103 protein-coding genes, 3 tRNA genes and 2 pseudogenes (1 of these 108 running past the window's edge) are annotated in these 113,918 nt (G+C 71.0%); 55 read left to right on the top strand and 53 right to left on the bottom strand.

Annotated elements, in window-relative coordinates:
* From BIV23_RS10650 to rpmH, 7 genes are all read right to left on the bottom strand, one after another.
* A protein-coding gene (locus BIV23_RS10650; RefSeq protein ID WP_079173073.1) for a ParA family protein crosses the window boundary here: on the bottom strand, positions 1-399 show its 5' portion. 675 nt of this gene lie to the left of the window's left edge; only the first 399 of its 1,074 coding nucleotides appear in the window; its start codon is at positions 397-399; the stop codon falls past the left edge of the window.
* A gap of 315 nt (positions 400-714) precedes the next feature.
* The gene (gene rsmG / locus BIV23_RS10645) at positions 715-1,431 is read right to left on the bottom strand and encodes a 16S rRNA (guanine(527)-N(7))-methyltransferase RsmG (RefSeq protein WP_071380549.1); all 717 of its coding nucleotides are present in this window, start codon (positions 1,429-1,431) and stop codon (positions 715-717) included.
* Positions 1,432-1,548: 117 nt separating this feature from the next.
* Positions 1,549-2,061, bottom strand: coding sequence for a Jag family protein (locus tag BIV23_RS10640; protein WP_071380548.1), 513 nt, complete (start codon positions 2,059-2,061; stop codon positions 1,549-1,551).
* A gap of 15 nt (positions 2,062-2,076) precedes the next feature.
* Positions 2,077-3,360, bottom strand: coding sequence for a membrane protein insertase YidC (yidC, locus tag BIV23_RS10635; RefSeq protein ID WP_071380547.1), 1,284 nt, complete (start codon positions 3,358-3,360; stop codon positions 2,077-2,079).
* A gap of 3 nt (positions 3,361-3,363) precedes the next feature.
* Positions 3,364-3,738, bottom strand: a complete 375-nt coding sequence (gene yidD, locus BIV23_RS46055; protein WP_079173072.1) for a membrane protein insertion efficiency factor YidD — start codon at positions 3,736-3,738, stop codon at positions 3,364-3,366.
* Positions 3,735-4,106 (bottom strand): ribonuclease P protein component, encoded by a 372-nt coding sequence (gene rnpA, locus BIV23_RS46050; protein WP_079173071.1) that lies wholly within the window; start codon positions 4,104-4,106, stop codon positions 3,735-3,737. Before rnpA ends, yidD begins: the two co-directional genes overlap by 4 nt.
* 21 nt (positions 4,107-4,127) lie before the next feature.
* A complete protein-coding gene (rpmH, locus tag BIV23_RS10625; RefSeq protein ID WP_003956500.1) occupies positions 4,128-4,265 on the bottom strand; it encodes a 50S ribosomal protein L34 in 138 nt (45 codons plus the stop codon).
* 395 nt (positions 4,266-4,660) lie between these two features.
* Between rpmH and dnaA the strand changes: the two genes are divergently transcribed.
* The 9 genes from dnaA (at position 4,661) to BIV23_RS10580 (ending at position 17,703) form a co-directional block, all read left to right on the top strand.
* Entirely contained in the window at positions 4,661-6,751 is a 2,091-nt protein-coding gene (gene dnaA / locus BIV23_RS10620; RefSeq protein WP_079173070.1) for a chromosomal replication initiator protein DnaA, read from the top strand.
* 986 nt (positions 6,752-7,737) lie between these two features.
* The gene (gene dnaN, locus BIV23_RS10615) at positions 7,738-8,868 is read left to right on the top strand and encodes a DNA polymerase III subunit beta (RefSeq protein WP_071374904.1); all 1,131 of its coding nucleotides are present in this window, start codon (positions 7,738-7,740) and stop codon (positions 8,866-8,868) included.
* A 180-nt stretch (positions 8,869-9,048) separates the two neighbouring features.
* Positions 9,049-9,924: a phosphogluconate dehydrogenase (NAD(+)-dependent, decarboxylating) gene (gene gnd, locus BIV23_RS10610; protein WP_071380544.1), complete on the top strand. Its 876-nt coding sequence runs from the start codon at positions 9,049-9,051 to the stop codon at positions 9,922-9,924.
* Between the two features lie 39 nt (positions 9,925-9,963).
* Entirely contained in the window at positions 9,964-11,085 is a 1,122-nt protein-coding gene (gene recF / locus BIV23_RS10605) for a DNA replication/repair protein RecF (protein ID WP_071380543.1), read from the top strand.
* Entirely contained in the window at positions 11,082-11,630 is a 549-nt protein-coding gene (locus BIV23_RS10600) for a DciA family protein (RefSeq protein ID WP_071380542.1), read from the top strand. The genes recF and BIV23_RS10600 overlap by 4 nt, the downstream gene beginning before the upstream one ends.
* Positions 11,631-12,015: 385 nt before the next feature.
* On the top strand, positions 12,016-14,124 hold the full coding sequence (gene gyrB / locus BIV23_RS10595; RefSeq protein WP_071380541.1) for a DNA topoisomerase (ATP-hydrolyzing) subunit B: 2,109 nt from the start codon (positions 12,016-12,018) through the stop codon (positions 14,122-14,124).
* A 42-nt stretch (positions 14,125-14,166) separates the two neighbouring features.
* On the top strand, positions 14,167-16,764 hold the full coding sequence (gene gyrA, locus BIV23_RS10590) for a DNA gyrase subunit A (RefSeq protein ID WP_071380540.1): 2,598 nt from the start codon (positions 14,167-14,169) through the stop codon (positions 16,762-16,764).
* An 18-nt stretch (positions 16,765-16,782) separates the two neighbouring features.
* Entirely contained in the window at positions 16,783-17,517 is a 735-nt protein-coding gene (locus tag BIV23_RS10585) for a DUF3566 domain-containing protein (RefSeq protein ID WP_079173069.1), read from the top strand.
* Between the two features lie 112 nt (positions 17,518-17,629).
* A tRNA-Ile gene (locus BIV23_RS10580) sits at positions 17,630-17,703 on the top strand.
* A gap of 207 nt (positions 17,704-17,910) precedes the next feature.
* On the opposite strand, the gene BIV23_RS10575 is transcribed toward BIV23_RS10580, so the two are convergent.
* Positions 17,911-21,999, bottom strand: a complete 4,089-nt coding sequence (locus tag BIV23_RS10575) for a WD40 repeat domain-containing protein (protein WP_071380538.1) — start codon at positions 21,997-21,999, stop codon at positions 17,911-17,913.
* A gap of 588 nt (positions 22,000-22,587) precedes the next feature.
* On the opposite strand from BIV23_RS10575, the gene BIV23_RS50245 reads away from it, so the two are divergent.
* Both BIV23_RS50245 and BIV23_RS10565 read left to right on the top strand, forming a co-directional pair.
* Positions 22,588-23,091, top strand: coding sequence for a hypothetical protein (locus BIV23_RS50245; RefSeq protein ID WP_071380537.1), 504 nt, complete (start codon positions 22,588-22,590; stop codon positions 23,089-23,091).
* Positions 23,092-23,260: 169 nt separating this feature from the next.
* On the top strand, positions 23,261-23,455 hold the full coding sequence (locus BIV23_RS10565) for a ferredoxin (RefSeq protein WP_071380536.1): 195 nt from the start codon (positions 23,261-23,263) through the stop codon (positions 23,453-23,455).
* Positions 23,456-24,226: 771 nt separating this feature from the next.
* Here the strand turns inward: BIV23_RS10565 and BIV23_RS10555 are convergent.
* The gene (locus BIV23_RS10555; RefSeq protein WP_071380534.1) at positions 24,227-24,571 is read right to left on the bottom strand and encodes a DUF6344 domain-containing protein; all 345 of its coding nucleotides are present in this window, start codon (positions 24,569-24,571) and stop codon (positions 24,227-24,229) included.
* A 348-nt stretch (positions 24,572-24,919) separates the two neighbouring features.
* Here BIV23_RS10555 and BIV23_RS51105 point away from each other — a divergent pair, with 348 nt between their 5' ends.
* Both BIV23_RS51105 and BIV23_RS10550 read left to right on the top strand, forming a co-directional pair.
* On the top strand, positions 24,920-25,048 hold the full coding sequence (locus BIV23_RS51105; protein WP_003999697.1) for a DLW-39 family protein: 129 nt from the start codon (positions 24,920-24,922) through the stop codon (positions 25,046-25,048).
* Positions 25,049-25,313: 265 nt separating this feature from the next.
* On the top strand, positions 25,314-26,696 hold the full coding sequence (locus BIV23_RS10550; protein WP_177239834.1) for a hypothetical protein: 1,383 nt from the start codon (positions 25,314-25,316) through the stop codon (positions 26,694-26,696).
* Here BIV23_RS10550 and BIV23_RS10545 read toward each other — a convergent pair.
* Together BIV23_RS10545 and BIV23_RS10540 are read right to left on the bottom strand one after the other, a co-directional pair.
* Positions 26,660-28,102 carry a serine/threonine-protein kinase gene (locus BIV23_RS10545; protein WP_071380532.1) on the bottom strand — a complete coding sequence of 481 codons (1,443 nt, stop codon included), beginning with the start codon at positions 28,100-28,102 and terminating at the stop codon, positions 26,660-26,662. The genes BIV23_RS10550 and BIV23_RS10545 overlap by 37 nt on opposite strands.
* 131 nt (positions 28,103-28,233) lie before the next feature.
* Complete coding sequence (locus tag BIV23_RS10540; RefSeq protein WP_071374893.1) at positions 28,234-28,782, bottom strand: helix-turn-helix domain-containing protein; 549 nt, start codon at positions 28,780-28,782, stop codon at positions 28,234-28,236.
* Between the two features lie 181 nt (positions 28,783-28,963).
* On the opposite strand from BIV23_RS10540, the gene BIV23_RS10535 reads away from it, so the two are divergent.
* Positions 28,964-29,036, top strand: a tRNA-Ala gene (locus tag BIV23_RS10535).
* A 150-nt stretch (positions 29,037-29,186) separates the two neighbouring features.
* Here BIV23_RS10535 and BIV23_RS10530 read toward each other — a convergent pair.
* Positions 29,187-29,681 (bottom strand): TetR/AcrR family transcriptional regulator, encoded by a 495-nt coding sequence (locus BIV23_RS10530; protein WP_079173066.1) that lies wholly within the window; start codon positions 29,679-29,681, stop codon positions 29,187-29,189.
* Between the two features lie 82 nt (positions 29,682-29,763).
* Here BIV23_RS10530 and BIV23_RS46015 point away from each other — a divergent pair.
* A pseudogene (locus BIV23_RS46015) lies at positions 29,764-30,366 on the top strand (FAD/NAD(P)-binding protein); the annotation flags it as partial.
* 306 nt (positions 30,367-30,672) lie between these two features.
* On the opposite strand, the gene BIV23_RS10515 reads toward BIV23_RS46015, so the two are convergent.
* Positions 30,673-31,350 (bottom strand): DUF5324 family protein, encoded by a 678-nt coding sequence (locus tag BIV23_RS10515; protein WP_071380699.1) that lies wholly within the window; start codon positions 31,348-31,350, stop codon positions 30,673-30,675.
* Positions 31,351-31,512: 162 nt separating this feature from the next.
* On the opposite strand from BIV23_RS10515, the gene BIV23_RS10510 reads away from it, so the two are divergent.
* Both BIV23_RS10510 and BIV23_RS10505 read left to right on the top strand, forming a co-directional pair.
* A complete protein-coding gene (locus BIV23_RS10510; protein ID WP_071380529.1) occupies positions 31,513-32,043 on the top strand; it encodes a peptidylprolyl isomerase in 531 nt (176 codons plus the stop codon).
* Positions 32,044-32,149: 106 nt separating this feature from the next.
* On the top strand, positions 32,150-33,049 hold the full coding sequence (locus BIV23_RS10505; RefSeq protein WP_071380528.1) for a rhomboid family intramembrane serine protease: 900 nt from the start codon (positions 32,150-32,152) through the stop codon (positions 33,047-33,049).
* 268 nt (positions 33,050-33,317) lie between these two features.
* Here BIV23_RS10505 and crgA read toward each other — a convergent pair whose 3' ends face one another.
* Positions 33,318-33,572 (bottom strand): cell division protein CrgA, encoded by a 255-nt coding sequence (gene crgA / locus BIV23_RS10500; RefSeq protein ID WP_071380527.1) that lies wholly within the window; start codon positions 33,570-33,572, stop codon positions 33,318-33,320.
* 102 nt (positions 33,573-33,674) lie between these two features.
* Here crgA and BIV23_RS10495 point away from each other — a divergent pair, with 102 nt between their 5' ends.
* The 6 genes from BIV23_RS10495 to BIV23_RS10475 all read left to right on the top strand — a co-directional run bounded on the left by BIV23_RS10495 (position 33,675) and on the right by BIV23_RS10475 (position 37,966).
* Positions 33,675-34,457 (top strand): DUF881 domain-containing protein, encoded by a 783-nt coding sequence (locus BIV23_RS10495; protein WP_071380526.1) that lies wholly within the window; start codon positions 33,675-33,677, stop codon positions 34,455-34,457.
* Positions 34,458-34,490: 33 nt separating this feature from the next.
* Entirely contained in the window at positions 34,491-35,195 is a 705-nt protein-coding gene (locus BIV23_RS10490) for a class E sortase (RefSeq protein ID WP_071380525.1), read from the top strand.
* Positions 35,196-35,257: 62 nt separating this feature from the next.
* The gene (locus tag BIV23_RS46010; protein ID WP_177239830.1) at positions 35,258-35,419 is read left to right on the top strand and encodes a hypothetical protein; all 162 of its coding nucleotides are present in this window, start codon (positions 35,258-35,260) and stop codon (positions 35,417-35,419) included.
* On the top strand, positions 35,416-36,054 hold the full coding sequence (locus BIV23_RS10485; protein WP_071380524.1) for an aminodeoxychorismate/anthranilate synthase component II: 639 nt from the start codon (positions 35,416-35,418) through the stop codon (positions 36,052-36,054). The genes BIV23_RS46010 and BIV23_RS10485 overlap by 4 nt, the downstream gene beginning before the upstream one ends.
* Entirely contained in the window at positions 36,051-37,145 is a 1,095-nt protein-coding gene (locus BIV23_RS10480) for a class E sortase (protein WP_071380523.1), read from the top strand. The genes BIV23_RS10485 and BIV23_RS10480 overlap by 4 nt, the downstream gene beginning before the upstream one ends.
* A 56-nt stretch (positions 37,146-37,201) precedes the next feature.
* The gene (locus tag BIV23_RS10475) at positions 37,202-37,966 is read left to right on the top strand and encodes a class E sortase (protein WP_071380522.1); all 765 of its coding nucleotides are present in this window, start codon (positions 37,202-37,204) and stop codon (positions 37,964-37,966) included.
* A 68-nt stretch (positions 37,967-38,034) separates the two neighbouring features.
* Here BIV23_RS10475 and pknB read toward each other — a convergent pair whose 3' ends face one another.
* The 6 genes from pknB to BIV23_RS10445 all read right to left on the bottom strand — a co-directional run bounded on the left by pknB (position 38,035) and on the right by BIV23_RS10445 (position 46,195).
* Positions 38,035-40,023, bottom strand: coding sequence for a Stk1 family PASTA domain-containing Ser/Thr kinase (pknB, locus tag BIV23_RS10470; RefSeq protein WP_071380521.1), 1,989 nt, complete (start codon positions 40,021-40,023; stop codon positions 38,035-38,037).
* Between the two features lie 173 nt (positions 40,024-40,196).
* Positions 40,197-41,675: a peptidoglycan D,D-transpeptidase FtsI family protein gene (locus BIV23_RS10465; protein ID WP_071380520.1), complete on the bottom strand. Its 1,479-nt coding sequence runs from the start codon at positions 41,673-41,675 to the stop codon at positions 40,197-40,199.
* Complete coding sequence (locus tag BIV23_RS10460) at positions 41,672-43,117, bottom strand: FtsW/RodA/SpoVE family cell cycle protein (RefSeq protein ID WP_071380519.1); 1,446 nt, start codon at positions 43,115-43,117, stop codon at positions 41,672-41,674. Before BIV23_RS10460 ends, BIV23_RS10465 begins: the two co-directional genes overlap by 4 nt.
* Before the next feature lie 27 nt (positions 43,118-43,144).
* Positions 43,145-44,680 (bottom strand): Stp1/IreP family PP2C-type Ser/Thr phosphatase, encoded by a 1,536-nt coding sequence (locus tag BIV23_RS10455; protein ID WP_177239844.1) that lies wholly within the window; start codon positions 44,678-44,680, stop codon positions 43,145-43,147.
* 140 nt (positions 44,681-44,820) lie between these two features.
* Entirely contained in the window at positions 44,821-45,339 is a 519-nt protein-coding gene (locus BIV23_RS10450; protein ID WP_071380518.1) for an FHA domain-containing protein FhaB/FipA, read from the bottom strand.
* A gap of 10 nt (positions 45,340-45,349) precedes the next feature.
* Entirely contained in the window at positions 45,350-46,195 is an 846-nt protein-coding gene (locus BIV23_RS10445) for an FHA domain-containing protein (RefSeq protein ID WP_071380517.1), read from the bottom strand.
* A 437-nt stretch (positions 46,196-46,632) separates the two neighbouring features.
* On the opposite strand from BIV23_RS10445, the gene BIV23_RS10440 reads away from it, so the two are divergent.
* From BIV23_RS10440 to BIV23_RS10425, 4 genes are all read left to right on the top strand, one after another.
* Positions 46,633-46,716 (top strand) — tRNA-Leu (locus tag BIV23_RS10440).
* A gap of 311 nt (positions 46,717-47,027) precedes the next feature.
* Entirely contained in the window at positions 47,028-48,497 is a 1,470-nt protein-coding gene (locus BIV23_RS10435; RefSeq protein ID WP_071380516.1) for a DUF2252 domain-containing protein, read from the top strand.
* A gap of 160 nt (positions 48,498-48,657) precedes the next feature.
* Complete coding sequence (locus tag BIV23_RS10430; RefSeq protein ID WP_071380515.1) at positions 48,658-49,464, top strand: hypothetical protein; 807 nt, start codon at positions 48,658-48,660, stop codon at positions 49,462-49,464.
* A gap of 91 nt (positions 49,465-49,555) precedes the next feature.
* On the top strand, positions 49,556-49,885 hold the full coding sequence (locus BIV23_RS10425) for a rhodanese-like domain-containing protein (protein ID WP_071380514.1): 330 nt from the start codon (positions 49,556-49,558) through the stop codon (positions 49,883-49,885).
* Between the two features lie 206 nt (positions 49,886-50,091).
* On the opposite strand, the gene BIV23_RS10420 is transcribed toward BIV23_RS10425, so the two are convergent.
* The 6 genes from BIV23_RS10420 to paaA form a co-directional block, all read right to left on the bottom strand.
* Complete coding sequence (locus BIV23_RS10420; RefSeq protein ID WP_071380513.1) at positions 50,092-51,234, bottom strand: acyl-CoA dehydrogenase family protein; 1,143 nt, start codon at positions 51,232-51,234, stop codon at positions 50,092-50,094.
* A gap of 200 nt (positions 51,235-51,434) precedes the next feature.
* Positions 51,435-52,499: a 2Fe-2S iron-sulfur cluster-binding protein gene (locus BIV23_RS10415; RefSeq protein WP_071380512.1), complete on the bottom strand. Its 1,065-nt coding sequence runs from the start codon at positions 52,497-52,499 to the stop codon at positions 51,435-51,437.
* Entirely contained in the window at positions 52,499-53,038 is a 540-nt protein-coding gene (gene paaD, locus BIV23_RS10410; RefSeq protein ID WP_071380511.1) for a 1,2-phenylacetyl-CoA epoxidase subunit PaaD, read from the bottom strand. Before paaD ends, BIV23_RS10415 begins: the two co-directional genes overlap by 1 nt.
* Positions 53,032-53,763, bottom strand: a complete 732-nt coding sequence (gene paaC / locus BIV23_RS10405) for a 1,2-phenylacetyl-CoA epoxidase subunit PaaC (RefSeq protein ID WP_071380510.1) — start codon at positions 53,761-53,763, stop codon at positions 53,032-53,034. The genes paaD and paaC overlap by 7 nt, the downstream gene beginning before the upstream one ends.
* Entirely contained in the window at positions 53,760-54,047 is a 288-nt protein-coding gene (gene paaB, locus BIV23_RS10400) for a 1,2-phenylacetyl-CoA epoxidase subunit PaaB (RefSeq protein WP_030640248.1), read from the bottom strand. The genes paaC and paaB overlap by 4 nt, the downstream gene beginning before the upstream one ends.
* Positions 54,044-55,093 (bottom strand): 1,2-phenylacetyl-CoA epoxidase subunit PaaA, encoded by a 1,050-nt coding sequence (paaA, locus tag BIV23_RS10395; RefSeq protein WP_071380509.1) that lies wholly within the window; start codon positions 55,091-55,093, stop codon positions 54,044-54,046. Before paaA ends, paaB begins: the two co-directional genes overlap by 4 nt.
* Positions 55,094-55,470: 377 nt before the next feature.
* On the opposite strand from paaA, the gene BIV23_RS10390 reads away from it, so the two are divergent.
* Genes BIV23_RS10390 through BIV23_RS10380 form a run of 3 tightly spaced genes read left to right on the top strand, consistent with a single transcriptional unit; the run spans position 55,471 to position 58,593 of the window.
* Positions 55,471-56,547 (top strand): DUF5819 family protein, encoded by a 1,077-nt coding sequence (locus tag BIV23_RS10390; protein WP_071380508.1) that lies wholly within the window; start codon positions 55,471-55,473, stop codon positions 56,545-56,547.
* A gap of 14 nt (positions 56,548-56,561) precedes the next feature.
* Positions 56,562-57,803 (top strand): HTTM domain-containing protein, encoded by a 1,242-nt coding sequence (locus tag BIV23_RS10385; protein WP_071380697.1) that lies wholly within the window; start codon positions 56,562-56,564, stop codon positions 57,801-57,803.
* Between the two features lie 10 nt (positions 57,804-57,813).
* A complete protein-coding gene (locus tag BIV23_RS10380; protein WP_071380696.1) occupies positions 57,814-58,593 on the top strand; it encodes a TrmH family RNA methyltransferase in 780 nt (259 codons plus the stop codon).
* Here BIV23_RS10380 and paaN read toward each other — a convergent pair.
* A complete protein-coding gene (gene paaN / locus BIV23_RS10375; protein WP_071380507.1) occupies positions 58,590-60,296 on the bottom strand; it encodes a phenylacetic acid degradation protein PaaN in 1,707 nt (568 codons plus the stop codon). The two genes, BIV23_RS10380 and paaN, sit on opposite strands and share 4 nt — an antisense overlap.
* A 159-nt stretch (positions 60,297-60,455) precedes the next feature.
* Here paaN and BIV23_RS10370 point away from each other — a divergent pair, with 159 nt between their 5' ends.
* Entirely contained in the window at positions 60,456-61,970 is a 1,515-nt protein-coding gene (locus BIV23_RS10370) for a 3-hydroxyacyl-CoA dehydrogenase (protein WP_071380506.1), read from the top strand.
* Entirely contained in the window at positions 61,967-62,554 is a 588-nt protein-coding gene (locus tag BIV23_RS10365) for a TetR/AcrR family transcriptional regulator (protein WP_071380505.1), read from the top strand. Before BIV23_RS10370 ends, BIV23_RS10365 begins: the two co-directional genes overlap by 4 nt.
* Before the next feature lie 18 nt (positions 62,555-62,572).
* On the opposite strand, the gene BIV23_RS10360 is transcribed toward BIV23_RS10365, so the two are convergent.
* Positions 62,573-63,073 (bottom strand): Lrp/AsnC family transcriptional regulator, encoded by a 501-nt coding sequence (locus tag BIV23_RS10360; RefSeq protein WP_107471130.1) that lies wholly within the window; start codon positions 63,071-63,073, stop codon positions 62,573-62,575.
* 175 nt (positions 63,074-63,248) lie between these two features.
* Between BIV23_RS10360 and pdhA (BIV23_RS10355) the strand changes: the two genes are divergently transcribed.
* From pdhA (BIV23_RS10355) to BIV23_RS10335, 5 genes are all read left to right on the top strand, one after another.
* Entirely contained in the window at positions 63,249-64,403 is a 1,155-nt protein-coding gene (pdhA, locus tag BIV23_RS10355) for a pyruvate dehydrogenase (acetyl-transferring) E1 component subunit alpha (protein WP_071380503.1), read from the top strand.
* The gene (locus BIV23_RS10350; RefSeq protein ID WP_071380502.1) at positions 64,400-65,404 is read left to right on the top strand and encodes an alpha-ketoacid dehydrogenase subunit beta; all 1,005 of its coding nucleotides are present in this window, start codon (positions 64,400-64,402) and stop codon (positions 65,402-65,404) included. Before pdhA (BIV23_RS10355) ends, BIV23_RS10350 begins: the two co-directional genes overlap by 4 nt.
* Complete coding sequence (locus BIV23_RS10345; RefSeq protein ID WP_071380501.1) at positions 65,404-66,798, top strand: dihydrolipoamide acetyltransferase family protein; 1,395 nt, start codon at positions 65,404-65,406, stop codon at positions 66,796-66,798. Before BIV23_RS10350 ends, BIV23_RS10345 begins: the two co-directional genes overlap by 1 nt.
* Positions 66,799-66,903: 105 nt before the next feature.
* Positions 66,904-67,869 (top strand): NTP transferase domain-containing protein, encoded by a 966-nt coding sequence (locus BIV23_RS10340; protein WP_071380500.1) that lies wholly within the window; start codon positions 66,904-66,906, stop codon positions 67,867-67,869.
* On the top strand, positions 67,866-69,215 hold the full coding sequence (locus BIV23_RS10335) for a molybdopterin molybdotransferase MoeA (protein ID WP_071380499.1): 1,350 nt from the start codon (positions 67,866-67,868) through the stop codon (positions 69,213-69,215). Before BIV23_RS10340 ends, BIV23_RS10335 begins: the two co-directional genes overlap by 4 nt.
* Positions 69,216-69,281: 66 nt before the next feature.
* Here BIV23_RS10335 and BIV23_RS10330 read toward each other — a convergent pair whose 3' ends face one another.
* Complete coding sequence (locus BIV23_RS10330; protein ID WP_079173064.1) at positions 69,282-70,373, bottom strand: potassium channel family protein; 1,092 nt, start codon at positions 70,371-70,373, stop codon at positions 69,282-69,284.
* A 96-nt stretch (positions 70,374-70,469) separates the two neighbouring features.
* Between BIV23_RS10330 and BIV23_RS10325 the strand changes: the two are divergent.
* Positions 70,470-71,156, top strand: a pseudogene (locus BIV23_RS10325) (potassium channel family protein); the annotation flags it as partial.
* Between the two features lie 73 nt (positions 71,157-71,229).
* A complete protein-coding gene (locus BIV23_RS10320) occupies positions 71,230-72,210 on the top strand; it encodes an NAD(P)H-quinone oxidoreductase (RefSeq protein ID WP_071380498.1) in 981 nt (326 codons plus the stop codon).
* A 36-nt stretch (positions 72,211-72,246) separates the two neighbouring features.
* Here the strand turns inward: BIV23_RS10320 and BIV23_RS10315 are convergent, their stop codons facing one another.
* Complete coding sequence (locus BIV23_RS10315) at positions 72,247-72,972, bottom strand: hypothetical protein (RefSeq protein WP_071380694.1); 726 nt, start codon at positions 72,970-72,972, stop codon at positions 72,247-72,249.
* Between the two features lie 174 nt (positions 72,973-73,146).
* Here BIV23_RS10315 and BIV23_RS10310 point away from each other — a divergent pair, with 174 nt between their 5' ends.
* The gene (locus BIV23_RS10310) at positions 73,147-73,689 is read left to right on the top strand and encodes a bacterial proteasome activator family protein (protein ID WP_071378119.1); all 543 of its coding nucleotides are present in this window, start codon (positions 73,147-73,149) and stop codon (positions 73,687-73,689) included.
* Between the two features lie 183 nt (positions 73,690-73,872).
* Here BIV23_RS10310 and BIV23_RS10305 read toward each other — a convergent pair whose 3' ends face one another.
* Entirely contained in the window at positions 73,873-75,510 is a 1,638-nt protein-coding gene (locus BIV23_RS10305) for a protein kinase domain-containing protein (RefSeq protein ID WP_071380497.1), read from the bottom strand.
* Positions 75,511-75,853: 343 nt separating this feature from the next.
* Between BIV23_RS10305 and BIV23_RS10300 the strand changes: the two genes are divergently transcribed.
* Positions 75,854-77,554, top strand: coding sequence for a protein kinase domain-containing protein (locus BIV23_RS10300; protein WP_079173063.1), 1,701 nt, complete (start codon positions 75,854-75,856; stop codon positions 77,552-77,554).
* A 75-nt stretch (positions 77,555-77,629) separates the two neighbouring features.
* Here the strand turns inward: BIV23_RS10300 and BIV23_RS10295 are convergent, their stop codons facing one another.
* Both BIV23_RS10295 and BIV23_RS50240 read right to left on the bottom strand, forming a co-directional pair.
* On the bottom strand, positions 77,630-78,610 hold the full coding sequence (locus tag BIV23_RS10295) for a phosphotransferase (protein ID WP_245790483.1): 981 nt from the start codon (positions 78,608-78,610) through the stop codon (positions 77,630-77,632).
* A gap of 301 nt (positions 78,611-78,911) precedes the next feature.
* Positions 78,912-79,076: a hypothetical protein gene (locus BIV23_RS50240; RefSeq protein ID WP_177239828.1), complete on the bottom strand. Its 165-nt coding sequence runs from the start codon at positions 79,074-79,076 to the stop codon at positions 78,912-78,914.
* A 343-nt stretch (positions 79,077-79,419) separates the two neighbouring features.
* Between BIV23_RS50240 and pdhA (BIV23_RS10290) the strand changes: the two genes are divergently transcribed.
* The 3 genes from pdhA (BIV23_RS10290) to BIV23_RS10280 are packed head-to-tail and all read left to right on the top strand — an operon-like array spanning position 79,420 to position 83,042.
* Entirely contained in the window at positions 79,420-80,661 is a 1,242-nt protein-coding gene (pdhA, locus tag BIV23_RS10290) for a pyruvate dehydrogenase (acetyl-transferring) E1 component subunit alpha (RefSeq protein WP_071380496.1), read from the top strand.
* Between the two features lies 1 nt (position 80,662).
* On the top strand, positions 80,663-81,640 hold the full coding sequence (locus BIV23_RS10285; RefSeq protein WP_071380495.1) for an alpha-ketoacid dehydrogenase subunit beta: 978 nt from the start codon (positions 80,663-80,665) through the stop codon (positions 81,638-81,640).
* A gap of 10 nt (positions 81,641-81,650) precedes the next feature.
* The gene (locus tag BIV23_RS10280; RefSeq protein ID WP_071380494.1) at positions 81,651-83,042 is read left to right on the top strand and encodes a dihydrolipoamide acetyltransferase family protein; all 1,392 of its coding nucleotides are present in this window, start codon (positions 81,651-81,653) and stop codon (positions 83,040-83,042) included.
* Between the two features lie 98 nt (positions 83,043-83,140).
* On the opposite strand, the gene BIV23_RS10275 is transcribed toward BIV23_RS10280, so the two are convergent.
* From BIV23_RS10275 to BIV23_RS10240, 8 genes are all read right to left on the bottom strand, one after another.
* A complete protein-coding gene (locus BIV23_RS10275; RefSeq protein ID WP_071380493.1) occupies positions 83,141-84,118 on the bottom strand; it encodes a BRO-N domain-containing protein in 978 nt (325 codons plus the stop codon).
* Positions 84,119-84,234: 116 nt separating this feature from the next.
* A complete protein-coding gene (locus BIV23_RS10270; protein ID WP_143079068.1) occupies positions 84,235-84,681 on the bottom strand; it encodes a hypothetical protein in 447 nt (148 codons plus the stop codon).
* A 61-nt stretch (positions 84,682-84,742) separates the two neighbouring features.
* Positions 84,743-85,432: a contact-dependent growth inhibition system immunity protein gene (locus tag BIV23_RS10265; RefSeq protein ID WP_071380491.1), complete on the bottom strand. Its 690-nt coding sequence runs from the start codon at positions 85,430-85,432 to the stop codon at positions 84,743-84,745.
* A gap of 22 nt (positions 85,433-85,454) precedes the next feature.
* Positions 85,455-85,754, bottom strand: coding sequence for an RNase A-like domain-containing protein (locus tag BIV23_RS10260; protein WP_071380691.1), 300 nt, complete (start codon positions 85,752-85,754; stop codon positions 85,455-85,457).
* A 108-nt stretch (positions 85,755-85,862) separates the two neighbouring features.
* Positions 85,863-86,462 carry a hypothetical protein gene (locus BIV23_RS10255; RefSeq protein ID WP_071380490.1) on the bottom strand — a complete coding sequence of 200 codons (600 nt, stop codon included), beginning with the start codon at positions 86,460-86,462 and terminating at the stop codon, positions 85,863-85,865.
* 46 nt (positions 86,463-86,508) lie between these two features.
* Entirely contained in the window at positions 86,509-88,257 is a 1,749-nt protein-coding gene (locus tag BIV23_RS10250) for an RNase A-like domain-containing protein (protein ID WP_071380489.1), read from the bottom strand.
* Positions 88,257-88,574 (bottom strand): WXG100 family type VII secretion target, encoded by a 318-nt coding sequence (locus BIV23_RS10245; RefSeq protein ID WP_071380488.1) that lies wholly within the window; start codon positions 88,572-88,574, stop codon positions 88,257-88,259. The genes BIV23_RS10250 and BIV23_RS10245 overlap by 1 nt, the downstream gene beginning before the upstream one ends.
* Before the next feature lie 70 nt (positions 88,575-88,644).
* Positions 88,645-89,073 (bottom strand): WXG100 family type VII secretion target, encoded by a 429-nt coding sequence (locus tag BIV23_RS10240; RefSeq protein ID WP_071380487.1) that lies wholly within the window; start codon positions 89,071-89,073, stop codon positions 88,645-88,647.
* A 93-nt stretch (positions 89,074-89,166) separates the two neighbouring features.
* Here BIV23_RS10240 and BIV23_RS46000 point away from each other — a divergent pair, with 93 nt between their 5' ends.
* The 3 genes from BIV23_RS46000 to BIV23_RS45995 are packed head-to-tail and all read left to right on the top strand — an operon-like array spanning position 89,167 to position 91,435.
* The gene (locus tag BIV23_RS46000) at positions 89,167-89,493 is read left to right on the top strand and encodes a DUF397 domain-containing protein (RefSeq protein ID WP_342746359.1); all 327 of its coding nucleotides are present in this window, start codon (positions 89,167-89,169) and stop codon (positions 89,491-89,493) included.
* A gap of 24 nt (positions 89,494-89,517) precedes the next feature.
* Entirely contained in the window at positions 89,518-91,164 is a 1,647-nt protein-coding gene (gene murJ, locus BIV23_RS10230) for a murein biosynthesis integral membrane protein MurJ (protein WP_071380485.1), read from the top strand.
* A 58-nt stretch (positions 91,165-91,222) separates the two neighbouring features.
* Positions 91,223-91,435, top strand: a complete 213-nt coding sequence (locus BIV23_RS45995; RefSeq protein WP_177239826.1) for a hypothetical protein — start codon at positions 91,223-91,225, stop codon at positions 91,433-91,435.
* Positions 91,436-91,472: 37 nt separating this feature from the next.
* On the opposite strand, the gene BIV23_RS10225 is transcribed toward BIV23_RS45995, so the two are convergent.
* The 3 genes from BIV23_RS10225 to BIV23_RS10215 form a co-directional block, all read right to left on the bottom strand.
* Positions 91,473-92,297 (bottom strand): DUF1648 domain-containing protein, encoded by an 825-nt coding sequence (locus BIV23_RS10225; protein WP_342746358.1) that lies wholly within the window; start codon positions 92,295-92,297, stop codon positions 91,473-91,475.
* Positions 92,298-92,533: 236 nt separating this feature from the next.
* Positions 92,534-92,881, bottom strand: coding sequence for a GntR family transcriptional regulator (locus BIV23_RS10220; RefSeq protein WP_071380484.1), 348 nt, complete (start codon positions 92,879-92,881; stop codon positions 92,534-92,536).
* A 126-nt stretch (positions 92,882-93,007) separates the two neighbouring features.
* Complete coding sequence (locus tag BIV23_RS10215) at positions 93,008-93,919, bottom strand: D-alanyl-D-alanine carboxypeptidase family protein (RefSeq protein ID WP_071380483.1); 912 nt, start codon at positions 93,917-93,919, stop codon at positions 93,008-93,010.
* A gap of 190 nt (positions 93,920-94,109) precedes the next feature.
* Here BIV23_RS10215 and BIV23_RS10210 point away from each other — a divergent pair, with 190 nt between their 5' ends.
* Together BIV23_RS10210 and BIV23_RS10205 are read left to right on the top strand one after the other, a co-directional pair.
* On the top strand, positions 94,110-94,781 hold the full coding sequence (locus BIV23_RS10210) for a GntR family transcriptional regulator (protein ID WP_071380689.1): 672 nt from the start codon (positions 94,110-94,112) through the stop codon (positions 94,779-94,781).
* Positions 94,778-96,088 carry an MFS transporter gene (locus BIV23_RS10205; protein ID WP_071380482.1) on the top strand — a complete coding sequence of 437 codons (1,311 nt, stop codon included), beginning with the start codon at positions 94,778-94,780 and terminating at the stop codon, positions 96,086-96,088. Before BIV23_RS10210 ends, BIV23_RS10205 begins: the two co-directional genes overlap by 4 nt.
* Before the next feature lie 139 nt (positions 96,089-96,227).
* Here BIV23_RS10205 and BIV23_RS10200 read toward each other — a convergent pair whose 3' ends face one another.
* Complete coding sequence (locus tag BIV23_RS10200; protein ID WP_071380481.1) at positions 96,228-97,052, bottom strand: maleylpyruvate isomerase family mycothiol-dependent enzyme; 825 nt, start codon at positions 97,050-97,052, stop codon at positions 96,228-96,230.
* A gap of 219 nt (positions 97,053-97,271) precedes the next feature.
* Between BIV23_RS10200 and BIV23_RS10195 the strand changes: the two genes are divergently transcribed.
* Positions 97,272-98,114, top strand: a complete 843-nt coding sequence (locus tag BIV23_RS10195) for a carbon-nitrogen family hydrolase (protein WP_071380480.1) — start codon at positions 97,272-97,274, stop codon at positions 98,112-98,114.
* Here BIV23_RS10195 and BIV23_RS10190 read toward each other — a convergent pair.
* Positions 98,111-98,605, bottom strand: a complete 495-nt coding sequence (locus BIV23_RS10190) for an LURP-one-related/scramblase family protein (protein WP_071380479.1) — start codon at positions 98,603-98,605, stop codon at positions 98,111-98,113. The two genes, BIV23_RS10195 and BIV23_RS10190, sit on opposite strands and share 4 nt — an antisense overlap.
* 31 nt (positions 98,606-98,636) lie before the next feature.
* Positions 98,637-99,677: a GlxA family transcriptional regulator gene (locus BIV23_RS10185; RefSeq protein WP_079173062.1), complete on the bottom strand. Its 1,041-nt coding sequence runs from the start codon at positions 99,675-99,677 to the stop codon at positions 98,637-98,639.
* 52 nt (positions 99,678-99,729) lie between these two features.
* Here BIV23_RS10185 and BIV23_RS10180 point away from each other — a divergent pair, with 52 nt between their 5' ends.
* A complete protein-coding gene (locus tag BIV23_RS10180) occupies positions 99,730-100,125 on the top strand; it encodes a cupin domain-containing protein (protein ID WP_071380477.1) in 396 nt (131 codons plus the stop codon).
* Between the two features lie 70 nt (positions 100,126-100,195).
* On the opposite strand, the gene BIV23_RS10175 is transcribed toward BIV23_RS10180, so the two are convergent.
* Together BIV23_RS10175 and BIV23_RS10170 are read right to left on the bottom strand one after the other, a co-directional pair.
* Positions 100,196-101,497, bottom strand: coding sequence for a M18 family aminopeptidase (locus BIV23_RS10175; protein WP_071380476.1), 1,302 nt, complete (start codon positions 101,495-101,497; stop codon positions 100,196-100,198).
* 74 nt (positions 101,498-101,571) lie between these two features.
* The gene (locus BIV23_RS10170; RefSeq protein ID WP_071380475.1) at positions 101,572-103,398 is read right to left on the bottom strand and encodes an acyl-CoA dehydrogenase; all 1,827 of its coding nucleotides are present in this window, start codon (positions 103,396-103,398) and stop codon (positions 101,572-101,574) included.
* Between the two features lie 196 nt (positions 103,399-103,594).
* Between BIV23_RS10170 and BIV23_RS10165 the strand changes: the two genes are divergently transcribed.
* The 3 genes from BIV23_RS10165 to BIV23_RS10155 all read left to right on the top strand — a co-directional run bounded on the left by BIV23_RS10165 (position 103,595) and on the right by BIV23_RS10155 (position 106,307).
* Complete coding sequence (locus BIV23_RS10165) at positions 103,595-104,080, top strand: SseB family protein (RefSeq protein WP_071378143.1); 486 nt, start codon at positions 103,595-103,597, stop codon at positions 104,078-104,080.
* Between the two features lie 116 nt (positions 104,081-104,196).
* On the top strand, positions 104,197-105,174 hold the full coding sequence (locus BIV23_RS10160; RefSeq protein ID WP_071380474.1) for a pirin family protein: 978 nt from the start codon (positions 104,197-104,199) through the stop codon (positions 105,172-105,174).
* Positions 105,175-105,230: 56 nt separating this feature from the next.
* Positions 105,231-106,307, top strand: coding sequence for an AI-2E family transporter (locus BIV23_RS10155; RefSeq protein WP_071380473.1), 1,077 nt, complete (start codon positions 105,231-105,233; stop codon positions 106,305-106,307).
* Here the strand turns inward: BIV23_RS10155 and BIV23_RS10150 are convergent.
* Positions 106,247-108,445 (bottom strand): ATP-binding SpoIIE family protein phosphatase, encoded by a 2,199-nt coding sequence (locus BIV23_RS10150; RefSeq protein WP_071380472.1) that lies wholly within the window; start codon positions 108,443-108,445, stop codon positions 106,247-106,249. The two genes, BIV23_RS10155 and BIV23_RS10150, sit on opposite strands and share 61 nt — an antisense overlap.
* Positions 108,446-108,646: 201 nt before the next feature.
* Here BIV23_RS10150 and aspS point away from each other — a divergent pair, with 201 nt between their 5' ends.
* On the top strand, positions 108,647-110,410 hold the full coding sequence (aspS, locus tag BIV23_RS10145) for an aspartate--tRNA ligase (RefSeq protein ID WP_071380471.1): 1,764 nt from the start codon (positions 108,647-108,649) through the stop codon (positions 110,408-110,410).
* A gap of 63 nt (positions 110,411-110,473) precedes the next feature.
* Here aspS and BIV23_RS10140 read toward each other — a convergent pair whose 3' ends face one another.
* From BIV23_RS10140 to BIV23_RS10130, 3 genes are all read right to left on the bottom strand, one after another.
* Positions 110,474-111,184 (bottom strand): nucleotidyl transferase AbiEii/AbiGii toxin family protein, encoded by a 711-nt coding sequence (locus BIV23_RS10140; protein WP_071380470.1) that lies wholly within the window; start codon positions 111,182-111,184, stop codon positions 110,474-110,476.
* A 214-nt stretch (positions 111,185-111,398) separates the two neighbouring features.
* Positions 111,399-113,111 (bottom strand): methionine--tRNA ligase, encoded by a 1,713-nt coding sequence (metG, locus tag BIV23_RS10135; protein WP_071380469.1) that lies wholly within the window; start codon positions 113,109-113,111, stop codon positions 111,399-111,401.
* Between the two features lie 154 nt (positions 113,112-113,265).
* The coding region (locus BIV23_RS10130) for a VWA domain-containing protein (RefSeq protein WP_143079067.1) at positions 113,266-113,918 on the bottom strand (653 nt) is incomplete at its 5' end.

Below are 113,918 nucleotides of genomic sequence, written 5' to 3'. Positions count from 1 at the left end.
GGCGTGGTGGTCGATCCCGAGAGCGGTGGATGCGTTGCCCTGGGGGTCGAGGTCGATCACCAGCACGCGCCCGCCGTGGAGCGCCAGCGAAGCGGCAAGGTTGACGGTCGTCGTCGTCTTGCCGACGCCGCCCTTCTGGTTGGCGACCACGATGACTCGGGTCTGCTCCGGTCTGGGCAGACCTTCGCCGGCGCGGCCCAGCGCCTCCACCGCCAGTTGGGCCGCACGACCGATCGGGGTGTCGTCCATCGGAGGCGGTGTTTCACGTGAAACATCCGCCCCCATCGACTCGGTACGGGGACCGGGGACCGGATCGGTCATCGGTCCCGCGATGTTGGCGTCGGACCGCAAGGATTCACTCTCCTCGGCTTCAGGCTCGCAATGAACAGAGCCTCCCATGCCTTCGGGGTCGCGAACCAGTGAGGCCTGGTGTTCTGTGGAGAAATCCACCTCTGTGGACAACTCCGCTGCCCCTCCGAGTGAACCGAGAGGCTTGCGGTCGCGCGGTTCGGCCGCGGCGCGGCCACGACTGATGATGCCGTGCAGCAGTGAGCGACGTTTCACGTGAAACACGATGCACAGCGGCCGCGACCGGACCTCTGCGACACTCCGGCTTGCGTAGATTGGGCAGCTTGTGTGGAGTACGTCTCGTCGTCAGGACGGACGAGACGTCACCACGGACGAGATGTCACCACGGCGACCTCGTTCGACCGCTCAGCGACGACGGCGTGCCCGGCCGGTCCGCGCCGCCTTTGCTCGCTTCGCCGCGAACCGCACACCGCCCGGGCTTTCGCCGACCTCCACCCGGACCACCGTCGACATCGGGTCCACGATGCCCTCACCCACGTGCAGGATGGACGTCTCCACCGCACCGAGCTTGCTGAGGGCAGTGGCCGATGCCTTCAGCTCCTCCTCCGCGGTGTCCCCCTTGAGCGCGAGCATCTCGCCGTAGGGGCGCAGCAGCGGAATGCCCCAGGTGGCCAGCCGGTCCAGTGGGGCCACGGCCCGGGCGGTCACCACGTGGACCGGGGGCAGCTTGCCCAGGACCTCTTCGGCACGGCCGCGCACGACCGTGACGTGGTCCAGCCCGAGCAGCTCGACAACCTCGGTGAGGAAGGTGGTGCGCCGCAGCAGGGGCTCCAACAGGGTGATGTTCAGATCCTCCCTGACCAGGGCCAGCGGAATGCCGGGCAGCCCGGCACCGGAGCCGACGTCGCAGACCGTCACGCCCTCGGGAACGGCCTCCGAGAGCACCGCGCAGTTGAGGATGTGCCGCTCCCACAGGCGGGGCACTTCGCGCGGGCCGATCAGGCCGCGCTGTACGCCCGCCTCGGCGAGCAGCTCCGCGTAGCGGACCGCATCGGCGAAGCGATCACCAAACACTTCCCGCGCCTGTTCGGGCGCGGGGGGAAGCTCCGCTGCCTCCGTCACGGGGACCGTCCTTCCGTACAGCGCCGGTGCTTCGCGCACCGGCCACCAGAACTACCAGGCTGACAAAGTTCGGCCCCGTCTGCTCAACAGACGGGGCCGGAGAACGCGGGGGACCGATCAGGCGGGCAGCACGACGACGAACCGCTGCGGCTCCTCGCCCTCGGACTCGCTGCGCAGTCCCGCGGTCTTGACCGCGTCGTGCACGACCTTGCGCTCGAACGGGGTCATCGGCTTGAGCTTGACGGGCTCGCCGGTGCTCTTCACCTCGGCGGCGGCCTTGGCTCCCAGCTCGGACAGCTCCGCGCGCTTCTTGGCGCGATAGCCCGCGACGTCCAGCATGAGCCGGCTGCGGTCGCCGGTCTCCCGGTGCACGGCCAGACGCGTCAGCTCCTGAAGCGCCTCCAGCACCTCGCCGTCCCGGCCGACCAGCTTCTGAAGGTCGCGGCTGCCGCTGTCGCTGATGATCGACACGGAGGCGCGATCGGCCTCGACGTCCATGTCGATGTCGCCGTCGAGGTCGGCGATGTCGAGCAGACCCTCCAGGTAGTCCGCCGCGATCTCGCCCTCCTGCTCCAGGCGGGTCAGGGTGTCTGCACCCTCGGCAGCGGCGGAGGTGGTGCCTTCCGTCACGGGATGGGCTCCTTCTTACTTCTTGGACGGGGACTTGGGCCGCTGCGGGCCGCCCTTGCGCTGGCCGGACTGGGCCCTGCTACGGGTGCCGCCGGGCTTGGAGGGCTGCTGCTGGGCAGCGGAGGACTTGGCGTCGTCCGGCTCGTCGGCCTTCTCCAGCGACGTGGTGGACTCGCCGGCCGGCTTCGGCCCGCCGGACTGGCGCTGAGACTTGGACTGGCGCTTGGGCTGCTGGCGCTTGCCTGCGGCGGCCGCGGTTCCGGTCTCGGTGACCGTCGCGCCGTCCTCGGTCTGCGCCGCGGCCTGGGCCGTGCTCCGCACCACGGTGCCGTCGGCCTGGGCGGCGAGGCCGGCCTTGTTCAGCCCGTTGATGAACTTGCGCTCGAACTCGTTGCGCTCGCGGCCCTTGGCGACGATCGCCTTGACGATGGTCTTCTCGCTGCGCCGGGTGACCTTGCCGTGGTGCGTGACGTGCTTGGTCAGGCGCTCCAGGTAGGCGGCCTGGGCCTTGGAACCCGGCGTCGGGTTGTTGCGGATGACGTACATCTGCTGACCCATGGTCCACACGTTGGTGGTCAGCCAGTAGACGAGGACACCGACCGGGAAGTTGATGCCGAAGACGGCGAACATGACCGGGAAGACGTACATCAGCATCTTCTGCTGCTGCATGAACGGCGTCTTCACCGTCGTGTCGACGTTCTTCGTCATCAGCTGGCGCTGCGTGTAGAACTGCGAGAACGACATCAGGACGATCATGACCGCGGTCACGACCCGGACGTCGGTCAGCGTGGCGCCCAGCGCCGCGACCTTGTCCGAGCTGTCCATGAACTTCGCGGCGAGCGGGGCCCCGAAGATGTGCGCCTTACGGGCGCTGGCGAGCAGCGGCTCGTTGATGACGCCGATGGTCGAGCCCGTCGCGATGCCGTTGAGCACGTGATACAGGGCGAAGAAGAACGGGGACTGCGCCAGGATGGGAAGGCACGAGGAGAGCGGGTTGGTACCCGTCTCCTTGTACAGCTTCATCATCTCTTCGGACTGACGCTGCTTGTCGTTCTTGTAGCGCTCCTGGATCTTCTTCATCTCCGGCTGGAGCGTCTGCATCGCGCGCGTCGACTTGATCTGCTTCACGAAGAGCGGGATCAGGCAGATGCGGATCAGAATCACCAGGGACACGATGGACAGGCCCCAGGCCCACCCGCTGTCGGCACCGAAGATCGCGCCGTACATCTTGTGGAACTGGACGATGACCCAGGAAACGGGCCAGGTGATGAAACTGAAGAGGCTGGCAATCGTGTCCACTAATCATGCTCCTTGGGCATGGGACGAGGTCTCTGCGGCCGGGCTCGGAGGAAGCTCGGAAGACGGGCTCCCGGGCTCCGCTTCGGTGGCCGGTTCGGCGGCGGAGGTCCCGCCCTTGCGTGCACGCCAAGCGTTGCGCAGCATTTCGTGCCACCGCGGACGCTTACGCGGCGGAACATGGTCCACACCGCCCAGCGACCACGGATTGCACCGGAGGATGCGCCAGGCGGTGAGTGCCGTTCCCTTGATCGCACCGTGCCGGTCGATGGCCGTGTAGCCGTAGTGGGAGCACGACGGGTAGTACTTGCACACCGGCCCCAGCAGTGGACTGATCGTCCACTGGTACAGCTTGATCAGGGCCAGTAGTGGGTACTTCATCGCGCGCCCCCTCCCAGCAGCCGCTGAACTGCGGCATCCAGGTCTCGGGCCAGCTGTGCGTGGTCTGCGTCGCCCGATCCGGGCAGCGCTCGTACGACTACCAGGCTACCGGGAGGAAAAAGGGCGACTCGGTCACGCATCAGATGGCGCAGTCTGCGCTTCACTTTGTTGCGCACAACCGCGCCACCCACAGCCTTGCTCACGACGAAACCCGCACGCGTCGGGGGAGCGCTCTCCCCAGGCGCGTGCGGGTCCGTGGCACCGCTACGAAGGTGGACGACGAGAGTCGGGCGTCCTGCCCGGCGTCCTCGTCGGACCGCGGTCGCGAAGTCCTCGCGCCGCCTCAGCCGGTTCTCGGTGGGCAGCACGACGTCATGACCTGATCGGGATCAGGCGGACAGGCGGGCGCGACCCTTGCTACGGCGGGACGCGAGAATCGCGCGGCCGGCACGGGTGCGCATACGCAGCCGGAAGCCGTGGGTCTTCGCGCGACGACGGTTGTTCGGCTGGAAGGTGCGCTTGCTCACTCGGGGGCTCCAGAAATCAAATCGGTTTGGCGGGTGCCGTCCTGGCTGTCACCGTGCGCCCACGAGTAGCTCGCGTCACGCCCGAGTGCACCGCTTCCCGATCACCTGGAGTGATCTGTGCCCATCGGAGGCAGGCGGCAGCAGCCATCGACAACTCGACCTGGTTACGGTACGCGGGGCTACGCCATCCGGTCAAACCGAGGGTCACGGAGAGACACTATCCACAGGCTGGGGACAACAACTTGAACCGTACCCGCCGCGCTGACTACCGTGGCTGAACTCCCATTCGTTCTTTTGTCCCCCGCCCCGGCGGGTTTGCCCCACCGATACACCCGAAGTACACCCCGACCCGTCCCGCGTCACACGTTCGTGGGACCTGTGAGAGAGCGTGCCCTGTGGCTGACGTACCTGCCGATCTTGCCGCAGTGTGGCCGCGAGTACTCGAGCAGCTTCTCGGGGAGGGGCGCGGCCAGGGTGTCGAGGTGAAGGACGAGCACTGGATCCGGCGCTGCCAGCCGCTCGCGCTGGTCGCGGACACCGCTCTGCTCGCCGTACCGAACGAATTCGCGAAGAACGTACTGGAGGGCCGTCTCGCGCCGATCGTCAGCGAGACGCTGAGCCGCGAGTGCGGCCGCCCCATCCGCATCGCGATCACCGTGGACGACTCCGCGGGCGAGCCGCCGGCCCCCGCGCCCGTACAGCAGCCGCCCAAGCCGCGCTACGAGGAGCCGGAGCTGCCCACCGGCCCGTCCTCGTACGAGGAGCGGCCGTACGAGGGCTACGGCCGCCACCGCGCCGTGGACCAGCCCCCGGCCGACGGGCCGCAGCCCCGCGGGGATCGCGGCGATCGTGGTGACCGTGGGGATCAGCTCCCCGTCGTCCGCCCCGCCTACCCCTCCGAGTTCCAGCGCCGCGAGCCGGGCGCCTGGCCGCGGCCCGCGCAGGACGAGTACAGCTGGCAGCAGCCGCGGCTCGGCTTTCCCGAGCGCGACCCCTATGCCTCGCCGTCGTCCCAGGACGCCTACGGCTCCGGACCGGACGTGTACGGCCCGCCGTCCCAGGACTACCGCCCGCAGGGCATGGACCGGCCGAAGTACGAGCAGCAGCGCGGCGAGTACGGCGACTACGACGCCCCGCGCTCGGACCGCGGCGACCGCGGCGACCGCGGCGACCGCGGCGATCGCGGTGACTACGAACCGTCCCGCCCGGACTACGACACCCCGCGCTCCGAGTACGACTCGGGACGCGGCGAGTACGACTCGGGGCGCCCGGAGTACGACTCCGCCCGGACCGAGTACGACCAGCGCGACCCCGTCCGCCGGGAGCTGCCCGAGCAGCCGACCGGCGGCGGCCCGGCACACCGGGGCGGCCACGGGCGCCCGGACGTGCCCACGGCCGGCGGGCCCGGCCCGATGGCCGCGAAGCCGGCGCCCGCGGGCGGGCCCGCCGAGCCGACGGCGCGGCTGAACCCGAAGTACCTCTTCGACACGTTCGTCATCGGCGCCTCCAACCGGTTCGCGCACGCGGCCGCGGTGGCGGTCGCCGAGGCGCCGGCGAAGGCCTACAACCCCCTGTTCATCTACGGGGAGTCGGGGCTCGGCAAGACGCACCTGCTGCACGCGATCGGGCACTACGCGCGCAGCCTCTACCCGGGCACGCGCGTGCGGTACGTGAGCTCGGAGGAGTTCACCAACGAGTTCATCAACTCCATCCGCGACGGCAAGGGCGACAGCTTCCGCAAGCGCTACCGCGAGATGGACATCCTGCTCGTCGACGACATCCAGTTCCTCGCGGACAAGGAGTCGACGCAGGAGGAGTTCTTCCACACCTTCAACACGCTCCACAACGCGAACAAGCAGATCGTGCTGTCCAGCGACCGGCCGCCCAAGCAGCTGGTCACGCTGGAGGACCGGCTGCGGAACCGTTTCGAGTGGGGACTGATCACCGACGTCCAGCCGCCGGAGCTGGAGACGCGGATCGCGATCCTGCGCAAGAAGGCCGTGCAGGAGCAGCTGAACGCGCCGCCGGAGGTGCTGGAGTTCATCGCCTCGCGGATCTCCCGGAACATCCGTGAGCTGGAGGGCGCGCTGATCCGCGTGACGGCGTTCGCCTCGCTCAACCGGCAGCCGGTGGACCTGGGCCTGACCGAGATCGTCCTGAAGGACCTGATCCCCGGCGGCGAGGACTCGGCCCCGGAGATCACGGCCACGGCGATCATGGCGGCGACCGCGGACTACTTCGGGCTCACGGTGGACGACCTGTGCGGCACCTCGCGCGGGCGGGCGCTGGTCACGGCCCGGCAGATCGCGATGTACCTGTGCCGTGAGCTGACGGACCTGTCGCTGCCGAAGATCGGCGCGCAGTTCGGTGGGCGGGACCACACGACCGTCATGCACGCCGACCGCAAGATCCGTGCGCTGATGGCCGAGCGGCGGTCGATCTACAACCAGGTCACCGAGCTGACCAACCGCATCAAGAACGGCTGAGAGCGGCTGCCGGCGGCTGCGCCGGGCTTGGGCCGGAGTTCGAGGGCGCCCTTCGGGATCCACATCCCGGGGGCGCCCTTCTGCGTTCCCGTCGGCTGTTGCCCGCCCGATGCCGGGGCCCGATACCGGGGCCCGGTGCCGATACCGGGGTCTGATGCCCGGGCCCGGTGGCGGACGCGCGAGCCTCGGCGGGCTGGGGTGCGTTGCCCGATTGGCACCTGGTGTTCGATTACGTGCCGGGTTACGGCCACTCTCCACAGATTCGCTGAGTTTCTTCCGTCCACACACTGGGGACGGTGGAGTTGTCCCGAACGGCATCCACAGGGACCCTGGCTCCTGGGAATTCGCCCAGCTCAAGACCCTGTGGAATCGTGGACGAACGATCTCCACAGGCTGTGGAGGAAAAGAAGATCCACAGGCTGTGGACGAGGTTTTCCACCGACGACCCACAGGCTGGGGTCGGTTGTCCCCAGTGATCGTCGGCTTCTCCACATGGCTGTCCACTGTTCGGCAACGCGACGCACCCTGTCACCGCGTCGAGTGAAAGGCGTCACACGAAGGTGCCGGATTCGGGTGTGGGAAACGTGGGTAAACCTGGGGACGCAGCTGGGGAGAACTGCCTCCGGGCTGTGGGCGGTGTGTGCAGAACTTTCCGTTCTCCACAGAGACACCTGGTTGTCCACCGCCTCCGCCCACAGGGCCAGTGGACAAAATTTCGCCTCTGAGCTGGGCAAACGTGGTTATCCACGGTATCCACAGGCCCTACTACTACTCCCGACTAGAGAAAGCTCGGCAATCGTTTTGAAGCGGGTCCTGTGCACAACTCGCTGTCTCGAGCCCGGCGGCCTCTCGGAGCGACTTGACCCCGACGGGCACCTACTGTCAGTGCGGTGCGTCAGACTGGTCCCCGGTGTCCTGCCCTCCGCAGTGGGCGGTGACACCGAGTCGGAGGACTCAGAAGCAACAGCAGCAGGAGGCGGCTTACGGTGAAGATCCGGGTGGAACGCGACGTACTCGCGGAGGCAGTGGCGTGGGCGGCACGCAGCCTCCCGGCCCGTCCGCCGGCGCCTGTCCTCGCCGGCCTTCTCCTCAAGGCCGAGGACGGCCAGCTGAGCCTGTCGAGCTTCGACTACGAGGTCTCCGCTCGCGTGAGCGTCGAGTCCGAGGTCGAGGAGGAGGGCACGGTCCTCGTCTCCGGCCGTCTGCTCGCCGACATCTCGCGCGCCCTGCCCAACCGCCCGGTGGAGATTTCCACAGACGGTGTACGGGCGACCGTGGTCTGTGGATCCTCCCGGTTCACCCTGCACACCCTGCCGGTGGAGGAGTACCCGGCGCTGCCGCAGATGCCGAACGCCACCGGCACCGTCCCCGGCGAGGTCTTCGCCGCCGCCGCGTCCCAGGTGGCCATCGCCGCCGGCCGTGACGACACGCTGCCCGTCCTCACCGGTGTGCGCATCGAGATCGAGGGCGACACGGTCACCCTGGCCTCCACCGACCGCTACCGCTTCGCGGTCCGCGAGTTCCTGTGGAAGCCGGAGAACCCCGAGGCCTCGGCGGTCGCCCTGGTCCCGGCCAAGACGCTGCTGGACACCGCCAAGTCGCTCGGCGCCGGTGACACCGTCACGCTGGCGCTGTCCGGTTCGGGCGCGGGCGAGGGCCTGATCGGTTTCGAGGGCGCGGGGCGGCGTACGACGACGCGGCTGCTCGAGGGCGACCTGCCGAAGTACCGCACGCTGTTCCCGACCGAGTTCAACTCCGTCGCCGTGATCGAGACCGCGCCCTTCGTGGAGGCCGTCAAGCGTGTGGCGCTGGTGGCCGAGCGCAACACCCCGGTGCGGCTGAGCTTCGAGCAGGGCGTGCTGATCCTGGAGGCGGGCTCCAGCGACGACGCACAGGCTGTGGAAAGGGTCGACGCGCAGCTGGAGGGCGACGACATCTCGATCGCCTTCAACCCGACCTTCCTGCTGGACGGTCTGAGCGCGATCGACTCCCCGGTGGCCCAGCTGTCGTTCACGACGTCCACGAAGCCGGCGCTGCTCAGCGGCAAGCCGGCGCTGGACGCCGAGGCGGACGACGCGTACAAGTACCTGATCATGCCGGTGCGGCTGAGCGGCTGACCGTTGTCCACAGCGCCGGGGCCCCTGTGGGTACCCGGCGCTTGTGTCCGAAGGCGGCAGTGGCCGGGGTTTCCGCAGGTGAGCGCGTATGCCCACAGCTGTGCACGAGAGGCCGGGACTAGGCTCGGACCGGGTACGCAAGTGCCCCTCACGCCACACAGCAACCTAAGGAACCAACTGATGGAGCTCGGTCTCGTCGGCCTCGGCAAGATGGGCGGCAACATGCGCGAGCGGATTCGCCGCGCGGGCCACACCGTCATCGGATACGACCGCAACGCGGACCTCGCGGATGTCCACAGCCTGGAAGAGCTTGTGGGCAAGCTCAGCGGGCCGCGCGTGGTCTGGGTGATGGTGCCGGCCGGTGAGCCGACCCAGTCGACCGTCGACCAGCTCGCCGAGCTGCTGGAGCCGGGCGACGTGGTCGTGGACGGCGGCAACTCCCGCTGGACCGACGACGAGAGGCACGCCGAGGAGCTGGCGGCCAAGGGTATAGGTTTCGTCGACTGCGGCGTCTCCGGCGGCGTCTGGGGCCTGGAGAACGGCTACGCGCTGATGTACGGCGGCGACGCCGAGCACGTCGCGAAGGTGCAGCCGGTCTTCGACGCGCTCAAGCCCGAGGGCGACTTCGGCTCGGTGCACGCCGGCAAGGTCGGCGCGGGCCATTTCGCGAAGATGGTCCACAACGGCATCGAGTACGCGATGATGCAGGCCTACGCCGAGGGCTGGGAGCTGCTGGAGAAGGTCGACTCCGTCACGGACGTCCGTGAGGTCTTCCGCTCCTGGCAGCAGGGCACGGTCATCCGCTCCTGGCTGCTCGATCTCGCCGTGAACGCGCTCGACGAGGACGAGCACCTTCAGGGTCTGCGCGGTTATGCACAGGACTCCGGTGAGGGACGCTGGACTGTGGAAGCCGCGATCGACAACGCGGTGCCGCTGCCCGCGATCACCGCGTCGCTGTTCGCGCGGTTCGCCTCCCGCCAGGAGGACTCGCCGCAGATGAAGATGATCGCCGCGCTGCGCAACCAGTTCGGCGGTCACGCCGTAGAGAAGAAGTAGTCCAGGGATCCAGGTATCGGGAAGGCCGGCGGAACGATCATGCACGTCACGCATCTTTCGCTGGCCGACTTCCGCTCGTACGTCCGGGCCGAGGTTCCGCTCGACCCGGGCGTCACCGCCTTCGTCGGCCCCAACGGCCAGGGCAAGACGAACCTGGTCGAGGCCGTCGGGTATCTGGCGACGCTGGGCAGCCACCGGGTCGCCTCCGACGCGCCCCTGGTCCGCATGGGGGCCGAGCGGGCCGTCGTACGGGCGCAGGTCCGCCAGGGCGAGCGGCAGCAACTGGTCGAGCTGGAGCTGAACCCCGGCAAGGCCAACCGCGCCCGCATCAACCGGTCCTCGCAGGTCAGACCCCGCGACATCCTCGGCATCGTCCGCACGGTCCTGTTCGCGCCCGAGGACCTCGCGCTCGTCAAGGGCGACCCGGGTGAGCGGCGGCGCTTCCTCGACGAGCTGATCACCGCACGGTCGCCGAGGATGGCGGGTGTGCGGTCCGACTACGAGCGGGTGCTCAAGCAGCGCAACACGCTGCTGAAGAGCGCCGCCCTCGCGCGGCGGCACGGCGGCAGGTCCATGGACCTGTCCACACTCGACGTGTGGGACCAGCATCTCGCGCGCGCGGGCGCCGAGTTGCTCGCCCAGCGGCTCGATCTCATCGCCGCGCTCCAGCCGCTCGCGGACAAGGCGTACGAGCAGCTGGCCCCCGGCGGCGGGCCGCTCGCGCTGGAGTACCGGCCGTCGGCGCCCGGTGAGGCGCACGCGCGCGAGGAGCTGTACGCCCAGCTGATGGCGGCGCTGGCAGACGCCCGCAAGCAGGAGATCGAGCGCGGGGTGACCCTGGTGGGACCCCATCGCGACGACCTGGTCCTCAAGCTCGGCCAGCTGCCCGCGAAGGGGTACGCCTCGCACGGCGAGTCCTGGTCGTACGCGCTCGCCCTGCGGCTGGCCTCCTACGACCTGCTGCGCGCCGAGGGCAACGAGCCGGTGCTGGTGCTGGACGACGTCTTCGCCGAGCTGGACGCGCGTCGGCGGGAGCGGCTGGCCGAGCTGGTCGCGCCCGGCGAGCAGGTGCTGGTGACGGCGGCCGTGGACGACGACGTGCCGGATGTCCTGGTGGGTGCGCGGTACACGGTGTCCGGCGGGGCGGTGGAGCGCGTATGAGCACCGAGGAGCCCGGCCCGAAGGCCCCGAAGAAGAGCACCGAGGAACCCTCCGGTGTCGACCTCGCGCGCGTGGCGTTGCGCGCGGCGAAGGAACAGGCACGCGCGCGGGGGGACGCGGCCCGGCAGAAGAAGCAGGCCCGGCGCGGCGGCGGGCTGCGCTCCGGGGCGCGCGCGGACGGCCGGGACCCGATGGCGCTGGGTGCCGCGATCAAGCGGCTGCTGACCGAGCGTGGCTGGGAGACCCCGGCGGCGGTGGGCGGGGTGATGGGCCGCTGGCCGCAGATCGTCGGCGAGGACCTGGCCAAGCACTGTGTGCCGCAGCGCTACGACGAGGACGAGCGCGTGCTGGTGGTGGCCTGCGACTCGACGGCCTGGGCGACCCAGCTGCGCCATCTCGCGCCCGCGCTGGTCGCGCGGCTCAACGAGGATCTGGGGCACGGCACCGTGCGGATGATCAAAGTGCTCAATCCGGGCGGTCCGGCCCGCCGCTACGGGCCGCTGAGGGCTCCGGGCAGCTCCGGCCCCGGTGACACCTATGGGTGATGTACCTCACGTCGTGGGCCGCTCCGGCGGTGTCGTCGTACCCCTTCCGCACGCCCCGTCGTGCCTCTGCGCGCGCGTGTTCCGGGCCTTGCGGACCGCATCTGACCCGTCAGTAGCCAAGGGTTGACGGCCCGAAGCGCTGAGTGCCGCTGTGAGCCGCTTGGAGCCCCCATCCGTATATCGGGACCCGGCCGAGGACGGTTGAGGGCGGCACATGGGGACTCAGGTACCGGCAAACCCCCATCGATGTCGGCGCTACCGGTAGACTGGAAGCCAATCCCGCCCCAACGTGGGGACCGCCCGGGAAAAGCTGAGCAACGCTGATCAAGGCTTACCAACGCGACATGCCGCAGCCGCTCCGGCAACCCGCCGACGAGCTTGGCTCGTGCTGTGCCAGAAAGGGCGCTTCGTGGCCGATTCCGGCAACCCCAACGAGAACATCCCGTCCACCGACGCCGGCGTGCACGGCGAGGCCCCCGAGGCCCCTGTGAGCGGGGAGGCCACCGACCCCGGTGCGGCCTCCGCCTCCTACGATGCCAGCGCCATCACCGTGCTCGAAGGGCTGGACGCGGTCCGCAAGCGGCCCGGTATGTACATCGGCTCGACCGGTGAGCGCGGTCTGCACCACCTGGTGTACGAGGTCGTCGACAACTCGGTCGACGAGGCGCTGGCGGGCTACGCGGACACCATCGACGTCACGATCCTGCCCGACGGCGGCGTGCGCGTCGTCGACAACGGCCGCGGCATCCCGGTCGGCATCGTGGCCTCCGAGGGCAAGCCGGCCGTCGAGGTCGTGCTGACCGTGCTGCACGCGGGCGGCAAGTTCGGCGGCGGCGGCTACGCGGTCTCCGGCGGTCTGCACGGCGTCGGCGTCTCCGTCGTGAACGCCCTGTCGACCAAGGTCTCGGTCGAGATCAGGACCGACGGGTACCGCTGGACGCAGGACTACAAGCTCGGCGTCCCGACGGCCCCCCTCGACCGGCACGAGGCCACGGACGAGACCGGCACCTCGGTCACCTTCTGGGCCGACCCGGACATCTTCGAGACCACCGAGTACTCCTTCGAGACGCTGTCCCGGCGCTTCCAGGAGATGGCCTTCCTGAACAAGGGCCTGACGCTCCGGCTCACCGACGAGCGTGAGTCGGCGAAGGCCACGTCCGGCGCGGACGAGGCGGGGGCGGACGAGAAGGCCGAGGTCAAGTCGGTCACGTACCACTACGAGGGCGGCATCGTCGACTTCGTGAAGTACCTCAACTCCCGCAAGGGAGAGGTGGTGCACAACACCGTCATCGACCTGGAGGCGGAGGACAAGGACAAGAGCCTGTCCCTCGAGGTCGCGATGCAGTGGAACAGCGGCTACAGCGAGGGCGTGTACTCGTTCGCCAACATCATCCACACCCACGAGGGCGGTACCCACGAGGAGGGCTTCCGCGCCGCGCTGACGTCGCTGATCAACAAGTACGCGCGCGACAAGAAGCTGCTGCGCGAGAAGGACGACAACCTCACCGGTGACGACATCCGCGAGGGTCTGACCGCGATCATCTCGGTCAAGCTGAGCGAGCCGCAGTTCGAGGGCCAGACGAAGACCAAGCTGGGCAACACGGAGGCCAAGACCTTCGTGCAGAAGGCGGTCTACGAGCACCTCAACGACTGGCTGGACCGCAACCCGGTCGAGGCCGCGGACATCGTCCGCAAGGGCATCCAGGCGGCCACCGCGCGCGTGGCGGCCCGCAAGGCCCGCGACCTGACCCGCCGCAAGGGCCTGCTGGAGTCGGCGTCCCTGCCGGGCAAGCTGTCGGACTGCCAGTCCAACGACCCCACCAAGTGCGAGATCTTCATCGTCGAGGGTGACTCCGCCGGCGGCTCGGCCAAGTCCGGCCGCAACCCGCAGTACCAGGCGATCCTCCCGATCCGCGGCAAGATCCTCAACGTGGAGAAGGCCAGGATCGACAAGATCCTGCAGAACCAGGAGATCCAGGCGCTGATCTCGGCCTTCGGCACGGGTGTGCACGAGGACTTCGACATCGAGAAGCTCCGCTATCACAAGATCATCCTGATGGCGGACGCCGACGTCGACGGCCAGCACATCAACACCCTGCTGCTGACCTTCCTGTTCCGGTTCATGCGGCCGCTGGTCGAGGCCGGGCACGTGTTCCTCTCCCGTCCTCCCCTCTACAAGATCAAGTGGGGCCGGGACGAGGTCGAGTACGCCTACTCGGACCGCGAGCGCGACGCGCTGCTGGAGATGGGCCGCCAGCGCGGAAAGCGCGTCAAGGAGGACTCGATCCAGCGCTTCAAGGGCCTCGGCGAGATGAACGCCGAGGAGCTGCGCGTGACCACCATGGACCAGGAGCACCGCGTCCTCGGCCAGGTCACCCTCGACGACGCCGCCCAGGCCGATGACCTGTTCTCGGTCCTGATGGGCGAGGACGTCGAGGCCCGGCGCCAGTTCATCCAGCGCAACGCCAAGGACGTCCGCTTCCTCGACATCTGAGTCGGTCTCAGCTGACCGCACCAGGAAGGATCTTCACCAGCAATGGCCGACGACAACACCCCGCAGACTCCCGAGACCGAGGCCGGCGACGCCGTACTGCGCGTCGAGCCCGTCGGGCTCGAGACGGAGATGCAGCGCTCGTACCTGGACTACGCGATGTCCGTCATCGTGTCCCGCGCGCTGCCCGACGTCCGGGACGGCCTCAAGCCCGTCCACCGGCGCGTGCTGTACGCGATGTACGACGGCGGCTACCGCCCCGAGCGCGGCTTCTACAAGTGCGCGCGCGTGGTCGGCGACGTCATGGGCAACTACCACCCGCACGGCGACAGTTCGATCTACGACGCCCTGGTGCGCCTCGCCCAGCCGTGGTCGATGCGGATGCCGCTGGTGGACTCCAACGGCAACTTCGGCTCCCCGGGCAACGACCCGGCGGCCGCCATGCGCTACACCGAGTGCAAGATGGCGCCGCTGTCGATGGAGATGGTCCGCGACATCGACGAGGAGACCGTCGACTTCACGGACAACTACGACGGCCGCTCCCAGGAGCCGACCGTCCTGCCCTCCCGCTTCCCGAACCTGCTGATCAACGGCTCGGCCGGCATCGCGGTCGGTATGGCGACCAACATCCCGCCGCACAACCTGCGCGAGGTCGCGGCCGGCGCCCAGTGGTACCTGGAGAACCCGGAGGCCTCGCACGAGGAGCTGCTCGACGCCCTCATCGAGCGCATCAAGGGCCCGGACTTCCCGACCGGCGCGCTGGTGGTGGGCCGCAAGGGCATCGAGGAGGCGTACCGCACCGGGCGCGGCTCGATCACGATGCGCGCGGTGGTCGAGGTCGAGGAGATCCAGGGCCGCCAGTGCCTGGTCGTGACCGAACTGCCGTACCAGGTCAACCCGGACAATCTGGCGCAGAAGATCGCCGACCTGGTCAAGGACGGCAAGATCGGCGGCATCGCGGACGTACGCGACGAGACCTCGTCGCGTACGGGCCAGCGGCTCGTCATCGTCCTCAAGCGGGACGCGGTCGCCAAGGTCGTGCTGAACAACCTCTACAAGCACACCGACCTCCAGACGAACTTCGGCGCCAACATGCTGGCGCTGGTCGACGGCGTGCCGCGCACCCTCTCGCTGGACGCGTTCATCCGGCACTGGGTGACGCACCAGATCGAGGTCATCGTCCGTCGCACCCGCTTCCGGCTGCGCAAGGCCGAGGAGCGCGCGCACATCCTGCGCGGTCTGCTGAAGGCGCTGGACGCGATCGACGAGGTCATCGCGCTGATCCGGCGCAGCGAGACCGTCGAGGTGGCGCGGACGGGCCTGATGGGCCTGCTGGAGATCGACGAGATCCAGGCCAACGCGATCCTGGAGATGCAGCTGCGGCGCCTCGCGGCCCTGGAGCGGCAGAAGATCGTCCAGGAGCACGACGAACTCCAGGCGAAGATCACCGAGTACAACGAGATCCTGGCCTCGCCGGTCCGCCAGCGCGGGATCGTCAGCGAGGAACTGGCCGCGATCGTCGAGAAGTACGGCGACGACCGCAAGACCATGCTGGTGCCCTACGACGGCGACATGTCCATCGAGGACCTGATCGCCGAGGAGGACATCGTCGTCACCGTCTCGCGCGGCGGCTACGTCAAGCGGACCAAGACGGACGACTACCGGGCGCAGAAGCGCGGCGGCAAGGGCGTGCGGGGCACGAAGCTGAAGGAAGACGACATCGTCGACCACTTCTTCGTCTCCACCACCCACCACTGGCTGCTGTTCTTCACCAACAAGGGCCGGGTGTACCGGGCGAAGGCGTACGAGCTGCCCGAGGCCGGCCGGGACGCGCGCGGCCAGCACGTGGCGAACCTGCTCGCCTTCCAGCCGGACGAGGCGATCGCCGAGATCCTGGCCATCCGGGACTACGAGGCGGCGCCGTACCTGGTGCTGGCCACCAAGTCCGGTCTGGTCAAGAAGACGCCTCTGAAGGATTACGATTCGCCCCGCTCCGGCGGCGTGATCGCGATCAATCTGCGCGAGCGCGAGGACGGCAGCGACGACGAACTGATCGGCGCCGAGCTGGTGTCGGCCGACGACGATCTGCTTCTGATCAGCAAGAAGGCGCAGTCGATCCGCTTCACCGCGACCGACGACTCGCTGCGCCCGATGGGCCGCGCCACCTCCGGTGTCAAGGGCATGAGTTTCCGCGAGGGCGATGAACTTCTGTCGATGAATGTGGTGCGACCCGGTACGTTCGTGTTCACTGCCACCGACGGCGGGTACGCGAAGCGGACCGCCGTCGACGAGTACCGCGTCCAGGGCCGCGGCGGCCTCGGCATCAAGGCCGCCAAGATCGTGGAGGACCGCGGCTCGCTCGTCGGGGCGCTGGTTGTGGAGGAGAGCGACGAGATCCTTGCGATCACGCTCTCCGGCGGTGTGATTCGTACGCGAGTCAGCGAGGTCAGGGAGACGGGCCGTGACACCATGGGCGTCCAACTGATCAACCTGGGCAAGCGCGATGCCGTGGTCGGTATCGCACGTAACGCCGAGGCCGGACGCGAGGCGGAGGAGGTCGACGGTGAGGACACCGCCGACGAGACCGCCGAGGGTGCCGAGGCCACCGGCACGGACGAGGGTGAGGCGCCCTCGGCCGAGTAGCACGAGGAGTGAGTCATCGTGAGCGGAGCCACGGGCGCCGGATCGGCCGGTACCTCCACGGGTACGGAATCGGACGGCGGCGGCCGTGGCTCCGCCGCGCGTGCGGGGAGCGCGAGTGACCCGCACACGACCAACCTGAAGCCGGTGAAGGACTCCGAGGTCCCGGGCAGGGCTTCTTCCGGTACGGCGGCATCGCAGGGGGGAACTGTGACGGACAGCCGAGGCCCGGTCCCGGTCGGCGAACCGCAGCCGTCGTCGCCGCTCCCCCACGAGCGCACACCGGAGCAGCCCTCGGGGCCGTACCACCCGCCGCAGGCCTACCCGGCGCAGGCGCCCGCCGGCGCGGTGCGCCGGCCGCGCACCGGGGTGCGGACGACGCCGCGCACCCGCAAGGCGCGGCTGCGGGTCGCCAAGGCCGACCCGTGGTCGGTGATGAAGGTCAGCTTCCTGCTCTCCATCGCGCTCGGCATCTGCACGATCGTCGCCTCGGCGATGCTGTGGATGGTCATGGACGCGATGGGCGTGTTCTCGACGGTGGGCGGCACGATCTCGGAGGCGACCGGGTCGAACCAGGCGAACGGCTTCGACCTGCAGTCCTTCCTGTCCCTCCCGCACGTCCTGACGTTCACGACGATCATCGCGGTCATCGACGTGGTGCTGGCCACGGCGCTCGCGACACTCGGCGCGTTCATCTACAACCTCTCCGCGGGCTTCGTGGGCGGCATCGAGCTGACCCTCGCCGAGGACGAGTGATCCGCCTGGCAGCGCGCTTGTGACGGTCCCCCGACAACCGATTTTGGGACTGACGTGGTCGTGCGCTAATCTTCAGGAGTCAGCGCGCGGGACACACACCGCAAAGCGCGGCGGGGCTATAGCTCAGTTGGTTAGAGCGCATCCCTGATAAGGATGAGGCCACAGGTTCAAATCCTGTTAGCCCCACTTCGTACGAAGACCCCCGGTCCGGTGGACCGGGGGTCTTCGTCGTTCCCGGGTCGGCGGGGGCGGCGGGCCGTGTGGGCGGGCGGGGATGCAAAAGACCCGACCGCTGGCGACGGGGGATGCACCAGCGATCGGGTTATGGCCAAGGGTAACAAGGTTGAGCGGATTACGGGGCCAAGTCGGCCGGAAATCGGGGAGGTTGGCCGATCAGCGACTGCACGGGGGGTCGTAGGACAGGCGCGGCAGGTACTCGTGCCACTTCTGCGGGGTCAGGACGCCCCGGGTGACCGCGCAGATGTGGCTGATCGCCGCTGCGTCGTCCAGGCTCCACAGGCGGAGCGTGTCGGTGCCGCTGGAGAGCCCGAGGACGTTGCCCCGGGCGCTGAACGACAGGAACGTGCCCGATCTGGCGTTGGGGCTCATCGACTGGCCCACGGGGGTCGCCGAGGCGGGGTCGGCGACGTTCCACAGCCGGATCGTGTTGTCGTTGCCGCCGCTGGCCAGGGTGTGTCCGCTCGGGCTGAACGTCAGTGACTTGACCGCCTCGGTGTGGCCGATGAGCGGCGGGCCCAGCTCGGCCGCCGAGGCGGGGTGGCTGACGTTCCACAGCCGGACCGTGTCGTCGTCGCTGCCGCTGGCCAGAACATGTCCGTCCGGGCTGAAGGCGAGCGTGTTGACCGGCCCGGTGTGCTCCGTGAGCCGGGCGAGCGCGGTCGCACGGGCGGGGTCGGTGACGTCCCAGAGCCGGACGGTGCTGTCCGAGCTGCCGCTGGCCAGGGTGCGCCCGTCCGGACTGAAGGCGAGCGCGTTGAGGAAGCCCCGGTGACCGACGAGCGGCCTGCCGAGAGCCACCGGGTGCGAGGGGTCGGCGACGTTCCACAGCTGAATGGTGTCGTCCTCGTAGGCGGTGGCCAGGGTGTGGCCGTCCGGGCTGAAGGCGAGCGAGGGCCCGGCGAAGCGCGTTCGCAGGTGGATGGGCTCGCCGGTGACCGGGTGCGAGGGGTCGCCGACCTTCCACAGGTACACCGAGTGGTTGTCGGTGAGGACGGCGAGGGTGCGGCCGTCGGGTGAGAACAGCAGGGGTGCGCGATGGCCGCCGTCGGCCTGCATGAAGGGTTCGCTCAGCGGCACGGGCCGCCCGGGCCGCGTCACGTTCCACAGCCGGAGTCTGCCGTCCCGCGCCGCCGTGGCCAGCACCCGACCGTCCGGCCGGAACCCGCCGGTGCGGCCGGTGATGTCCGAGGCCGGCAGCGACCACAGGCGCACCATGCTGTCCCCGCTGCCGGTGGCGAGGGTGTGCCCGTCGGGGCTGAATCCCAGGGCGTACATCTCCCCGCTGCTGCCCGCGAGCGGCCCGCCGATCTGGGAGGGGGACGTCGGGTCGGCCACGTTCCACAGGCTGGCCGTGCTGTCCGCGCTCGCGGCGGCGAGCTGGCCGCCGTCCGGGCTGAAGGCCACCGACCAGATCGGGCCGGTGTGTCCGGTCAGCGGCGAGCCGAGCGCGGCGGGGCGGGCGGGGTCGGCGACGTTCCACAGCCGGATCGTGTCGTCCGCGCTGCCGGAGGCGAGGGTGTGTCCGTCGGGGCTGAACGCCACCGAGTGCACGAGGTCGGTGTGGCCCTTCAGCACGGAGGCGTACCGCTGCGCGTGGCGGGGGTCGGTCACGTTCCACAACATGATCGTGTCGTCGTCACCGCCCGCAGCCAGGGTGTGTCCGTCGGGGCTCCAGGCCACGCTGCGCACGGCGGCGCTGTGCCCGTGCAGGACGTTGATCTGCCGCGGCCGGCTCGGGTCGGCCATGTCCCACAGCCGTACCGTGTGGTCCTCGCCCGCGCTGGCCAGGGTGCGTCCGTCGGGGCTGAAGGCGACCAGGTAGATCGTGCCCTTGTGCCCGGTCAGCGGGGCGCCCAGGGAGGCCGGGTGGGCGGGGTCGGCGACGTTCCACAGCCGGATCGTGCCGTCGTCGCCGGCGCTGGCCAGCGTCTTGCCGTCGGGGCTGAAGACCGCGCTGCTGACCCAGCTGGTGTGGCCGGTCAGCGGCTTGCCCAGCGGCTTCGGGCGGCTCGGGTCGGCCACGTTCCACAGCCGGACCGTGCGGTCGTAGCTGGCGGTGGCCAGGGTCCTGCCGTCGGGGCTGAAGGTGGTCAGGTAGACGGCGCCGGTGTGTCCGGTCAGCGGGGTGGCCAGCGGGGCGTTCACGATCGAGATCAGCCTGCTGTACGTCCCCTCGTCGTCGGGGCGCAGCCGGTGCGCGACCAGGTCGAGCTGGGCGGACAGGGACGGGTCGGCGGTCTGGACCCGGTCGGCCTCGGCGAGGACCTGCTCGAAGACGGCGTCGTCCCGCTGCTGCCGGGCGATCACCGCCGACCCGCCGGCCACCAGGGCCAGCACGACCAGCGCGGCCACCGCGGCCCGGCTCAGCCACACCGAGCGCCGGCGCAGCCGGACCGACGCGGCCAGGAACTCCACCGCGCTGCGGGTGAGGACGGTGTCACCGGCGGAACCGGCCCAGGCGCGGGCCTGTTCCAGCCGCGAGCCCCGGTACAGCAGCGAGCTGTCCCGGCCCGAGTCCTCCCAGGAGCGGCCGTCCTCCTCCAGCCGCTGGCGCAGCAGATGGTCGTTGCGGTTGTCGTCGATCCAGTGGCGCAGCCGGGGCCAGGCGTGCAGCAGCGCCTCGTGGGTGATCTCCACGGTGTCCGCGTCCAGCGTCACCAGCCGGGCCCGGACCAGGGCCTCCAGCGACTCCTCCGTCTTGCCGGGGTCGGTCGACTCCGCCGCGAGCTGGCGCCGGGTGCCGCGCCGGCGGGTGGCCTGGGTGTCCTCGCCGAGGCGGACCAGGCGCAGCAGGAGCAGCCGGGCCGCCGTACGGGCCGCGGGGTCGAGCCCGGACCAGGCGCGCTCGGCGGTCGCCGCGACCGCGCCCTGGATCCCGCCGGCCGCGCGGTAGCCGGCCAGGGTCAGCTTTCCGGCCTTGCGGCGCTGCCAGGTGGCGAGCAGGGCGTGCGAGAGCAGCGGGAGCACGCCCGCGTCGTGCGCTCCGCGCGGGCCGTCGGCGCTCACCTCGCGCACGATCAGCTCGGCGAGCCCCGGCTCCAGCTCCAGGCCGACCGCCTTGGCCGGACCGGTCACCGCCTCGCGCAGCTCGCCGCTGGTCAGCGGGCCGAGCACCATGTGCCGGTGCTGGAGGGCGTCGGCGAGTTCCGGATAGCCGAGGCACTGCTCGTAGAAGTCGGCCCGTATGCCGAGCACGACGACGACCGGGGCGGGGCCGTCCCCGCCCGCGGGCGGGGTGCAGACGGCGTGCAGCAGCTGGATGAAGGTACGGCGGTCCGCCTCGTCGGGACAGAGGGTGAACGCCTCCTCGAACTGGTCGATGATGACGACCGGGCGGGGGCCCGGGGCCGGAGCGCCCGAGGGCTCGCCGTCGGCGGGCGGGCCCTCGGCGGATGCCTCGCCGTCCGTCTCCCGGCGTGCCCAGGCCGCGGCCGCCTCGCGTGCCGTCCGGGCGATCCGGGGTGTGTCGGAGCCGGGGGCGGCGGGGTTCCGCGTCGCCTCCCGCTCGGCCTCGCGCGCGGCGGCGGCGACCCGGCCCAGCTCGGGGATGCGGCCGACCAGCTCGCCCAGCGGATCGGCGCCCGGGACCAGCTGGAGCACGGGGCCTGCCGCGGCGGGCCGGCCCGCCGTCAGGGCGCCGTCCCGCAGCGCGGGCACCAGACCGGCGTTGAGCAGTGACGACTTGCCCGCGCCCGAGGCACCCACGAGCATCACCAGGCCGCCGGTGCGCTCGGCGGCGGTCAGCTGCTCGACGAGCGCGCCGGTGCTGCGCTCCCGGCCGAAGAACCAGCGGGCGTCCTCGCGCCGGTACGGGGCCAGCCCGCGGTAGGGGCAGACGCCGCCGGTGACGGGCGGGGCCGGGGCCGGTGGCCGCTGGTCCTCCTCGGCGGGCGGCGCGGGCCGGTCGCCGACCGGGTCGGCCAGCGCGCGCTCCCACAGGCGCTGCCAGTGCGTGAGGTCGTACAGGCCGGTGGAGACCGGTGCGGGCCGCAGCCGGCGCGCCTCCGGGATCAGGATGTGGAGCACGGCCGCGAGGGCGGTGAACTGGGCCGGTACGTTCCGGGCCCGGCGCCAGTCGCTGATCCGCTGCGCGGACACGCGCACGGGCCGGCCTCGCTCGTCGACCCGCTGGAGCCTTACGACCGCCTCGGCGACGCTCTTGAGGGGAGGGTTTCCGGCCTCCTTGTACAGCAGCGCGAGACGCTCGGCGAACGCAGTGCGTGTCCCTGAGTCGGAACTCAAGGTCCCTCCCCTTTTCTTTCCCCCCGCATCTGGATGTCCGGACCGGAAAACTCACCCTATACGCCTGACCTGCGCGGAAGCACTGCACCGGACGTCGCAACCTCCTCCTCGGCGACAACAGATGGCAGGATCCGGACCGGGTAGTGGAGCCGTCACACACCGTCCGGACAGGCCATCGGGCTGATATCCGGAGATACGGCTCAGGTCGCCGAAGGATCTCGGCCAACTTCCGCCGAGAGCAGGCGATCGGGCTCCGCACAGGCAGGGAGCGGCTGTGGGACGTCGCGTGTGCACGCGACCGGTCCGGCGACCGACTCCCCTTCCGCGGCCCGTGGCGAGCCGACGCGCCACGGGCCGGCAGCCCCGCACCGCTCGGCACCGGTCCCCACGAGGGGAGGGACCGGTGCCGAGTGGGCGGCGGACTCATACCGGACTCACACGGTTCGCCGTTGTACGGACATGCCCGCAGATCACCTGAATCGGGACTGCCGTCCGACCCGGACGCAGCGGGGCGCGGAGGGGCATGGATATCTGACGCTCCGTCAGATACGGTGCGCTCCGCCGGCTGTTCCCGAAGGGGTGAGAGTCATGGAGAAACGTCCCCCGTGCCCGCCCGGTGCTCCGCGCTGGGTCGCGCTGTTCCGCCCGTCCGCACAGGACTCCTGGACCGTGGGGGCCGAGTCCCCGGACCGGGGGCCCGTGCTCTATGCCGTCGCCGACATGACCCGGACCGTGCGGGCGCGCGGCGAGGAGGTGACGGTCGCGCTGTGGGGGCCGGAGAACGGCGCCTGGCGCCTCTTCGACGCCTCGGCCGACCGGGCACCCGCGGCCTCCGTCTCCTCCTCTGCCGCCCCCGCCGCATCCGCCGCCTCCTCCGATGGACCAGCGCCCGGCGCCGCCGCACCGACCGTGCTCGTGCAACGCATGACGGGCCGCCGTCACCAGGTGCTGGTGGCAGCCTTGGGCAAGGCGGGCCTGCACGACCTGAGCGCCGAGGACGGCGAGGCGGTCCGGGTGCTGGCCGACGTGCTCGACGAGCCGACGGTGCGCCGGGTGGCCCACTGGCTCTCGGTCGCGGGCGGCCGGTCGTAGTCCGGAGGGTCGTCGTTCGCGGGGTCGTCGTCCGCAGGGCCGTGGCCCCGAGTGGGACGGTCTGGAGCGAGGCGCCTCGGAGTGGGGCGGTTCGGAGCTGGGCGGCCGGTTCAGGGTGCGGTCCGCGGGGCAGGGACGTCCTGGAAGCCGGCTGACGTCTGGAGGACGCATGAAGGTCTCCGTCGACCGTTCCCTGTGCTACGGCTCCGCCGAGTGCGCGTACCGGGCGCCGGACGTGTTCGCGTTCGAGGACGGGTACGGCACCGTACGGCCCGGCCGTACGGAGGTCGGAGACGCCCCGGAGGTCCGGGAGGCGGCCGAGCGGTGTCCCTCGCAGGCGATCACGCTCCAGGAAGGGGCGTGACAGCGGGACTTACCGGGGCCGCGGGTTCGGCGGGTTCGGCGTGGGACGCCCGGCCCGTCATCCGGCCCTCCCGCCTGCGGTACGGCAGGCCGACGTCCGCCGAGAGCCACAGGCCGGTGTCCTCGGACGCCGGCAGGACCGTCCGGCCGCCCAGGCGGTCAGGCAGGTGCCGGCGGACGCGGAGGGTCGACGGGCGGACGGGCGGGCGGAAGCCGCCCCGCCTCCAGAAGCCGCCCCGCCTCCAGTGGTCGGGCACGGCACCGCATTCGAGCGGGCCCTCGGCCGGATCGCCGGGCAAGCCGGCCGCGGAGCCGTCGGGCAGCGGGCCGGGGACCCGGAGGCGGTCCGGGCGACGGTGCGGTCGGCCTCCGGTACGGCCAGGTCACGGGCGAGCGCGCCCGGGGTGAGCCGGTCGTCGGCGTCCAGCACCTTGACGTGCTCCTCGTCCGGGACGTAGGGGGATCTCGTCCGTCGTCCCGTCCTCCTGGATCACCCGCTCCCACTTCCAGCCGACGGGGAGGCGCGGTGCGCTCGGGGAGACGTGGGCGTCCGGCGGGAACCGGGCGGACGGGCCATGGACGGCGGTGACAACGGTGATGCGCCGGTCCATCCTCGCGGGCGGCCCGGATGAAGACAGCGCTGGACCCCCGGCCTGCCCGGCCGGGGGTTCTTCCGTCTCGACTGACTGCTTTGGGGTACGCAAGTCGCCCTGGTGTCGTCGAGACGGCTGCGGTGCTGGTGCGCCGCGTCGAGCGGCGGGAGAACGGCGGGTCAGCAGTCGAGGGAGGCCGAGGAGGGATGGTCGGGGGCCGCGTTCTCCGCTTCCGTCGTGTCGAGGGGCCGGTGCCGGCAGGCGGGGGTCTTGCCGTGGGCCTCCGCCCGGATCCGTTGCTTCATCGTGGGGGGCAGTGCCCTGCCGTAGGACCAGGCCCAGTGGCTTTGCGCCGGGATCGTCGGGACGTTCTGTTCCGCGCTGTCCTTGCTCGGGGTCTCGGTGCGGGGAGCGGCCGCCGCGGTCGTGGCGGTCGCGGTGGTGACGAGTCCGAGCGCCGTGCACAGCGCGAGGAAGGCGGTGACGAAGGCGGTCCACAGCTTCATGACCTTGTTCTGGGTCATGGCCCCTCACTTTCGGGTTGGGCGATTTGCGTACTTTCCTCATGATGTGTATGAGCGTCGCGAAGTGGTGGACCAACGCCCGTGGCGCGTCGATGTTCCGATGAACACCACCCGGATGGCGGCAAGAGGGTCGGAAACTCCCGAAAGCCGGTGAGGACGAGCGAAGAGGGAGCAAAGTAACGGACCGTGGAGGTGTGATCACCCTCCGATCGGACAGGCCCCGGACCTGGCCTATTGCGGCTCCGGGGGCGGCAGTTGAGCTCCGACGCAGGTCACCGGTTGATATCGGCCGGTGTGTATAGTCGGGCGCCAGAGGTCCCCTACGTCAAGGAAAGACGAGGTCGCGCGGTGAAGAAGCTGCTCCTGGTCGCACTGGCCGCCATCGGCGGGCTCCTCGTGTACCGCCAGATCCAGGCGGATCGCGCCGAGCAGGACCTGTGGACGGAGGCGACTGACTCCGTGCCCACGGGTTCGTGAGTGTCGAAACCAGAATCTGAACAGACCCCGGTCGCCGAAGCGGCCGGGGTTCTGCGTTTGCGGGGGCGCACGGGGTGCGGTAGGCGTTCCGTGCGCCCCGTCGCGTCGTCGCACACCGCCCGCCGGGCGATGCGGGGCGTTTCGGACGGCCGCCCGCGTTCCCCGGATGGCGCAGGCCCGCGCGGGGCAGGATGGGCCACGGTCCGGTACGGCTCGGGACGGGCCAGGGTCCGGTACGGCCAGCGACGACGGGGGAGGCCGGGACGTGCGGGGGCGAACGCGACGGACGGTGTGGCGGACGGCGCTGCTGCCGCGGCTGTGCACCCTGCTTGCCTTGTCCGCCCTGTTCGGGTCGCCCGGTCTGCCGACGGCAGCCGCCGCGGGCGACGCGTCGTACGGCTTCGCGCCCGGCGCCCGCACGGTCGAGGGCGGCCACGGCACCGCGGACGCCGGCCGGCTGGAGCCCGGCGGGGTCTACCGCAGCTCCCTGCCGGGCGCCGGCAGCCTCTCCTACCGGATCCGGCTGGCGGCCGAAGACACGGCGTACGTCCCCGTCACCGCCGTACCTCCGGCGGACGCCGCCGTCTCCAGCACCGACGGCATCAGCGTGACGGTCCAGGACGCGGCGGGCATGCGCTGCTCCTTCGCCTCCGCCCGCTTCGGCGCCGCGCTCAGCCCGCACCCGGTCACGGCAGTGGGGGAGCGCGAGACCGGCAGGTCGCTGTGCCAGGGCGGCGGCACGTACTACGTGATCGTCCAGCGCCTCGGCACCGGCGGCTCCGGTACGACGACGGGGACGACGCCCGGTACGACGCCCACGGCCGGCTCGGAGCGGCCCTGGGACCTGGAGATCGCGCCCGCGACGGAACCGCGTACGGCGCGCGCCGGGGCCACCACCGCGCCGCGGACCTGGGACTCCGCCACCCCCGAGCCGCTCGGCGGCACCCCGCGGGAGCGGTCCGGCGGCACGGGCTTCGCCTCCGCCCGTGCGCTCGGCCAAGGTGTCTGGCGCACCGAACTGGTGCCGGGCGAGACCCGTTTCTACAAGGTGCCGCTCGACTGGGGCCGGCAGCTGCACGCCTCCGCCGAACTGGGCGCCGCCGCGGGCCAGGGCTATGTCGGCGGCGCCCTGGACCTCTCCCTCCACAACCCCGTGCGCGGCACCGTCGAGGACACCGCCCTCGGCTACACCGGCATCGCCCGGCCCGCCGTCCTCGCCCCGGTCCCGCCGGTGGAGTACGCCAACCGCTACGCCGTCCCGGCCGCGGTGACCTCCGTCCGCTTCGCCGGCGACTACTACCTGGTGCTGCACCTCAGCGAGCGGCTGACCGGCACCTTCGGGCGGGGGCCGTTCGCCGTGACCCTGCGGGTCCAGGTATCCGGTCAGGCACACGCGGGCCCGCAGTACGCCGGCCGGCCCGTGCCGGCGGACGTCTTCACGGCCACGGGGCAGGACCCGGCGGCCGCGCTCACCGGGGGTACCGGGGCCACCGGGGGTGCGGGCGGCGGGGGCAGTGATCCCGTGCTGAAGCTGGTCGCGGCCGGCGGGATCGGCACGGGGACCCTGCTGCTCGCGGTGCTCGGCGGCTGGACGCTGGCGGCCCGCCGCTCTCAGACACGGGCCAGCGCCCAGAAACCCACCGCGTAACAGGCCAGCGCCAGCAGCAGCATCGGGATCGCCACCCTGGCCGACGGCCCGGGCCGCGGCCGGCTGCGCCGCGCCCGGCGCCCACGACGACCGTGCCCGGGGACGGGAGCGGAAGTGGTGGCGGGCGCCGGTGGCGCCGGGTCCCGGGTGGTGTACGACGCGGTGACCGACGGATCGACGACGTACGGCTCCGGGACCGGGGCAGGGTGTCCGTACGGGTGCGGGTACGCGTGCGGGGACGGCTGGGGGGTGGGGGAATCGGACCGGACCTGCGGAGGAAGGGGCGGGGGCGGGGCCGCCGGAGGCGGAGTGTGCGGGGAGACGGTGTACGGCCCGGGGGCGGGGGCGTACGGCTGGGCAGCGGGAGTCACCGGGGTGACCGGGGTGTCCGGGGTGTCCTGGGGTGGGGGCAGCCGGAAGCTTCCGGTGTCCGACAGGGAGCCGGTGCCCGTGGCCGGACTGTCGGTGGCGCCGGTGTCGGTGCCGGTGTCCGTGGCCGGCTCGACGGCCACTCCGGAGGCCCTGGTGAGGGGGCCGTCGGGGCCGAACCCCGGGGGCAGCGGGCCGAGTTGGTCGAAGATCTCGATCAGCTCGTCGTCGAGGTCCGGCTCCGGCAGGAGTTCGGTGGCCGAGGCGAGCGCCTTGCGGGCGCCTGTGGCCGTGCGGAAGCGGGTGGCCGGGTCGGGCTGGAGCAGGCCCGCGACGACCTGCCAGAGCGGTTCGGGTACGCCCTTGGGGGGTCCCGGCGTCCCGTGCTCGGCGAAGTACTGCACGAGCGCCTTGGCGTCCGGCTTGGCGCCTTCGAGGAGGTACAGGGCGACCAGGCCGGCGGCGAACAGGTCGGCCGGGAAGTCGGGGTCGGCGCCGAGGAGTTGCTCGGGCGCGAGGTAACCGGGCGTGCCCACCACGAGGTTGGTCTCGGTCAGCCGGGGTTCGCCGAGCCGCATGGCGATGCCGAAGTCGGACAGCCGCAGCCGGGGGCGGCCGGTGCCGGTGGCTTCGAGGAGGAGGTTGGCGGGCTTGATGTCCCGGTGGACGACCCCTTCGCCGTGGACGGCGGCGAGACCGGACAGCAGTTGGTCGAGCAGGGTGCACACGTAGGCCGGCGGCAGGGGGCCGTAGTCGCCGACGAGGTGGACCAGGGAGCCGCCGGCGACCAGGTCCATGGTGAACAGCACCTTGTCGTCGTCGGCGGCCCAGCTGGCCGGGGCGAGGACATGGGGATGGTCGATCCGCAGGGCCTGCTCGCGCACGAAGCGCAGCAGGGAGTGGGCGTCGCGCTGCTGGAGCACCTTGGCGGCCACATAACGCCGTCGGCGGTGGTCCCAGGCACGCCAGACGGCGCCCACGCCGCCGCGTCCGATCGGGTCGGCCAGCTCGTACCGGCCGGCGAAGACCTCACCCATGGCAGCCCGCCGCTCCTCCCCCTGGCTCCGCGATGTCCCCTCCGTCCGGTGTCCCCCGCCCGGTGTTACGCCCCCACTACCCCCCTGTCGCTCCCGCTATCCCCCGCCCCGCCCGTCTCTGTGCCCGCGGCTCAGTTCTGGTGGGACTGGTAGTGGGCGACCGCGTCGGAGGTGCGGCCGGCGCCGTAGACACGGAGGAACTCCGCGAGTTCGGGGTGGGCCGGGGCGAGGCTGTCCGCGGCGTCGATGATGTCGCCGGCGGCGGCGACCGAGCGCAGCAGCGACTGGATCTCGCGGACCACCCGCTTGACCGTCGGCGCACCCGAACCGCTCGTGGTCTGGGTCGTGTTGCTGAGCACGGAGCCCCCCTGCGACTTCTTGATCTCTTCCATGCGGTCGGTCGCCTCGGCGGCGCTGACGCTGCCGTCGGCGACCTGGGCCGCCAGCTCCTGCAACAGCTGCACCCGCTGGACCACGGCAGGATTGCCGATCTTGGCCCGCTGGCCGCTCATCAGCTGCGACAGCATCGGAGCGGACAGGCCGAGGACCGCCGCGAGACGGGCCTGGTTGAGGCCGAGATCGTCGATGAGCTTACGGAAGAGCGCCCCCAACGGCTCTCCGTACCAGTTCCGCTGAAGCTCCCGCGCTCTCGCGGTCGCTTCCTGCTGTGCGGCGTCCATTGCGTCTCCCCATCGCTTCCCCTGAAAACCGCGGTTCGCTGTAGCGAACCACGCCGAGCATCTTACGGAGCGTGGTCATGCGCGGGGAGCCCCAATCTTTTTGCGGGAACCCGGGGGTGACCCGGTACTCTGGTCTGCGGCACCCGCCGGGCAACACTGCTCCGGCCGGTCGCTGCTTTCCGGGGCCTTAGCTCAGTTGGTAGAGCGCCGTCTTTGCATGGCGGATGTCAGGGGTTCGACTCCCCTAGGCTCCACGCACATATGACCCCCTGACCTGCGGAAACGTGGTCAGGGGGGTTCTTTTGTCCCGATTTTCCGTGCCGCCGTCCCGCTTGTTCTCGATCCTCGTGGCGGCCGCTGGACCCTGCACACCCGGCCGGAGTGCGGCGAGTACCGCGGGCGGCTCAGGTGCGCAGAGCACGCAGCAGCGGGTCGCGGATTTCGGTCCGGCGGTCCCCGAGGTCGGTGCGCTGGTGGAGGACGTCGGAGACGTGCCGCGTGCCGAAGAAGCCGGCGACGAGGGCGCGGGCGGCGGCGTCGGGGGGGGCGGCGTCGGCACGGATCTGGCCCTGGTCGCGGGTCTGGGCGAGCAGCGAGGTGAGGAAGCTCGTCCAGTCCACGAAGGGAGTGGAGAACTCGGCGTCGATCTGCGGGCGTTCGATCTGAAGGCGGGCGCCGCCCTGGACGACGGTGCTGTCGCGGAAGGCGAGGGCGGCGCGGTCGAGCATGGCGATCGCGGTTTCCAGCGGAGGCAGGTTCTCGGCGTCGACCTCGGCGAGGATCTGTGGCCAACAGGCGTAGTGCTCTTCCACCACGGCGACGGCGAGCCCCTCCTTGTGCGGGAAGTGGAAGTAGACGGCGCCCTTGGCCAGTTCGGCCGCCTCGGCCACGTCCTTCACAGAGGTCTCCCGTGGGACCGGGCCTTCATCTCGGCGACCTGGAGTTCTCCCTGGAGGCGCCGCTGCCGCAGGGCGGCCCGCCGGCGGATCCCACCGTGACGATCTGGATCGCCGGTACCCCGCTGAACGCCTTCCTGTCCATCGGCCCGCCGGCCTCGCGCATCGAGGAGATGCTCGCGCTGATCAAGGCCGGCGTCCTCACGGTGCTCGGACCCGGCACACGGATACGCCTGGACATCACGAGAGGCGGCGCGGGCGCACCGGGGCGGCCTTCACAGCCGAGTCCTCGGCGCTGCCCGGGCCGCCCGTACGGGCCACCGCTCTGCTCGAGGCCCGGCTGCCCGAGGCGGATCTGCGCCGAACCGCCGACCCGCTGCTGGGCCATCTTCCGGACACCGAGCAGGTCACCGCTCACCGTGTCGGCGACCACACCACCGCCGGCGGGCTCGCTGTCACCGAGCGCCCCTCCCGACTGATCGATGCCCACGGCAGCGTCCACCCGCGCCGTTACGCGTACGGCATCCCGACCGGGGCCACCCGCTGGGCCACCGCCGCCGGAATTCGCCCCGGCGTCGACTTCGTCACCCTCGGCGACTCCGACACCATCGCCCGCGCACTGCACACCCTGAGCCCCGCGGTCACCGCCGATCCGACCGACCCGACCTTCCTGGAGGCGACCGTGTGAACGCCTCGCCGGCCGCGCTGCTGCTCGCCGGTGCCGCTTCGCGCCCGGAACACCCGGCGGGATCCCTCTACCCGCGGGCCGTGTCGTCCTTCCCGCTGAGTGCGGTGGCTGCGGCCCCGGCACCCTCTCCCTGGCGCCCGGTGTCCGCACGGCGGCCCGCCGCCGGCGGCACAGGCACACGCACGTCCAGCCTTCGCCTGACGGCCGACGGCGCCGGGTGTCTCCCGCCGCGGTTTCACGTGAAACGGGCCGTGGGACGACGAGCGCACGGCTCACCCGTCGCACGGCCCGTTACGGCGGGGCGGGCTAGTCGTGGTCCTCCCCGTTCGCCTTGTCCTCGTCGGCCTGCTTGGCGCGGACCTCGGGGTCCAGGGAGGAGAGGTGGACCGGTTCGGGGACCTCGGTCGGGGCCGGCGGTTCGACCAGCCAGTCGGGGTTGGCCTGCTTGTCCCACCACTTCCACGCCGCGAAGGCCCCGCCGGCCAGCAGGGTCAGCACGGCCAGGCCCTTGAGGACACGCGCACCCCGGCAGCGGCGCTCGTTCCTGCGGGCCAGCTTGTGGATGTCCTCGGCCGAGACCTGCCCGCGCAGCGCGGCCAGGGCGGCGGCGCCCCGGGCGGCGGCCTCGTCGTACACCGGGCCGGCCGCGGCCACGGCCTGCTCGATCCTCGGGCGCGAGTACTCGGCGGCCTGCCGGGCGGCCCTGCGGGTGCGGACGGCGGCCTCCTGCGCGGCCAGGTCCACCTTCGGCGGCACATGCGCACGGGCCTGCTCCAGACGCGGGGCCAGCCGGGCGTCGTACTGCACGCGGGCCTGTTCAGCGGCCTGCGACATCACCGGCGCCAGCCGTACGCGTGCCTCCTGGGCATAGAGCGCGGCACGCTCCTTGGCCGTGTCGGCGTAGGGCGCCACCACGTCCGCGGCGTGCAGCACGCTGTCCTTCGCCGAGCCGGTCGCGGCGCGCACGCTGTCGATGCGGGTCACGGGATCCTCCTCCATCGGTGGCGTACGGTATTTCGACTTTCCACCCTTTTACGGATCATGCCTGTCAACGGCCTGCCCGGCATGTGAGGGCGTGCATATGGGTGCCCACCGCATGACCGTGCGAGGATCTGGGGGTCACACGAAGACAACGGAAGGCAGATCGTGGCTGAGCAGCTGTACGCCACCCTGAAGACCAATCGCGGCGACATCGAGGTCCAGCTTTTCCCGAACCACGCCCCCGCGACGGTCCGCAACTTCGTCGAGCTGGCCAAGGGTGAGCGCGAGTGGAAGCACCCCAAGACCGGTGAGAAGAGCACCAAGCCGCTCTACGACGGCACGATCTTCCACCGTGTCATCAGCGGTTTCATGATCCAGGGCGGTGACCCGCTGGGCAGCGGCATAGGCGGCCCCGGCTACCAGTTCGCGGACGAGTTCCACCCGGACCTGTCCTTCGACCGGCCGTTCCTGCTGGCCATGGCCAACGCCGGCCCGGGCACCAACGGCTCGCAGTTCTTCATCACCGTCTCCCCGACGGCATGGCTGACCCGCAAGCACACCATCTTCGGCGAGGTCACGGACAAGGCCAGCCAGGCCGTCGTCCAGGCCATCGCCGACGTCGAGACCGGCCGCAACGACCGTCCGGCCGCCGACGTCGTCATCGAGTCCGTCGTCATCGAGACGCGCGAAGCCTGATCAAGGCTGTCCCCTCCTGGGGAACCAAACGCCCCGCTCGTCCGTACCAAGGGTGAGCGGGGCGGGGCATTGCCGGGCGCAGGCCTACGACGAGCAAGGGGAACCGATGGACCAGGCCGAAGGCAGCACGCAGGGCGCCGCCCACAGCGTGCCCATGTGCTACCGGCACCCGGACCGTGAGACCGGCGTGCGCTGTACCCGCTGCGAGCGCCCTATCTGCCCCGCGTGCATGATCAGCGCCTCGGTCGGCTTCCAGTGCCCCGAATGCGTCCGTGGCGGCTCCGGCACCGGGCACGCCCCGGAAGCATCCGCCCCGCGCACGATCGCGGGCGGCACGATGACGGCCGACCCCCGGCTGCTCACCAAGCTGCTGATCGGCATCAACGTCGCCGTCTTCCTGGCACAGCAGGCCATCGGCGACACGGTCACCGAGCACTTCGAGCTGATCGGGCGGGCCCAGTACTCCCTGTTCGGCCCCCTCCAAGGCGTCGCCGAGGGCCAGTACTACCGCCTGGTCACCGCGATGTTCCTGCATTCGCCGACCAACTTCACCCACATCCTGTTCAACATGCTCAGCCTGTGGTGGATCGGCGGCCCCCTCGAAGCGGCCCTGGGCCGGGCCCGCTACATCTCCCTTTACCTGGTCTCGGGTCTGGCCGGCAGCGCGCTCACCTATCTGCTCGCCTCGCCCGTCGAGCCCTCGCTGGGCGCCTCCGGGGCGATCTTCGGGCTCTTCGGCGCGACCGGAGTGCTGATGCGCCGCCTCAACTACGACCTGCGCCCGCTCGTCGGCCTGCTGGTGATCAACCTGATCATCACCTTCTACCCGGGCTTCAACATCGCCTGGCAGGCCCACATCGGCGGTCTGGTCGCCGGTGTCGCCGTCGGCTACGCCATGGTCCACGCCCCGCGCGAGAAGCGGACGCTGGTCCAGTACGGCGCCTGTGCGGTCGTCCTCGTCGCCGTGGTGGTGCTCACCCTGATCAGGACCGCCCAGCTCACCTGATCCCGGCCCGCCGGCGAACCTGATACCGAACCGTTGTCCACAGCGTGTGCCGGATCTTGTGCACCGCGTGCGGGCACAGCTGTGCCCCCTGTCGCTCGGATGTGTTTCCGCAGGTCAGGCGGAGGGCGAACTGATGTGTGGGGGCTGCCGGGGCAGTCATACCGGCGTCAACGCCCGATGGGTTATCCACAGATCGTCGTTCTTTTCCCCATGTGGAAAACGCCTGTGGATAACTCAGTGGACAGCCTTGGGGAGAGCTACGGGAGTGCTACTTCCACTGCGTGGAGACACCGAAGCCGGCGGCGATGAAGCCGAAGCCGACCACGATGTTCCAGTTGCCCAGGGCGTCGAGGGGCAGCGAGCCGTCGGTCACGTAGAAGACGACGATCCAGGCCAGGCCGATCACGAACATGGCCAGCATGACCGGGGCGACCCAGCCTCGGCTGCCCAGCTTGATCGCCTGTGCCTGCTTCGCCGGCGGCGGCGTGAAGTCGGCCTTCTTGCGGATACGTGACTTCGGCACGAGGGTCTCTCCTGTCGATGCGCTGCGTGGCCGCGCAGGTAACTGGGTCGGGCGCGTCCGTTAGCGTAGTGCTTCCGTGGCGCCGAAAGAGATAAGGGTACGTTGAGCAATTCTGCCGACTCCCCCGGGACGGGATCAACGGGTTCCGGCACGGGACGCCGACCGCGTCCGGTGCGCGTCCTCACGGCCGCCGTCTTCGCTCTCGCGGGGCTCATCTTCTTCACCAGCTTCGACACGGCCAAGGGCACCGACATCCGCCAGGACGGTTCCCTGCTGAAGCTGTCCGACCTGATCCAGCAGCGCAGCCGCAAGAACAAGGGCCTGGACGAGTCCAACGCGGCCCTGCGCGAGAGCGTCGAGTCCCTCGCCAAGAGCGACGCCGGTACCAGCAAGGCCCAGGACCGCGAGCTCAGCGGCCTGGAGTCGAGTGCCGGCACCCAGCCGCTCACCGGCCACGGCCTCTCCGTCACCCTCAACGACGCCCCGCCCAACGCCACCGCCAAGCTCCCCGGCTACCCCGCGCCCCAGCCCGACTACCTGGTCATCCACCAGCAGGACCTCCAGGCCGTGGTGAACGCCCTGTGGCAGGGCGGTGCGACCGGCGTCAAGGTCATGGACCAGCGGTTGATCTCCACCAGCGCCGTGCGCTGCGTCGGCAACACCCTGATCCTCCAGGGCCGCGTCTACTCACCGCCGTACAAGATCACGGCCGTCGGGGACCCGGGCAGGCTCCAGCAGGCGCTCGCCGCGAGCAAGGCGATCCAGACCTACATGGTGTACGTCAACGTCTACGGGCTCGGCTGGAAAGTCACCGACGACGGGACGGTGACTCTTCCCGGCTACTCGGGCACAGTGGATCTGCACTACGCGAAGCCCGTGCAGTAGCCATCCGTCAGCCGTCCGTGAACGGAGGCGCCGGTGCGTGTGATCGTCCGGACCTTCAGCGAACTGTGCATCACCATCGGCGCCCTGATCGTGCTCTTCGTCGCCTACATCCTGTTCTGGACGGGTGTGCGGGCCGACGGCGCCATGAGCGACCAGATCGACCAGCTGCACCGGCAGTGGTCGAAGGGAAGCGTGCAGCCGGCGACGCGCACCTCGCGCGACGGCACGACCACGACGAGGGTGACCGTGTCGGGCCCGGCGCCGTACCACTACGGCAGGCCGTTCGCGATCATGTACATCCCCCGGTTCGGTTTCACGTGGAACAAGCCCGTGGCAGAGGGCACCGGCCGGGACGTGCTGGCCAAGGGGCTCGCCCACTACCAGGGCACCGCTCAGCTCGGCCAGGAGGGCAACTTCGCGGTGGCCGGCCACCGGCGTACCTACGGCGATCCGTTCCTGGACTTTCCGAAGCTGCGGCCGGGTGACGCGGTGGTGCTCACGGACGGGACGACCTGGTTCACGTATCGGATCGACAAAGGGCCCTACAAAACCGTGCCGACGGACGTCGAGGTGATCGACCCTGTGCCACGTACGTCGGGTTACACGCGTCCGGGCCGGTATCTGACGCTGACCACGTGCGATCCGGAATGGGGGCACAGTCACCGGCTGATCGTCTGGGCGCACCTGGATTCCACCCGGTCCGTGGAGGCGGGCGAACCGGCGGCCCTGCGCCGTTAGTCGCCGTTAGTCTGGTGGCGTACGGCGTGAGTCAGGTGCCGTGGGGATACGGAAGGAACGGCATGTACGGCTGGATCTGGCGGCATCTGCCGGGGAACGCGTGGGCGAGGGCGTTCATCTCGCTCGTATTGATCCTGGCCGTGGTCTACGTCCTGTTCCAGTACGTCTTCCCGTGGGCCGAACCGCTGCTGCCCTTCAACGATGTGACGGTGAACAACCAGTGAGCGCGCGGATTCTCGTCGTCGACAACTACGACAGCTTCGTCTTCAACCTCGTCCAGTACCTGTACCAGCTGGGCGCCGAGTGCGAGGTGCTGCGCAACGACGAGGTGTCGACCTCGCACGCCCAGGACGGTTTCGACGGCGTGCTGCTCTCGCCCGGCCCGGGCACGCCGGAGCAGGCCGGGGTGTGCGTCGAGATGGTCCGCCACTGCGCGGCCACCGGCGTCCCCGTCTTCGGCGTCTGCCTCGGCATGCAGTCGATGCAGGTGGCCTACGGCGGTGTCGTGGACCGGGCGCCCGAGCTGCTGCACGGCAAGACCTCCCCGGTCGAGCACGAGGGTAAGGGCGTCTTCGCGGGCCTGCCCTCCCCCTTCACGGCGACCCGGTACCACTCGCTGGCCGCCGAGCCGGACACGGTCCCGGCCGAGCTGGAGGTGACCGCCCGCACCCACGACGGCATCATCATGGGCCTGCGTCACCGTGAACTGCCGGTCGAGGGCGTGCAGTTCCACCCCGAGTCGGTGCTCACCGAACACGGGCACCGAATGCTGGCCAACTGGCTGGTGGAGTGCGGCGACCAGGGTGCCGTGGCGAGGTCGGCGGGGCTCGCCCCGGTGGTGGGCAGGGCCACGGCGTGACCGCCCTGCGCCCGGAGCGCGAGACCGATGCCTCGTACGGGGATCAGTCGTACGAGGCTTCCGGTGCGCTCGGGTCGTGGGATGCGCAGGGGATGCAGGAACCGTACGGGGAGTCGTACCGCGACCCCCTCGACGACGAGACGATGGCGCTGCGGGTCCCCGATCCGGCCCTCGATCCGCTGGCCGGCCCGCCGGGCGAGCCTGTACGCGGCTCTGCGGCCTCTTCGGCCTCCACCGCGTCCGAAACCGCGACCGGCGGGCGTGCGGCCCGCAGAAAGGCCGCGAAGCGCCGGGGCGGGGGGCGTGGCGGCGGTCGGCACGGCGGTGGCCGGGAGAGCGCGTCCGCCACGGCGACCCCGGAGGAGCCGGAGCGGCCGCTGTCCCGGGTGGAGGCCCGGCGGCAGGCGCGGCTGCGCAAGCCGTCCCCGGGCGTGCTCGCGAGCCGGGCGATCGGCGAGGTGTTCATCACCACCGGCGTGCTGATGCTGCTGTTCGTCACCTACCAGCTGTGGTGGACCAACGTCCGCGCGCACGCCCAGGCCGGCAGCGAGGCGCACCAGCTCCAGGACGACTGGGCGAGCGGCAAGCGCAACCCGGGCGTCTTCGCGCCGGGCCAGGGCTTCGCCATCCTGCACATTCCCAAGCTGGACGTGGTGGCGCCGATCGCGGAGGGCGTCAGCAACGCGAAGGTGCTCGACAAGGGCATGGTCGGGCACTACGGCGAGGCGCCGCTGAAGACGGCGATGCCGGACGCCAAGACCGGTAACTTCGGGCTCGCGGCGCACCGCAACACCCATGGTGAACCGTTCCGGTACATCAACAGGCTCGCCGCCGGCGACGCGGTCGTGGTCGAGACGCAGGACACGTACTACGTGTACAAGGTGACGTCGACGCTTCCGGTGACCTCGCCGTCCAACACCAGCGTGCTGGACCCGATCCCGAGGGGCTCCGGGTTCACACAGCCCGGCCGCTACATCACGCTCACCACCTGCACGCCGGAGTTCACCAGCAAGTACCGGCTGATCGTCTGGGGCAAGATGGTCCAGGAACGCCCGCGCAGCGAGGGCAAGCCGGACGCGCTCATCGAGTAGGGCTCGTCGAGGAGAGCTCATCGAGCAGGGTTCATCACACAGGGGCAGAGGGAACAGTGGCAGCGACCGCCGACGAGACCGAAGAACACACGGACGCGTCCGAGCCGGAGCCCGCCGCGCGCCGCCGGCGTCCCGGACGGATCGCGACGGCGGTCAGCGTCTTCGGTGAACTCCTCATCACGGCAGGGCTGTTGCTCGCCCTGTTCGTCGTCTACTCCCTGTGGTGGACGAACGTGATAGCGGACCGCAAGGCGGACAAACGGGCCGACAAGGTCCGTCAGCACTGGGCGCAGTCGCAGGGGTCGAAGGACTCCGGCCCCGGCGCGCTGGACACCAAGGACGGCATCGGCTTCCTGCACGTGCCCGCGATGAAGAACGGCGAGGTGCTGGTCGAGAAGGGCACGGGCACCGACGTCCTCAACGACGGCGTGGCCGGCTACTACACCGACCCGATCAAGGCCGCGCTGCCCATGACCGGCAAGGACGGCAACCTCACCCTCGCCGCGCACCGCGACGGCCACGGCGCGAAGTTCCACAACATCGACAAGCTGAAGGTGGGCGACCCGATCGTCTTCGAGACCCGGGACGACTGGTACGTCTACAAGGTCTACTCGATCCTCCCCGAGACCTCGAAGTACAACGTCAAGGTCATCTCCCAGATCCCGAAGGAGTCCGGCAGGACGAAGCCGGGCCACTACATCACCCTGACGACCTGCACTCCGGTCTACACCTCGGAGTACCGGTACGTGGTGTGGGGCGAACTGGTCCGGGTGCAGAAGGTGGACAGCGAGCGGACGCCGCCGAAGGAACTGCGGGGCTGAGGACGACGAAGGCCCCTCGGCTCTCCGAGGAGCCGAGGGGCCTTCGCGCTGCGGTGGGGCGGTGCCGGTCAGCCGTTGTTGCCGCCGAAGATGCCGCCGTTGCCGTTGCCGCCGCCGACATCGATGGTGGTCAGCACGATCTGGGTGCTGGCCGGATCGGCCTGGGTGCCCTGTGGCGGGGACTGCCCGAGGACCCGCGCCTTGTCGTCGTTGGCTCCGTTGACCTGGATGTTCGTGAAGCCGGCCTGCTGCAGGATCTGCTGGGCCTGCTTCAGGGGCTGACCGACGACGTTCGGGACCTGACCCTGCGTCGGGCCGCCCTGGAACTTGCCGACGTTGATCACCACGCCGGTGTTCTTGGCGACCTGCGTGCCCGCCGCCGGGTTGGTCGAGAGGACCTTGCCGTTCTGGGTCTGGTCGGCGGTCGGGCTGTCGGTGCAGCTCGGCGTCAGGCCCAGCTGGGTCAGCTCGGACTTGGCGTCGTCACAGGACTTGCCGACCAGGTCGCCCGGGATGGTCACCTTCTCCTCCGCCTTGGCGACGGTGAGGGTGATCGTGGAGCCCTTCTGCCTCTCCTCGCCGCCGGCGGGGTCCTGCTCGGTGACGACACCCGCGGGCTGGGTGGACACCACGTCCTTCCTGTCGACCTGGAACCCCTTGTCCTTCAGCTGGGACTGGGCCTGGTCGAACTGGATGCCACGGACATCCGGAACCTGGACCTTCGGCGCCCCCGTCGACACCACCAGCGTGATCGTGTCGCCCTTCTTCACCGGGGAGCCCGCCGCCGGGTCCTGGGAGCAGACCGAGTTCTTCGGCTGGTTCTCACAGGGTTTGCGGGTGGGCGTGCCCAGTTTCAGGTCGGCGTTGATCGCCATCTTCTGGGCGTCGGCGTAGGTGGAGCCGACGAAGTTCGGGGCGTCGAAGGTGTCGGCGGACTTCCCGCTGAACGCCCACTTGCCGATCAGGATCGCGCCGATCAGGACGAGCACGCCCGCGACCACCAGGAGGACCGTGGAGGTGTGGGACTTCTTCGGCTGCTGGCGCCGCCGGCCCGGGGAGTCGTCGTAGCCGTAGCCGCCGTCGTCCGGGTTCATCGGCGGGAGGACGGTCGTCGCCCCCGCGGGACCGCCGGCGTCGGGGCGCAGGGCCGTCGTCGGCTGGTCGTCGCCGTAGCCGCCGTAGCCCACCGCACCCAGCGCGGCCGTCGCCGCGACCGGCTGGCCGTCCAGGCACGCCTCGATGTCGACGCGCATCTCGTCGGCCGACTGATAGCGGTAGTTCGGGTCCTTGACCAGTGCCTTCAGGACGATCGCGTCCATTTCGGGCGTGATCTCGGGATCGAAGACCGACGGCGACTGCGGCTCCTCGCGCACATGCTGGTAGGCCACGGCCACCGGGGAGTCGCCGACGAACGGCGGCCGTACCGTCAGCAGCTCGTAGAGGAGACAGCCGGTCGAATAGAGGTCCGAGCGGGCGTCGACCTGCTCGCCCTTCGCCTGCTCCGGCGAGAGGTACTGGGCCGTGCCGATGACCGCGGCCGTCTGCGTCATCGTCATGCCGGAGTCGCCCATGGCGCGGGCGATGCCGAAGTCCATCACCTTGACCTGGCCGTTGCGCGTCAGCATGACGTTCGCCGGCTTGATGTCACGGTGCACGATGCCGTTGCGGTGGGCGTACTCCAGGCCCTGGAGGATGCCGACGGTCATCTCCATCGCGCGCTCCGGCAGGAGCTTGCGACCGGAGTGAAGAAGCTCACGGAGCGTGGAGCCGTCGACGTACTCCATCACGATGTACGGGATCGAGACCCCGTCGATGTAGTCCTCGCCCGTGTCGTAGACCGCGACGATCGCGGGATGGTTGAGCGAGGCGGCCGACTGGGCCTCCCGGCGGAACCGAGCCTGGAAGGAAGGGTCGCGTGCCAGGTCGGCGCGCAAGGTCTTCACTGCCACGGTGCGGCCGAGACGGGTGTCATGCGCGAGGTAGACCTCCGCCATGCCACCACGACCGAGCACCTGGCCCAGTTCGTACCGGCCGCCGAGGCGACGCGGCTCTTCCATAGCTACCTACCAGCCCTCTCCGTCGGTCCCGGCCGCGCACGTCTCGTGCGCCGCCGGAGGCTGCCGTCCGGGCCTACCGTACCCGGCTCGCTTTGTGTGACCTGGCCAAGCCCGGAACCCGATACAGGACCGGTATCGCAACGTGCAACGTTGTGAAGAAGACGTGATGGGGGTCACTTCTTCGACTGGATGACCGCCTGCATGACGCTCTTGGCGATCGGCGCGGCCAGACCGCCACCGGAGATGTCGTCACGGTTGGCGCTGTTGTCCTCGATGACCACGGCCACCGCCACCGGCGAGCTGCCGTCGGGCAGCTTGGCGAAGGAGATGAACCACGCGTACGGGTTGGCGCTGTTGGCCACACCGTGCTGCGCGGTACCGGTCTTGCCGCCGACCGTGATGCCGTTGATCTTGGCGTTCGTGCCGGTGCCCTGCTCGACCACCGTCTTCATCATGTCCTGCAGGATCTGCGCGTTCTTCGAGGACAGCGGCTGGCTCAGCTGCTCCGGCTGGGTCTGCGAGACCGTGTCGAGGTTGGACGACTGGAGCTTGTCCACCATGTACGGCTTCATCAGCTTGCCGTCGTTGGCGACCGCCGAGGCGACCATCGCCATCTGGAGCGGCGTCGCGGCGGTGTTGAACTGGCCGATGGAGGACAGCGCGGTCTGCGACGCGTTCATCTTGTCGGAGAACACCGAGGGGTAGGCGCGGACCGGCGTGTCCTGCGGCGAGTCGAAGCCGAACTTCTTCGCCTCCGCCAGCATCTTGGCGTTGCCGAGGTCGGCGCCGATCTTGCCGAAGACCGAGTTGCAGGAGTACTGGAGGGCGGCCCGCAACGTGGCGTCCTTGCAGGGGATGTTGCCCTCGTTCTTCAGCGGCGTCGTCGTGCCCGGCATGACCCACGGCAGCGGCGAGTTCGTCGCGGTGTCGGCCGAGGTGTACAGCCCGTTCTCCAGCGCGGCCGCCGCCGTGACCACCTTGAAGGTGGAGCCCGGCGGGTAGGTCTCGCGCAGCGCCCGGTTCAGCATCGGGTCGGCCGGGTCGTTGCTCTTCTGGAGCTTGGTCCAGTTCTTGGAGTCCACGTCCGTGGAGTTGCCGGCGAAGGACGACGGGTCGTACGACGGGTAGGAGGCCAGCGCCAGGATCTTGCCGGTGGACGGCTCCAGCGCGACGACCGCGCCCTTGCCGCCCTGCGCCTTCAGACCGTTGAACGCCGCCGTCTGCGCGGCCTGGTTCAGCGTGGTGACGACGTTGCCGCCCTGCTTCTGCTTGCCCGTGATCATGTCCAGGGTGTTGCGGAAGAAGAGCCGGTCGTCGGTGCCGCTGAGGATGCCGTCGTCGATGCTCTCCAGCTGGGTGGAGCCGAAGGCCTGCGAGGAGTAGCCGGTGACGGGGGCCCACATGGCCCCGTTCTTGTAGGTCCGCTTGTACTTGAAGTCGCCGTGCTTGGCCTCGACGGAGCCCGTTATCGGGTTGCCGTCGACGATGATGTCGCCGCGCGGGGTCGCGTACCGCTCGATGGCGACCCGGCGGTTGTTCGTGTTGGTGCGCAGGGAGTCTGCCTGGACGTACTGGAGCCAGTTGTCGCGGATCAGCAGGGCCATCACGAGGATGCCGCAGAAGATCGCGATCCGGCGCAGGGGTTTGTTCATGACGGGCGGACCACCTGGGTCATCTCGGCGTCGGGGTTGGCGGCGGGGGCGGGCGCCGGGCGGCGCGCGGTGTCGCTGATCCGGATCAGGATGCCGATCAGGGCCCAGTTCGCGATCACGGAGGAACCGCCGTAGGCGAGGAACGGCATCGTCATACCGGTCAGCGGGATGAGACCCATCACACCGCCGGCCACGACGAAGACCTGGAGCGCGAAGCCACCGGACAGGCCCACGGCGAGCAGCTTGCCGAACGGGTCGCGGGCGGCCAGCGCGGTACGGATGCCACGCTCGGCGATCAGGCCGTAGACCAGCAGGATCGCCATGACACCGGCCAGGCCCAGCTCCTCGCCGAAGGTGGCGAAGATGAAGTCGGAGTTGGCGGCGAACCGGATCAGCTCCGAATGGCCCTGGCCCCATCCGGTGCCCAGGGTGCCGCCCGAGCCGAACGCCCACAGCGCCTGCTGGAGCTGGTCGGAGTGCACGCCGGTGACGCCCGGGGTGCGGCTGAGCACGTACTCGTGCATCGGGTCGAGCCAGGCCTGGACACGCACCTGGATGTGCGGCTCGAAGCTCGCCACACCGACGGCGCCGACCGCCGACATCAGCAGACCGAAGACGATCCAGCTGGTCCGCTCGGTGGCGACGTACAGCATGATCACGAACATGCCGAAGAACAGCAGCGACGTACCGAGGTCGGTCTCGAAGACCAGGATGAGGATCGAGATCGCCCACACGACGAGGATCGGGCCGAGGTCACGGCCGCGCGGCAGGTACATCCCCATGAAACGGCGGCTGGCGAGCGCCAGCGCGTCCCGCTTCACCATCAGATAGCCGGCGAAGAACACCGCCAGCACGATCTTGGCGAACTCACCGGGCTGGATGGTGAAACTGCCGACCGAGATCCAGATCTTCGCGCCGTAGACGTCGGCGCCCAGGCCCGGCACCAGCGGCAGCAGCAGCAGGACCAGCGCCGTCGCCATGGAGATGTAGGTGTAGCGCTGGAGCGTGCGGTGATCCTTGAGGAGGATCAGCACCGCGACGAACAGCGCGATGCCCATCGCCGTGTACAGCAGCTGGTTGGTGGCCTTGCCGCCCGCGACGTGGATCTGCTGGAGCAGCTTGGACTGGTCCAGCCGCCAGATGGCGACCAGGCCGAGCCCGTTGAGCAGGGTGGCCAGCGGCAGCAGCAGCGGGTCGGCGTACGGCGCGAACTTCCGTACGACGAGATGGGCGACACCGGCCAGCAGCGCGAGGCCGAGGCCGTAGGCCAGCAGCCCGGCGGGCACCTTGCCGTCGATGGCCAGACCCACGTTGGCGTAGGCGAACACCGGGATGACCACGGCGAAGACCAACAGGGCCAGCTCGGTGTTGCGCCGGCTCGGCGCGCCGATCGCGCCGATCGTGGACGTGTGATGTGTCGGCGGGTTAGTCGTACTGCTCATCGTGTGACAGGGCCTCTCGCGGCGGGGCTACTGCTTGCCGCACTGATCGACGACCTTCTGCTCATCCTCGGAGAGGCTCGGGCCGGGGTTGGGAGTGGCGGACGCGGTCGGCGGCTTCGAAGAGTTCTTCGAAGCGGGCGCCGAACCGGATGGGTGCGGCGTCGGTGTCGCCTTGGACGCGACGGAGGTACGGGTGGTTCCCGTGGTGCCCCCGGCCTCGCCCTGGCCCGTCTTCGCGTTCTTCTGCGACTCCGCGGCCGTGCGCTCCGCCTGCTTCCTGCACGCGGAGGCCTGCACCGACAGCGCCTCGATCTTCGTCTCGGCCTGCTGGAGACCGCCCGCCGCGATCGTGTTCTTGACCTGCTGCTGCTGGTACGGCGGCAGGTACTTGAGTTCGATCTCGGGGTGGTCCTTCTCCACCTTCGACAGCGACACCCAGGCCAGATCCTGGCTGATGCCGCGGTACAGCGCCACGTGCTCGTCCTTGGTGCCGACGTAGTACTGCGTCTGCGTCCAGCGGTAGCCGCCGTAGAGGCCGCCGCCGATCACGGCGAGCGCGAGCGCGCCGTACAGCGTTCCCTTCAGCCAGCCGCGCCTGCGCGGCTTGGTGAAGTCGCCCTCGGCGTAGTCGGCGAAGCCGCCCGTCGGGACGTACCCGTCGGTGTCGCCGGAGCCGGGCGGGCCGAACTCGCCGCCGCCGTGCCCCTGGCGGCCCAGGTGCGAGGCGCGGCCGGCCGGGGTCTGCATGATGCCGTTGTCGTGCAGGTGGTGCTGGTTCTCGGCGACCGCGCCGACCACCACCGGCTGGTCGGACAGCTGCCCGGCGAGGGTGTCGCCGGTGTCCAGGTCCAGCACGTCCGCGATGATGACCGTGATGTTGTCCGGGCCGCCGCCGCGCAGCGCGAGCTGGATCAGCTCCTGCACGGTCTCCTGCGGGCCCTGGTAGCTGGCGAGGGTCTCCTCCATCGTCTGGTGGGAGACGACGCCGGAGAGCCCGTCGGAACAGATCAGATAGCGGTCGCCGGCCCGGACCTCGCGGATCGACAGGTCGGGCTCGACGTGCTCGCTGCTGCCGAGGGCGCGCATCAGCAGCGAGCGCTGCGGATGCGTGGTCGCCTCCTCCTCGGTGATCCGGCCCTCGTCCACGAGCCGCTGCACCCAGGTGTGGTCCTGCGTGATCTGGGTCAGCACCCCGTCACGCAGCAGATAGGCGCGGGAGTCGCCGACGTGCACCATGCCGAGCCGCTGCCCGGTCCACAGCAGCGCGGTCAGCGTCGTCCCCATGCCCTCGAGCTGGGGGTCCTCCTCGACCATGGCGCGCAGCTGGTCGTTGGCGCGCTGCACGGCGACGCCGAGCGAGGTGAGGATGTCGGAGCCGGGCACGTCGTCGTCGAGCGAGACCAGGGTGGAGATGACCTCCGAGGAGGCGACCTCACCGGCCGCCTGACCGCCCATACCGTCGGCGATCGCGAGCAGCCGCGGCCCGGCGTAACCGGAGTCCTCGTTGCCCTCCCGGATCATGCCCTTGTGCGATCCGGCGGCAAAGCGCAGGGACAGACTCATGCCCACCTCGCCCGTCGGTTCCGGGTACAGCCGGTCGTGTCGAGCCACACTGCCCACCCTCCGGTCGGGAGCGCGCCGGCGGCCGGGTGGCGGCCTGCCGCTGCGTGCTCGCTCCGCTCGCGCTCACTCATGACGTAGCACTACTTCCGCAGCTCGATGACGGTCTTGCCGATGCGGATCGGCGCGCCCAGCGGGATCGGTGTGGGGGTCGTCAGCCGGGACCGGTCCAGATAGGTGCCGTTGGTGGAGCCGAGGTCCTCGACGATCCACTGGCCGTCGCGGTCCGGGTAGATCCTGGCATGACGGCTGGAGGCGTAGTCGTCGTCCAGCACGATCGTGGAGTCGTGCGCCCGGCCCAGAGTGATCGTCTGGCCCTGCAGCGCGACCGTGGTGCCGGTCAGTGTGCCTTCCGTCACGACCAGCTTGGTGGGGGCGCCCCGCCCGCGCCGGCCGCCGCTCTGCTGGCCGCGCTGCGGCGGGGGCGTGGCGGCCTGCTGCCGGGGCGCCTGCTGCTGGCGCCCGGCCTCCCTACGCGATCCGCGCTGGGTGACGCGCGTACCGAACAGGTCGCTGCGGATGACCTGCACGGCCACGATCACGAACAGCCACAGTACGGCCAGGAAACCCAGCCGCATGACCGTGAGGGTCAGCTCTGACATTGCCCCCGCTTCACCCTTCGGCTTGCCTATAGATAACGGTGGTGCTGCCCACGACGATCCGCGAGCCGTCGCGGAGCGTAGCGCGGGTGGTGTGCTGCCCGTCCACCACGATGCCGTTGGTGGAGCCGAGATCCTGGATCGTCGAGGGCGTTCCGGTCCGGATCTCGCAGTGCCGGCGGGAGACGCCGGGATCGTCGATCCGTACGTCGGCGTCGGTGCTGCGGCCCAGAACCAGCGTCGCGCGGGAGATCTGGTGGCGGGTGCCGTTGATCTCGATCCAGTAGCGGGTGCGTCCGCCGCTCGCGGGAGCGGCCGCCGGCCGCTGACCGGCGGGCTGGGGGTAGCCGTAGCCGCCGGGGCGGGCGCCGCCGCCCGGCGGCGCCGACGGCATCGGGGGCGCGCCGGCCGGCATGGCCGGCGGCCCGCCGTGGCCACCGGCGCCCGGAGCCGCCTGCGGGGCCTGTGGGGCCGCCTGGCTGCTCGAGGAGGCCAGAGTGCGGCTGCGCACCCGGTACAGACCGGTGTCCAGGTCCTCGGCCTTCTCCAGGTTGACCTTGATCGGTCCCATGAAGGTGTAGCGCTGCTGCTTGGCGTAGTCGCGCACCATCCCGGCCAGCTCGTCCCCGAGCTGTCCGGAGTAGGGGCTGAGCCGCTCGTAGTCGGGCGCGCTCAGCTCCACGATGAAGTCGTTCGGTACGACGGTCCGGTCGCGGTTCCAGATCGTGGCGTTGTTGTCACACTCACGCTGGAGCGCGCCCGCGATCTCCACGGGCTGGACCTCGGACTTGAAGACCTTGGCGAAGGTGCCGTTCACCAGGCCTTCGAGACGCTGCTCGAACTTCTTCAGGACTCCCATGGGGCACCTCCTCCGTCCCTGCCGTTTCCTTGCCGTGCTCTGTACTACTGCGCTCTGCTCACTGATCGTATCTACGCGCCACGCGATCAGCCGGTTCCTGCCATGGATCGTAGAGGCGCGTGCAGACCAGTGTCCCGCACCCGGCTGTGGACCCGGCCCGCCTCCTGGGCAGACGGCGGGTACCGGTACGAGGTTGATACGTGAACAGGGTCTCGCTGATACGTGCGACGAGGCGCGGGGCGCAAGGGGCTCGCACGGCACGCGCACGGGGCGTGGGCGGCATGCGGACGGGACGCCGGCACGGCCAGGAACCGGTGGTCAGAGGCATGGGCCGGGCCCACGGGAAGGGATGTGAACCCACCCCGTACGACGTGCTAATGTTCTGCATGTCGGAAGGGGCCAGCCCGAAAGGGAAGGGACCGGAAGACACACCCAATGCGCGGGTGGCGGAATAGGCAGACGCGCTGGATTCAGGTTCCAGTGCCCGCAAGGGCGTGGGGGTTCAACTCCCCCCTCGCGCACAGAGGCTACGGGCCCATCGTGAAAACGATGGGCCCGTAGTCGTATGTACGGCTGTTGAACGGCTGCCTTCTTTTGTGTGCGTCGTGTGAGGAAGCTCTCTTCCCGGAGTGCTCCCCGGCGCGTGCTCCACGGCTCGGTTGTCCACAGGGAGTTATCCACAGGGTCTGACGCGTGACGGCCACCGGCTGTACGGTCTGCACGAGTTGATGTTCGTGCGAAGGGCCGTTCGGCGCCCGGTGCCCGCTGTTCGGTTCCGGGTCCCGATGTTCAGTGCTCGGGGGAGGCGGTCGCGTTGACCGGTGTGGAAGTGATGGCGGACGCGGGCGCGGAGACGGACGGGCACGCGGGTGCGGGCGCGCAGGCGGAGACGGACGGGCACGCGGAGGCGCGGGGGAGCCGTCGGCTGCCCCGGGTGCGCGGCTTCGCCGCATGGCCACGACAGGGCTCGCCCAAGGACGAGGGCAAGGCACTGCGGACGAGCGTGCCGCGGGCCGCACACCGCACCCTCGACCTGGACCCCGCCCGCCCCGACGCGGTCACCGCGGTCGTCGAGTCCAACGCCGGCCGCATCCCGGACCTGACCCCGCTGCGCGTCGGGCGCATGGCCGCCACCCCGTTCGCCTTCCTGCGCGGCTCGGCCGGACTCATGGCCCACGACCTCGCCCGCACCCCGATGACCCGCATCGGCACCCAGATATGCGGAGACGCGCACGCGGCCAACTTCGGCCTGTACGGCGACCCCCGCGGCGACCTCGTCATCGACCTCAACGACTTCGACGAAACCGTGCACGGCCCCTGGGAATGGGACCTCAAGCGGCTCGCCGCCTCCCTCGTCCTCGCCGGACGCGAAGCCGGTGCCGACGAGGACACCTGCCGCTCCGCGGCACGCGACACGGTCGGCGCCTACCGGCGCACCATGCGCCTCCTCGCCAAACTGCCGGTGCTGGACGCCTGGAACGCCATCGCCGACGAGGAGTTGGTCTCCCACACCGACGCCCACGATCTGCTCGGCACCCTCCAGCGCGTCTCGCACAAGGCCCGGGCCAACACCAGCGGCCGGTTCGCCGCCAAGGCGACCGAGGCCGCCGAGGACGGCGGACGCCGATTCGTCGACGCCGCCCCGGTACTGCGCCGGATCCCCGACGCCGAGGCCGCCGCCGTCGCCGCCTCCCTGGAGCCCTACGTCCACACCCTCAGCGAGGACCGGCACCCGCTGCTCGCCCGGCACGCCGTGCACGACGTGGCCTTCCGGGTCGTCGGCACCGGCAGCGTCGGCACCCGGTCCTACGTCGTCCTGCTCCTCGACCACCGCGAGCAGCCACTGGTGCTCCAGGTGAAGGAGGCCCGCCCGTCCGCCCTGGTCCCGCACCTGGCCACCGCCGGCTTCGAGACCCCGGCGGTGGAGCACGAGGGACGCCGGGTGGTCCTCGGCCAGAAGCACATGCAGGTGGTCAGCGACATCCTGCTCGGCTGGACGACCGTCGACGGCCGCCCCTTCCAGGTCCGCCAGTTCCGCAACCGCAAGGGCAGCGTCGACCCCGCCGCCCTCGCCCCCGACCAGATCGACGACTACGGCCGCATGACCGGCGCCCTCCTGGCCCGCGCCCACTCCCACAGCGCCGACCCCCGGCTGATCGCCGGCTACTGCGGCAAGAACACGGAACTGGACGAGGCCATCGCCGCGTTCGCCGTCGCCTACGCCGACCGCACCGAGGCGGACCACGCGGCACTGGTGACAGCGGTGCGCGCGGGCCGGATCGCGGCCGAGGCGGGGGTGTGAACAGAGACGGTATGGGCGCGCCCGGAAGGGCGTGCGGTTGTACGGACACGCGGCAGCGGCCACCGGGGGCGGGGGCTGCGCTCCCGCACGAACCCGCAGCGGGCGCATGATCCTCAGCCCTACGGCGGGATGCCGCATCCTCACCACCTACTCTGGTCGGATGACGACCCCGGAAGCCGAAGAGGCGCCCCGGCCCGAGGAACGGCTCGAGCAGGCCGTGCGGGCCGCCGAGCAGGCGTTGATCGAGTACGAGATCGCCGTGGAGACCTTCCGCGTCGAGGTCGAGAACTTCTCCCGGCTGCACGAGCAGCGCCTCGGCCCCCTCTACGCCCGCATCGAGGAGCTGGACGCGGAGATCGCCGAGGCCAAGGCGGCCCGCACCGGGGACCCGGAGGACATCCGCCGCGCCGAGGAGGCCCGCGCCCGCGTCCTGCCGATCCCCGGCGTGGAGGAACTGCTGCACGGCTGGATGGACGGCCACGGCCTGTTCCCGGAGGCCGCCGCCATGCTCACCGACCAGGCCGTACGCCCCCCGGAGCGGGTACGGCCCAGCGAGGAGGCCCGCAAGCTCTACCGCGAGCTGGCCCGCAAGGCCCACCCCGACCTCGCCCAGGAGGAAGAGGAACAGAAGCGGCGTGAGGAATTCCTCACCCGCGTCAACGCCGCCTACGCCCGCGGCGACGAGGCCCTGCTCCGGGAACTCGCCGAGGAGTGGGCGGCCGGCCCCGTGCCGCCCGAGCGCCTGCCGAGCGCCGCCGAGGAGCTGTACGCCCGCCTCGAATGGCTCTCCCGCCGCAAGGAGCTGCTCACCCACGTCGCCCGCGAACTGGAGGAGAGCGCGATCGCCGGCATGCTCCGGCTCGCCCCCGACGACCCCGACGGCCTCCTCGAGGAGATCGCCGGCCGGCTGCGCGCCGACATCGCCCAGCGGGAGAGCGAACTGGCCGCCCTGCTGGGCCAGGCCTGAGCCGCGGCCGGAGCGGACCGGAGCCGCACGGTGCCCCGGTCGGCACGGGGGAGCTTCGGGTAGCGTCGGGGACATGAGTTTTGGAGCTGGTGTGCCCACGGTCGAGGTCGCGGACCTCAAGGACGGCGACTTCCTGCTGGACGTCCGCGAGGACGACGAGTGGCAGGCGGGCCACGCCGAGGGGGCGCTGCACATCCCCATGAGCGACTTCGTGGCCCGCTACGGCGAGCTGACCGAGGCCGCGCCGCAGGACGGCCGCGTCCACGTCATCTGCCGCTCCGGCGGCCGCTCGGCCCAGGTCACCATGTACCTGGTCCAGCAGGGCATCGACGCGGTCAACGTCGACGGCGGCATGCAGATCTGGCAGGCCGCGGGCCGCCCGGTGCTCACGGACGAGGGCAAGCCCGGCCAGGTCCTGTAGCTTTCCCCGCGGCCCCTGCCCCGGACTTCATCCCTGCCGGGACGACTTCTCCAAGGGGCACGCGACCGACCCACGGACGCGCTCGACCCCCTGTGCTCTCGGCCGCGGCGCCGTCGGCCCAGGTGGGCCTGGGCTCGGCCTGTACCCGCTCGGCTCGTGTCGGCTTGGTCCCTGCCTGCTCGGCCCACGCGAGCCGTCCGGCGCGGTCAGCCCAGCGGATGGGCCGCCAGCAGATCCCCGAGCCTCTCCTCGTACGCCGCCGCCGGGCCGAGCGCCAGCTCCAGGTGCTTGGCCCAGGCGTGATACCGGTGCAGCGGACTGTCGGTGTCGGCGCCGAACCCACCGTGCAGATGCTGTGCCGTCTGCACCACCCGGCGCACTCCCTCGGCCGCCCAGATCTTCGCCACCGCCACATCCCCGGCGGCGGGCAGCGCACCCGGAGCCCCCGAAGCGATCCGCCACGCGGCCTGCCAGAGGGTGGCCTCCATGGCGCGCAGATCGATGTACCGGTCCGCGGCCTGCACGGCCACCGCCTGGAACGTCGCGATCGGATACCCGAACTGCTCCCGCTTCCCGGTGTACTCGGCCGTCATCCTCAGCACCCGCTCGCCCAGCCCGAGCGCCAGCGCACAGGTGCCGGTGGCCAGCAGTGCGTGCAACCACTCCCAGGCCCCGTCGGCCTCGACGACTTCGTCCGCGTCGACCCGGACCGACGTCAGCCGCAGCTCGGCCAGCCGCTCCCCGCTGGTGGACACCTGCTCGGCGAGTACCACCCCGTCCCGTTCACGCGGTACCAGCGCGAGCACGGTCCGCTCGGCCGCCGTCCCCTCGACGTGCGCCGGCACGACGACGAGGTCCGCGTCGTACGCCCACGGCACCGTCGTCTGCACCCCGTCCAGCACCCACGCCGACCCGTCCCGCCGCGCGCCCACGGCCAGTTCGGCCGGATCGTGGCCGCTGCGGCCGTGTGCCGCGACGGTCAGCACCAGCTCACCCCGCCCCGCCCGCGCGAGTAGCCGCTCCGCCAACTCCGGCCCGCCGTAGGTCTGTACGGCCGCTGCCGCCGCGCTGTGCTCCAAGAGCGGCACCCGGGCCAGTACACGGGCCGACTCGCGCAGCACCAGGCACAGCGCGATCGCGTCCAGACCGGAGCCGCCGTGCGCCTCGTCGAGCAGCAGACTCAGCAGGTCCGCCTCGGCGAGCCGGGCCCACAACTCCCGGTCGAAGCCCTCGGCCACGGCACCGGTGGTGAGCGCCGGACTGGGCACCGCGTCCGGCGCGACGCCCGCGAACACTCCGCGCGCCGCCTCTGCCGCCGCCCGCTGCTCCTCGGTGAAGGTGAAGTCCACGGCCTGTCCCTCCGGCGGGTCGGGTTACCTGACGGTGCGTCAAGATAGAACAGGTTCTAGGAGAAGGGAATGGGGCGGAGAGGCGGAGGGGTGGAGGGGTGGAGTGGCGTTGGTTCTCGGTGTGTTGGGGGTTCCTTGTCTTGGGGGCCCCTCCCCCTCCCCCCTCCCTCCCCACCCCCCCGATTCGGCCCGGGCAGCCCTCAGCGGTCGAAGTCCAGCTCCACCTGTTCCGTCAGCGGATGCGACTGGCAGGCCAGCACATACCCGGCTTCCGTCTCCTCCGACTCCAGGGCGAAGTTGCGGTCCATGCGGACCTCGCCGGAGACCAGGAAGGCGCGGCAGGTGCCGCACACTCCGCCCTTGCAGGCGTAGGGCGCGTCGGGCCGGTTGCGCAGGACCGTCTCCAGCAGCGTCTCGCCGTCACGCACCGGCCAGGTGCCGCCGCGCCCGTCCAGCCGGGCGGTGACCGTGCTGTGCGCGGGGGACTGGGCGGAAGCGGCCGGGGGCGAGCCCGCGTCCACGTGGAAGATCTCCTGGTGGATCCGGGAGCGGTCCACGGACAGCTTGCGCAGCGCCTGTTCCGTGCCCTGCACCAGCCCGTACGGCCCGCACAGGAACCACCCCGCGACCCGCTCGACCGGCAGCAGCACGGGCAGCAGCGCGGTCAGCCGCTCCCGGTCGAGCCGGCCGGACGGCAGGCCCGCCTGCTGTTCCTCCCGGGAGAGCACGGTCACCAGCTGGAACCGCTCCGGATAGCGGTCCTTCAGGTCGGCGACCTCCTCCAGGAACATCGTCGAGGCGGCCGTACGGTCACCGCGTATCAGACAGAAACGGGCCTCCGGGTCGCGCGCCAGCAGTGTGGTGACGATGGACAGCACCGGGGTGATGCCGCTGCCGCCGACGATCGCCGCGTACAGTCCCGGCGCCGGGTCCAGGGTGAAGCGGCCTGCCGGGGTCATCACGTCCAGCTCGTCGCCGGCGTTGATCTCCTTCAGCGCGTAGGCGGAGAAGGCGCCGCCCTCCACGAGCCGTACGCCGATCCGCAGCGTGTCCGGGCCCGGGCCGGCCGGGTCGGGGGCGGGGGAGCAGATGGAGTAGGTGCGCCGGATCTCCGTGCCGTCGACTCTGCGGCGCAGGGCCAGGTGCTGGCCGGGTGCGTGCCGGAACTCCGCGCGCAGGGCGGGCGGGACGGTGAGGGTGAGGGCGACGGCGTCGTCGGTGATCCGGTCGACCGCGGCCACCTGGAGCGGGTGGAAGCGCGCCATCACAACTCCTTGAAGTGGTCGAACGGTTCACGGCAGGCCAGGCAGCGGCGCAGGGCCTTGCAGGCCGTGGAGGAGAACCTGCTCAGCAGCTCCGTGTCGGCCGAGCCGCAGTGCGGGCAGTGGACGGGGTCCGGGTCGGCCGCGGCGTGCGTCGCGATCGTTCGGGTCGGGCCGAGGGACAGGGGCACCGGGTCGGAGCCGTCGCGTACGCGCGGGGGAGCTATGCCGAACTCCCGGAGTTTGCGGCGGCCTTCAGGGGTGATGTCGTCGGTGGACCAGGCGGGCGCGAGGACCGTGCGGACCGTGACCTCGCGCATGCCGTGGGAGCGCAGGACCCGCTCGATGTCGAGGGACATCGCCTCGATGGCGGGGCAGCCGGTGTAGGTGGGGGTCAGGTCGACATCGACCGTGTCGGTGCCCTGGACGTGCACCGCGCGCAGTACGCCCAGTTCCCGCAGGGTGAGCACGGGCAGTTCGGGGTCGGGCACCGCGCCGGCCAGCTCCAGCAGTTCCGCCTCCAGGGCGGTGGCGGTCACCATGTCGCCCCCGGGTGGCTGCGGTGCAGGTGCTGCAGCTCGGCGAGCATCCGGCCGAACGGCTCGGTGTGCAGGCCCTGTCGGCCGGCGCCCGCGGACCAGGCGCCGGTGCGCGGTCCCTCGGGGACGGGCAGCGTGGCACGGCGGAGGACGGCCTCGACGGACTCCCGCCAGCGCTCGTCCAGTCGGGTCCAGTCGATGTCGAGGCCCTGGACCGGCTGGAACATCTCCCCGGTGAACTTCCACAGCGCCTCGCAGGCGCGGTGCATCCGCCCATGGCTCTCCTCGGTGCCGTCGCCGAGGCGCAGGGTCCACTGCTCGGCGTGGTCGCGGTGGTAGGCGACCTCCTTCACCGCCTTTGCGGCCAGGGGCGCGAAGGGGCCGTCGCCCGCGGCCAGTTCGGCGTAGAGCAGATGCTGGTAGGTGGAGAAGTACAGCTGGCGGGCGATGGTGTGGGCGAAGTCGCCGCCTGGCTGCTCCACCAGCTGGAGGTTGCGGAAGGAGCGTTCCTCGCGCAGGTAGGCCAGTTCGTCCTCGTCGCCGGCCAGTGACAGCAGCACCCGCGCCTGGCCGAGCAGGTCCAGGGCGATGTTGGCGAGGGCGACCTCCTCCTCCAGGACGGGGGCGTGGCCGGCCCACTCCCCCAGTCGGTGGGAGAGCACCAGGGCGTCGTCGCCGAGGGCGAGCGCGGCGGTCACCGGGGCGGTGGCGGGGCCGGTGGCGGTCACAGGTGCTTCACCCCTTCCGGGATGTCGTAGAAGGTCGGATGGCGGTAGGGCTTGTCGGCGGCCGGTTCGAAGAACGGGTCCTTCTCGTCCGGGGAGGAGGCGGTGATCGCGGCGGCCGGGACGACCCAGATCGAGACGCCTTCGCCGCGCCGGGTGTACAGGTCGCGGGCGTTGCGCAGGGCCAGCTCGGCGTCGGGCGCGTGCAGGCTGCCGGCGTGAGTGTGGGAGAGGCCGCGCCGGGAGCGCACGAAGACCTCCCACAGGGGCCAGTCGGTGGTGCTCATGCTCGCTCCGCTTCTGTCTCGTGAGCCGTCTGGTGTCCGGTCGTTCGGGTGCCGTCCGTGTGTCCGGTGTGCTTGGCGGCGTAGGCCGCGGCCGCTTCCCTGACCCACGCTCCCTCGTCGTGGGCGCGGCGGCGCTGGGTGATCCGCTGTTCGTTGCAGGGGCCGTTGCCCTTGAGGACCTCCCAGAACTCCGTCCAGTCGATCGGGCCGAAGTCGTAGTGCCCCCGCTCCTCGTTCCACCGCAGGTCAGGGTCGGGCAGGGTGAGGTCCAGGGATTCGGCCTGGGGGACGCAGATGTCGACGAAGCGCTGGCGCAGCTCGTCGTTGGAGTGGCGCTTGATCTTCCATTCCATCGACTGCGCGGAATGCTGCGACGCGTCGTCGGGCGGGCCGAACATCATCAGTGAGGGCCACCACCAGCGGTTCACCGCGTCCTGTGCCATCGCGTGCTGCTCCGTGGTGCCCTTGCTGAGGGCCAGCAGCAGCTCGTAGCCCTGGCGCTGGTGGAAGGACTCCTCCTTGCAGATCCGCACCATGGCGCGGGCGTAGGGGCCGTAGGAGCAGCGGCACAGCGGGACCTGGTTGGTGATCGCGGCGCCGTCCACCAGCCAGCCGATCGCGCCGACGTCGGCCCAGGTCAGGGTCGGGTAGTTGAAGATCGAGGAGTACTTCTGGCGGCCGCTGTGGAGTTTGTCGAGAAGCTCTTCGCGGCTGGTGCCGAGGGTTTCGGCCGCGCTGTACAGGTAGAGACCGTGGCCTGCCTCGTCCTGGACCTTGGCCATGAGGATCGCCTTGCGGCGCAGGCTGGGGGCGCGGGTGATCCAGTTGGCCTCGGGCTGCATGCCGATGATCTCGGAGTGCGCGTGCTGGGCGATCTGCCGGACCAGGGTCGCTCGGTAGGCGTCGGGCATCCAGTCGCGTGGTTCGACGCGCTCGTCGGCGGCCACGGCCGCGTCGAAAGCGCGCTGGTAGGCCGTCGTGCCGACGGTGTCCGGCGTGCCGTCCGCCTCCGTGCGGGCCGTGCGTTGCGCGGCTGGTGTGGCCATTGCGGTCCCCCTGACCTCGGGTTCTGCGGTGAACACTGTCCCGACCGATCGTTCGGTCCGTGTGCTGTCAATGGTGTGCCGGGCGCTGTGGAGTGTCAACCGCTGTGGAAAACTCCGGTGGGCGGCCTGTGGACAACCGGAGCGGAGGCGGGTACGGCCGGGGTCCGGTGCCGTACGGCGTGGCGAGGACCACGGGCCCGGGCCCGTACCCGGGGCTGCGCTCGGCGGCCGGGCCTGAGTACCGTTCCGTGCGGACGTCGCACCGTGGTGTGCGGGAACCGTGGGGCGCCCGGGACGGGCGCCGCATACCTGAGGTCGGCCGCGGGGCCGGCCGACCGAACCGAGAAGACCGAGCCGAGACGGGGGACGGGAACGGAATGGACGCGTACGACGAGGACCCGGGGGCCGGGCCCGGCCCCGACGGGTCGACCGGGGCGCGTCTCCCGGCCGAACCTGCGGCCGGCACCGGCACCGGCACCGGGGCCCCGGGCACCCAAGGCCCTGGCTCCGGCGGCTCCGGAACCGCCGATTCCGACGGATCTGACGGCCCTGACAGTTTTGGTGGCCCTGACGCCCGCAGGACCAGTGGCCCTGACGCCCGCAGGACCAGCGGCAGCGAGCGGAATGGTGGGTACCTGGGCGGTGGTGATCCGGAACGTGGCGCCTCGAAACCCGGTGACACGTCCAGCGGGTCCGGCCCGGCGGATGAGGCAGGTCCGGTGACCGAGCCGGGCGCCGAGGCCGCGGAGACCGAGGAGGGGCCGGCCGCTGGTGCGGGCGTTGCCGCCGTGGCGCCCGATGCGCGCGGTACCGGTGTGGCCGCCCTCTCCCCCCGCTACCAGATCGCCGCGGCACTCGCCCTCGCCGCGGTCGCCGTGGCCGCCGGTGTGCATGTGCTGATGGTGTTCCTCAGCCTCGCCCCCGCGAACACGGTGACGAAGCAGCACGGCAAGGCCGTCGAGGAGTGGGTGTACCCCGAGTTCGAGCAGAACTGGAAGCTGTTCGCCCCGAACCCGTTGCAGCAGAACATCGCCGTCCAGGTGCGCGCCGAGGTGCGGACCAAGGGCGGTGAGCTGCGGACCACCGGGTGGACCGATCTGTCCGCCGAGGACGGCGCCGCGATCGACGGCAACCTGGCGCCCAGCCACACCGAGCAGAACGAGCTGCGCCGGGCCTGGGACTTCTTCACCGCCACGCACGGCACCGACAACCGGCCCGTCGGCATGCGCGGCTCCCTCTCCGAGGAGTACCTGCGCCGGATCGTGGTGATGCGTCTGTACCGGAACGAGCCGCCCGACAGGCTGGGCGTCATCCAGCAGGTGCAGATCCGTTCCCGCACCACCAATGTGCAGCCGCCGAAGTGGAGTCCCGAGCGCGTGTCCGACCAGCCCGTCTACCGCCTGCTGCCCTGGTGGACCGTGACCGCCGACGAGGCCGCCGGGGGTGTGCGGTGAACGGTTCTTCCTCTCTGACGCGTCTTTCCGTGCCCCTCTCGCGCGGGATCGCCCGGGTGACCGGGGCGGCGCTCGGGCCGTACCAGAGCGCCGTGATCCGGATCGGCTTCGCCGGGACCTGGCTGCTGTTCCTGCTGCGGGAGTTCCCGCACCGCCAGGAGCTGTACGGCCCGGCCGGACCATGGAGCTGGAGCCTCGCCAAGGAGCTGACGGCCGACAACCACGCCTTCACCGCCCTGATGTGGACCGACGGGCAGCTCTGGTTCGAGTGCTTCTACGTGCTGGCGGTCCTCGCGAGCGTCGCCCTGCTGCTCGGCTGGCGCACCCGGACGGCGTCCGTGCTGTTCATGGTGGGCGTGCTGTCGCTGCAGAACCGCAGCGTCTTCGTCGGCGACGGCGGGGACAACGTCCTGCACCTGATGTCGATCTACCTGGTGTTCACACGCTGCGGACAGGTGTGGTCGCTGGACGCGCTGCGGGCGCAGCGCGCCGAGGCGGCGCGCGCGCGTGGGGAGCGGCTTCCCGCCGACCGGTTGGGGCCGGCCCTGTGGGCGGTGCTCGGCCTGGCGCTCGTCCTCGTGACGGTCACCGGCCGGTTCGACAACGGCTGGCTGATCCCCGTCCTGCTGTGGGCGGTGCTGGCGGGGCTCGGCCTGTGGTGGGCCGTCGACCGCTGGGCGAGGGCACGGGACCCGCGGATTCTGCTGGACGTCGTCGCCAACATCCTGCACAACGGCGCCCTTGCCGTGATCATGGCGGAGGCGTGCCTGATCTACGCGACGGCCGGCTGGTACAAGATCCAGGGCTCGCGCTGGCAGGACGGCACCGCCGTCTACTACCCGCTCCACCTGGACTACTTCTCGCCCTGGCCGGGCCTCGCCGACCTGATGTCCTCCAGCGGCACGATCATGATGATCGTCGCCTACGGGACGGTCATGGTGCAGGTCGCCTTCCCGTTCACCCTGTTCAACCGGCGGGTCAAGAACGTCCTGCTGGTCGCGATGATGCTGGAGCACGCGGTGATCGCGGTCGTGCTCGGCCTGCCGTTCTTCTCGCTGGCGATGATCACCGCCGACTCGGTCTTCCTGCCGACGTCCTTCCTGCGCCGGCTGGGGGCCCTGGTGGCACGCGCGCGTGCGCGGATCGCCGGGCGCGGGGAGCGTACGGTGCCCGCACCGCGCTCTTCGCCGGAGCCGGAGCCGGGGCAGCCGGAGGGGGCGGAGCAGAGTGCTCCGGGTGCGGTGGGCGCCGCGTAGGGTTCACGGCATGACCGACCCGCTGACCCGCTGGCGCGCGCACGCCGGCAGCGCCGTGCTGCTCGACGGCTTCCACGCCCTGAAGCACGCGGTGCGCTTCGGGGCCGAGGTGCCGGTGGCGGTCACCACCGACCGGGCGGCCGCGCTCGCCCTGGCCGAGGAGTTGGCCCAGGACGTGCGGGCCGCGCTGGACGCCCTGCTCACCGAGGTGCCGGCGCAGACGTACGCCTCGCTCGTGCCACGGCCCCACCCGACCGGGGTGGCCGCGCTCGCCGTACGGCCGTCCCGTGAGGCCAATCTCGGGGCGCTCGCCCGCACCCCGCGCACCGCGCCGGTCGTGGTCCTGGACAACCCCAGGAACCTGGGCAACGCCGGGGCCGTGATCCGGCTCGCCGCCGGTTTCGGGGCGACCGGGGTGGTCACCACGGGCACGCTCGACCCGTGGCACCCCACCGTCGTGCGCGGTGGCGCAGGCCTGCACTTCGCGACCGCCGTGGAACGCCTCGGCGTCGAGGAGCTGCCCGCCGGGCCGCTGTTCGCCCTCGACCCCGAGGGCGACGACATCCGGCGCACCACGCTGCCCGACGACGCCGTGCTGGCGTTCGGCTCGGAGCGCAGCGGGCTGTCGGCCGAGCTGCGCGCGCGTGCCGACCACCTGCTGGCGCTGCCGATGCGCCCCCAGGTCTCCAGCTACAACCTGGCCACCAGCGTGGCGATGACGCTGTACCACTGGAGCATCACCGGGGGCGCGCCATCGGCCTCTCGGGCTGCCGTCCGGGCCCCTTCCTAGGCCTCCCGGCGCACCTCGACGACCCGGAACCGGTTCGCCACGAACGCCCCGTCGCACAGCGCGGCGTTGGCCGCCGGGTTGCCGCCCGAGCCGTGGAAGTCGGAGAAGGCGGCCGTCTGGTTCACGTACACCCCGCCGGTCAGGTTGAGCGACAGCTGGGCCGCCTCCTCCAGGCAGACCTCCTCGACGGCCCGCTCGGTCTCGGGGTCGGTGGTGTAGGCGCCGACCGTCATCGCGCCCTTCTCGCGGACCGTGCGGCGCAGCAGCTCCACCGCGTCGGCCGCCGAGTCGACGGCGACGGCGAAGGAGACGGGGCCGAAGCACTCGCTCATGTAGGCGGCCTGGTCGTCCGCCCCCTCCCAGTACTTCCGGGCGCCGTCCAGCTTCACGACGACGGGGGTGCGCACGACCGCGTCCGGGAAGTCCGGGTTGGTGATCTCCCGGGAGGCGAGGGCGACTTCGCCGAGGCCGGCCGCGGCTTCCAGGCGGGCCTTGACGTCCGGGTTGACGATCGCGCCGAGCAGGGCGTTCGCGCGCGCGTCGTCGCCGAGGAGGCCGTCGACCGCGCGGGCGAGGTCCGCGGTGACCTCGTCGAAGGTCTTGGAACCCTGGTCGGTGCGGATGCCGTCGCGGGGGATGAGCAGGTTCTGCGGGGTGGTGCACATCTGGCCGCTGTACAGGGACAGCGAGAACGCCAGGTTGGACAGCATGCCCTTGTAGTCGTCCGTGGAGTGCACCAGCACCGTGTTGACGCCGGCCTTCTCCGTGTAGACCTGCGCCTGGCGGGCGTTGGCCTCCAGCCAGTCGCCGAAGGCCGTCGACCCGGTGTAGTCGATGATCCGGATCTCGGGGCGGGTGGCCAAGGGCTTGGCGATGCCCTCGCCGGGGCGCTCGGCGGCCAGCGCGACCAGGTTCGGGTCGAAGCCGGCCTCGGTGAGGACCTGGCGAGCGACCTGCACGGTCAGCGCGAGGGGCAGTACCGCGCGCGGGTGGGGCTTGACGAGGACCGCGTTGCCGGTGGCGAGGGAGGCGAACAGGCCCGGGTAGCCGTTCCAGGTCGGGAAGGTGTTGCAGCCGATGAGCAGGGCGATGCCGCGCGGGGCCGGTGTGAACTGCTTGGTGAGGGTCAGCGGGTCGCGCTTGCCCTGGGGCTTGGCCCACTCGGCCGTCTCGGGGGTGCGGACCTGCTCCGCGTACGCGTACGCCACCGCCTCCAGGCCGCGGTCCTGGGCGTGCGGGCCGCCCGCCTGGAACGCCATCATGAAGGCCTGGCCGCTGGTGTGCATGACGGCGTGCGCGAACTCGTGGGTTCGGTCGCTGATGCGCTTGAGGATCTCCAGGCAGAGCACCGCGCGCGTCTCCGCGCCCGCGTCCCGCCAGGCGCGCTGCCCGGCCTTCATCGCGGGCAGCAGCACGTCCACGTCCGCGTGCGGGTATTCCACGCCCAGCGCGATGCCGTACGGGGACACCTCGCCGCCCGTCCAGCCGTCCGTGCCGGGCTGGCCGAGGTCCAGGCGGGTGTTCAGCACGGCGTCGAAGGCGGCCTTGCCCGCCGCCGCGTCCAGGCTGCCGTTCTCGCCGTAGGCCTTGGGGTGCTCGGGGTGCGGGGACCAGTACGCGCGCGTACGGATCGCTTCCAGCGCCTGGTCCAGGGTGGGCCGGTGCTTCGCGATCAGCTCGGGCGCGGTCAGTTCGGCGGCCATGCGGGACCAACTCCTCGTCTGGGGAACTCTCCGTCGAGTTCACGACCTGGCAGAAAGAGCAGCGGGATGGGATCGTCAGAGCTAGAGTAACCGAACGATCGGTCGGGACAAGGGGGACCGCCGCATCTGTGGAAAACCCCGTGCGGGAGGATCGCGCACATGACAGCACTCGACCTCAGCAGCCCCGTGGCCGTCGTCGGCACCGGCACCATGGGCCAGGGCATCGCCCAGGTCGCGTTGGTCGCCGGCCACCCCGTGCGGCTGTACGACGCGGTCGCCGGGCGGGCCCGGGACGCGGCCGAAGCGATCGGCGCCCGGCTCGACCGGCTCGTGGAGAAGGGCAGGCTCGGCGCCGCCGACCGGGACGCGGCCCGCACCCGGCTGAAACCGGTCGACGGCCTCGCCGGGCTGGCCGACTGCGGACTGGTCGTCGAGGCGGTCCTGGAGCGGCTGGACGTCAAACAGCAGCTCTTCGGCGAGCTGGAGGACATCGTCGCCGAGGACTGCCTGCTCGCCACCAACACCTCCTCGCTGTCGGTGACGGCGATCGGCGGCGCCCTGCGCCATCCCGGCCGCTTCGTCGGCCTGCACTTCTTCAACCCGGCCCCGCTGCTGCCGCTGGTCGAGGTCGTCTCCGGGTTCGCCACCGACGTCACGTCGGCCACGCGCGCGTACGAGACCGCCCGGGCCTGGGGCAAGACCCCGGTGGCCTGCGCGGACACCCCGGGCTTCATCGTCAACCGCATCGCCCGGCCGTTCTACGCCGAGGCGTTCGCCGTCTACGAGGCCCAGGCGGCCGACCCGGCCACCATCGACGCAGTGCTGCGCGGCTCCGGGGGCTTCAGGATGGGCGCCTTCGAGCTGACCGACCTGATCGGGCAGGACGTCAACGAGTCCGTGACGCACTCGGTGTGGCAGGCCTTCTTCCAGGACGTGCGCTTCACGCCCTCGCTGGCGCAGCGCCGGCTGGTGGAGTCCGGCCGCCTCGGCCGCAAGAGCGGGCACGGCTGGTACGACTACGCCGCGGACGCCGAGCCGGCCGAGCCGCACACCGCCGACCAGGAGCGGCCGCCCGCCTACGTCATCGCCGAGGGCGACCTCGGCCCCGCCGCCGCTCTGCTCCCGCTGATCCGCGAGGCGGGCATCCCGGTCCGCGAGGAGGGCGAGGACAACGGCACCCGCCTGGTGCTGCCCGGCGGCGGCCAGCTGGTCCTCGCCGACGGGCAGACCTCCGTGGAGTTCCGGGACGTCGTCTACTTCGACCTCGCCCTCGACTACCGCACCGCCACCCGCATCGCCCTGTCGGCCGTCCACGACACCTCGCCGCAGACCCTCGCCGAGGCCACCGGCCTGTTCCAGGCGCTCGGCAAGGACGTCAGCGTCATCGGCGACGTCCCCGGCATGATCGTCGCGCGCACGGTCGCCCGGATCATCGACCTCGCCCACGACGCCGTCGCCAAGGGCGTGGCCACCGAGGAGGACATCGACACGGCCATGCGCCTCGGGGTCAACTACCCGCTCGGCCCCTTCGAATGGGACCGCAGGCTCGGCCGCGACTTCGCCATCGACGTCCTGGACGAGATGCACGAGCGCGACCCGTCCGGACGCTACGCGCCCTCGCTCGCGCTCTACCGCCACGCATACGCCGTCGACAAGCGGGAGGGCGCCTCGTGACCACGGCCAGACGCGACACGTACACCCCGGAGACGCTCCTTTCCGTCGCCGTGCAGGTCTTCAACGAGCGCGGCTACGACGGCACCTCCATGGAGCACCTGTCCAAGGCGGCCGGCATCTCCAAGTCGTCGATATACCACCATGTCAGCGGCAAGGAGGAGCTGCTGCGCCGGGCCGTCAGCCGGGCTCTGGACGGACTGTTCGCCATCCTCGACGAGGAGCACGCGTGCGTGGGCAGGCCCGTCGAGCGTCTGGAGCACGTCGTGCGCCGCATGGTCGAGGTGCTCATCGGCGAGCTGCCGTACGTGACGCTGCTGCTGCGGGTGCGCGGCAACACCGAGACCGAGCGGTGGGCGCTGGAGCGGCGGCGCGACTTCGACCACCGGGTCGCCGAGCTGCTGAAGGCCGCGGCCGCCGACGGTGACGTGCGCGGCGACGTGGAGGTCCGGCTGGCCACCCGGCTGGTCTTCGGCATGATCAACTCGATCGTGGAGTGGTACCGGCCGGACCCGCGCGGCGCCGGCCGGCGTGAGGTGGCCGACGCCGTGGCCCGGCTCGTCTTCTCGGGCCTGCGCAGCGCCTGACAGCCGGCGGACCTCCTGCTAGTCCTCCGGCTCCAGGTCCTCCTCCTCGAACACCAGCAGCGTGCGCGTGCTGAGCACCTCGGGAATCGCCTGGAGCCGGGTGAGCACCAGCTCGCGCAGCGCCCGGTTGTCAGGCGTGTGCACCAGCAGCAGGACGTCGAAGTCGCCGCCCACCAGAGCGATGTGCGAGGCGCCGGGCAGCTGTCTGAGCTGCTCGCGGACGGTGCGCCAGGTGTTCTGGACGATCTTCAGGGTCACGTACGCCGAGGTGCCGTGCCCCGCCCGCTCGTGGTCCACGCGCGCGCCGAACCCGCGGATCACCCCGTCCTCGACGAGCCGGTTGATCCGCGCGTACGCGTTGGCACGCGAGACGTGGACGCGCTCGGCGACCGCACGTATCGAGGCGCGGCCGTCGCCCTGGAGGATTTTCAGGATGTCCTGATCGATGGCGTCCAGCGGTCGCGGGGGCGGCAGCGGGACGCCGTCCCGCGGTCCCTCGGCCAATTGTTCAGCTGCCATGTCCTCCCGCTCCCTCGCCGTGGACGTCCTGCGTTCATTCCAGGCTGTGGAGAACCGTTTGTCCACAGCCTGGAGGTGCCTGTAGCCAAAATGTGCCGACGACCGAACAATCGGTAGGTGGGACGGGTCACCGTCGACCCGCCTCCCGTAGCCGCTCCCACGAGGAGGTGCCGTCATGACGGTCATGGAGCAGCGAGGCGCGTACCGGCCTTCGCCGCCGCCCGCCTGGCAGCCCCGTACGGACCCCGCGCCGCTGCTGCCCGACGCCGAGCCCTACCGCGTCCTCGGCACGCAGGCCGCCGCCAAGGCCGACCCCGACCTGCTGCGCCGGCTCTACGCCCAGCTGGTCCGCGGCCGCCGCTACAACACCCAGGCCACCGCGCTCACCAAGCAGGGCCGACTCGCCGTCTACCCCTCCAGCACCGGCCAGGAGGCCTGCCAGGTCGCCGCCGCGCTGGCCCTCCGGGAACGCGACTGGCTCTTCCCCAGCTACCGCGACACGCTCGCCGTCGTCGCCCGGGGCGTGGACCCCGTCGAGGCGCTCACGCTGCTGCGCGGCGACTGGCACTGCGGCTACGACCCCCACACCCACCGGGTGGCCCCCCTGTCCACCCCGCTGGCCACCCAGCTTCCGCACGCCGTCGGCCTCGCGCACGCCGCCCGCCTCAAGGGCGACGACGTCGTCGCCCTCGCGCTGGTCGGCGACGGCGGCACCAGCGAGGGCGACTTCCACGAGGCGCTGAACTTCGCCGCCGTCTGGCAGGCACCGGTCGTCTTCCTCGTGCAGAACAACGGCTTCGCCATCTCCGTCCCGCTCGCCAAGCAGACCGCCGCGCCCTCCCTGGCCCACAAGGCCGTCGGATACGGCATGCCGGGCCGGCTGGTCGACGGCAACGACGCGGCGGCCGTCCACGAGGTCCTCAGCGACGCCGTGCAGCACGCGCGCGCGGGCGGCGGACCCACCCTGGTGGAGGCGGTGACGTACCGCATCGACGCCCACACCAACGCCGACGACGCCACCCGCTACCGCGGCGACACCGAGGTCGAGGCCTGGCGCGCGCACGACCCGATCGAGCTGCTGGAGGCGGAGCTGACCGCACGGGGACTGATCGACGAGGCCGGCAAGGAGGCCGTTCGGCAGGACGCCGAGGAGATGGCCGCCTCCCTGCGCGCACGCATGAACCGCGATCCCGAACTGGACCCCATGGCCCTCTTCGACCACGTCTACGCCGAGACCACCGCCCAACTGCGGGAACAGCGCGCCCTGTTGCGGGCCGAGCTGGACGCCGAGCAGGAGCAGCACGGCGAGCGGGAAGGCGGCGCCCGATGACGACCGTCGCCGTCAAGCCCGCCACCATGGCGCAGGCCCTCACGCGCGCGCTGCGCGACGCGATGGCCGCCGACCCCACCGTGCACGTCATGGGCGAGGACGTCGGCGCGCTCGGCGGTGTCTTCCGGGTCACCGACGGCCTCGCCAAGGAGTTCGGCGAGGACCGCTGCACCGACACCCCGCTCGCCGAAGCCGGCATCCTCGGCACCGCCGTCGGCATGGCCATGTACGGCCTGCGCCCGGTGGTGGAGATGCAGTTCGACGCCTTCGCCTACCCGGCGTTCGAGCAGCTGATCAGCCATGTCTCCCGGATGCGCAACCGCACGCGCGGCCGGATGCCGCTGCCGATCACGGTCCGCGTCCCCTACGGCGGCGGCATCGGCGGCGTCGAGCACCACAGCGACTCCTCCGAGGCCTACTACATGGCCACCCCGGGCCTGCACGTCGTCACGCCCGCGACCGTCGCCGACGCCTACGGACTGCTGCGCCAGGCGATCGCCTCGGACGACCCTGTCGTCGTCCTGGAGCCCAAGCGGCTGTACTGGTCGAAGGACGCCTGGAACCCCGAGCACCCGACCGACGTGGAGCCCATCGGCCGCGCGGTGGTGCGCCGGCCGGGCCGCAGCGCCACCCTCGTCACCTACGGCCCCTCCCTGCCGGTCTGCCTGGAGGCCGCCGAGGCGGCCCGGGCCGAGGGCTGGGACCTGGAAGTGCTCGACCTGCGCTCGCTGGTGCCGTTCGACGACGAGACGGTCTGCGCGGCCGTCCGGCGCACCGGACGCGCGGTCGTCGTCCACGAGTCCACCGGGTTCGGCGGACCGGGCGGCGAGATAGCTGCCCGGATCACCGAGCGCTGCTTCCACCACCTGGAGGCGCCCGTGCTGCGCGTGGCCGGTTTCGACATCCCCTACCCGCCGCCCATGCTGGAGCGGCACCACCTGCCCGGCGTCGACCGCATCCTGGACGCCGTGGCCCGGCTGCAGTGGGAGGCCGAGGGCTGATGGCACAGGTGTTGGAGTTCAAGCTCCCCGACCTCGGTGAAGGACTCACCGAGGCGGAGATCGTCCGCTGGCTCGTCCAGGTCGGTGACGTCGTCGCCGTCGACCAGCCGGTCGTCGAGGTCGAGACGGCCAAGGCCATGGTCGAGGTGCCCTGCCCCTACGGCGGTGTGGTCACCGCCCGCTTCGGCGAGGAGGGCACCGAACTGCCCGTCGGCGCACCGCTGCTGACGGTCGCGGTGGGCGAACCGGCGCCGCACACCGGGCCCGAGGGCTCCGGCAACGTCCTGGTTGGATACGGCACGTCGGAAGCACCCGCGCGACGCAGGAGGCTGCGGCCGGCGCCGACGGCGGCCGACGGCGCGAGCGCGAGCACCGCCGGGACCGGCACACCCGTCGCAGGCGCGGCGACAGGGCGGAACGGGACCCCGGCCTCGCTCGTCGCTGCCGCCGTACCCGTGACCGCACTCCACACAGAGGGCCCCGTGCCCGTGATCTCCCCGCTGGTGCGCAGGCTCGCCCGTGAGGGCGGCGTGGACCTGCGGCAGCTGGCGGGCTCCGGCCCGGACGGACTGATCCTGCGCGCGGACGTCGAGGGCGTACTGCGGGCCAGGACGGCCCAGGGCAACGGCTGGGCCGAGGCACCGACCGCGGCCGCACCCGCCGTCCCTGCCGCGTCCGCCCCCGCCTCCCCGGCCCCGCGCGCCGCAGGGGTCCGTGTCCCTCTCAAGGGCGTGCGCGGAGCCGTCGCCGGCAAGCTCTCCCGCAGCCGCCGGGAGATCCCGGACGCCACCTGCTGGGTGGACGCGGACGCGACCGAACTCATGCGCGCGCGTGCCGCGATGAACGCCGCCGGAGGTCCGAAGATCTCCCTGCTCGCGCTCCTCGCCCGGATCTGCACCGCCGCTCTCGCCCGCTTCCCCGAGCTGAACTCCTTCGTCGACACGGAGGCCCGCGAGATCGTCCGGCTCGACCACGTCCACCTCGGATTCGCCGCGCAGACCGAACGCGGGCTGGTCGTGCCGGTCGTCCGGGACGCCCACGCGCGCGACGCCGAGGCGCTGAGCGCCGAGTTCGCCCGGCTGACCGAGGCCGCCCGCACGGGCACCCTGACGCCCGGGGAACTCACGGGCGGGACCTTCACGTTGAACAACTACGGGGTCTTCGGCGTCGACGGCTCCACCCCGATCATCAACCACCCCGAGGCGGCCATGCTCGGCGTCGGCCGCATCGTCCCCAAACCCTGGGTGCACGAGGGCGAGCTGGCGGTGCGCCAGGTCGTCCAGCTCTCGCTCACCTTCGACCACCGGGTGTGCGACGGCGGCACGGCCGGCGGCTTCCTGCGGTACGTGGCGGACTGCGTGGAACAGCCGGCGGTGCTCCTGCGCACCCTGTGACAACCGCGGGACCCGGCGCCAGGCCCCCCTGAACGGCCCCGCGGGCCGCCCGCGGCAGACCGGTACGGCGCAGACGAGCAGGCCCGGGCGGGACATACTCGGGGGATGAGCGACAACGCCCCCGCCGCGCCCGGGACACCCGCGCCGTACGATGCCGTCGTGCTGGCCGGCGGCGCCGCCCGGCGGCTCGGCGGGGCCGACAAGCCCGGGCTGCGGGTCGGCGGCCGGGCGCTGCTCGACCGGGTGCTCACGGCCTGCGCGGGCGCCCGTACGACGGTCGTCGTGGCCGCCCGGCGGCCCACCACGCGGCCGGTGCTGTGGACGCGCGAGGAGCCGCCCGGCGCGGGACCGGTCGCCGCGCTGGCGGCAGGACTGCGCCTGGCCACCGCCGAGGACGTCGTCGTGCTCTCCGCCGACCTGCCCTTCCTCGAACCCACCACTCTCCAGCGCCTGTTGGCCGCCCTGCGCGACAGCGGCGCCGACGGCGCGCTGCTCACCGACGCGGGCGGCCGCGACCAGCCGCTCGTCGCCGCCTACCGCACCGGCGCACTGCGCCGTGAACTGGGCGCCCTCGCGGCCGGGCCCGGCGACCTGACCGGGCTGCCCCTGCGCCGGCTGACCGGCGCCCTCCGCCTCACCCGTGTCCCGGACCCCCTCGCGTCCTTCGACTGCGACACCTGGGACGACATCGCCGACGCCAGGGCACGCATCAGGGAGCATGGTCACGTGTTGGATGAATGGATCTCCGCAGTCAAGGACGAGCTGGGCATCGACCTCGACGTCGACACCGGCGTTCTGCTCGACCTGGCCCGGGACGCCGCGCACGGCGTCGCCCGGCCCGCCGCCCCGCTGACCACCTTCCTCGTCGGCTACGCCGCGGCCCAGGGCATGGAAATCGAGGGGCCCGAAGGGCCTTCGAACACGGGGGGTGGGCGACGGGTGAGAGGCCCCGAGGCCGTCGCCGAGGCCGCCCGCAAGGCCACCGCGCTGGCCTTGCGCTGGGAAGAGGAGAACGAGGCGAAGGCCGGAGGCGGGGACGGCAGCGGCCCGGGCACCCCGGACGCCGGATGACCGCCCCCGGCACTCGGACCGGGGCGCCCGCGCAGGACAGCGACGACCTCGACCTGGAGGAGGCCCTCGCCCTCGTGAGACAACCCAGGGACGACAACGCGGGCCAGACACCCGCTCCGGAGCCTGACACAAACGGCGAAGGGAACCGGGTCACCCCCTGGCACCAGGCCCGTGAGACCGCCGCCCGCGCCGCGCGCACCCGCCCGCGCCGCGCCCCCGTCTCCGTGCCGCTCGGCGACGCCCTCGGCCTGGTCCTGGCCGCCCCCCTCGACGCCCTCACCGACCTGCCCTCCTTCGACACCTCCGCGATGGACGGCTGGGCGGTCGCCGGACCCGGCCCCTGGCTGGTGCGCGACGAGGCCGTGCTCGCCGGGCACGGCCTGCCCGAGCCGCTCACCGACGGCGAGGCCGCGCGCATCGCGACCGGTGCCCGCATTCCCGCCGACACCACCGCGGTCCTGCGCGGCGAGCACGGCCACACCGACACACAGGGCCGGCTGCACGCCACCAGGGACCTGGCGCACGGCCAGGACATCCGCCCGCGCGGCCAGGAGTGCCGCAGGGGCGACCAGTTGCTGCCCATCGGTACCCTGGTCACCCCTGCCGTCCTCGGCCTGGCCGCCGCAGCCGGATACGACACCGTCACCGCCGTGCCCCGGCCACGCGCCGAAGTCCTCGTCCTCGGCGACGAGTTGCTGACCGAGGGGCTGCCGCACGACGGGCTGATCCGGGACGCGCTCGGCCCCCTGCTACCGCCCTGGCTGCACGCGCTCGGTGCCGAGGTCGTCGCGGTACGGCGGATCGGCGACGACGCCGAGGCCCTGCTTCGGGCCGTCACCAGCTCCGACGCCGACCTGATCGTCACCACCGGCGGCACCGCCGCGGGCCCGCGCGACCATGTGCACCCGACCCTGGAGCGCATCGGCGCCGAACTCCTCGTCGACGGGGTCACGGTGCGGCCCGGCCACCCCATGCTGCTGGCCCGCACCAAGGACGACCAGCATCTCGTCGGCCTCCCCGGCAATCCCCTCGCGGCCGTCTCCGGCCTGCTCACGCTCGCCGAGCCGCTGCTGCGCACCCTCGCCGCCCATCCGGCCCCCGAGCGGTACGCACTGCCGCTGACCGAGGCGGTCCAGGGGCACCCGCACGACACCCGGCTCGTCCCCGTGGTGCTGCGCGGCGACTGTGCCGTACCGCTGCACTACAACGGCCCGGCCATGCTCCGCGGGGTCGCCGCCGCCGACGCGCTGGCCGTCGTACCGTCCGGCGGGGCGCCGCAGGGCGCGCAGACCGAACTGCTGGATCTGCCGTGGGCGAGCGCCGGGATCGGGGTGTGTTTCACGTGAAACGTCCGGGCCGGGGCGCCATCGCCCGGCACCGGCAGGTGGGCCACGTCCCCGGCGTACTCGTCGTCAGTGGTGGGACGCGGCACGCTGAATGGTGATCAACCGATCCCCGGCCCGGAGAGTTTCCGCTCGGGGATCGGCATGGTCCAGCATCTCCTTGCCCCGCATGACGGTGACGACCAGATCAGGGCTCTGCCGTGGGGAGTGCCCCACCTCGCCCGGGGACACCGGGCGCTCCACGAGATCCAGTCCGCTGCCGTATGTCATGAGGTCTTCCAGGACGTCCGCGCTGCGCGCGCTGGACATCGCCACACCGAGCAACCGACCGGCCGAACTGGAGCTGGTGATCACTGCGTTGGCGCCGCTCTGCTTCAGCAGCGGCACGTTCTCGTCCTCTCGGACGGCAACGACAATCGAGGCCCTCCTGTTGAGCTGCCGCGCAGTGAGGGTGACCAAGGTCGCGGTGTCGTCGCGCTGGGGAGCCACGACGACGTGCGCTGCCCGGTGAAGTTCGGCTCTGCTCAGAGTCTCCGAGCGCGTGGCGTCGCCGTGTACCGCGGCAAGCCCGTCGCTGGTGGCCAGGTCCACCGCCTTCTTCTGCGGATCGACCACGACGATCTGTTCCCTTGACATCCCCTGCCCCAGAAGGGTCTCGACGGCATGACGGCCCTTCGTGCCGTAGCCGACCACGACGACGTGATCGCGGATGCGAGCGCGCCAACGTTCGATCCGGACCTGATGTCGCGTGCGCTCGGTGAGGACCTCCAGCGTGGTGCCGACCAGGATGATCAGGAACAGCACGCGCAGGGGCGTGATGACGAGGATGTTGGTGAGGCGGGCACCGTGGCTGACCGGGGTGATGTCGCCGTATCCGGTGGTGGAGAGGGTGACGGTCGCGTAGTACGCGGAGTCGACCAGGTCCACCTTGCCGTCCGCGTTGTCCTGATACCCACTACGGTCCAGCCACACGACCAGCGTCGTGAGGACAAGCACCAGCATCGCCACGGCCAGCCGCCGGAGCACCTGTTGGAGGGGCGGTACCGTCACGCCGACCGGCAACCGGACCGACTGGCCGTCCTCGGCTCTGGACCAGTGGCGCAGGGACCGGAGGAGGGGAAGGCGAGTCCTGTCCGAGCCTGGTTGCCTTGGGGCACTCATCGTGCGTTTCCTCTGCTGTCCGTGTCGTGACGCTGGAGACCGTTCCGCCATTGTTGCCCTTGGCGCCCGGAGCCGGCGTCGGATCACATGAGCGGGAGGCACACGTTGCGGGATCACACCGTCGTCATCGGCTTCGGCACCAAGGGCCGGTCGGCGATCCAGACCGTCTGCGCGACCGGGCTGAGGACAGAGCAGGTGGTCGTGGTCGACCCCAGTGCCAAGGCCGTCGACGCGGCGACCGCCGAGGGCTACACCGGGGTCATGGGCGACGCCACCCGCAGCGACGTGCTCAGACGCGCCGAGCTGCACAAGGCCCGGCAGATCATCGTGGCGCCGCAGCGCGACGACACCGCCGTCCTCGTCACACTGACGGCCCGCCAGCTCAACCGGGGCGCGAAGCTCGTGGCCGCCGTGCGCGAGGAGGAGAACGCACCGCTGCTCAAGCAGTCCGGCGCCGACGCCGTCATCACCAGCGCCAGCGCGGCCGGCCGGCTGCTCGGCCTGTCCGTGCTCAGCCCCGCCGCCGGCATGGTCATGGAAGACCTGATCCAGCAGGGCAGCGGCCTGGACCTCGTCGAACGGCCGGTGGTGCGCGGCGAGGTGGGCAAGCGGCCGCGCGAGACCGACGACCTCGTGGTGAGCGTCGTACGCGGACACCGGCTGCTCGGCTACGACGACCCGGCCGTCGGTGCCCTCCAGCTGACCGACCGGCTCATCACCATCGTCCGCGCGTCCCCCGGAAACCAGGCCGTCCCGGGCATCCGGCCGCTGCCGCTCGACTGAGGACCGGGCCCGAGAGCGCACGCCTGGGGAGCCTGCCCGGGACGGGGCACCCACGGGGAGTAGCGTCACCGGCATGCATGCGATCACGATTCCCGAACCTGGTGGTCCCGAGGCGCTGGTGTGGGCGCAGGTCCCCGATCCGGTGCCCGGCGAGGGCGAGGTGCTGGTCGAGGTGGTGGCCAGCGCCGTCAACCGTGCGGACGTCCTGCAGCGGCAGGGCTTCTACAACCCGCCGCCCGGTGCCTCCCCCTACCCCGGCCTGGAGTGCTCCGGCAGGATCGCCGCGCTCGGCCCCGGAGTTTCCGGCTGGGCCGTCGGCGACCCGGTGTGCGGACTGCTCGCGGGCGGCGGCTATGCCGAGAAGGTCGTCGTACCGGCCGGGCAGCTGCTGCCCGTGCCCGAGGGCATCGACCTCACGCGGGCGGCCGCGCTGCCCGAGGTGGTCTGCACCGTCTGGTCCAACGTGTTCATGGTCGCCCACCTGCGGCCCGGCGAGACGCTGCTCGTGCACGGCGGCTCCAGCGGCATCGGCACCATGGCCATCCAGCTCGCGAAGGCCGTCGGCGCCAAGGTCGCGGTGACCGCCGGGACGAAGGAGAAGCTGGAGCGCTGCGCCGAGCTCGGCGCGGACATCCTGATCAACTACCGCGAGCAGGACTTCGTCGCCGAGATCAAGCAGGCCACCGGGGGTGCCGGGGCCGATGTGATCCTGGACAACATGGGGGCGAAGTACCTGGAGCGCAACGTCGAGGCGCTCGCCGTCAGCGGCCGGCTCGCCATCATCGGCATGCAGGGCGGGGCGAAGGGCGAGCTGAACATCGGCACCCTGCTCAGCAAGCGGGCCGCGGTCAGCGCGACCTCACTGCGCGCCCGGCCGCTCGGCGAGAAGGCGGCCATCGTCGCCGCCGTACGCGAGCACGTGTGGCCCCTGATCGCCTCCGGCCGCGTCCGCCCGGTCGTCGACCGCGAACTGCCCATGCCGCAGGCGGCCGAGGCCCACCGGGTCCTGGAGGCCAGCGGCCACGTGGGCAAGGTGCTGCTGGTGGTGCCGTAGGGAGCGGTGCCCGATCGGCGCGCCCGCGCGGCGCCGTCAGCCCCTGCGGAGTCTCAGGCCCAGGAACGCCAGGCCCAGGCCGATGAGGACCAGGCCGCTGCCCAGCGGGAGGAGCTGGAGTACCGGCTCGGTGGCGGTCTCGCCCTGGGGGGCGGCGTGGCGGGCCGGGGTCCGGCCGTGCCCGGACTCGCCGGAGGCGTCCGAGGCTGTCGGCGTCACGACGGGGAGGTCCGCGGTCTCCGGCTCCTCCGACCGGCCCGTGCCGGGGGCTCGGGTCGGCACGGTGGCGTCGCCGCCCTCCACCTCGGCCGCGGGCCCGTCCGGGCGGCCCGGCCGAAGCCGCCCCTCGCCCGCCAGGCTGCCCGCCCGGGTCGGGTCGGCGGCCCCGGGGTGGTGCGAGGCCGAGGAGGAGCCGGAGGGTATGGAGGCGGGCGAAGCGGCCGCGCTGGGGGAGGCCCGGCTGCCCCGGTCGCCGTGATCCGGATCGCCCGGCCGGTTCCCCGGGCGCTCCGGCCGGCCACTGACCGAGCCGTTCGAGCTGCCCGAGCCGCTCGGCTGAGCCGCGTGGCCAGGATGCTTCGCGTGGCCGGAGCCGGAGTGGTGCGGGCGGTTCTGGCCGGCCGCGGTCCCCGGACCCGGGTCGGCCGCGCAGACGGGCAGGGCGTACGCGGTGCCGGTGCCGTACGCCGACAGGGCCGCCGTCACGGCGAGGGCGAGCAGCAGTCGTATGGAGCGAAGGGTGAGTCGCAGCCATGGAGTCACGTCGGTGACCTCCCGGAGCCGGGATGCGGTGATCAATGGATGACCGGCAGAAATAAGCCTCACATTCATTGACAACCAGGGCATTTCAGAGTGCTCCGTCGGGTTGAAACGGTGGATCACTCCCAGGAGGGGGCACCACGGTGATGAGGTGTACGGGTGCGAGAGAATGGCGGCATGGAGATGCCGAGGAACGAACGGTCGCCGGAGAATCCTCAGATCCTCGTCGTGGGCCAGGACGGAATGGCGCTCGGCGGCGGTAACGGGGACGAGGACTCCCGCGAGATCCCGGTGACGGAGCAGGTGGAACAGCCGGCCAAGGTCATGCGGATCGGCAGCATGATCAAGCAGCTCCTGGAGGAGGTGCGCGCGGCTCCTCTGGACGAGGCCAGCCGGGTCCGGCTGAAGGAGATCCACGCCAGCTCGGTGAAGGAGCTGGAGGACGGCCTGGCGCCGGAACTGGTCGAGGAACTGGAGCGGCTCTCCCTGCCGTTCAACGACGACGCCACCCCGAGCGACGCGGAACTGCGGATCGCGCAGGCCCAGTTGGTCGGCTGGCTCGAAGGCCTCTTCCACGGGATCCAGACGACGCTCTTCGCCCAGCAGATGGCCGCGCGGGCCCAACTGGAGCAGATGCGCCGCGCGCTGCCGCCCGGTGTCACGGGCCACGAGGGCGACGACCCGCACACGGGCGGCCGAGCGGGCGGGCCGTACCTGTGACGACCGGGCCGTACCGGTGACGCCTCGTCCGTACCGGTGACGACCGGCCCGCACCAGTGACCATGCGGCCCGCGCCGCGAACGACCGGGGCCCGGCACGGAAAGTGCCGGGCCCGATCTTCGTTCCGCGGAGTCGTTGCCGCCGTCGGGAAGAAGCGTCAGCTTCCTTCGGTTCGCGGCGGTTTCAGGCGGGGTTGCCGTTCGACACCTTCAGCTGGACGGTGCCCGGGTCCTTCGGGTCGACGGGCGTTCCCGCGGCGGGGAACTCGTCCAGCACCGTGCCGTCGCCCCAGGTGTTGTCGTTCACGAGCGTGATCTCGTACTTCCAGCTGGCCGCCTGGAAGCACGACTTCACCGAGTTGATGTCCTTGTACCGGAAGTCCGGCAGCTCGACCTTCTTCGTGTCGTCGTAGGACTCGGTCGGCTCGGTGCACTTGGTCTTGTCGATGACCCGGGTGGTGTCGGGGCCCCGGTAGCCGGCCTTGTGCGAGGTGGACGCCGAGGCGCTCGCACCGCCGCCGCCCGCGTTGTTGCCGTTGCCCCCGCTGTTCAGGGTCAGCGCGACGAGCAGGCCGACGACCGCGACCAGCGACACCGCGATCGAGCCGATGATCACCGGCTTGTTGCTCTTGCCGCCGCCGGAGCCGGCGGTGCGCGTGACCGTCTGGGCCGTCGGGGCCGTGACCCCGTACGGCGGCGGGGTCGACGCCTGCGCGGCGTAGCCCGCCGGAGGCGGCGTCTGGTACCCGCCCTGCTGCGGGTAGCCGTAGGCGGCCGGGGCGGGGGTCTGCGGCGCGCCGTACGGACCCGGCTGGTACGGCGTCTGCACCGGGCCGGGGGCCGGCTGGGCGGTCTGGTCGACCGGCGGGAACACCGCGGAGCCGACGCCCGAGCCGCTCTGCGTCTGCGTGGCGCCCGGCACGATGCTCGGCGCGGCCGCCTGGAAGGAGGCGGCGACGCGCAGGCACTCGTCGCGCATGGCCTCGGCGGTCGGGAAACGCTCGTTCGGGTTCTTCTTCAGCGCGCGGGCGACCAGCGCGTCCACCGCCGGCGGCAGGGACCGGTTGATCGTGGAGGGCGCGACCGGCTCCTCCTGCACGTGCGCGTACGCGATCGCGAGCGGCGAGTCCGCGTCGAACGGCAGCCGCCCGGTGACCAGCTGGAACAGCATGATGCCGACCGAGTACAGATCGGAGCGGGCGTCCACGCCGCGGCCGAGTGCCTGCTCCGGCGAGAGGTACTGCGGGGTGCCGACGACCATGCCGGTCTGGGTCATCGAGGTGACCCCGGACTGCATGGCGCGGGCGATGCCGAAGTCCATGACCTTGACCACACCACGCTTGGTCACCATCACGTTGCCCGGCTTGATGTCGCGGTGGACCAGCCCCATCTCGTGGCTGATGTCCAGCGCCGCCAGCACGTCGGCGGTGACCTTCAGGGCCTTGTCGGCAGGCATCGCGCCGTACTGCCGGACGTCCTCGTCGAGGACCGAGCCCAGCGGGCGGCCCTCGATGTACTCCATGACGATGTACGGCATGGCCGTGCCGCCGAGATCGTCCTCGCCGGTGTCGAAGACCGAGACGATGTTGGTGTGCGTGAGCTTGGCCACGGCCTGGGCCTCGCGGCGGAACCGCTCACGGAACGCCTGTTCCCGGCCGAGCTCGGTGTGCAGTGTCTTGATCGCGACCTGGCGGTCGAGCACGGCGTCGTACGCCAGGTGCACCGAGGCCATGCCGCCCTCGCCGAGCAGATCCCGCAGCTGGTAGCGGCCGCCGGCGAGGGCTTGCCCCGCATACCGGCCGTGCGCGCCGTCCTGGCTCATCTCTCCCCGTCCCCCACCGGCCGTCCGGCGCCTTCGCTCATCGCAGGGCCTTGATCGAATGTGTCATTACCGGCCAAGTCTGCCCCAGGGCACTGACACGTCAAGCTCGGTGCCCGTTCCGTGACCGTACGCGCAAGAAGCGTCGCGCAAGCGTTACAGGGGGCGTACGACCGGCACACAGAATTTGCACGACAGCGCGTGCTAGAGGTTTCATGGCCGGTCACGCTCGTGGCTGGTCCCGGTTCCCGTTCCGAACCGGTGGCACCCACGAACCCTGTAGCGTGGCCGACGGAGACCGTGACAACACCGCGCGCACCGCGGGCAGAAACGACGGCGAGGACTGATGGCACAGACGCAGCGCGCCCAGGGCCCGTCCGACCCCGAGGCGAGTGGCGGCGGTATGTCGGACGCGCCGGAGTTGTGGGGCAACGGCGGGCTCGTCGGCGACGGCCGCTACCGGCTGACCCACCGGCTGGGCCGGGGCGGCATGGCCGAGGTCTTCGCGGCCGAGGACGTCCGGCTGGGCCGGACCGTCGCGGTCAAGCTGCTCCGGGCCGACCTGGCCGAGGACCCGGTCTCCAAGGCCCGCTTCACCCGCGAGGCACAGTCCGTCGCGGGCCTCAACCACCACGCGATCGTCGCCGTGTACGACTCCGGCGAGGACACGCTGCCCTACGGCGGCTCCGCCGGGGGCGGCGTCCAGTCCGTGCCGTACATCGTGATGGAGCTGGTCGAGGGCCGCACCATCCGCGATCTGCTGATGAACGCCGAGGCGCCGGGCCCCGAGCAGGCCCTGATCATCGTCTCGGGCGTACTGGAAGCGCTTGCCTACTCCCACCAGCACGGCATCGTGCACCGCGACATCAAGCCGGCCAACGTGATCATCACGAACAGCGGCGCCGTCAAGGTGATGGACTTCGGCATCGCGCGTGCGCTGCACGGCGCCCAGTCGACGATGACGCAGACCGGCATGGTCATGGGCACGCCGCAGTACCTCTCCCCGGAGCAGGCGCTCGGCAAGGCCGTCGACCACCGCTCCGACCTGTACGCGACCGGCTGCCTGCTGTACGAACTCCTCGCGCTGCGGCCCCCGTTCACCGGCGAGACCCCGCTGTCGGTGGTCTACCAGCACGTCCAGGACATGCCGACCCCGCCGTCGCAGGTCACCGACGGCTGCCCGCCGGAGCTGGACGGCCTGGTCATGCGCTCGCTCGCCAAGGAGCCGGACGACCGGTTCCAGACGGCCGAGGAGATGCGCGGGCTGATCCAGTACGGCCTGCAGATGCTCTACGAGGCGGGCGGCCACACGGGCACCTGGAACACCGGCCCGGTGCAGTCGCACGACGGCCGGCACACCCCGGCGGGCGGCTTCGCGGGGACGACCGCGATGCAGCACCCGGGCGACTTCGGCTCCGGCACCGCGCAGATCCCGCAGCCGATCCTGCCGTCCGGCTACGGCAACGGTGACGACGGCGGCTTCGAGGGGCACGGCAACAGGGGCGGCGGACGCGGCAAGCTGTGGATCGTCGCGGTCCTCGCGGTGATCGCCATCGCGGCGGGCGTCGCGATGGCGCTGAACAACGCGGGCGGCGGCGGGAAGACCGGCGGCGACACCAAGCAGTCGACGACGCCCTCGCAGTCCGCGTCGGACGACTCGACGTCCCCGTCGCCGTCGGACAGCACCACCGACCAGCCGACCGATCCCGGCACGTACAACGGCTCGGACACCGGCTCGGGCGGTACCGGCTACACCCCGACGGATCCGCAGACCTCGCAGTCCGACACCACGAGCCCGACGGACCCGCAGACCACGCCGTCGCAGTCCACGGGCACCGGCACCACCACCGGTGGCACGACCGACGGCGGTACGACCAAGGGCGGTACGACCAACGGCGGTACGACCGACGGCGGTACGACCAAGGGCGGTACGACCAACGGCGGTACGACCACCGGCACCACCAATGGCGGCACGACCACCGGCACCGCGAACGGCGGCACGGACACGGGCGCGACCTCCGGCGTGGCGGGCGACCCCACCGCTTGAAGGACCCCTCCGGCGCCCGTGACGGCCTCTCCGTGAGCCGACCGGTGTCCCGGGCGGGTGCGGTCTCGGGCGCCGTCAGGCCGTGAACGCCTCGCAGACGGCGTCGTACTCGCGGGTCCACCACACCACGAGCGCCGACGCGGCCGGGAACTGACAGTCCGCGCGCGTGTCTCGCCGTTCGTAGTGCCAGCGCAGCATCCAGAAGTCGTTCAGCCGCTCCCACCACACCCGGTGCACGGCCGCCGACAGCTCCGAGGGCGTGGCCCCGGCCGCGCGCCGGTACGCGCGCGCGTAGGCGCGTACCTTCGGCAGGTCCAGGGCGCCCGCGGGGCGCACGAAGAAGATCACCGCGGCGCGTACGGCCTCCTCCGCGCGGGGCTGCACGCCGAGCCGGTCCCAGTCGACGATGGCCGCGGGCACACCGTCCTTGTAGAGCAGGTTGAACGGGTGGAAGTCGCCGTGCACCCAGCCCACCGAGCCCCCGCGCGGGGGGCGCCGGTCCGCGTGCTGTTCCAGGAGCGCCCGGCGTTCCAGGAGCCGGTGCCGGGCCAGTTCGTCGAAGGCGTCGGCGGGACGGTGGCGCCGGACCCTGCCGAGCAGGTCGTCGATGAGGTCGAAGGTGTCGGCCGGATCGGCGCTCTCCACGGGATGAGGGCTCGTGGCCGGACGCGTGCGCCCCTTGGGTGGCATCACGCGCTCCAGGCAGGCGTGCACGGCGCCCAGGACCGCTCCCAGACGTGCGCTCTCGGGCCGGGTGAGCTGGCCGCCGTGGCGGTGCCGGCCGTCGATCCAGGGGTGCAGGGCGTAGGCGTGGCCGCCGACGACGGCGACCGTACGGCCCTCGCGGGACGCGAGCGGCACGGGGACGGGGACGCCCAGGTCGGCCAGGCGCCGGGTGGCCAGGTGGCGGCGCTCGATGGCGGCCGGGTCGGCGGTGTCGGGGTCGAAATGGTGCTTCAGGAAATAGCTGCCGCGGGTGGTGCACACCCGGTATGCGCGATTGAGCAGGCCCTGCATGACCGGTTCACAGGTGAGAGCACTACCGGCGGAGTACATGCGGAGCACGTCGCCCAGAGGGGGCGCTTGGGGTACGAGGGGTGGTACACAAGAGCGCGGCACGCCGCAGATGCTAGGGCACGAAAAGCCCCCGTGAGCTGGGGGTTGTCACAAGCAGTCGACGATGATCGCTTTCGGTCAGGCGCCAGGCTTTATCAGAGATTTCCGTTGCTTCCGCTCTTTTCCGCCTGCGTGCGGACGGCATAAGCGGCAGCTCGGGGAACGGCGCTGGCACCGAGTGCGGAAAGCGGACTCGAAACGTAATTCTTGATCGTCTTGGCGGTGGGACGCAAACGCTCGCTCACGCCCGGGTGAACCCCGCGACGGATCTCCCGGTGGCCGGAACGCGCACCCGCGTGTCCGCCGCTGAGCCGGCCCCGCCGACCGCCGCGGTGCCGGGCTCGCCGAAGGGCATTTCGTGGCCGTCCCGGCGGGCGGACTCGTGGTCGTCGCGGGGAAATGCCATGATTTTTACGCCTTCGCGTATGCGGCCCGTCTCACACGCAGACTCTTCCCGTGACCTGGGTGCGCGGGATAACGTGCGCTTGCTCCGGCCGTTCGCGAGGCTGTGACCAGCATGCTTCCAGCTCCCTCGAATTTACTTGGAAATCCAATCAAAGACGCAGGTCAGATGGGGTTTCACAGAAATGTGAGGCACTGGGTAACGTGTTGGTTGCAGGGCGCTCGCCGGGGCACCTGTCACGCCTGTTCCCGGCCGAGTGGCACCCACCCCGTGCCCGGTGGTCGAAACAGGTGAGCCGCACTGGCCTACCGGCAACCCCGGGGGCCGGAACGACGGAGGAGCACACGTGACCGTGGACAGCAGTGCCGCGCGCCAGCCGCGACGCAGCGCCGCAGACAAGGCCGGCAAGACCGGTACCGGAGCGAGGTCCGGCAGGTCCGGCACCGCGTCCGGAGCCACCGGTACCAAGCGCACCACCCGCACCGCCGCGAAGAAGAGCGCCGAGCCCGAGCTCGTCCAGCTCCTCACGCCCGAGGGCAAGCGCGTCAAGAACGCCGAGTACGACGCCTACGTCGCCGGCATCACCCCCGAAGACCTGCGCGGCCTGTACCGCGACATGGTGCTCACCCGCCGCTTCGACGCCGAGGCCACCGCCCTCCAGCGCCAGGGCGAGCTGGGCCTGTGGGCCTCCCTGCTGGGCCAGGAGGCCGCCCAGATCGGCTCCGGGCGGGCCACGCGCGAGGACGACTACGTCTTCCCGACCTACCGCGAGCACGGAGTCGCCTGGTGCCGCGGGGTCGACCCGACCAACCTGCTCGGCATGTTCCGCGGCGTGAACAACGGCGGCTGGGACCCGAACAGCAACAACTTCCACCTCTACACGATCGTCATCGGCTCCCAGACGCTGCACGCCACCGGCTACGCGATGGGCATCGCCAAGGACGGCGCGGACAGCGCGGTGATCGCCTACTTCGGCGACGGCGCCTCCAGCCAGGGCGACGTGGCCGAGTCGTTCACGTTCTCCGCGGTCTACAACGCCCCGGTCGTGTTCTTCTGCCAGAACAACCAGTGGGCGATCTCCGAGCCGACCGAGAAGCAGACCCGGGTGCCGCTCTACCAGCGCGCACAGGGCTACGGCTTCCCCGGCGTCCGCGTCGACGGCAACGACGTGCTGGCCTGTCTCGCGGTGACGAAGTGGGCGCTGGAGCGCGCCCGCAGGGGCGAGGGCCCCACCCTGGTCGAGGCGTTCACCTACCGCATGGGCGCCCACACCACCTCCGACGACCCCACCCGCTACCGGGCCGACGACGAGCGCGCCGCCTGGGAGGCGAAGGACCCGATCCTGCGCCTTCGCCGGTACCTGGAGGCGTCAAACCACACGGACGACGGATTCTTCGCGGAACTCGAGACCGAGTCCGAGGCGTTGGGCAAACGAGTGCGCGAAGTGGTCCGTGCCATGCCCGACCCGGATCATTTCGCCATCTTCGAGAACGTGTACGCGGACGGGCACGCGCTCGTCGACGAGGAGCGCGCCCAGTTCGCCGCCTACCAGGCGTCGTTCGCGGACGCGTCTGAAGGGGGTCACTGACATGGCCGAGAAGATGGCGATGGCCAAGGCCATCAACGAGTCGCTGCGCCGGGCCCTGGACACCGACCCCAAGGTCCTGGTCATGGGCGAGGACGTCGGCAAGCTCGGCGGCGTGTTCCGGGTGACGGACGGCCTGCAGAAGGACTTCGGCGAGAGCCGGGTCATCGACACCCCGCTGGCGGAGTCCGGCATCGTGGGCACCGCGATCGGCCTGGCCCTGCGCGGCTACCGCCCGGTGGTGGAGATCCAGTTCGACGGCTTCGTCTTCCCGGCCTACGACCAGATCGTCACCCAGCTCGCGAAGATGCACGCGCGCTCGCTGGGCAAGGTCAAGATGCCGGTCGTCGTCCGCATCCCCTACGGCGGCGGCATCGGCGCGGTCGAGCACCACTCCGAGTCCCCCGAGGCGCTCTTCGCGCACGTGGCGGGCCTGAAGATCGTCAGCCCCTCCAACGCGTCGGACGCGTACTGGATGATGCAGCAGGCCATCCAGAGCGACGACCCGGTGATCTACTTCGAGCCCAAGCGCCGTTACTGGGACAAGGCCGAGGTGGACGTCGACGCGATCCCGGCGCCGCTGCACAAGGCGCAGGTCGTCCGCGAGGGCACCGACCTGACCCTGGCGGCGTACGGCCCGATGGTGAAGCTGTGCCAGGAGGTCGCGAACGCGGCGGCCGAGGAGGGCAAGTCCCTGGAGGTCCTGGACCTGCGCTCGGTCTCCCCGCTGGACTTCGACGCGATCCAGACGTCCGTCGAGAAGACCCGGCGCCTGGTCGTCGTCCACGAGGCGCCGGTGTTCTTCGGTTCCGGTGCGGAGATCGCCGCCCGGATCACCGAGCGCTGCTTCTACCACCTGGAGGCCCCGGTGCTCCGGGTCGGCGGCTACCACGCCCCGTACCCGCCGGCCCGCCTGGAGGAGGAGTACCTGCCGGACCTGGACCGCGTGCTCGACGCCGTCGACCGCTCGCTGGCGTACTGAGGAGAGGGTCGTGACGACGATGACGGAAGCGTCCGTACGCGAGTTCAAGATGCCGGACGTCGGCGAGGGACTCACCGAGGCCGAGATCCTCAAGTGGTACGTCCAGCCGGGCGACACGGTCACCGACGGCCAGGTGGTGTGCGAGGTCGAGACCGCCAAGGCGGCCGTCGAACTGCCCATCCCCTACGACGGCGTGGTCCGCGAACTGCACTTCCCCGAGGGCACCACGGTCGACGTGGGCACGGCCATCATCGCGGTGGACGTGGCGGGCGGCGCGCCGGCCCCGGCGCAGGCGGAGCCCGTGGTGCCGGCCGAGGCCCCGGCGGAGGACCCGAAGCCGGAGGGCCGCCAGCCGGTCCTGGTCGGCTACGGCGTGGCGACGTCCTCCACCAAGCGCCGCCCCCGCAAGGGCTCCGAGGCCACGGTCCCGGTACCGGCCCAGGCGATCCAGGCGGAGCTGAACGGCCACGCCGCCCCGGCCGTGGACAAGCCCCGCCCGCTGGCCAAGCCGCCGGTGCGCAAGCTGGCCAAGGACCTCGGCGTCGACCTGGACACGGTCACCCCGTCCGGCCCCGACGGTGTCATCACCCGCGAGGACGTCCACGCGGCGGCCACGCCCGCGGCGGCCGCACCGACGGCTGCCCCGGTCGCCGCCGCACCCGTGACGCCGGCGCCGGCGCCCGTGGCGTCGTACGACACCGCGCGCGAGACCCGCATCCCCGTCAAGGGTGTCCGCAAGGCGACGGCCACGGCGATGGTCGGCTCGGCCTTCACCGCGCCGCATGTCACGGAGTTCGTGACGGTGGACGTGACCCGCACGATGAAGCTGGTCGAGGAGCTGAAGCAGGACAAGGAGTTCCAGGGCCTGCGGGTCAACCCGCTGCTGCTGATCGCCAAGGCGCTGCTGGTCGCGATCAAGCGCAACCCGGACATCAACGCGTCCTGGGACGAGGCCGCCCAGGAGATCGTGCAGAAGCACTACGTCAACCTGGGCATCGCCGCGGCCACCCCGCGCGGCCTGATCGTGCCGAACATCAAGGACGCGCACGACAAGACGCTCCCGCAGCTGGCCGGGGCCCTCGGCGAGCTGGTGGCGACGGCCCGCGAGGGCAGGACGTCCCCGGCGGCGATGCAGGGCGGCACGATCACCATCACGAACGTCGGCGTCTTCGGCGTCGACACCGGCACGCCGATCCTCAACCCCGGTGAATCGGCGATCCTCGCGATCGGCGCGATCAAGCTGCAGCCGTGGGTCCACAAGGGCAAGGTCAAGCCCCGCCAGGTCACCACGCTGGCGCTGAGCTTCGACCACCGACTGGTGGACGGCGAGCTGGGCTCCAAGGTGCTGGCTGACGTGGCGGCGATCCTGGAGCAGCCGAAGAGGCTGATCAGCTGGGCGTGAGGGGCTTCGAGGGCCTTTGAAGCCCTGAGCGGGTGGCCTCGTAGCCACGGGAAGGCGGCCGCACCTACGATGTGCGACCGCCTCCCGTGCCCAGTCGCTCACCGGTTCAACACGTACACCGGTGCCCCGTCCTCGGCCCCGCCCCGGGAACGGATGCAGGCGTGCCGCCGCAGCAGTCGTAGACATTCATTGACACGCCGCACCGAGAGTCCCGTGCGGGCGGCAATGGATTCGAGTGGCTCGCGCAGTTCGCCCTTGTCGACGAGGACGGGGGCGATGACGACGGCCACGGTCCACACGTCCTCCGTCACGGACAGCCGCTGTCGCCATTCCGCGAGGACGGACTCCGTCGTGGGCGCAGCCGCGGAGGTGTCGGACGGCGGTGCGGGACGGCCGAGGGCCAGGATGTCGAGGCGGTCGGCGATGCGCTGCATCGCTGTCGCCATGGCCTCCTGGGCGGTGAGGGCGGCCTGCTGCGTGGCGAGCGTGGCCTGTTGCGTGACGAGCAACTCCCGTTGCACAGCCAGTGATTCGCGCTGTGCGGTCGCGAGATCCTCGTCCACCCGAAGGTTGTGCGCCTCCAGCCGGACGATGGCCTCGGCCACCTGCTCCGGCATGGCGTAGGCGATGGGAGCACCGGGGTCGGCGGGCTGCACCTCGGCCTCCTCCAGGGTGTAGGACCCCTCTCGCTGGACGGTCTCGATCACCTCGGCGGCCCATTGCTTGAAGGGGGCACAGGCGGCTTTCGTGCAGGCCTGGACGAGGAGGATGAGACCCTGCAGAGAGATGACGTTCAGGTCTCGACGCCACTCTCTACCTGCGGGAATGCCGAGACCGTGACTTCCAGTCACGGTCTCGAGATTTTCTCGATGCTCCTCCGGTACGTGATCGAGGAGTGCCTTCTTGGGCGTGGTGTATCCGAGTTCCGTGCACACATCCACCGCCGGAAACCAATGACTCCCGTCCGGCATCGTCAGCCGCCTGACGCGGGCGCCCGTCGCCGCGTACACGAAGTCGCTGACGTCGATCGCCTCATGCCGGCGGGACGAGTCGGGCCGCTTGCTGGGTTCGATCATGTGAACCACCTCCGCGGGGAACGTAGAGCGGAGCAAATCGAATATGCCAACTGCAAGCGGGAAGTTCACGATTGAGGGTGAAGCCCGCCAGGAACGCGCGACTGCGGACCCCGGAGTCAGTCTTCGCCGACCTGGATCAGCACGATGAAGTGCCGGCCGTCGGTGCCGGTGACGAGGCCGTCGAAGGTGCAGGCGGAGATGCCGGTGCAGACGCCCTCGGCCTCCGAGTCATAGGTGGACCACCAGCGGGCGTCGGGCCCGAGAAGCTCCACCACACGGCGGACGACGGCGTCCGCTTCGGCGCGTTCCATGAATGTGGCACCGGGCCACATCAGGCACTCGGCGGCGAACCGGCCCATGAGTTCCGCAGCCTGGTGTGCGGCGGGGGTCTCCAGTGCCTCCTCCACCTGCTGAGCGGATGACGGGCCCTCCGGGCCGGAGGCGTATCGCTCCCAGTCCTTCCACAACCGCCGCAGAAGGACGTGGACTTCGGAGGCGACGGCGGCCCGGATCCCCTCGACGCCTCCGGCCGTCGACGGGAGCTGCCCTGAGCGCACGTACACACGTCCGTCGTGCGCCAGCCGTTTCATCAGCGGTGACAACTCATCGCGTTCACACCGTACTTCACATCTGCGGGGCGGTCGGGCCGTAGTCGGCACGCGGCGTGGCAAGCCGCTCGGCGACCAGTGCCAGCCAGCCGCTCGGCGAGTACGGCGCGGGTGCGTCGACTTCCATGCCCAGTTCGGCGACGGCGAGGGCGTAGTCGGACTCGTCCAGATCCAGGGCGAGCAGCTCGTGGAGTTCCCCGACGAGGCGGGCGACGAGCTGGGGGTCCGCTGAGTCGCGGTAGTCGTCGACCGCCGCATCATGACCGTCGAACTCGTCCGGCATGTCCTGCGAGAACCAGCCGCCGAGGAACTGGCCGAGTTCGGGAAAGCGCGCGTGCCATTCCCAGTGGGTGGCGGGGGTGGCCGGGGGCGGCACCTCGCCGCTCTCGATGCTGTGCTCGATGTGATCGGCGAGGCAGTACAACCACTGCCGGACGTCTCCGTCGGCCAGGCCGACATCGGGGATGGCGTAGTACTCGCCGAGGCGCAGCCGGAGCCGTCCGGGAGGGTTGTCGGCGTAGTCGCGCAGTTGCCGCTCGGCGGTGGCGAGGGCCCACGGTCGGCTGTGCCACGTGTGGCGAAGGTAGGCGGCCAGTGCCTGACCGGGCTTGTCGGGGGTGTCGTCCGCAGGCTGCCCGAGGTAGGCGCGCATGACGTGGTCGAGTTCGCCGTAACGGCGGTCGTGTTCGAGAGGGCTCAGGGGCACGGTCGTCTGCCTCTCCAGGTCGCTACAGGTAGATCGGGAACGTGGCGTGGACGGCGAATCCGTGGGGGCGCGTCGTGTCCCGCTTGAGGATCACCCTGGCCGCGCGTACGTCGACCGGGTCCCGGCCCGCCAGCATCATCGCCTGCAACAGCACCCGGCCGACCGGCTCGGACCGGGACGGCCAGGAGGCCTCGATGGCCAGGCGGGGGCGTGTTGACCGGGCGAGCCAGCGGTGGATGAGCTGCTCGTTTGCGGTGACGACCTGTTGGGTGGCCCATTGGGCGGTCTCACGGTCGGGGTAGGTGGCGGACCGGGTGGGCACCGGGGCGGGTGTCTCGTGCGGCAGTGCGGCGTTCTCGTCGGCGTTACCGGCGTTTTTCACGGAGTCCGTCCGGAAGGGTCGAAGGTCTTTGAGTGGTCGGCAACGGCTCTACGTTGCGTCGAAGGACCAGAAGAGGCCCACTTCTGCGCTGGACACCGCGACAAGGCCGAGGTCCCAGTCGTACTGCGAAACGGGGGCGCAGCCGGTGATCGCTCCGTAGAAATCCGGAACGTCCGATCGACTCTGGTTGTCGCTGCCCGGAACTCCGGAATTGGTGTAGAAGACTGTCTCCTCGGGGAAGCGTGAGAGGATTACCCCGGCCTTTCGCTCAAGTTCCGGCCGTCGTCTCTCAAAGTCATTGTAGATGATTTCTCGGGGGACATTCAGCCATGTCGTGGCCAGCATGACGAGCAGCCTTTTTACCGATACCCGGGGGACCGTCAGCAGTCTGTCCCGCCATTCCTCTTCAGGCCCCTCCTCTGCAGGCGGCAGGACGAAGGGGAAGACGGGGTCGTCCAGGCGCTCCTCCTCGCCTTCGTCGACGTCGACCCATTTCCATGACCGGGGATCTGCCACCTCTCGGCGCATCAGAGCCGCGACGTCCCGTACCCAGTTCCCGTGCGCGCGGGGTCCCACCAGGACATACGAGTACCGCTCCTCGTACATGGCGAGGGCCTCGGCCCAGGCCTCGGCATCCGGGGACGACATGGCGGCTCCTTCTGGCGGGATCGCTCTGCGCGGCAAAGTCTCGGGGTTATTCAGGCATGGATGTGACCACGACGAATGGCGGACGGAGGGAGCCATCATATTTGAGGCGGGTGGCGACGCCGTAAGCATTGGTCACTGGGGTTGCCTGACCGTTGACCACCCGTGAGGTGCGCCCGGTCACCGGAGGGACGGCCAGCGGGTCGTTGGCGGCGGCGCCCACCGATGGCACTGTGAAGACCTTGGTCGGCGGTGTGGGCGGGTCGCCGGTGGCCAACCACTGGTCGATCTCGGTGGTTCGCTGCCGAATGCAGTCCAACGTGTAATTCTGGGCAGTATCCAGGTCCGGGAAGCTGGATGCTGCCGGAATCTTTGGCTCCCCGTTTCCCTTGGCTTGATCACGCAAGCGCTGCAGGAGCTGAGCATCGGTCTTTCCCACGTGTTTGTCAATGGTGTGGCCGCCCTCGAGATCCTCCTCCATGGCCAGGTCGATCGTGTATTTGTAGGGGAATGGGTTTTCCCCGTTCAGGATCTTGTGTTCTTTCTTGAAGTCGTTCAGTGAACGGCCGCCGAAGGCCTCCGCCCTGGCTTCCTCGGCGATGAAAGTCGGCGCGCTTCTCAGCGCTTCGTCCAGCTCCCATTCCAGAGCGAGCAGTGTGGCAGCGGCTTCGTGGAATTTCTGTTGGTAGATTTCGACAGCTTTGTCCGCTGCTTCTCGGTCCATGTGACTCCGGAAGGTCCAGACCAGCTTCGCGAACATCTGAGGGCCTGCGAGTTCGAGGATCTCCAGCGGGTTCCCGCTGGTCAGCTCCTCCACCATCCCCTTGGCGGCCTTCTCGGCGAGCTGGCTGGTGGTCTGCCGGCACGTCTGCGCGACCTGGACCAAGTCGGAACAGGTCGTGTGCATGGTTTCCGCCGTGTGCTGGAGAACCTCCAGGATCGGTCGGCGCTGCGCAGGGGCGACGGTGCCCGAGGTTTTCCAGCTGCGGCCGCCCTGCTGCGCGATGTGCCCCTGCGCGTCCCGGGTTCTGCCCCAGGCGGTGGTGCCCCAGATCGACTGGCAGAAGGCCTTCATCGCGCTCTGCCACTCGTTGTTCCCGTGGGGATCGGTCATGTACTCGATGGCGGACGTGAAGTTGTCCCCCGCTTTCAGCGCGGTCTTCCCGGCCTCCTGCCACGCGCTGGACATGCCTTTGAGGTCGTCTTCACGGGCGCCGGGAGTGATTTCATGCGTCTTGCCCAGATTGAGACCGTACTCGATGGCCGGCCGGATGACGCCCGCGAGGAAGTCGGGGATGTGGCCAAGGGCTCCGGAAATCGCCCATGAGTCGGCGTCCTGGCCGGTGCCGGACCACTTGATGTCGTTGATCCGCCCGTAGTCGGGCGCTTTGTCGATGACGACGGGCGGTGTGCGGCGGGGCGGGGGACCGTACATGCCTCGCGAAGCCCAGTCCGCCGCCTGGTAGTTGTTGGCCGTCAGGGTCAGGCCGACAGCGACGCCGCCGACGCTCACCACGCTGGCCGCCCAGACCTCGACGAACTTCTCGGCGATCTGCATATAGGCCTTGGCGAAGGCGTCGGGCCCCGATCCCGTGCCCGCCGACTGACTGTACTGGTTGAGGGCGTTCACCAGCGTCGTCGCGCCCTTGTCGTAGTCGAACTGCCCGTCGCGCACCACGGCCGAGGTGTAGTACAGGTGCGGCGGCTTCAGATCGAAGCCGCCGCCGGAGCCGGGTGCCGTCGTTTTGAGCTGGTCCCGTTCCTGCCGGCGCTCGGCATCGCTCGGGCGGGTTCCCATCAGGCCGCCCCCCAGCCGCGCAGGACCGCCTTGTGGGCGGCCGTGTAGTTGGCGTGGCCGGTGGTGACGTACCCGTGAAGCCACTTCTGGTCCGCCTGGAGATCCTGGGCGGAGCGGTCCCATTCGTCCAGTTTCTGGACGAAGATCTCGCGGGCCTCGCCCTTCCAGGACAGGACGACGGGTTCGACACGGTCGTAGAGGTCGTCGAGTCTGCCGTTGAGCTTTTTGAGGATGTCCTCCAGCTCGATGGCGAGTTCCTGCAGCGTGCCGAAGGACACCGCTATGTGGTCGTCGGCAGGATCGGATCCGGTCGACATGTCACCCCCTGGTACTTCTGCTTCTTCCTGCGGATGCCGGTACCGCAGGTACGTCACGTGCCTGCTCGTGTCAGTACGAGTCGAGACTGCTGCGTGGTTGCGCCGGGCTGCCGGCCGGTTGCTGCTCCGTGTTCGGGGTGGAGAGCTTGTCGACCTCGCTGTCGATGTCGACATGGATGCCGCGCATGCGCTCGAGCACGCCCAGATCCGTTTCGGAGAATCCGTCCCGGCTGAGCCGTACAGCCTCCTCCAACTGCTTCATCACCTCACGGATGCGCACGGCGTCCTTGGCGGCTGCTCGGTGGAACTGCCTGTACGTGGTGGCCGCCGGTCCGCGCCAGCCCGCCTCGATCCGGTCGACGAGCTCGTCCATGCGTCGGACCTGTTTGTCGAGATGGTCCTGCATGCCGGCGAGGTCTTCCGCGAGCCTGGTCAGGTCCTTGGACGAAACGTGGAGGCCGGCTCTTCCGCCGTGCTCTGGTCCTGCACCTCGAACCATGCCGTATGCCTCCCCCGGACATTGGCTGCTTCACTGATGTCGTAGTCATCCTACGGAGGACGACTGACACCGGAACCAGGCTTTTTACCGACGGTGTCCAAGAACGCATCAAGTGGCTACGTACATGTGACGGAACGACAGAACGGCACGCCGTGCGACGCCGTGCGGAGCGGATCGCCGGGTTCGGGGCGGTCCTGGCCGAGGAGCGGCGCGAGACGTACGAGCGGCTGCGGATGCCGGACGGCGATCTCGGGCACGTACTGCGGGTGCCGGCGCCCGCGCGGGGAGTGCGTCGGAGCCGCCCGCAACATCCCCCACACCATCGCCCTCCGGGACTCCAGGGACCCGGCGGGCGCAGTGGTCGCCGTCGGCCGAGCCGCCTGGAAGGCGTTCGCCGCGCACCTCGCTCGGGGGCGTTGACACCAACTGCCGTATATTCACGCCATGGTCACGGGGGAGAAGACCGCCGCTCGGCATGCGAGGCCCCAAGCGGGAGCCGGGGTCGCGCGCTCGTCCGTGCTGATGGCCGGCGGCACCGTCGTCTCCCGGGCGACCGGGCTGATCCGGCAGGTGCTGCAGGGCGCCGCCCTCGGTACCGGGCTGCTCGCCACCACGTACAACACGGCCAACACCGTGCCCACCAGCCTCTACACCCTGCTGATCGGCGGTGCGCTCAACGCCGTACTGGTGCCGCAGCTGGTGCGGGCACGGGCGGCGCACGCCGACGGCGGGCGGGCGTACGAGCAGCGGCTGGTGACCCTCGTCGTCAGTGTGCTGGCCGTCGGGACCGTGCTCGCCGTATGGGCGGCGCCGGAGATCGCGTCCCTCTATATGAGGGACACACCCAAGGAGCACGCGGCGTTCCGGCTCACCGTCGTCTTCGCGCGCTTCCTGCTGCCGCAGATCTTCTTCTACGGCCTCTTCGCCATCTACGGTCAAGTCCTCAACGCGCGCGAGAAGTTCGGCGCGATGATGTGGACGCCCGTTCTCAACAACGTCGTGCTCGTGACGATGTTCGGCCTCTACCTAGGGATGATGACCGTCCCCCGTACCGTCGCCGAGGTCACCGACGCGCAGGTCCGCTGGCTCGGTGTCGGTACGACCCTCGGGATCGCCGTACAGGCCCTCGCCCTCGTCCCCTTCGCCCGCGCCGCCGGTTTCCGTTTCCGGGCCCGGTTCGACTGGCGGGGCGCGGGGCTCGGTTCGGGGGTCCACGCGGCCAAGTGGACGCTGCTGTTCGTGCTGACGAACCTGGTGGGGCTCACCGTCGTCACCAACTACGCGAACTCCGCCGACACCCAGCTGCCGGACGCGGGCGTCGGCTACACCGCGTACAGCTACGCGCAGACCATCTGGATGCTGCCCCAGTCCATCGTCACCGTCTCGCTCGTCACGGCCCTGCTGCCGCGGATGAGCAGGGCGGCGGCCGAGGGACGGATCGCCGATCTGCGTGGCGATCTGTCCCGTGCGCTGCGGGTCAGCGGCGTGGTGATCGTCCCGGCCGCCTACCTGTTCACCGCGCTCGGCCCGGACATCGCCGCTCTCCTGTTCGCGCACGGTGCCGCCGACGCCGCCTCGACCCGTCCCCTCGGCCATATGCTCCAGGCCTTCGGGCTCGGTCTGATCCCGTTCTCGGCGCAGTACCTCCTGCTGCGCGGCTTCTACGCCTTCGAGGACACGCGTACGCCGTTCTTCATGGCCGTGTGGACCCAGATGGTGAACATCGCGCTGGCCACCGCCTGCCATCTGCTGCTGCCCGCGCGCTGGGCGGTCACCGGCATGGCCGGCGCCTACGCCGTCTCCTACCTCGTCGGCCTCGTCCTCACCGCCCGCCTGCTGGCCCGCCGCACCGGCGGCCGGCTCGACGACGGCACCCTGCGCGGCACGTACACCAAGCTGCTGTGCGCCGGCGCCGGGGGCGCGGCGGCGGGCTGGGCGACGGCGCGGGGCTGCGCCGGCGTGCTCGGGGACGGCACGGCGGGGGCGGTCCTGGTGACCCTGGCCGGCACGCTCGCCCTCGCGCTCGTCTTCCTTCTGCTGGCGCGCGTGCTGAAGGTCGGCGAACTGCGGCGGCTGCCGGGATTCCGCTGACCTCGTCCCTCTCAACAGGCGCTGCAGGCAGGTGTTCTGTGCGCTCCGGCCCCTCCACGTGGCTCTCCCAGGACCCGCCCGTGATCACGTTCTCGGCGTACGACGACACGTTCACCGCCCCGGCCGCCGAAGACTGCGCCGCCTCACCGGCCCCCTCAACCACCGGCTCGGCCTGCCTGGCGGCCGCGGGAACCTGATGACCTACGACGCCGTGTACACCGTCAAGACCTACGACCAGCTCCCGGCGAAGGAGGGCCGACGTCTGCGCTGACACCGCTTCGGCTGACACCGCCTCGGCCGATGCGGGCTCAGTCGATGCCGGCTCGGCCCCGTCGGCGCAGGGAGTTCAGCAGGGCCGCTCCGCGCTCCGCGTCGTCCACGCTGACCGCGAAGTCGCTACGGCGGCCCCGGGGGCGTACGACGAGACAGTCGCCGGCGCGCAGCATGACCGTCGTGCCCAGGCCGCTGAGGCGGTAGCCCCAGCCGCCGACCTCGGACGGGCGGCGCTGCTCGGCGCGGGCGGACTCGATGGCGGCGGGGGACCAGCGGCGGACGGGCCAGCCGAGGGGGCCGAACGCCACCTCCAGGCCCGCTTCCGACACCTTCGCGCGGACCGAGGAGAAGACGCCGCAGGCCAGGGCGATGACGCCGCAGACCGCGAACACGAACCACAGCGTGGCGGGACGCGCCAGACCGATGCCGAGGGCCACCAGTGTGCCGGCGGCGACCAGACATGTGACGGCGGACAGCGACTGGAGCCAGGGGTTGGCCGTGTGGGAGAACCACGCCAGCCGCTCGTCCTCGGGCAGGTCCAGCTCGGGTGGTGCGGTGGCGGGTGTGGTGGAGGCGACGTTGACGGCGATCCGCCAGGCGACGGCCAGGGCGGCCCCCGTCAGGGCCAGGATCAGCACGACGGCCCAGGCCGGCTGGCGGGCCTCGTGCCAGTCCGTGCGGCCGAGGTTGGCCCGGACGACGGCCGCCTGCGCGCCGACGAGGGCGGTTCCCGTGGGCGCCAGCACAATCCCCCGCCACGGGCGGGCGCCCGCCCGTGCACGAAGCCGGCTGAGGGACACTGCGAGGCCGGTCAGCAGCCAGACCCCGGCCGGGAACACCGCGGCTGCCCACAGCGGCATCGATCCGTCGGGGGCGCCGGGGCCGCTCCAGTGGGTGGCCAGGCGGCCGGGGAGCCGACCGCGGACGGCCCAGGGCAGGCCCGCGAGCAGTGCGGCGACGGCCGCGACGCACGCCGCGGTTCCCCAGCGCGCGACCCGTCCACCGCGTGCACCGTGCCCATCGTGTCCATCACGTCCAGCGCGTCCGTCATCGTGCGCGGCCGGACCGCTTCCGCCCTTCCTGTCTTCCCCGTCCGTCATGAGATCCCCCGGATCATGTCGATGAGGTCGGTGCGGTTGTAGCCGAGCCGGGAGGCTTCCGCGACCAGTTCCCGCACCCTGAGCTGTAGTCCGGACCGCCGGGCGGCCCCCTCGGCCACGGTGATCCCGCGGCCCCGGCGGAACTCCAGCAGGCCCTCGTCCCGCAGTTCGCGCAGGCCCCGCAGGACCGTGTTGACGTTGATGTCCAGGGCCTCGGAGAGATCGCGGGCGGAGGGCAGCCGGTCGCCGGCGCGGCACTCGCCCTCGGCGACGGCCCGCCGGATCGCCGCCGCGACCTGCTCGTGCAGGGGGCGGGTGTCGGTCTTGTCCAGACGCAGCAGCATGGTGCCAATGACACTAGCACCATTCATTCCATCTCGCGGGCCCGGAATCCCCCGGGTGGCGCCCGGGAACGGCAACGGGCCCGCCGCTGTTCGCGACGGGCCCGTGGATGTCTGTCCGGTCAGGCGTCAGCCGAGCCTGGCGAAGCCGTAGGAGAGGAGCTTCTTGGCGTCCGACTCGCGCTGCGGGATGGACGTGGAGGCGAGGACGGTGCCGATGACCGTCCTGCCGTTCCGGGTCGCGGCGAAGACCAGGCAGTACTTGGCCTCCGGGCCGGAGCCGGTCTTCACGCCGATGGTGCCGCTGTAGCTGCTGAGGAGCCCGTTGGTGTTGGTCCACGTGGCCATCGTGCGGGTGCTGCCCGTCTTGGTGACGGTCTTCGCGGTGTAGGCCTTCGTCTTCACGATCGCGCGGAACGTGGCGTTCTTCATCGCGCTGCTGGCGATCTTCGTCAGGTCGCGCGGCGTCGAGAAGTTGTTGCCGTTGCCGATGCCGTCGAACGAGTCGAAGCTCGTGTTCTTCAGGCCCAGGCTCTTGGCGGCGGTGTTCATCTTGCCGATGAAGTTCCTCACGCGCGCGTCGCGCGTGGAGCCGGAGCCGTAGGTGTCGGCGAGCGCGTAGGCGGCGTCGCAGCCGGACGGCAGCATCAGGCCGTACAGCAGCTGGCGGACGGTGACCTTGTCGCCGACGATCAGGTGGGCCTGGGAGGCGTTGTTCTTGACGACGTAGTCGCTGTACGCCTTCTGGATCGTCACCTTCTTGTCGAGGTTGAGGTTCGACTGGGCGAGCACGACCTTGGCGGTCATGATCTTGGTGGTGGATCCGGTCGACCGCTTGGTGTCCGCGGCCTTGGTGTAGAGCGACGCACCGTTGGCGCTGTTCATCACGTAGCCGCCGGCGGCCACGATCGAGGGCGCCGTGACGGCCTGCGCGGGCACCGCGGTGAGGGCACCGGTCGCGAGCAGCGCGCCGGAGGTGACGGCGACGGCGGCGCCTCTGCGGATACGGGTCCTGCGGGTGCCGTGAATGCCGGTAATCAAAGTGAAGTACCCCGATTGTCTTGAATGCCCCTGGAGTGCGGCCGAGTTGAGGTGGCGAGAGCAGAGGGCCGCACACGTGTGACACGTAAGTAGCACACAAGGTTGCGCGGTTGCTGCCCGGGGATTTCGGTCACGTCCGGATCGTGGACGTCGGCGCCGCATGCGTACGTGTTGTATCTATCCTGTGGGCATGAAAACGGCCGTCCAGCAGCCAGCGTCCCCGATCAAGCAGCCACCCGCCGCCGACCGCGTCTACACCCACGTCAAACAAGGTGTCCTCGACCGCCGTTACGAGGGCGGGACGCTGCTCACCGAGGGCGAGCTGGCCGACGCCGTCGGGGTCTCGCGCACCCCTGTGCGCGAGGCGCTGCTGCGGCTGGAGGTCGAGGGCCTGATCCGGCTCTACCCGAAGAAGGGCGCCCTCGTGCTGCCCGTCTCCGCGCAGGAGATCGCCGATGTGGTGGAGACCCGGCAACTGGTCGAGGAGCACGCCGCGCGCAAGGCCGTACCCGCGCCGCCCGCGCTGCTGGAGCGGCTGGCCGAGCTGCTGGAGCAGCAGAAGGCGCAGGCCGCCGCCGGCGATCTGGCCGGTGCCGCGCTGACCGACCGCACCTTCCACGCCGAGATCGTGCGCAGCGGCGGCAACGAGATCCTCTCCCGGCTCTACGACCAACTGCGCGACCGCCAGCTGCGGATGGGCGTCGCCGTCATGCACTCGCACCCGGACCGGATCGCCAAGACCCTGGCCGAGCACGAGGAGATCCTGGAAGCGCTGCGCGCCGGGGACGCGCAGGCGGCCGTCGGGGTCGTGCACCGGCACGTGTCCTGGTTCGAGCACCTCGCGCGGGGTGAGGTGCGATGAGCGCCACGACGAGCAAGGTCACCCTCCCGGGTGACCCGCCGGGCGGCCGCCGTGCCGCCGCCGTATGGTCCATAGGCGTCGCCGTCTACTTCGTCGCCGTCATCTTCCGTACGTCCCTGGGTGTCGCGGGTCTGGACGCCGCAGACCGTTTCCATGTGAACGCCTCCGCGCTGTCCACGTTCTCCATACTTCAACTGCTGGTCTACGCCGGCATGCAGATACCCGTCGGCCTGCTCGTCGACCGGCTCGGCACGAAGAAGGTGCTGAGCATCGGCGCGGTGCTGTTCACGGCCGGGCAGCTCGGCTTCGCCTTCTCGCCGTCGTACGGCACCGCGCTCGCCTCCCGGGCCCTGCTGGGCTGCGGCGACGCGATGACCTTCATCAGCGTGCTGCGCCTCGGCACCCGGTGGTTCCCGGCCCGGCGCGGTCCGCTGATCGCACAGCTCGCCGGGCTCGTCGGCATGGCGGGCAACCTGGTCTCCACCCTGGTCCTCGCCCGGCTGTTGCACAGCATCGGCTGGACCCCGGCGTTCGCGGGCAGCGCGCTCGCCGGTGCCGTGGTGCTGGTGCTGACGCTGCTGTTCCTGAAGGACCACCCCGAGGGGTACGAGCCGGAGCCGTCCCCGCACCGGGGCGCGGCCTACGTGCGGCAGCAGATCCTGGCGTCCTGGCGGGAGCCGGGGACCCGGCTGGGGCTGTGGGTGCACTTCACCACCCAGTTCCCGGCGATGGTGTTCCTGCTGCTGTGGGGCCTGCCGTTCCTGGTCGAGGCGCAGGGGCTGAGCCGGGCCACGGCCGGCGAACTGCTCACGCTGGTCGTGCTGTCCAACATGGTGATCGGGCTCGTCTACGGCCAGATCGTCGCCCGGCACCACGCGGCACGGCTGCCGCTGGCCCTCGGGACGGTCGGAGCCACGGCGCTGATGTGGGCGGCGGCGATCCTGTACCCGGGGGAGCGGGCGCCGATGTGGCTGCTGGTGGTGCTGTGCACGGTGCTCGGGGCGTGCGGGCCGGCGTCGATGCTCGGCTTCGACTTCGCGCGGCCGGCCAATCCGCCCGAGCGGCAGGGGACGGCGTCCGGGATCACCAACATGGGCGGGTTCATCGCCTCGATGACGACGCTGTTCGCGATCGGGGTGCTGCTGGACGCCACGGGTGACGACTACGACGTCGCGTTCTCGTCGGTGTTCGTGCTGCAGGCACTGGGCGTCAGCCAGATCCTGCGGCTTCGGGGGCGGGCGGCCCGGCGTGAGCGCGAGCGGCTGGTCGCCAGCCGGGTGGAGACGGTGCACGTGCCCGCGGCGTAGCCGGGGCTCTCCCGCCCGCGCATCACGCCTCCCCCGTGGACCGAGAGGCCGGACAGCCTGTTGTGACGGCCCGCTGTGACAACAGGCTGCGGCAACCCGCTGCGGCGCTCACCCTCGACGGCTGCCCGCCACGACACGCCTACGGCGTCACCGTGAAGTTGCGCAGGATCGCCGCCGTCAGGTCCGGGTCGCCCTCGGTCTTCACCCGGTCCGTCACCGCCTCCGGGGTGACGCGGCCGCAGGCCAGGCGGACGAAGGTCTCCCAGTCGAGCGTGAGCGCGGCGGCGGGGCCGAGGGCCGGGGCTGTCTCCAGGGTGCCCCGGCCCTGGATGTCGACGCGGATCGTGCGCAGGAACTCCACCGGGCCGTGCACGTCGAAGACGATCGCCGAGCTGCGCGGCGCGTTCGCGTCCTTCGCGACGACCCTGGGGAGTGCTTCCAGAAGGACGTCGCGGACCACGTGCGCACCCGGCGAGTCGAGGTTGCCCGGCAGGCCGAGGGCCGTGCGCAGGTCCTGCTCGTGCACCCACACGTCGAACGCCCGGGTGCGATAGGCCTGCTCCAGGGTGACGTCCTTGCCGAGCGGGCCGCGCACCGTGGTGCCGGGGTCGCGGGACTCGTTGCGGTGCTGGCGGTTGCGCCGGATGATCGTGTACTCCAGCTCGGCCGTCATCTCCGGCGCCGTGTGATGACGGCGGCTGTCGACCTGCATCTCCATGTAGCGCTGGTGCTCGGTCCTGACGTGGAAGAGGTCGCTCGGCAGGGAGTGGATGGGGCGCGGATCGCCGAGCATCTCGCAGTCCAGGCCGATGACGTGCGACACGACGTCCCGGACCGACCAGCCGGGGCAGGGAGTCCGCCGGTTCCACTCGCCCTCGACGAGCGGCTGCAGCATCCCCGATATCGCTTCGACGGAGTGTGTCCAGGCGTCGGCGTAGGGCTGGAGGGTGGGATGCAAACTCACGGAACGGGACCCCTCGGCGGTCGGTACACGGGCAGGTGGTGGCGGCGTTGCCAGCGGGCGGCGGCGGCACGGCGGTGGGTGTCTGGACCTCCCCCAATTCTCGGCTGCGCTCGAATCGGGGGGACCCCCAAGTTACGCTGCAATCAGTCACCTCGGCAGTGCTTTCGTGTGACGATCGTAGGCCTGTGTGGACGTCTCGAATCCCAGGACGGTGGTAGTGTGCGCGCCTCGCTGATCCAGATCGGCGTGAACGAGGACGAATCGGTCGACTCCCGGCGGCAGCGGGTGGCCGGGCTGGTCCGGGAGCAGGCTGGTGCCGATCTCGTGGTCCTTCCGGAGCTGTGGACCACCGGCGCCTTCGCCTACGAGGCGTTCAACCGTGAGGCCGAGCCGCTCGAAGGGCCGACGTACGAAGCGATGGCCAAGGCCGCGAGCGACGCGGGCGTGTGGCTGCACGCCGGGTCGATCCCGGAGCGCGCCGCGCCCGGCAGCGGTTCCGCCGCGGGTGACGGGCCCCTCTACAACACCTCTCTCGTCTTCTCCCCCTCCGGTGAACTGGCCGCCGCCTACCGCAAGATCCACCGCTTCGGCTTCGACAAGGGCGAGGCCGTGCTGATGGGTGCGGGGCAGGAGCTGGTGACGGTCCGGATGCCCGGGACCACGCTGGGCGTGGCCACCTGCTACGACCTCCGTTTCCCCGAACTCTTCCGCGGACTGGTCGACGCCGGCGCCGAGATCCTCGTCCTCCCGGCCGGGTGGCCCGAGCGGCGGCGCGCGCACTGGACGCTGCTGGCTCAGGCGCGGGCGGTGGAGAACCAGGCGTTCGTGCTCGCCTGTGGAACGGCCGGGACCCATGCGGGAGTTCCCCAGGCCGGTCACTCGATCGTGGTGGACCCGTGGGGCGAGGTCCTCGCCGAGGCGGGACCGGACGAGGAGATCCTCACCGTCGACCTCGACCCGGCGAAGGTGGCCGGCACCCGCGAGCAGTTCCCCGCCCTGAAGGACCGGGTCCTCGGCCTGCGCCCGCCTCACGACGCCTCCTCGTCCTCCTCGTCCCCCTAGCCCTCCTCGCGCTCCTTCTCCGCGAGGTGGATCACGCACACCGTCACGGCGATCAGCAGGGCCGGGTCCGCGTCGTCGCGGACGACGTCGACGCCGTAGGTCTCCCGCAGGTGCAGCCAGCGGCGGGAGACCACCGCGAGCAGCTCACCGTCGTACTCGACGGCGAACTCGCGGTCCAGGATCTTTCCGCTGACGTCCAGTTCGGTGCCGTCGGCCAGGGCGACCCGGTAGTGGTTGCGCAGCAGGGACAGGCGTTTGCGGCGGATCCTGGCCAGGCCCTCGCCGTCCCGCTCGATCACCATCGTGTCGCGCAGGGCGAACATCTTCTGGTGGATGTCGATCAGGACGTGTCCGTGGACGTCCTTCAGCTCGAAGGTGTCCCGCAGCCGCATCGCCTTGCCGTCGACGAGGAACACCTTCCGGCCGTGTTCGTCCTCGATCCAATAGTCTTCACCGATGCCGAGGAGCCGGTCGCGTACGAGGAATCTCATGCCCGTACCGTTCCCCGCCCCGCCGTGATCATCACCGGGCCGCCGGTCCGAAGCGCCTGCGGTACGCCGATGGGCTGAGCCCCGTCTCCCGGCGCAGCCGGGCCCGCAGATTGGCCGCCGTGCCGAGGCCGCTGCGGGCCGCGACGGCGTCCAGGCGTTCCTCGCCCCGCTCGATCAGCCGGCAGGCCAGGGCGACGCGCTCGCCGGTGAGCCAGGCCAGCGGCGTCGTGCCGAGCTGCGCGCGGAAGCGGCGGTGCAGCGTGGCGGGGCTGACGGCAGCGCGGGTGGCGAGGTCCGCCACGGTCAGCGGCTCGGCCAGCCGTTCCTGCGCCCAGGCCAGCAGCGGGCCGAGCGACTCGTCCGGCACGTCGGGCACCGGGCGCTCCACGAACTGCCGCTGACCGCCGTCCCGGTGGGCGGCGAAGACGAGGCGCCGGGAGACGGCGTTCGCGAGTTCGGCGCCGTGGTCGCGGCGCCAGACGTGCAGCCCGAGGTCGAGCGCGGCGGCGCTGCCGGCGGCCGTGAGCAGGTCGCCGTCGTCCACGAACAGCACGTCCGGCTCCAGCAGCACCTCGGGATGCAGCTCCCGGAAGGCGTCCGCCCACATCCAGTGCGTGGTGGCGCGCCGGCCGTCGAGCAGTCCCGCCTCGGCCAGGGCGAAGCTGCCGGTGCAGAAGCTGATGACCCGTGCTCCACGCGCGTGCGTGCGGCGGATGGCGTCGAGGACGTCGGCACCGCGCGGTACGACGTTGTCGGGGCGGCCCGGTACGACGAGGGTGTCGGCCTCGTCCACCGCCTCCAGGCCGGACACGCCGGTCAGGGTGAAGAAGCCGTGGTTCATCCGGACCCCGGAGCCGGGCGCGCACAGCGTCACCTCGTACAGCGCCCCCTGGCCGCCCAGTTCCGGCCTGGGCAGCCCGAACAGCTCGGTGGCGACGCCGACTTCGAAGGGGTTGGTGCCCTCGTCGACGATCACGGCGACCCGGTGAGTCCGGTGAGTCCGGTGAGTCCGGTCAGTCCGACGAGTCCGGCGCGGGTGCGGCGGAGAAGGCTGAGAGGATCCTTGCGGCATGTGCGATTCCTAGCACTCGTACGCACCCCCAGGCCACCCGCACGATGAACCCATGCAACCCATGGAACCCATCTCCCTGGACAAGGCCTTCGCCTCCTTCGACGAGTGCTGGAGTCCCCGTATCGTCGCCGCCGTCAACGACTACGACGTCCGCATCGCAAAGTTCGAGGCCGAGCACGTCTGGCACGTGCACGAGGACACCGACGAGTTCTTCCTGGTCGTGGAGGGCGAGGTGCACCTGGGGCTGCGCGAGCCGGCCGGTGCGCGCACGGTCATCCTGACCAGGGGATCGGTGTTCACCGTCCCGCGTGGCACCGAGCACAGGCCGTCCGCGCCCCGGCGCGCCGAGGTCCTCCTCTTCGAGCCGACCGGCACGCTCACGGTCGGCGACCGGCACGAGGAGGTGCCGGACCACGTGGACGTCACCACGGGCCACACCCTGACCTGACCGGTGCTCGCCGTGCCGGCGGCGGGCGCGGAGCCCCACGTCCCGGCGTCCCGGCCCTCCAGGTCGCCGACTAGCCCTCCAGGAACGCCGTCAGCGCGTTCGCCAGGAGGAACGGGTCGTCGGCGCCGCAGAGTTCGCGGGCGCTGTGCATCGACAGGATCGCCGCGCCGATGTCGACCGTGCGGATGCCATGGCGGGCCGCGGTGATCGGGCCGATCGTGGTGCCGCAGGGCATGGAGTTGTTGGAGACGAAGGTCTGGAAGGGGACGTTCGCCTTCTCGCAGGCCGCGGCGAAGACCGCGCGGCCCGAACCGTCCGTGGCGTAGCGGTTGTTGACGTTGACCTTGAGGATGGGGCCGCCGTTGACCCGGGGGTGGTGGGTGGGGTCGTGGCGCTCGGCGTAGTTGGGGTGGACGGCGTGGCCCGTGTCGGAGGACAGACAGACCGTGCCGGCGAAGGCGCGGGCGCGGTCCTCGTACGAACCGCCGCGGGCGAAGACCGAGCGCTCGAGGACCGAGCCGAGCAGCGGGCCGTCCGCGCCGGTGTCCGACTGGGAGCCGTTCTCCTCGTGGTCGAAGGCGGCGAGCACCGGGATGCGGGTGAGGGCGGCGCCGGAGGTGGCGACGGCGGTCAGGGCTGCCGTGGCCGCGTGCACGGAGAACAGGTTGTCCATGCGCGGTCCGGCGACCAGCTCCCGGTCCCGGCCGAGGTAGGCCGGCGGCTCCACCGGGTGGACCATCAGGTCCCAGCCGGCCACCGAGCCGGCCGTGATCCCGGCCTCCTGCTCCAGGAAGGAGATGAGGTCGCCCTCGCGCACGTCGTTGCCGAGGCCCCACACCGGCTGCAGGTGGCGCTGCTTGTCGAGCTTGAGGCCCTCCGTGGACACCGCGCGGTCCAGGTGGATCGCCAGCTGGGGCACGCGCAGCAGCGGGCGGTCCACGTTCACCAGGACCGAGGAGCCGTCGCGCAGGGTCAGCCGGCCGGCCAGGCCCAGGTCGCGGTCCAGCCAGGAGTTCATCAGCGGGCCGCCGTAGATCTCGACGGCGACCTGGCGCCAGCCGTGCGCACCGCTGTCCGGCTGCGGCTTGACGCGCAGGTTCGGGGAGTCGGTGTGCGCGCCGACGATGTGGAACGGGGTGTGCGGCTCGGCGCCCCCGGGGACGTACCAGGCGACGATCGCGCCGCCGCGCAGCACGTACCTGCCACCGCTGGTGCCGTCCCACGCGTCCGTCTCCGCGACCTGCCGGAAGCCGGCCTTCTCCAGCCGCGCCGCGGTGGTCGCGACCGCGTGGTACGGCGACGGTCCGGCCGCCAGGAAGGACATCAGGTCGTCGGTGTGGCCGCGGTCGAAGCGGGCAGCGGGTGCGCTCATGGGTTCACCTTAACGACGGGCGCGGGCCCGCTCCCCCCGGAAGGGAAGCGGGCCCGCGCGACGGACCCACGGGATCAGAACGCGGCCTCGTCCAGCTCCATCAGGTCCAGCTCGACGCCCGCGGCGACCTTGCGGGCGAGGGTGACGCCGGGCAGGACGTTCGCGGCGAAGAACTTCGCCGCGGCGATCTTGCCGGTGTAGAAGGCCTGGTCCTTCGCCGAGGCGGTGGCCAGCTTCTCGGCGGCGATCGCGGCGCCCTTGAGGAGCAGGTAGCCGATGACGACGTCGCCGGAGGCCAGCAGCAGGCGGGTGGTGTTCAGGCCCACCTTGTAGATGTTCTTGGTGTCCTGCTCGGTGGCCGCGAGGTCGGTCAGCATCAGGCCGACGATGGCCTCCAGCTCGACGGCCGCCTTGGCGAGCTGCTCACGGGCGCCGGACAGCTCCTCGCCGCCGGTGCCGAGCGCCAGGAACTTCTTGATGTCCTCGGCGAGGGCGTTCAGCGCGGCGCCCTGGTTGCGGACGATCTTCCGGAAGAAGAAGTCCTGGCCCTGGATCGCCGTGGTGCCCTCGTAGAGGGTGTCGATCTTGGAGTCCCGGATGTACTGCTCGATCGGGTACTCCTGGAGGAAGCCGGAGCCGCCGAAGGTCTGCAGCGACTGGGCGAGCTGCTCGTAGGCCTTCTCGGAGCCGTAGCCCTTGACGATCGGCAGGAGCAGGTCGTTCAGCGCGTGCTCGGCGGCGGCGTCCTCGCCGTTCGCCTCCTTGACCTGGATCGTGTCCTGGACGGAGGCGGTGTAGAGCACGAGGGCGCGCATGCCCTCGGCGTACGCCTTCTGCGTCATCAGCGAGCGGCGCACGTCGGGGTGGTGGGTGATGGTGACCTTGGGCGCGGCCTTGTCCATGAACTGCGCCAGGTCCGGACCCTGGACGCGCTCCTTGGCGTACTCCAGCGCGTTCAGGTAGCCCGTGGAGAGCGTGGAGATCGCCTTCGTGCCGACCATCATGCGGGCGAACTCGATGATGCGGAACATCTGGCGGATGCCCTCGTGCTTGTCACCGATCAGCCAGCCCTTGGCGGGGTGCCGGTCGCCGAAGGTCATCTCGCAGGTGTTGGAGGCCTTCAGGCCCATCTTGTGCTCGACGTTGGTGGCGTAGACGCCGTTGCGCTCGCCCAGCTCGCCGGTCTCGAAGTCGAACTCGTACTTCGGCACGAGGAAGAGGGACAGGCCCTTGGTGCCGGGGCCGGCGCCCTCGGGGCGGGCGAGGACGTAGTGGAGGATGTTCTCCGACATGTCGTGCTCACCGGAGGTGATGAAGCGCTTCACGCCCTCGATGTGCCAGGAGCCGTCCTCCTGCTGGACGGCCTTGGTGCGGCCGGCGCCCACGTCGGAGCCCGCGTCGGGCTCGGTGAGCACCATCGTGGAGCCCCACTGCTTCTCCACGGCGATCGAGGCGATGTGCTTCTGGACCTCGTTGCCCTCCTCGAAGAGGATGCCGGCGAACGCCGGGCCCGAGGAGTACATCCACACGGCCGGGTTGGCGCCCAGGACCAGCTCGGCGTAGGCCCAGATCAGGGAGCGCGGCGAGGTGGTGCCGCCGATCTCCTCGGGCAGGCCGAGGCGCCAGTACTCGGAGTCCATGAAGGCCTGGTAGCTCTTCTTGAAGGACGCGGGGACCGGCGCGGTGTTGGTCTCCGGGTCGAAGACCGGCGGGTTGCGGTCGGCGTCGGCGAAGGACTCGGCCAGCTCGTTCTCGGAGAGGCGGGTCAGCTCCTCCAGGACGCTCTTGGCGGTCTCGACGTCCATCTCCTCGAACGGGCCGGTGCCGTACACCTTGTCGCGCCCCAGTACTTCGAAGAGGTTGAACTCGATGTCGCGGAGATTCGGCTTGTAGTGCCCCATGGTGACGGCTCCGTAGAGGGATCGGCGAGGCACTGGCTCCTCGCACCTAGTTCACGAACCAACAAGTAGCTACGATGATGCTACCCGTCGGTAATAAGACGCAACCCCTATCGGCCCCAGTGTGAGAAGGGTCTAGTCCGCGGGGGTTCCGCCGCTCTGCCCCTGCGCCGCCCCGGGCCTCGGTACGCTTGCGCCCATGTACGGATACGGCCAGCCTATGGACGGTGGTGCTGCTCAGCAGCAGTACGGCTCGGCGCAGCAGCAGATGCAGGGCGGTGTCGGCGGGTACGGCCAGCAGCCGCCGCTGTACCCGGAGCCGTCCCCGCCCTCCCTCGCGGACGCGGTGCGCGCCTTCACCACCGGGCAGATGGCCGCCGAGGACTTCCAGCAGATCTTCGCCACGTCGAAGGTGTACTGCCCGCGCGGTGACACCCCCGGCTTCCTCGCCCTGCACAACACCCAGCAGCCGGTGATCCCGATGTTCACCTCGCTGAAGGAGCTGCGCCGGTACGCGGGCAAGGAGTCCAAGTACTTCGTGATCACCGGCGCCGAGGTGATCGACCTGCTGCCGACCGGCTACGGCTTCGTCCTGGACATGGAGGGCGAGCACCGCATGGTGTTCGACGCGAAGGCCGTCGAGCAGATGGTGGACTTCGCGATGCGCCGCATGTACGGCGGCTGAGCCGCGCACCGTCTCGACCCAGGGAGCCCGGAGGGAATGTCCTCCGGGCTCTTCGCGTTGGGGGTGGCAGAAAGTTCAACGCTCAACTAAAGTGGGCGCACAAGGAGGTACCGACCATGCCTGCAGTGACCGTCGAGAACCCGTTGACGCTGCCCCGTGTGACCGCACCCGCCGACGCCGTCGCGCGTCCGGTGCTGGCCGTCACCACCGCTCCGAGCGGTTTCGAGGGTGAGGGCTTCCCGGTGCGCCGGGCGTTCGCCGGGATCAACTACCGCCACCTCGACCCGTTCATCATGATGGACCAGATGGGCGAGGTGGAGTACGCGCCGGGCGAGCCCAAGGGCACCCCCTGGCACCCGCACCGCGGCTTCGAGACCGTCACCTACATCATCGACGGCACCTTCGACCACCAGGACAGCCACGGCGGTGGCGGCACCATCACCAACGGTGACACCCAGTGGATGACCGCCGGTTCGGGCCTGCTCCACATCGAGGCCCCGCCGGAGTCCCTCGTGGTGTCCGGCGGCCTCTTCCACGGCCTCCAGCTGTGGGTGAACCTGCCCGCCAAGGACAAGATGATGGCGCCGCGGTACCAGGACATCCGCGGCGGCCAGGTCCAGCTGCTCACCTCCCCCGACGGCGGCGCGCTGCTGCGGGTCATCGCGGGCGAGCTGGACGGCCACCAGGGCCCCGGGATCACGCACACGCCGATCACGATGATCCACGCGACGCTGGCGCCGGGTGCGGAGGTCACCCTGCCCTGGCGCGAGGACTTCAACGGCCTGGCGTACGTCCTGGCGGGGCGCGGCGCGGTCGGTGCCGAGCGGCGTCCGGTCCACCTGGGCCAGACCGCGGTGTTCGGCGCCGGGTCCTCGCTGACCGTCCGCGCGGACGAGAAGCAGGACGGCCACACCCCGGACCTGGAGGTCGTCCTCCTCGGCGGACAGCCGATCCGTGAGCCCATGGCCCACTACGGCCCGTTCGTCATGAACACCCGCGACGAGCTCCAGCAGGCCTTCGAGGACTTCCAGAAGGGCCGGCTGGGGACGATCCCGGCGGTGCACGGCATGACCGCCGAGGGTCCGCAGGACTGACCCGGTTGGTGCAGGGAAACAGGGCACGCGTCCGGCGGAGATGATCCGCTGGACGCGTGCATCTGCTCCCCGACCCCGTCCGGCGCCTCGCCGCGTGGTGCGCCGTGCTGCTGCTCGTCGCGGGGGTGGTCTGGGTCGGGGTGCGGCTGTGCGGGGAGTTCCGTACGGCCGTGACGCCGGTGCTGCTCGCGCTGCTCGGGACCGCGCTGCTCGGGCCGCTGTACCGCCGGCTCGTCGCGGCGCGGGTGCAGCCGTCCGTGGCGGCCGCCCTGACCTGCGTCGCCGTCGTGGCCGTCGTCGGCGGGGCCGTCTACGTCGTCGTCGCCGCGCTCATCGACACCGGGGACCAGATCATCTCCTCGCTGCGGAACGCGGCCAAGAGCGTGTCCCAGCACTTCGGGGCCGCCGGGACCGGGCTGGACGACCTGGCCGCCAACTCCCGCAAGCTGCTGAGCAAGTTCGGCGGGACGGCCGCCTCCAACGTGATCAGCGGGGTCAGCGTCGCCGCCGAGAGCGTCGCCATGGCGGTCCTCGCCCTGCTGCTCGTCTTCTTCTTCCTGCGCGACTCCCACCGGGCCGTCGCGGGCCTGCGCGCCATCGCGCCCCGGGGCACCGCCGACATCCTGGAGGCCATCGCCCGGCGGGCCTTCGAGGCGGTGGAGGGGTTCATGCGCGGTACGACGCTCATCGCGCTCATCGACGCCCTCTGCATCACCGTCGGCCTGCTGATCCTGCGGGTGCCCGGCGCGATCGGGCTCGGCGCGCTCGTCTTCGTCGGCGCCTACATCCCCTATCTCGGCGCCTTCCTCTCCGGCGCGGTGGCCGTCCTGGTCGCCCTCGCCGACCGCGGCTTCGTCATCGCGCTGTGGGCGCTCGGTGTCGTCCTCGCCGTGCAGGTGCTGGAGGGGCATGTGCTGCAGCCGGTCATCCAGAGCCGGACCGTGCAGATGCATCCGGCGGTGGTGATGCTCGCGATCACCGCCGGGGCGTCCGTCGCCGGCATCCTCGGCATGCTGCTCGCCGTACCGCTGACAGCGGCCGTCTTCGGGGTGACGCAGGAGCTGCGCGGGCGTTACGCGGCACCCTCCGCGGCCGCCTCCCCGGCCCCGTCGGACCGGCCGCCGGACTCGTAGAGCGCGAACCAGATGCTCTTGCCCTCGCCCCGGGGGTCCACGCCCCAGGCGTCGGCGAGGAGTTCGACCAGCATCAGGCCGCGCCCGGAGGAGGCCAGCTCGCCGGGGCGGCGCCGGTGGGGCAGGTCGTCGCCCGTGTCGGTGACCTGCGCCCGGAGCCGGCGGGCCCCCGGTTCGCCGGTCACCTCGGCCAGCAGCAGCGCGTCGGTGTCGGTGTGCACGAGGACGTTGGTGACCATCTCCGAGACGAGCAGCACCGCCGAGTCGACCTGGTCCGGCGAGGCCCAGTCGTGCAGCAGCTCGCGCAGGTGCTGGCGGGCCTCGGTGATCCGGTCCGGCTCGTCCTGCGCCACCGACAGCAGGGTGCGCCGGACCGCGGGCCGGGCGGTGCGCTCCGGCGTCCGGCACAGCAGCACCAGCGCGATGTCGTCCTCGCGGCGGTCGGCCAGCGGGCCGGTGGTGTGGTGCGAGGACGGCCCGTGCACGCCCTGCACCAGCGCGTCCGCCAGCGACTCCAGATCCGCCGCCCCCTGCCGGCCGTCCGCCGGGTGGTCCTCCAGGATCGCGCGCAGCCGCAGCCAGCCGCTGTCGATGTCGTGCCCGCCCGTTTCGAGCAGGCCGTCGGTGCACAGCATCATCGTCTCGCCGGGTTCGAGGGCGAAGCGGGTCGTCGGGTAGTCGGCGTCCGGGTCGATGCCGAGCGGCAGCCCACCCGCCGTCGGCCGCATCATCACCGTGCCGTCGGCCATCCGGATCGCCGGGTGCGGATGCCCGGCGCGGGCGATCTCCAGCATCCCGGTCGCCGGGTCCACCTCGATGTAGACGCAGGTCGCGAAGCGCAGGTCGGCCGACTGGTCGGCCTGCTCGGCACGGGCACGGCGGGCGTCGCGGGTGTCGTGGCCGTCGTGGGCGATGCCGTGCAGGAAGCGGGAGACACGGGAGAGCACGGCGTCCGGGCGGTGGCCCTCGGAGGCGTAGGCGCGCAGGGCGATGCGTAGCTGGCCCATCAGGCCCGCCGCCCGTACGTCATGGCCCTGGACGTCTCCGACGACCAGCGCGAAGCGGCCCGAGGGCAGCGGGATCATGTCGTACCAGTCGCCGCCGACCTGGAGTCCGCCGCCGGTCGGGATGTACCGGGCGGCCACCCGCATGCCCGGGATCTCCGGGCCGAGCGAGGGCAGCATGGAGCGCTGCAGACCCTCCGTCAGCTCGCGCTCGGACTCGACGGCACTGGCCCGGGACAGCGCCTGGGCGAGCATCCGGGCGACCGTGGTGAGCACCGCGCGCTCGTCGGGTGTGAACGCCACCGGGTAGGTGAAGGCGGCCAGCCAGGCGCCCATCGTGTGCCCGGCGACCGTCAGCGGCAGAAAGGCCCAGGACCGGCGGCCGAAGGGCTGGGCGAGCGGCCAGGTGACGGGATAGCGCTCCTTGTACTCCTGCGGCGAGGAGAGATAGACCGCCCGGCCGGTGCGGGCGACCTCGGCCGCCGGGTAGTCGGTGGCCAGCGGCATGTCCGAGAACGGGTTCATGTCGCCGGGCTCGTGCCCGTGCTGGCCGGTGATCGTCAGCCGGTCGCCCTGGACCCCGAAGACCACCAGCCCGTCCGGGGAGAAGCCCGGCATCGACAGACCGCCGGCCACCCGCAGCACCTCCTCGGTCGACCGCGCCTCCGCCAGCGCCCGGCCCGCGTCCAGCAGGAACGCCTCGCGCGAGCGGCGCCAGTCCCCGGTGACCGCGCTGCGCCCGGCCGGTGTGCCCGGGGTCGGCTCGGTGACCTCCTGGAGGGTGCCGATCAGCTCGAAGGCCTGCCGATCGCGGTCGTAGGACGGCTTCGACCGGCTGCGGACGACCCGCAGGACGTTCCCCTGCTCGTCCATGATCCGGATGCGCACCTCGGCGAGCGTGCCCTCGGCGACCGCCAGCGGCACCACCCCGGTGATCTCGTTCCAGTCGGCCGGGTGCAGCCGGGCCCGGGTCTGGGCCTCCGTGAGGGTGGCCGGCTCCGCGGGCAGCCCGAGCAGCCGCGCCGCCTCCGCGTCGACGGTGACCAGTCCTGCGGCCGTGTCCCAGTGCCACAGCCCGGTCGCGAGGGCGGCGAGGACGTCCCCGACGGACGGAAGCGGCTCGCCTGTACGCATTGCCCCACTTTAGGAAGATCCGAGCGAAGGGTGCCACCGTAGGAACGGGAGAACCTGTCCGCCCTCGTATACGGAGGATCCTCCAGTGGAGGACGCGAAAAGGGTGGAGAGCCGATCTTGGGGTGCCCGGTACCCTTGGTTCAGTTCGGGGCGGCACCCCCGGCGATCATCAACTCAATCCGCGAAGGACGATGAACGACGATGCATCGGTACAGGTCCCACACCTGCGGCCAGCTCCGCGCCTCTGACGTCGACACCGACGTCCGGCTGAGTGGCTGGCTGCACAATCGGCGCGACCTGGGCGGCATCCTCTTCATCGATCTGCGCGACCACTACGGCATCACGCAGCTGGTCGCCCGCCCCGGCACGCCCGCGTACGACGCTCTGGACACCATCTCCAAGGAGTCCACGGTCCGCGTCGACGGCCGCGTTGTTTCACGTGGAACCGAGAACATCAACCCCGAGCTGCCCACCGGCGAGATCGAGGTCGAGGTCGCCGAGGTCGAGCTGCTCGGCGCGGCCGCCCCGCTGCCCTTCACGATCAACGCCGAGGACGGGGTCAACGAGGAGCGGCGCCTGGAGTACCGCTTCCTGGACCTGCGCCGCGAGCGCATGCACCGCAACATCATGCTGCGTACGGCGGTCATCTCCGCGATCCGCCACAAGATGACCGCGCTCGGCTTCAACGAGATGGCGACGCCGATCCTGTCCGCGACCTCCCCCGAGGGCGCCCGCGACTTCGTCGTCCCCTCCCGCCTGAACCCCGGCAAGTTCTACGCCCTGCCGCAGGCCCCGCAGCAGTTCAAGCAGCTGCTGATGATCTCGGGCTTCGACCGCTACTTCCAGATCGCGCCCTGCTTCCGCGACGAGGACGCCCGCGCCGACCGCTCGCCGGGCGAGTTCTACCAGCTCGACGTCGAGATGAGCTTCGTCGAGCAGGAGGACGTCTTCCAGCCGATCGAGCAGCTGATGACCGAGCTGTTCGAGGAGTTCGGCAACGGCCGCCACGTCACCTCCCCCTTCCCGCGGATCCCGTTCCGCGAGGCGATGCTGAAGTACGGCTCCGACAAGCCGGACCTGCGCGCCAAGCTGGAGCTGGTGGACATCACCGATGTCTTCGAGGGCTCGGAGTTCAAGGCGTTCGCCGGCAAGCACGTGCGCGCCCTGCCGGTGCCGGACGTCTCCGCCCAGCCGCGCAAGTTCTTCGACCAGCTCGGCGACTTCGCCGTCTCCCTCGGCGCCAAGGGCCTGGCCTGGGTCCGCGTCGGCGAGGACGGCGCGCTGTCCGGCCCGATCGCGAAGTTCCTCACCGAGGAGAACGTCGCCGAACTGACCAAGCGCCTCTCGCTCGCCCCCGGCCACGCGATCTTCTTCGGCGCGGGCGAGTTCGACGAGGTCTCCAAGATCATGGGCGCCGTCCGCGTCGAGGCCGCCAAGCGCGCCGGCCACTTCGAGGAGAACGTCTTCCGGTTCTGCTGGATCGTCGACTTCCCGATGTACGAGAAGGACGAGGACACCGGCGCGATCGACTTCTCGCACAACCCCTTCTCGATGCCGCAGGGCGGCCTGGAGGCCCTGGAGACCCAGGACCCGCTGGACATCCTGGGCTGGCAGTACGACATCGTCTGCAACGGCGTCGAGCTGTCCTCCGGCGCGATCCGGAACCACGAGCCGGAGATCATGCTGAAGGCCTTCGAGATCGCGGGCTACGACCGCGAGACCGTCGAGGAGAAGTTCGCCGGCATGCTCCGCGCGTTCCGCTTCGGCGCCCCGCCGCACGGCGGCATCGCCCCCGGCGTGGACCGCATCGTCATGCTCCTCGCGGACGAGCCCAACATCCGCGAGACGATCTCCTTCCCGCTCAACGGCAACGCCCAGGACCTGATGATGGGCGCGCCGACCGAGCTGGAGGAGGCCCGGCTGCGCGAGCTGCACCTGAACATCAGGAAGCCGCAGCCGAAGTAGCCGTACCGCGGCCGTGGACCGTGCGTGTGGCTGAGGCCCGGAACCCCGAGGGGGCTCCGGGCCTCAGCCGTCCTCGGTGTCCTCTCCGGTGTCCTCGTCGGGAGAGGCGCCGTCCTCCAGCAGCCGTTCGGCGATGTCGTCGGACCAGTGCTGGGCCCAGGCGCGCAGGGCGACGACCTCGTCCTCGGTGAGGCCGTAGCGCAGGAAGTCCCGGTCGGCGTAGAAGTCCGTGCCGGTCAGCCGGGACTGGAGGGTGGGCAGGTCGAAGGGGTCGTGGGCGTGCCGGCGGCCCAGCTCCTCCAGGCCGGGCAGCGGGAACCGGGCGGCGGCGGCCCGCGCGTCGACCAGGTCGACGGCCGCGCCCCGGTCGTACAGCGCGCGGATCTTCGTACCGACCGCGTCCGCCAGGGACAGCGCGGGGCCGTACTCGGTGAGCTCGGGCGGCTGCCAGAGCACCTCCTTGTGCAGCGCGAGCGCGCACTGCCCGCCGCTCTCGGGGTCGGTGACCGTCAGCTGGGCGGTGAGCACGCCGACGCTCCCGGTCCGTACCCGGCGCCCCCGTGCCTCCAGCGCGGCGGCCACGGCACCGGTGACCGTCCGCAGGTCCTCGGCGCTCTCCGTGGCGAAGTCGAGGTTCGCGTGCGGCCGGTGCAGCAGGCCGTGCGCCTGCAGGGCGTAGCCGCCGGCGAGGACGAGGCCGTACGGGCCGCCCGCGCTGACGACGTCGGCGAGCACCCGGCGGTGGGGCTCGGGGAGGTGGGCGTGGTGGTTCACGACATCGGACTCTGCCAGAGAAGTTCCCGTGAAGGACGGCAACTCCTCGCGGCGCGGCGGCCGCTGAGGGGGCGTAAGGAAAGTCCAGCGACGTCGGAGGACTCCCCCGTGGCGGCTCCCTCCCACCGCCGGTCCCTCCGCAAGCGGCGCATGCTCGCGAGAGGGCGCCGAGTGCGGGGACTCGGCGCCCTCTTCGTCGCGGGCTACGGCCCGGTCAGCCCTCGGCGCCGCCGAAGCGCTCCTTGTAGGCCGCCAGGTCCTCGTCGGTCAGCTTGGCGAACAGGACCGGCGGGACGGTGAAGGCGGTGCCGGAGGGGACGGAGGACAGGGACTTGGCCTCCTCGGCCGTGACCCAGGCGGCGGTGTCGTCGGTCAGGGCGAACGCCTCGCGCATCGCCGTGGCCGTGGCCGGGATCAGCGGCTCGGAGACCACCGCGTACAGGTGGATCAGGTTCATCGCCGTACGCAGCGTCAGGGCGGCCGCGTCCTTGTCGGTCTTGATCTCCAGCCAGGGGGCCTTCTCCTCCAGGTAGGAGTTGCCGGCCGACCACAGGGCGCGCAGGGCGGCGGCCGCCTTGCGGAACTGGAGGGTCTCCATGTGGCCCTCGTACTCGGCGAGGAGCTCGGCGATCTGCTCGCCGAGCCTGGTCTCGGCCTCGCCGGGCGTGCCGCCCTCCGGGACCGCGTCGCCGAAGCGCTTCCTGGAGAAGGACAGGACGCGGTTGACGAAGTTGCCGAGGGTGTCGGCGAGGTCCTTGTTGACCGTGGCGGTGAAGTGCTCCCAGGTGAAGGAGGAGTCGTCGGACTCGGGCGCGTTGGCGATCAGGAAGTAGCGCCAGTAGTCGGCGGGCAGGATCTCCAGGGCCTGGTCGGTGAAGACACCGCGCTTCTGGCTCGTGGAGAACTTGCCGCCGTAGTACGTCAGCCAGTTGAAGGCCTTGACGTAGTCGACCATCTTCCAGGGCTCGCGGATGCCGAGTTCGGTGGCCGGGAACATCACCGTGTGGAAGGGGACGTTGTCCTTGGCCATGAACTCCGTGTACCGGACGTCCTCCGCCTGGTACCACCAGGACTTCCAGTCGCGGTTCTCCGGGTCCTGGTCCGCCCACTCCTTGGTGGCGCCGATGTACTCGATCGGGGCGTCGAACCAGACGTAGAAGACCTTGCCCTCGGCGGCCAGTTCCGGCCAGGTGTCGGCCGGGACCGGGACGCCCCAGTCCAGGTCACGGGTGATCGCGCGGTCGTGCAGGCCCTCGGTCAGCCACTTGTGGGCGATCGAGGAGGCCAGCTGCGGCCAGTCCTTGTCGTGCTGGGCGACCCACTCGCGGACCTCGTTCTCCAGCTTGGACTGGAGGAGGAAGAGGTGCTTGGTCTCGCGGACCTCCAGGTCCGTCGAGCCCGAGATCGCCGAGCGCGGGTTGATCAGGTCGGTCGGGTCCAGCACGCGGGTGCAGTTCTCGCACTGGTCGCCGCGGGCCTTGTCGTAACCGCAGTGGGGGCAGGTGCCCTCGACGTAGCGGTCGGGCAGGAAGCGGCCGTCGGCGGGGCTGTACACCTGCCGGATCGCACGCTCCTCGATGAAGCCGTTCTCGTTCAGCCGGCGGGCGAAGTGCTGGGTGATCTCGCGGTTCTCCGGGGACGAGCTGCGGCCGAAGTAGTCGAACGCGAGCGCGAAGCCGTCGTAGACCGCCTTCTGGGCGTCGTGCGCCTGGGCGCAGAAGACGTCCACCGGCAGACCCTGCTCCTTGGCGGCCAGCTCGGCGGGGGTGCCGTGCTCGTCCGTCGCGCAGATGTAGAGGACGTCGTGGCCGCGCTGGCGGAGGTACCGGGAGTACACGTCCGCCGGGAGCATGGACCCCACCATGTTGCCCAGGTGCTTGATCCCGTTGATGTACGGAAGGGCGCTGGTGATGAGGTGTCGAGCCATCGTGGCTGCTCCCAGGTCGCTGCGGTTGCTGCTTTTTCTGCGGTTTCGAACCTTGAAATCGTAGCCGACAGGGGTGGGCCGCCCGCTTCCCGTTTTGCAGGCTGGGACCTGGAGGGAAGGGGCGGCCCGGTGGCGGCGGGGTGACTACTGTCGGTTACGGCTTCCAGTCGATCAGTACGCCGTCGTACAGCTCGGTGTCCGTCAGCTCGCGGGGGGTCGGGCCCGCGTGGAAGAAGGACGTGTTGGGGGTCTTCAGCTTGCGGAGGTAGTCGAAGGCCTTGTTGTCGTGGTCGCCGAAGGCGACGAAGGAGAAGAAGACGGCGGGGTGGGAGGCGGCGGCCGCGGTGAGGGCCTGGGTGGCGGGGGTCTTGGCGTCGGGGGCGCCGTCGGTCTGGAAGACGACGAGGGCGGGCGTGCCGTGGTCGTCGTTGCCGTCGTTGTGCTGGTCGTAGTGGGCGAGTACGGCTTCCACGGCGGCGTGGTAGCTGGTCCGGCCCATACGGCCGAGGCCGGCGTGGACGTCGTCGATCTTCGTCTCGTGGTCCGGGGCGAGGGTGAGGTCGGTGGTGCCGTCGACCTCCGTGGAGAAGAAGACGACGTGGACCGAGGTCTCCTCGGGCTCCAGGTGGGCGGCGAGGGCGAGGGCCTGGTCGGCGAGGGCCTGGGCGGAGCCGTCCTTGTAGTACGCGCGCATGCTCGCGGAGCGGTCGAGCACGAGGTAGAGCCTGGCTCGGGTGCCGGTGAGGCCGGCGGTGCCGAGGGCGACCGCGGCGGCCTTGTGGGCGGTGGCGAGGGAGGGGGGAAGGG

Source organism: Streptomyces monashensis (assembly GCF_001866665.1).
Classification (GTDB): domain Bacteria; phylum Actinomycetota; class Actinomycetes; order Streptomycetales; family Streptomycetaceae; genus Streptomyces; species Streptomyces monashensis.
This window is presented reverse-complemented; position numbering and strand designations above follow the sequence as displayed.

Excerpts from the sequence above, each read along its gene's own strand:
- yidD (WP_079173072.1), bottom strand. The coding sequence starts at position 3,738 with ATGAAGTACCCACTACTGGCCCTGATCAAGCTGTACCAGTGGACGATC.
- gnd (WP_071380544.1), top strand. The coding sequence starts at position 9,049 with ATGGAGCTCGGTCTCGTCGGCCTCGGCAAGATGGGCGGCAACATGCGC.
- recF (WP_071380543.1), top strand. The coding sequence starts at position 9,964 with ATGCACGTCACGCATCTTTCGCTGGCCGACTTCCGCTCGTACGTCCGG.
- BIV23_RS10600 (WP_071380542.1), top strand. The coding sequence starts at position 11,082 with ATGAGCACCGAGGAGCCCGGCCCGAAGGCCCCGAAGAAGAGCACCGAG.
- gyrA (WP_071380540.1), top strand. The coding sequence starts at position 14,167 with ATGGCCGACGACAACACCCCGCAGACTCCCGAGACCGAGGCCGGCGAC.
- BIV23_RS50245 (WP_071380537.1), top strand. The coding sequence starts at position 22,588 with ATGGAGAAACGTCCCCCGTGCCCGCCCGGTGCTCCGCGCTGGGTCGCG.
- BIV23_RS10565 (WP_071380536.1), top strand. The coding sequence starts at position 23,261 with ATGAAGGTCTCCGTCGACCGTTCCCTGTGCTACGGCTCCGCCGAGTGC.
- BIV23_RS10555 (WP_071380534.1), bottom strand. The coding sequence starts at position 24,571 with ATGACCCAGAACAAGGTCATGAAGCTGTGGACCGCCTTCGTCACCGCC.
- BIV23_RS10545 (WP_071380532.1), bottom strand. The coding sequence starts at position 28,102 with ATGGGTGAGGTCTTCGCCGGCCGGTACGAGCTGGCCGACCCGATCGGA.
- BIV23_RS10540 (WP_071374893.1), bottom strand. The coding sequence starts at position 28,782 with ATGGACGCCGCACAGCAGGAAGCGACCGCGAGAGCGCGGGAGCTTCAG.
- BIV23_RS10505 (WP_071380528.1), top strand. The coding sequence starts at position 32,150 with ATGGACCAGGCCGAAGGCAGCACGCAGGGCGCCGCCCACAGCGTGCCC.
- BIV23_RS46010 (WP_177239830.1), top strand. The coding sequence starts at position 35,258 with ATGTACGGCTGGATCTGGCGGCATCTGCCGGGGAACGCGTGGGCGAGG.
- pknB (WP_071380521.1), bottom strand. The coding sequence starts at position 40,023 with ATGGAAGAGCCGCGTCGCCTCGGCGGCCGGTACGAACTGGGCCAGGTG.
- BIV23_RS10465 (WP_071380520.1), bottom strand. The coding sequence starts at position 41,675 with ATGAACAAACCCCTGCGCCGGATCGCGATCTTCTGCGGCATCCTCGTG.
- BIV23_RS10460 (WP_071380519.1), bottom strand. The coding sequence starts at position 43,117 with ATGAGCAGTACGACTAACCCGCCGACACATCACACGTCCACGATCGGC.
- BIV23_RS10455 (WP_177239844.1), bottom strand. The coding sequence starts at position 44,680 with ATGAGTCTGTCCCTGCGCTTTGCCGCCGGATCGCACAAGGGCATGATC.
- BIV23_RS10450 (WP_071380518.1), bottom strand. The coding sequence starts at position 45,339 with ATGTCAGAGCTGACCCTCACGGTCATGCGGCTGGGTTTCCTGGCCGTA.
- BIV23_RS10445 (WP_071380517.1), bottom strand. The coding sequence starts at position 46,195 with ATGGGAGTCCTGAAGAAGTTCGAGCAGCGTCTCGAAGGCCTGGTGAAC.
- BIV23_RS10435 (WP_071380516.1), top strand. The coding sequence starts at position 47,028 with ATGGCGGACGCGGGCGCGGAGACGGACGGGCACGCGGGTGCGGGCGCG.
- BIV23_RS10430 (WP_071380515.1), top strand. The coding sequence starts at position 48,658 with ATGACGACCCCGGAAGCCGAAGAGGCGCCCCGGCCCGAGGAACGGCTC.
- BIV23_RS10415 (WP_071380512.1), bottom strand. The coding sequence starts at position 52,499 with ATGGCGCGCTTCCACCCGCTCCAGGTGGCCGCGGTCGACCGGATCACC.
- paaD (WP_071380511.1), bottom strand. The coding sequence starts at position 53,038 with ATGGTGACCGCCACCGCCCTGGAGGCGGAACTGCTGGAGCTGGCCGGC.
- paaB (WP_030640248.1), bottom strand. The coding sequence starts at position 54,047 with ATGAGCACCACCGACTGGCCCCTGTGGGAGGTCTTCGTGCGCTCCCGG.
- paaA (WP_071380509.1), bottom strand. The coding sequence starts at position 55,093 with ATGGCCACACCAGCCGCGCAACGCACGGCCCGCACGGAGGCGGACGGC.
- BIV23_RS10390 (WP_071380508.1), top strand. The coding sequence starts at position 55,471 with ATGGACGCGTACGACGAGGACCCGGGGGCCGGGCCCGGCCCCGACGGG.
- BIV23_RS10380 (WP_071380696.1), top strand. The coding sequence starts at position 57,814 with ATGACCGACCCGCTGACCCGCTGGCGCGCGCACGCCGGCAGCGCCGTG.
- paaN (WP_071380507.1), bottom strand. The coding sequence starts at position 60,296 with ATGGCCGCCGAACTGACCGCGCCCGAGCTGATCGCGAAGCACCGGCCC.
- BIV23_RS10370 (WP_071380506.1), top strand. The coding sequence starts at position 60,456 with ATGACAGCACTCGACCTCAGCAGCCCCGTGGCCGTCGTCGGCACCGGC.
- BIV23_RS10360 (WP_107471130.1), bottom strand. The coding sequence starts at position 63,073 with ATGGCAGCTGAACAATTGGCCGAGGGACCGCGGGACGGCGTCCCGCTG.
- pdhA (WP_071380503.1), top strand. The coding sequence starts at position 63,249 with ATGACGGTCATGGAGCAGCGAGGCGCGTACCGGCCTTCGCCGCCGCCC.
- BIV23_RS10350 (WP_071380502.1), top strand. The coding sequence starts at position 64,400 with ATGACGACCGTCGCCGTCAAGCCCGCCACCATGGCGCAGGCCCTCACG.
- BIV23_RS10345 (WP_071380501.1), top strand. The coding sequence starts at position 65,404 with ATGGCACAGGTGTTGGAGTTCAAGCTCCCCGACCTCGGTGAAGGACTC.
- BIV23_RS10340 (WP_071380500.1), top strand. The coding sequence starts at position 66,904 with ATGAGCGACAACGCCCCCGCCGCGCCCGGGACACCCGCGCCGTACGAT.
- BIV23_RS10335 (WP_071380499.1), top strand. The coding sequence starts at position 67,866 with ATGACCGCCCCCGGCACTCGGACCGGGGCGCCCGCGCAGGACAGCGAC.
- BIV23_RS10330 (WP_079173064.1), bottom strand. The coding sequence starts at position 70,373 with ATGAGTGCCCCAAGGCAACCAGGCTCGGACAGGACTCGCCTTCCCCTC.
- BIV23_RS10320 (WP_071380498.1), top strand. The coding sequence starts at position 71,230 with ATGCATGCGATCACGATTCCCGAACCTGGTGGTCCCGAGGCGCTGGTG.
- BIV23_RS10310 (WP_071378119.1), top strand. The coding sequence starts at position 73,147 with ATGGAGATGCCGAGGAACGAACGGTCGCCGGAGAATCCTCAGATCCTC.
- BIV23_RS10305 (WP_071380497.1), bottom strand. The coding sequence starts at position 75,510 with ATGAGCCAGGACGGCGCGCACGGCCGGTATGCGGGGCAAGCCCTCGCC.
- BIV23_RS10300 (WP_079173063.1), top strand. The coding sequence starts at position 75,854 with ATGGCACAGACGCAGCGCGCCCAGGGCCCGTCCGACCCCGAGGCGAGT.
- BIV23_RS10295 (WP_245790483.1), bottom strand. The coding sequence starts at position 78,610 with ATGTACTCCGCCGGTAGTGCTCTCACCTGTGAACCGGTCATGCAGGGC.
- BIV23_RS50240 (WP_177239828.1), bottom strand. The coding sequence starts at position 79,076 with ATGGCATTTCCCCGCGACGACCACGAGTCCGCCCGCCGGGACGGCCAC.
- BIV23_RS10285 (WP_071380495.1), top strand. The coding sequence starts at position 80,663 with ATGGCCGAGAAGATGGCGATGGCCAAGGCCATCAACGAGTCGCTGCGC.
- BIV23_RS10275 (WP_071380493.1), bottom strand. The coding sequence starts at position 84,118 with ATGATCGAACCCAGCAAGCGGCCCGACTCGTCCCGCCGGCATGAGGCG.
- BIV23_RS10255 (WP_071380490.1), bottom strand. The coding sequence starts at position 86,462 with ATGTCGTCCCCGGATGCCGAGGCCTGGGCCGAGGCCCTCGCCATGTAC.
- BIV23_RS10250 (WP_071380489.1), bottom strand. The coding sequence starts at position 88,257 with ATGGGAACCCGCCCGAGCGATGCCGAGCGCCGGCAGGAACGGGACCAG.
- BIV23_RS10245 (WP_071380488.1), bottom strand. The coding sequence starts at position 88,574 with ATGTCGACCGGATCCGATCCTGCCGACGACCACATAGCGGTGTCCTTC.
- BIV23_RS10240 (WP_071380487.1), bottom strand. The coding sequence starts at position 89,073 with ATGGTTCGAGGTGCAGGACCAGAGCACGGCGGAAGAGCCGGCCTCCAC.
- murJ (WP_071380485.1), top strand. The coding sequence starts at position 89,518 with ATGGTCACGGGGGAGAAGACCGCCGCTCGGCATGCGAGGCCCCAAGCG.
- BIV23_RS10225 (WP_342746358.1), bottom strand. The coding sequence starts at position 92,297 with ATGCCGCTGTGGGCAGCCGCGGTGTTCCCGGCCGGGGTCTGGCTGCTG.
- BIV23_RS10220 (WP_071380484.1), bottom strand. The coding sequence starts at position 92,881 with ATGCTGCTGCGTCTGGACAAGACCGACACCCGCCCCCTGCACGAGCAG.
- BIV23_RS10210 (WP_071380689.1), top strand. The coding sequence starts at position 94,110 with ATGAAAACGGCCGTCCAGCAGCCAGCGTCCCCGATCAAGCAGCCACCC.
- BIV23_RS10205 (WP_071380482.1), top strand. The coding sequence starts at position 94,778 with ATGAGCGCCACGACGAGCAAGGTCACCCTCCCGGGTGACCCGCCGGGC.
- BIV23_RS10190 (WP_071380479.1), bottom strand. The coding sequence starts at position 98,605 with ATGAGATTCCTCGTACGCGACCGGCTCCTCGGCATCGGTGAAGACTAT.
- BIV23_RS10185 (WP_079173062.1), bottom strand. The coding sequence starts at position 99,677 with ATGCCGCAAGGATCCTCTCAGCCTTCTCCGCCGCACCCGCGCCGGACT.
- BIV23_RS10180 (WP_071380477.1), top strand. The coding sequence starts at position 99,730 with ATGCAACCCATGGAACCCATCTCCCTGGACAAGGCCTTCGCCTCCTTC.
- BIV23_RS10175 (WP_071380476.1), bottom strand. The coding sequence starts at position 101,497 with ATGAGCGCACCCGCTGCCCGCTTCGACCGCGGCCACACCGACGACCTG.
- BIV23_RS10170 (WP_071380475.1), bottom strand. The coding sequence starts at position 103,398 with ATGGGGCACTACAAGCCGAATCTCCGCGACATCGAGTTCAACCTCTTC.
- BIV23_RS10165 (WP_071378143.1), top strand. The coding sequence starts at position 103,595 with ATGTACGGATACGGCCAGCCTATGGACGGTGGTGCTGCTCAGCAGCAG.
- BIV23_RS10160 (WP_071380474.1), top strand. The coding sequence starts at position 104,197 with ATGCCTGCAGTGACCGTCGAGAACCCGTTGACGCTGCCCCGTGTGACC.
- BIV23_RS10150 (WP_071380472.1), bottom strand. The coding sequence starts at position 108,445 with ATGCGTACAGGCGAGCCGCTTCCGTCCGTCGGGGACGTCCTCGCCGCC.
- aspS (WP_071380471.1), top strand. The coding sequence starts at position 108,647 with ATGCATCGGTACAGGTCCCACACCTGCGGCCAGCTCCGCGCCTCTGAC.
- metG (WP_071380469.1), bottom strand. The coding sequence starts at position 113,111 with ATGGCTCGACACCTCATCACCAGCGCCCTTCCGTACATCAACGGGATC.